The 112,603-nt window shown below is 67.8% G+C and carries 110 protein-coding genes, 3 rRNA genes, 1 pseudogene and 3 riboswitches (2 of these 117 running past the window's edge); of the genes and pseudogenes, 47 read left to right on the top strand and 67 right to left on the bottom strand.

From position 1 onward, the window contains the following. The 11 genes from IM776_RS10445 to IM776_RS10495 form a co-directional block, all read right to left on the bottom strand. Window positions 1-514, bottom strand: partial view of a CTP synthase gene (locus tag IM776_RS10445; protein WP_194422607.1) — the 5' portion only. Its footprint begins 1,184 nt before the window's first position; only the first 514 of its 1,698 coding nucleotides appear in the window; the start codon lies at window positions 512-514; its stop codon lies off the left edge, out of view. A gap of 26 nt (window positions 515-540) precedes the next feature. Then, entirely contained in the window at window positions 541-2,223 is a 1,683-nt protein-coding gene (recN, locus tag IM776_RS10450) for a DNA repair protein RecN (RefSeq protein ID WP_194419991.1), read from the bottom strand. After that, complete coding sequence (locus tag IM776_RS10455) at window positions 2,220-3,131, bottom strand: NAD kinase (protein WP_194419992.1); 912 nt, start codon at window positions 3,129-3,131, stop codon at window positions 2,220-2,222. The genes recN and IM776_RS10455 overlap by 4 nt, the downstream gene beginning before the upstream one ends. Beyond that, complete coding sequence (locus IM776_RS10460; RefSeq protein ID WP_194419993.1) at window positions 3,128-3,925, bottom strand: TlyA family RNA methyltransferase; 798 nt, start codon at window positions 3,923-3,925, stop codon at window positions 3,128-3,130. The genes IM776_RS10455 and IM776_RS10460 overlap by 4 nt, the downstream gene beginning before the upstream one ends. Further along, a complete protein-coding gene (locus tag IM776_RS10465) occupies window positions 3,922-4,095 on the bottom strand; it encodes a hypothetical protein (RefSeq protein WP_194419994.1) in 174 nt (57 codons plus the stop codon). Before IM776_RS10465 ends, IM776_RS10460 begins: the two co-directional genes overlap by 4 nt. Window positions 4,096-4,140: 45 nt before the next feature. Further along, entirely contained in the window at window positions 4,141-5,172 is a 1,032-nt protein-coding gene (locus tag IM776_RS10470; RefSeq protein ID WP_194419995.1) for an HAD-IIA family hydrolase, read from the bottom strand. Then, window positions 5,173-5,832: a hypothetical protein gene (locus IM776_RS10475; protein WP_228479716.1), complete on the bottom strand. Its 660-nt coding sequence runs from the start codon at window positions 5,830-5,832 to the stop codon at window positions 5,173-5,175. Window positions 5,833-5,879: 47 nt separating this feature from the next. Continuing rightward, window positions 5,880-6,416 (bottom strand): hypothetical protein, encoded by a 537-nt coding sequence (locus IM776_RS10480; RefSeq protein ID WP_194419996.1) that lies wholly within the window; start codon window positions 6,414-6,416, stop codon window positions 5,880-5,882. A gap of 198 nt (window positions 6,417-6,614) precedes the next feature. Beyond that, window positions 6,615-6,731, bottom strand: a 5S ribosomal RNA gene (rrf, locus tag IM776_RS10485). A 119-nt stretch (window positions 6,732-6,850) separates the two neighbouring features. Next, window positions 6,851-9,959 (bottom strand): 23S ribosomal RNA (locus IM776_RS10490). Between the two features lie 393 nt (window positions 9,960-10,352). Continuing rightward, window positions 10,353-11,877: ribosomal RNA gene (locus IM776_RS10495) — 16S ribosomal RNA — on the bottom strand. The 16S, 23S and 5S rRNA genes sit together here, the layout of an rRNA operon. A gap of 557 nt (window positions 11,878-12,434) precedes the next feature. Between IM776_RS10495 and IM776_RS10500 the strand changes: the two genes are divergently transcribed. Next, window positions 12,435-13,748: a CoA transferase gene (locus tag IM776_RS10500; RefSeq protein ID WP_228479717.1), complete on the top strand. Its 1,314-nt coding sequence runs from the start codon at window positions 12,435-12,437 to the stop codon at window positions 13,746-13,748. Here IM776_RS10500 and IM776_RS10505 read toward each other — a convergent pair. The 3 genes from IM776_RS10505 to IM776_RS10515 are packed head-to-tail and all read right to left on the bottom strand — an operon-like array spanning window position 13,699 to window position 16,790. Then, window positions 13,699-14,508, bottom strand: coding sequence for a DUF4184 family protein (locus IM776_RS10505; RefSeq protein ID WP_194419997.1), 810 nt, complete (start codon window positions 14,506-14,508; stop codon window positions 13,699-13,701). The genes IM776_RS10500 and IM776_RS10505 overlap by 50 nt on opposite strands. After that, on the bottom strand, window positions 14,508-15,809 hold the full coding sequence (gene tyrS / locus IM776_RS10510) for a tyrosine--tRNA ligase (RefSeq protein ID WP_194419998.1): 1,302 nt from the start codon (window positions 15,807-15,809) through the stop codon (window positions 14,508-14,510). The genes IM776_RS10505 and tyrS overlap by 1 nt, the downstream gene beginning before the upstream one ends. 27 nt (window positions 15,810-15,836) lie before the next feature. After that, window positions 15,837-16,790 carry an aldo/keto reductase gene (locus tag IM776_RS10515; protein WP_194419999.1) on the bottom strand — a complete coding sequence of 318 codons (954 nt, stop codon included), beginning with the start codon at window positions 16,788-16,790 and terminating at the stop codon, window positions 15,837-15,839. 54 nt (window positions 16,791-16,844) lie between these two features. Here IM776_RS10515 and IM776_RS10520 point away from each other — a divergent pair, with 54 nt between their 5' ends. Next, complete coding sequence (locus tag IM776_RS10520) at window positions 16,845-17,210, top strand: MerR family transcriptional regulator (RefSeq protein WP_194420000.1); 366 nt, start codon at window positions 16,845-16,847, stop codon at window positions 17,208-17,210. A 60-nt stretch (window positions 17,211-17,270) separates the two neighbouring features. Next, on the top strand, window positions 17,271-17,858 hold the full coding sequence (locus tag IM776_RS10525; protein WP_194420001.1) for a hypothetical protein: 588 nt from the start codon (window positions 17,271-17,273) through the stop codon (window positions 17,856-17,858). A gap of 3 nt (window positions 17,859-17,861) precedes the next feature. On the opposite strand, the gene IM776_RS10530 is transcribed toward IM776_RS10525, so the two are convergent. From IM776_RS10530 to IM776_RS10590, 13 genes are all read right to left on the bottom strand, one after another. Then, window positions 17,862-18,506: a SatD family protein gene (locus IM776_RS10530; protein ID WP_194420002.1), complete on the bottom strand. Its 645-nt coding sequence runs from the start codon at window positions 18,504-18,506 to the stop codon at window positions 17,862-17,864. A 73-nt stretch (window positions 18,507-18,579) separates the two neighbouring features. Then, window positions 18,580-20,010, bottom strand: coding sequence for an argininosuccinate lyase (gene argH / locus IM776_RS10535; RefSeq protein ID WP_194420003.1), 1,431 nt, complete (start codon window positions 20,008-20,010; stop codon window positions 18,580-18,582). A gap of 9 nt (window positions 20,011-20,019) precedes the next feature. Then, window positions 20,020-21,111, bottom strand: a complete 1,092-nt coding sequence (locus IM776_RS10540; protein WP_194420004.1) for a heparan-alpha-glucosaminide N-acetyltransferase domain-containing protein — start codon at window positions 21,109-21,111, stop codon at window positions 20,020-20,022. Window positions 21,112-21,117: 6 nt separating this feature from the next. Then, window positions 21,118-22,056 carry an ornithine carbamoyltransferase gene (argF, locus tag IM776_RS10545; RefSeq protein WP_194420005.1) on the bottom strand — a complete coding sequence of 313 codons (939 nt, stop codon included), beginning with the start codon at window positions 22,054-22,056 and terminating at the stop codon, window positions 21,118-21,120. Continuing rightward, window positions 22,053-23,285, bottom strand: coding sequence for an acetylornithine transaminase (locus IM776_RS10550; RefSeq protein ID WP_194420006.1), 1,233 nt, complete (start codon window positions 23,283-23,285; stop codon window positions 22,053-22,055). Before IM776_RS10550 ends, argF begins: the two co-directional genes overlap by 4 nt. Beyond that, window positions 23,282-24,199 carry an acetylglutamate kinase gene (argB, locus tag IM776_RS10555; RefSeq protein ID WP_194420007.1) on the bottom strand — a complete coding sequence of 306 codons (918 nt, stop codon included), beginning with the start codon at window positions 24,197-24,199 and terminating at the stop codon, window positions 23,282-23,284. The genes IM776_RS10550 and argB overlap by 4 nt, the downstream gene beginning before the upstream one ends. Further along, a complete protein-coding gene (gene argJ, locus IM776_RS10560) occupies window positions 24,196-25,353 on the bottom strand; it encodes a bifunctional glutamate N-acetyltransferase/amino-acid acetyltransferase ArgJ (protein WP_194420008.1) in 1,158 nt (385 codons plus the stop codon). Before argJ ends, argB begins: the two co-directional genes overlap by 4 nt. Next, window positions 25,350-26,393 carry an N-acetyl-gamma-glutamyl-phosphate reductase gene (gene argC / locus IM776_RS10565; RefSeq protein WP_194420009.1) on the bottom strand — a complete coding sequence of 348 codons (1,044 nt, stop codon included), beginning with the start codon at window positions 26,391-26,393 and terminating at the stop codon, window positions 25,350-25,352. The genes argJ and argC overlap by 4 nt, the downstream gene beginning before the upstream one ends. 264 nt (window positions 26,394-26,657) lie before the next feature. Further along, window positions 26,658-27,623 carry a Rossmann-fold NAD(P)-binding domain-containing protein gene (locus IM776_RS10570; protein ID WP_194420010.1) on the bottom strand — a complete coding sequence of 322 codons (966 nt, stop codon included), beginning with the start codon at window positions 27,621-27,623 and terminating at the stop codon, window positions 26,658-26,660. A 45-nt stretch (window positions 27,624-27,668) separates the two neighbouring features. Further along, entirely contained in the window at window positions 27,669-29,789 is a 2,121-nt protein-coding gene (locus tag IM776_RS10575; protein ID WP_194420011.1) for a bifunctional hydroxymethylpyrimidine kinase/phosphomethylpyrimidine kinase, read from the bottom strand. Then, complete coding sequence (gene thiM / locus IM776_RS10580; RefSeq protein ID WP_422730913.1) at window positions 29,786-30,634, bottom strand: hydroxyethylthiazole kinase; 849 nt, start codon at window positions 30,632-30,634, stop codon at window positions 29,786-29,788. Before thiM ends, IM776_RS10575 begins: the two co-directional genes overlap by 4 nt. Beyond that, window positions 30,626-30,720: riboswitch (TPP riboswitch) on the bottom strand. Its footprint overlaps the gene before it by 9 nt. 2 nt (window positions 30,721-30,722) lie before the next feature. Continuing rightward, the gene (locus tag IM776_RS10585; RefSeq protein WP_194420013.1) at window positions 30,723-32,090 is read right to left on the bottom strand and encodes an HNH endonuclease signature motif containing protein; all 1,368 of its coding nucleotides are present in this window, start codon (window positions 32,088-32,090) and stop codon (window positions 30,723-30,725) included. 61 nt (window positions 32,091-32,151) lie between these two features. Beyond that, window positions 32,152-32,517, bottom strand: coding sequence for a DUF3054 domain-containing protein (locus IM776_RS10590; protein ID WP_228479718.1), 366 nt, complete (start codon window positions 32,515-32,517; stop codon window positions 32,152-32,154). 36 nt (window positions 32,518-32,553) lie between these two features. Between IM776_RS10590 and IM776_RS10595 the strand changes: the two genes are divergently transcribed. Both IM776_RS10595 and IM776_RS10600 read left to right on the top strand, forming a co-directional pair. Beyond that, window positions 32,554-33,951 carry an aminopeptidase P family protein gene (locus IM776_RS10595; protein WP_194420014.1) on the top strand — a complete coding sequence of 466 codons (1,398 nt, stop codon included), beginning with the start codon at window positions 32,554-32,556 and terminating at the stop codon, window positions 33,949-33,951. Next, window positions 33,948-34,565, top strand: a complete 618-nt coding sequence (locus IM776_RS10600; protein ID WP_228479719.1) for a YdcF family protein — start codon at window positions 33,948-33,950, stop codon at window positions 34,563-34,565. Before IM776_RS10595 ends, IM776_RS10600 begins: the two co-directional genes overlap by 4 nt. 107 nt (window positions 34,566-34,672) lie before the next feature. On the opposite strand, the gene IM776_RS10605 is transcribed toward IM776_RS10600, so the two are convergent. Both IM776_RS10605 and IM776_RS10610 read right to left on the bottom strand, forming a co-directional pair. Continuing rightward, entirely contained in the window at window positions 34,673-35,320 is a 648-nt protein-coding gene (locus IM776_RS10605; protein WP_194420016.1) for an alpha/beta hydrolase family protein, read from the bottom strand. Between the two features lies 1 nt (window position 35,321). Beyond that, window positions 35,322-36,083, bottom strand: a complete 762-nt coding sequence (locus tag IM776_RS10610; RefSeq protein WP_228479720.1) for a YflT domain-containing protein — start codon at window positions 36,081-36,083, stop codon at window positions 35,322-35,324. A 67-nt stretch (window positions 36,084-36,150) separates the two neighbouring features. On the opposite strand from IM776_RS10610, the gene IM776_RS10615 reads away from it, so the two are divergent. The 4 genes from IM776_RS10615 to IM776_RS10630 are packed head-to-tail and all read left to right on the top strand — an operon-like array spanning window position 36,151 to window position 39,637. Then, on the top strand, window positions 36,151-37,416 hold the full coding sequence (locus IM776_RS10615) for a magnesium transporter MgtE N-terminal domain-containing protein (RefSeq protein WP_194420017.1): 1,266 nt from the start codon (window positions 36,151-36,153) through the stop codon (window positions 37,414-37,416). Further along, a complete protein-coding gene (locus IM776_RS10620) occupies window positions 37,416-37,982 on the top strand; it encodes a DUF1003 domain-containing protein (RefSeq protein WP_194422610.1) in 567 nt (188 codons plus the stop codon). Before IM776_RS10615 ends, IM776_RS10620 begins: the two co-directional genes overlap by 1 nt. Further along, entirely contained in the window at window positions 37,979-39,121 is a 1,143-nt protein-coding gene (locus tag IM776_RS10625; RefSeq protein WP_194420018.1) for an Mrp/NBP35 family ATP-binding protein, read from the top strand. The genes IM776_RS10620 and IM776_RS10625 overlap by 4 nt, the downstream gene beginning before the upstream one ends. Window positions 39,122-39,133: 12 nt before the next feature. Beyond that, complete coding sequence (locus IM776_RS10630; RefSeq protein WP_194420019.1) at window positions 39,134-39,637, top strand: hypothetical protein; 504 nt, start codon at window positions 39,134-39,136, stop codon at window positions 39,635-39,637. A 10-nt stretch (window positions 39,638-39,647) separates the two neighbouring features. Here IM776_RS10630 and IM776_RS10635 read toward each other — a convergent pair whose 3' ends face one another. Further along, window positions 39,648-40,058 (bottom strand): twin-arginine translocase TatA/TatE family subunit, encoded by a 411-nt coding sequence (locus IM776_RS10635; protein WP_228479721.1) that lies wholly within the window; start codon window positions 40,056-40,058, stop codon window positions 39,648-39,650. Window positions 40,059-40,139: 81 nt separating this feature from the next. On the opposite strand from IM776_RS10635, the gene IM776_RS10640 reads away from it, so the two are divergent. Beyond that, a complete protein-coding gene (locus IM776_RS10640) occupies window positions 40,140-40,775 on the top strand; it encodes an O-methyltransferase (protein ID WP_194420020.1) in 636 nt (211 codons plus the stop codon). A 62-nt stretch (window positions 40,776-40,837) separates the two neighbouring features. Here the strand turns inward: IM776_RS10640 and IM776_RS10645 are convergent, their stop codons facing one another. From IM776_RS10645 to dapE, 4 genes are all read right to left on the bottom strand, one after another. Then, window positions 40,838-41,392 carry a hypothetical protein gene (locus IM776_RS10645; protein ID WP_194420021.1) on the bottom strand — a complete coding sequence of 185 codons (555 nt, stop codon included), beginning with the start codon at window positions 41,390-41,392 and terminating at the stop codon, window positions 40,838-40,840. Between the two features lie 148 nt (window positions 41,393-41,540). Beyond that, complete coding sequence (locus IM776_RS10650; protein WP_147039918.1) at window positions 41,541-41,708, bottom strand: DUF3117 domain-containing protein; 168 nt, start codon at window positions 41,706-41,708, stop codon at window positions 41,541-41,543. A 104-nt stretch (window positions 41,709-41,812) separates the two neighbouring features. Beyond that, a complete protein-coding gene (locus IM776_RS10655) occupies window positions 41,813-43,042 on the bottom strand; it encodes a hypothetical protein (protein WP_228479722.1) in 1,230 nt (409 codons plus the stop codon). Then, window positions 43,024-44,097 carry a succinyl-diaminopimelate desuccinylase gene (gene dapE / locus IM776_RS10660; RefSeq protein WP_194420022.1) on the bottom strand — a complete coding sequence of 358 codons (1,074 nt, stop codon included), beginning with the start codon at window positions 44,095-44,097 and terminating at the stop codon, window positions 43,024-43,026. The genes IM776_RS10655 and dapE overlap by 19 nt, the downstream gene beginning before the upstream one ends. Window positions 44,098-44,154: 57 nt before the next feature. Here dapE and dapD point away from each other — a divergent pair, with 57 nt between their 5' ends. The 6 genes from dapD (at window position 44,155) to IM776_RS10690 (ending at window position 50,546) form a co-directional block, all read left to right on the top strand. After that, complete coding sequence (gene dapD / locus IM776_RS10665) at window positions 44,155-45,096, top strand: 2,3,4,5-tetrahydropyridine-2,6-dicarboxylate N-succinyltransferase (protein WP_194420023.1); 942 nt, start codon at window positions 44,155-44,157, stop codon at window positions 45,094-45,096. 204 nt (window positions 45,097-45,300) lie between these two features. Next, window positions 45,301-46,743, top strand: coding sequence for a DEAD/DEAH box helicase (locus IM776_RS10670; RefSeq protein ID WP_194420024.1), 1,443 nt, complete (start codon window positions 45,301-45,303; stop codon window positions 46,741-46,743). Window positions 46,744-46,863: 120 nt separating this feature from the next. Further along, on the top strand, window positions 46,864-47,772 hold the full coding sequence (locus IM776_RS10675; RefSeq protein WP_194420025.1) for an ATP-binding cassette domain-containing protein: 909 nt from the start codon (window positions 46,864-46,866) through the stop codon (window positions 47,770-47,772). Window position 47,773: 1 nt separating this feature from the next. Next, window positions 47,774-48,628: an ABC transporter permease gene (locus tag IM776_RS10680; protein ID WP_194420026.1), complete on the top strand. Its 855-nt coding sequence runs from the start codon at window positions 47,774-47,776 to the stop codon at window positions 48,626-48,628. Between the two features lie 9 nt (window positions 48,629-48,637). Then, a complete protein-coding gene (locus tag IM776_RS10685; RefSeq protein WP_194420027.1) occupies window positions 48,638-49,891 on the top strand; it encodes a sensor histidine kinase in 1,254 nt (417 codons plus the stop codon). Next, entirely contained in the window at window positions 49,884-50,546 is a 663-nt protein-coding gene (locus tag IM776_RS10690; protein WP_194420028.1) for a response regulator, read from the top strand. Before IM776_RS10685 ends, IM776_RS10690 begins: the two co-directional genes overlap by 8 nt. Before the next feature lie 18 nt (window positions 50,547-50,564). Here IM776_RS10690 and IM776_RS10695 read toward each other — a convergent pair whose 3' ends face one another. The 6 genes from IM776_RS10695 to IM776_RS10720 all read right to left on the bottom strand — a co-directional run bounded on the left by IM776_RS10695 (window position 50,565) and on the right by IM776_RS10720 (window position 55,016). Continuing rightward, window positions 50,565-51,860, bottom strand: a complete 1,296-nt coding sequence (locus tag IM776_RS10695) for a citrate synthase (protein ID WP_194420029.1) — start codon at window positions 51,858-51,860, stop codon at window positions 50,565-50,567. 167 nt (window positions 51,861-52,027) lie between these two features. After that, the gene (gene dapC, locus IM776_RS10700) at window positions 52,028-53,140 is read right to left on the bottom strand and encodes a succinyldiaminopimelate transaminase (protein ID WP_194420030.1); all 1,113 of its coding nucleotides are present in this window, start codon (window positions 53,138-53,140) and stop codon (window positions 52,028-52,030) included. A 4-nt stretch (window positions 53,141-53,144) separates the two neighbouring features. After that, a complete protein-coding gene (fdxA, locus tag IM776_RS10705) occupies window positions 53,145-53,465 on the bottom strand; it encodes a ferredoxin (protein ID WP_194420031.1) in 321 nt (106 codons plus the stop codon). Then, complete coding sequence (locus tag IM776_RS10710; protein ID WP_228479723.1) at window positions 53,462-53,914, bottom strand: histidinol dehydrogenase; 453 nt, start codon at window positions 53,912-53,914, stop codon at window positions 53,462-53,464. Before IM776_RS10710 ends, fdxA begins: the two co-directional genes overlap by 4 nt. 44 nt (window positions 53,915-53,958) lie before the next feature. Beyond that, a complete protein-coding gene (locus IM776_RS10715) occupies window positions 53,959-54,273 on the bottom strand; it encodes an AzlD domain-containing protein (protein WP_194420032.1) in 315 nt (104 codons plus the stop codon). Further along, window positions 54,270-55,016 carry an AzlC family ABC transporter permease gene (locus IM776_RS10720; protein WP_194420033.1) on the bottom strand — a complete coding sequence of 249 codons (747 nt, stop codon included), beginning with the start codon at window positions 55,014-55,016 and terminating at the stop codon, window positions 54,270-54,272. Before IM776_RS10720 ends, IM776_RS10715 begins: the two co-directional genes overlap by 4 nt. 64 nt (window positions 55,017-55,080) lie before the next feature. Here IM776_RS10720 and IM776_RS10725 point away from each other — a divergent pair, with 64 nt between their 5' ends. After that, window positions 55,081-55,629: a helix-turn-helix domain-containing protein gene (locus IM776_RS10725; protein ID WP_194420034.1), complete on the top strand. Its 549-nt coding sequence runs from the start codon at window positions 55,081-55,083 to the stop codon at window positions 55,627-55,629. Between the two features lie 4 nt (window positions 55,630-55,633). Here the strand turns inward: IM776_RS10725 and IM776_RS10730 are convergent, their stop codons facing one another. The 3 genes from IM776_RS10730 to typA form a co-directional block, all read right to left on the bottom strand. Beyond that, window positions 55,634-57,265 (bottom strand): MFS transporter, encoded by a 1,632-nt coding sequence (locus tag IM776_RS10730; RefSeq protein ID WP_194420035.1) that lies wholly within the window; start codon window positions 57,263-57,265, stop codon window positions 55,634-55,636. A 2-nt stretch (window positions 57,266-57,267) separates the two neighbouring features. Then, window positions 57,268-58,281 (bottom strand): glutaminase A, encoded by a 1,014-nt coding sequence (glsA, locus tag IM776_RS10735; protein WP_194420036.1) that lies wholly within the window; start codon window positions 58,279-58,281, stop codon window positions 57,268-57,270. Between the two features lie 148 nt (window positions 58,282-58,429). After that, entirely contained in the window at window positions 58,430-60,343 is a 1,914-nt protein-coding gene (typA, locus tag IM776_RS10740; protein WP_194420037.1) for a translational GTPase TypA, read from the bottom strand. Between the two features lie 114 nt (window positions 60,344-60,457). Here typA and IM776_RS10745 point away from each other — a divergent pair, with 114 nt between their 5' ends. After that, the gene (locus IM776_RS10745) at window positions 60,458-61,216 is read left to right on the top strand and encodes a CPBP family intramembrane glutamic endopeptidase (protein ID WP_194420038.1); all 759 of its coding nucleotides are present in this window, start codon (window positions 60,458-60,460) and stop codon (window positions 61,214-61,216) included. Window positions 61,217-61,218: 2 nt separating this feature from the next. On the opposite strand, the gene IM776_RS10750 is transcribed toward IM776_RS10745, so the two are convergent. From IM776_RS10750 to IM776_RS10790, 9 genes are all read right to left on the bottom strand, one after another. Then, window positions 61,219-61,542, bottom strand: coding sequence for a TFIIB-type zinc ribbon-containing protein (locus IM776_RS10750; RefSeq protein ID WP_194420039.1), 324 nt, complete (start codon window positions 61,540-61,542; stop codon window positions 61,219-61,221). A 52-nt stretch (window positions 61,543-61,594) separates the two neighbouring features. After that, complete coding sequence (locus tag IM776_RS10755) at window positions 61,595-62,146, bottom strand: PH domain-containing protein (protein ID WP_194420040.1); 552 nt, start codon at window positions 62,144-62,146, stop codon at window positions 61,595-61,597. Further along, entirely contained in the window at window positions 62,146-63,792 is a 1,647-nt protein-coding gene (locus tag IM776_RS10760; RefSeq protein ID WP_194420041.1) for an ABC transporter ATP-binding protein, read from the bottom strand. The genes IM776_RS10755 and IM776_RS10760 overlap by 1 nt, the downstream gene beginning before the upstream one ends. Next, entirely contained in the window at window positions 63,789-64,733 is a 945-nt protein-coding gene (locus IM776_RS10765; RefSeq protein WP_194420042.1) for an ABC transporter permease, read from the bottom strand. Before IM776_RS10765 ends, IM776_RS10760 begins: the two co-directional genes overlap by 4 nt. Continuing rightward, on the bottom strand, window positions 64,720-65,652 hold the full coding sequence (locus IM776_RS10770; protein ID WP_194420043.1) for an ABC transporter permease: 933 nt from the start codon (window positions 65,650-65,652) through the stop codon (window positions 64,720-64,722). Before IM776_RS10770 ends, IM776_RS10765 begins: the two co-directional genes overlap by 14 nt. Window positions 65,653-65,730: 78 nt before the next feature. Continuing rightward, entirely contained in the window at window positions 65,731-67,359 is a 1,629-nt protein-coding gene (locus IM776_RS10775; protein ID WP_194420044.1) for a peptide ABC transporter substrate-binding protein, read from the bottom strand. Window positions 67,360-67,567: 208 nt separating this feature from the next. Then, a complete protein-coding gene (gene gcvP, locus IM776_RS10780) occupies window positions 67,568-70,420 on the bottom strand; it encodes an aminomethyl-transferring glycine dehydrogenase (RefSeq protein WP_422730948.1) in 2,853 nt (950 codons plus the stop codon). Window positions 70,421-70,482: 62 nt separating this feature from the next. Beyond that, entirely contained in the window at window positions 70,483-70,860 is a 378-nt protein-coding gene (gene gcvH, locus IM776_RS10785; RefSeq protein ID WP_194420046.1) for a glycine cleavage system protein GcvH, read from the bottom strand. Beyond that, window positions 70,857-72,041: a glycine cleavage system aminomethyltransferase GcvT gene (locus IM776_RS10790; protein ID WP_194422612.1), complete on the bottom strand. Its 1,185-nt coding sequence runs from the start codon at window positions 72,039-72,041 to the stop codon at window positions 70,857-70,859. The genes gcvH and IM776_RS10790 overlap by 4 nt, the downstream gene beginning before the upstream one ends. 55 nt (window positions 72,042-72,096) lie before the next feature. Beyond that, window positions 72,097-72,196: riboswitch (glycine riboswitch) on the bottom strand. Between the two features lies 1 nt (window position 72,197). Further along, a riboswitch (glycine riboswitch) is annotated at window positions 72,198-72,291 on the bottom strand. A 153-nt stretch (window positions 72,292-72,444) separates the two neighbouring features. On the opposite strand from IM776_RS10790, the gene IM776_RS10795 reads away from it, so the two are divergent. The 7 genes from IM776_RS10795 to IM776_RS10825 all read left to right on the top strand — a co-directional run bounded on the left by IM776_RS10795 (window position 72,445) and on the right by IM776_RS10825 (window position 79,720). Continuing rightward, the gene (locus IM776_RS10795) at window positions 72,445-73,017 is read left to right on the top strand and encodes an NUDIX hydrolase (protein WP_194422613.1); all 573 of its coding nucleotides are present in this window, start codon (window positions 72,445-72,447) and stop codon (window positions 73,015-73,017) included. 158 nt (window positions 73,018-73,175) lie between these two features. Then, window positions 73,176-74,468, top strand: a complete 1,293-nt coding sequence (gene nadA, locus IM776_RS10800) for a quinolinate synthase NadA (protein WP_194420047.1) — start codon at window positions 73,176-73,178, stop codon at window positions 74,466-74,468. Then, complete coding sequence (gene nadB, locus IM776_RS10805; protein WP_194420048.1) at window positions 74,465-75,946, top strand: L-aspartate oxidase; 1,482 nt, start codon at window positions 74,465-74,467, stop codon at window positions 75,944-75,946. The genes nadA and nadB overlap by 4 nt, the downstream gene beginning before the upstream one ends. Continuing rightward, the gene (gene nadC / locus IM776_RS10810) at window positions 75,946-76,800 is read left to right on the top strand and encodes a carboxylating nicotinate-nucleotide diphosphorylase (RefSeq protein WP_194420049.1); all 855 of its coding nucleotides are present in this window, start codon (window positions 75,946-75,948) and stop codon (window positions 76,798-76,800) included. Before nadB ends, nadC begins: the two co-directional genes overlap by 1 nt. Further along, window positions 76,797-77,927 carry a cysteine desulfurase family protein gene (locus IM776_RS10815; RefSeq protein ID WP_194420050.1) on the top strand — a complete coding sequence of 377 codons (1,131 nt, stop codon included), beginning with the start codon at window positions 76,797-76,799 and terminating at the stop codon, window positions 77,925-77,927. Before nadC ends, IM776_RS10815 begins: the two co-directional genes overlap by 4 nt. Before the next feature lie 55 nt (window positions 77,928-77,982). Further along, the gene (locus IM776_RS10820; protein WP_194420051.1) at window positions 77,983-78,924 is read left to right on the top strand and encodes a glycosyltransferase family 2 protein; all 942 of its coding nucleotides are present in this window, start codon (window positions 77,983-77,985) and stop codon (window positions 78,922-78,924) included. 22 nt (window positions 78,925-78,946) lie between these two features. Beyond that, the gene (locus IM776_RS10825; RefSeq protein WP_194420052.1) at window positions 78,947-79,720 is read left to right on the top strand and encodes an SDR family NAD(P)-dependent oxidoreductase; all 774 of its coding nucleotides are present in this window, start codon (window positions 78,947-78,949) and stop codon (window positions 79,718-79,720) included. Window positions 79,721-79,731: 11 nt separating this feature from the next. Here the strand turns inward: IM776_RS10825 and IM776_RS10830 are convergent, their stop codons facing one another. Next, window positions 79,732-81,792: an ABC transporter ATP-binding protein gene (locus tag IM776_RS10830; protein ID WP_194422614.1), complete on the bottom strand. Its 2,061-nt coding sequence runs from the start codon at window positions 81,790-81,792 to the stop codon at window positions 79,732-79,734. Between the two features lie 222 nt (window positions 81,793-82,014). On the opposite strand from IM776_RS10830, the gene IM776_RS10835 reads away from it, so the two are divergent. Further along, on the top strand, window positions 82,015-83,424 hold the full coding sequence (locus IM776_RS10835; RefSeq protein WP_194422615.1) for an MDR family MFS transporter: 1,410 nt from the start codon (window positions 82,015-82,017) through the stop codon (window positions 83,422-83,424). A 27-nt stretch (window positions 83,425-83,451) separates the two neighbouring features. Here IM776_RS10835 and IM776_RS10840 read toward each other — a convergent pair whose 3' ends face one another. Beyond that, a complete protein-coding gene (locus tag IM776_RS10840; protein ID WP_194420053.1) occupies window positions 83,452-83,598 on the bottom strand; it encodes a hypothetical protein in 147 nt (48 codons plus the stop codon). Window positions 83,599-83,713: 115 nt separating this feature from the next. On the opposite strand from IM776_RS10840, the gene IM776_RS10845 reads away from it, so the two are divergent. From IM776_RS10845 to IM776_RS15880, 3 genes and pseudogenes are all read left to right on the top strand, one after another. Next, complete coding sequence (locus tag IM776_RS10845; RefSeq protein WP_194420054.1) at window positions 83,714-84,217, top strand: DUF6328 family protein; 504 nt, start codon at window positions 83,714-83,716, stop codon at window positions 84,215-84,217. Window positions 84,218-84,264: 47 nt separating this feature from the next. After that, window positions 84,265-84,834 (top strand): annotated as a pseudogene (locus tag IM776_RS10850) (1-acyl-sn-glycerol-3-phosphate acyltransferase); the annotation flags it as partial. 108 nt (window positions 84,835-84,942) lie between these two features. Further along, window positions 84,943-85,299 (top strand): GNAT family N-acetyltransferase, encoded by a 357-nt coding sequence (locus IM776_RS15880; RefSeq protein WP_323741062.1) that lies wholly within the window; start codon window positions 84,943-84,945, stop codon window positions 85,297-85,299. Window positions 85,300-85,365: 66 nt separating this feature from the next. Here IM776_RS15880 and IM776_RS10855 read toward each other — a convergent pair whose 3' ends face one another. Beyond that, window positions 85,366-85,821: an SRPBCC family protein gene (locus IM776_RS10855; protein ID WP_194420055.1), complete on the bottom strand. Its 456-nt coding sequence runs from the start codon at window positions 85,819-85,821 to the stop codon at window positions 85,366-85,368. 218 nt (window positions 85,822-86,039) lie between these two features. On the opposite strand from IM776_RS10855, the gene IM776_RS10860 reads away from it, so the two are divergent. From IM776_RS10860 to IM776_RS10875, 4 genes are all read left to right on the top strand, one after another. Then, window positions 86,040-86,339, top strand: coding sequence for a Fe-S cluster assembly protein HesB (locus tag IM776_RS10860; protein ID WP_194420056.1), 300 nt, complete (start codon window positions 86,040-86,042; stop codon window positions 86,337-86,339). Between the two features lie 125 nt (window positions 86,340-86,464). Then, on the top strand, window positions 86,465-86,635 hold the full coding sequence (locus tag IM776_RS10865) for a hypothetical protein (RefSeq protein ID WP_194420057.1): 171 nt from the start codon (window positions 86,465-86,467) through the stop codon (window positions 86,633-86,635). 44 nt (window positions 86,636-86,679) lie between these two features. Then, entirely contained in the window at window positions 86,680-87,228 is a 549-nt protein-coding gene (locus IM776_RS10870; protein ID WP_194420058.1) for a type 1 glutamine amidotransferase domain-containing protein, read from the top strand. Then, the gene (locus IM776_RS10875; protein ID WP_228479725.1) at window positions 87,209-87,631 is read left to right on the top strand and encodes a barstar family protein; all 423 of its coding nucleotides are present in this window, start codon (window positions 87,209-87,211) and stop codon (window positions 87,629-87,631) included. Before IM776_RS10870 ends, IM776_RS10875 begins: the two co-directional genes overlap by 20 nt. A gap of 8 nt (window positions 87,632-87,639) precedes the next feature. On the opposite strand, the gene IM776_RS10880 is transcribed toward IM776_RS10875, so the two are convergent. Together IM776_RS10880 and IM776_RS10885 are read right to left on the bottom strand one after the other, a co-directional pair. Further along, window positions 87,640-88,212, bottom strand: coding sequence for an alpha/beta fold hydrolase (locus IM776_RS10880; protein WP_228479726.1), 573 nt, complete (start codon window positions 88,210-88,212; stop codon window positions 87,640-87,642). 188 nt (window positions 88,213-88,400) lie between these two features. Further along, window positions 88,401-91,775, bottom strand: coding sequence for a carbohydrate binding domain-containing protein (locus tag IM776_RS10885; protein WP_194420059.1), 3,375 nt, complete (start codon window positions 91,773-91,775; stop codon window positions 88,401-88,403). 267 nt (window positions 91,776-92,042) lie between these two features. On the opposite strand from IM776_RS10885, the gene arfB reads away from it, so the two are divergent. Continuing rightward, complete coding sequence (arfB, locus tag IM776_RS10890; protein WP_194420060.1) at window positions 92,043-92,483, top strand: alternative ribosome rescue aminoacyl-tRNA hydrolase ArfB; 441 nt, start codon at window positions 92,043-92,045, stop codon at window positions 92,481-92,483. A gap of 26 nt (window positions 92,484-92,509) precedes the next feature. Here arfB and IM776_RS10895 read toward each other — a convergent pair whose 3' ends face one another. From IM776_RS10895 to IM776_RS10905, 3 genes are read right to left on the bottom strand one after another with little or no spacing between them, the layout of a single operon-like run. Then, window positions 92,510-93,061 (bottom strand): pyridoxine/pyridoxamine 5'-phosphate oxidase, encoded by a 552-nt coding sequence (locus tag IM776_RS10895; protein ID WP_194420061.1) that lies wholly within the window; start codon window positions 93,059-93,061, stop codon window positions 92,510-92,512. A 56-nt stretch (window positions 93,062-93,117) separates the two neighbouring features. Further along, window positions 93,118-94,191 (bottom strand): redox-regulated ATPase YchF, encoded by a 1,074-nt coding sequence (gene ychF / locus IM776_RS10900; protein ID WP_194420062.1) that lies wholly within the window; start codon window positions 94,189-94,191, stop codon window positions 93,118-93,120. Window positions 94,192-94,227: 36 nt separating this feature from the next. Then, complete coding sequence (locus IM776_RS10905) at window positions 94,228-94,968, bottom strand: class I SAM-dependent methyltransferase (protein WP_194420063.1); 741 nt, start codon at window positions 94,966-94,968, stop codon at window positions 94,228-94,230. A gap of 59 nt (window positions 94,969-95,027) precedes the next feature. Here IM776_RS10905 and IM776_RS10910 point away from each other — a divergent pair, with 59 nt between their 5' ends. The 3 genes from IM776_RS10910 to IM776_RS10920 all read left to right on the top strand — a co-directional run bounded on the left by IM776_RS10910 (window position 95,028) and on the right by IM776_RS10920 (window position 97,400). Continuing rightward, window positions 95,028-95,621 (top strand): 3'-5' exonuclease, encoded by a 594-nt coding sequence (locus IM776_RS10910; RefSeq protein WP_194420064.1) that lies wholly within the window; start codon window positions 95,028-95,030, stop codon window positions 95,619-95,621. A 35-nt stretch (window positions 95,622-95,656) separates the two neighbouring features. Beyond that, window positions 95,657-96,064 carry an ankyrin repeat domain-containing protein gene (locus IM776_RS10915; RefSeq protein ID WP_194420065.1) on the top strand — a complete coding sequence of 136 codons (408 nt, stop codon included), beginning with the start codon at window positions 95,657-95,659 and terminating at the stop codon, window positions 96,062-96,064. Window positions 96,065-96,131: 67 nt separating this feature from the next. Beyond that, a complete protein-coding gene (locus IM776_RS10920; protein WP_194420066.1) occupies window positions 96,132-97,400 on the top strand; it encodes a DNA recombination protein RmuC in 1,269 nt (422 codons plus the stop codon). Here IM776_RS10920 and IM776_RS10925 read toward each other — a convergent pair. Next, window positions 97,388-97,681, bottom strand: a complete 294-nt coding sequence (locus tag IM776_RS10925; RefSeq protein ID WP_194420067.1) for a hypothetical protein — start codon at window positions 97,679-97,681, stop codon at window positions 97,388-97,390. The two genes, IM776_RS10920 and IM776_RS10925, sit on opposite strands and share 13 nt — an antisense overlap. 122 nt (window positions 97,682-97,803) lie before the next feature. Beyond that, window positions 97,804-98,790, bottom strand: coding sequence for a class II fructose-bisphosphatase (gene glpX / locus IM776_RS10930; protein WP_194420068.1), 987 nt, complete (start codon window positions 98,788-98,790; stop codon window positions 97,804-97,806). Between the two features lie 185 nt (window positions 98,791-98,975). Here glpX and fbaA point away from each other — a divergent pair, with 185 nt between their 5' ends. After that, entirely contained in the window at window positions 98,976-100,004 is a 1,029-nt protein-coding gene (gene fbaA, locus IM776_RS10935) for a class II fructose-bisphosphate aldolase (RefSeq protein ID WP_194420069.1), read from the top strand. Window positions 100,005-100,069: 65 nt separating this feature from the next. Here the strand turns inward: fbaA and IM776_RS10940 are convergent, their stop codons facing one another. Next, window positions 100,070-100,597 (bottom strand): DUF6264 family protein, encoded by a 528-nt coding sequence (locus IM776_RS10940; protein WP_194420070.1) that lies wholly within the window; start codon window positions 100,595-100,597, stop codon window positions 100,070-100,072. Then, entirely contained in the window at window positions 100,594-101,667 is a 1,074-nt protein-coding gene (locus IM776_RS10945; protein ID WP_194420071.1) for a 4-hydroxy-3-methylbut-2-enyl diphosphate reductase, read from the bottom strand. The genes IM776_RS10940 and IM776_RS10945 overlap by 4 nt, the downstream gene beginning before the upstream one ends. Before the next feature lie 74 nt (window positions 101,668-101,741). Here IM776_RS10945 and xseA point away from each other — a divergent pair, with 74 nt between their 5' ends. The 6 genes from xseA to IM776_RS10975 all read left to right on the top strand — a co-directional run bounded on the left by xseA (window position 101,742) and on the right by IM776_RS10975 (window position 107,063). Further along, the gene (gene xseA / locus IM776_RS10950; protein ID WP_194420072.1) at window positions 101,742-103,019 is read left to right on the top strand and encodes an exodeoxyribonuclease VII large subunit; all 1,278 of its coding nucleotides are present in this window, start codon (window positions 101,742-101,744) and stop codon (window positions 103,017-103,019) included. Window positions 103,020-103,061: 42 nt separating this feature from the next. After that, entirely contained in the window at window positions 103,062-103,301 is a 240-nt protein-coding gene (locus tag IM776_RS10955) for an exodeoxyribonuclease VII small subunit (RefSeq protein WP_194420073.1), read from the top strand. Then, on the top strand, window positions 103,298-103,939 hold the full coding sequence (locus tag IM776_RS10960; protein ID WP_228479728.1) for a DUF4245 family protein: 642 nt from the start codon (window positions 103,298-103,300) through the stop codon (window positions 103,937-103,939). Before IM776_RS10955 ends, IM776_RS10960 begins: the two co-directional genes overlap by 4 nt. After that, the gene (locus IM776_RS10965; RefSeq protein ID WP_194420074.1) at window positions 103,936-104,610 is read left to right on the top strand and encodes a carbonic anhydrase; all 675 of its coding nucleotides are present in this window, start codon (window positions 103,936-103,938) and stop codon (window positions 104,608-104,610) included. Before IM776_RS10960 ends, IM776_RS10965 begins: the two co-directional genes overlap by 4 nt. Beyond that, window positions 104,607-106,001 (top strand): class II fumarate hydratase, encoded by a 1,395-nt coding sequence (locus IM776_RS10970; protein WP_194420075.1) that lies wholly within the window; start codon window positions 104,607-104,609, stop codon window positions 105,999-106,001. The genes IM776_RS10965 and IM776_RS10970 overlap by 4 nt, the downstream gene beginning before the upstream one ends. Before the next feature lie 438 nt (window positions 106,002-106,439). Then, on the top strand, window positions 106,440-107,063 hold the full coding sequence (locus IM776_RS10975) for an endonuclease domain-containing protein (RefSeq protein ID WP_228479729.1): 624 nt from the start codon (window positions 106,440-106,442) through the stop codon (window positions 107,061-107,063). A 97-nt stretch (window positions 107,064-107,160) separates the two neighbouring features. Here the strand turns inward: IM776_RS10975 and IM776_RS10980 are convergent, their stop codons facing one another. The 3 genes from IM776_RS10980 to IM776_RS10990 form a co-directional block, all read right to left on the bottom strand. Further along, window positions 107,161-108,522, bottom strand: a complete 1,362-nt coding sequence (locus IM776_RS10980) for an RNA 5'-3' helicase PhoH2 (protein ID WP_422730914.1) — start codon at window positions 108,520-108,522, stop codon at window positions 107,161-107,163. Window positions 108,523-108,713: 191 nt separating this feature from the next. Continuing rightward, window positions 108,714-109,832, bottom strand: a complete 1,119-nt coding sequence (locus IM776_RS10985; RefSeq protein WP_194420076.1) for an aminotransferase class V-fold PLP-dependent enzyme — start codon at window positions 109,830-109,832, stop codon at window positions 108,714-108,716. Window positions 109,833-109,875: 43 nt separating this feature from the next. Further along, window positions 109,876-110,658 carry an isoprenyl transferase gene (locus IM776_RS10990; RefSeq protein WP_194420077.1) on the bottom strand — a complete coding sequence of 261 codons (783 nt, stop codon included), beginning with the start codon at window positions 110,656-110,658 and terminating at the stop codon, window positions 109,876-109,878. Between the two features lie 130 nt (window positions 110,659-110,788). Between IM776_RS10990 and trhA the strand changes: the two genes are divergently transcribed. The 3 genes in view from trhA to IM776_RS11005 are tightly spaced (at most 27 nt apart) and all read left to right on the top strand, a layout consistent with a single transcriptional unit that may run on beyond the window. Beyond that, the gene (gene trhA / locus IM776_RS10995) at window positions 110,789-111,493 is read left to right on the top strand and encodes a PAQR family membrane homeostasis protein TrhA (RefSeq protein WP_194422620.1); all 705 of its coding nucleotides are present in this window, start codon (window positions 110,789-110,791) and stop codon (window positions 111,491-111,493) included. A gap of 27 nt (window positions 111,494-111,520) precedes the next feature. After that, window positions 111,521-111,994 carry an S-ribosylhomocysteine lyase gene (locus IM776_RS11000; protein WP_194420078.1) on the top strand — a complete coding sequence of 158 codons (474 nt, stop codon included), beginning with the start codon at window positions 111,521-111,523 and terminating at the stop codon, window positions 111,992-111,994. Then, a protein-coding gene (locus IM776_RS11005) for an SDR family NAD(P)-dependent oxidoreductase (RefSeq protein ID WP_194420079.1) crosses the window boundary here: on the top strand, window positions 111,994-112,603 show its 5' portion. Its footprint extends 158 nt past the window's final position; only the first 610 of its 768 coding nucleotides appear in the window; its start codon is at window positions 111,994-111,996; the stop codon falls past the right edge of the window. Before IM776_RS11000 ends, IM776_RS11005 begins: the two co-directional genes overlap by 1 nt.

The following is a 112,603-nucleotide window of genomic DNA, read 5'->3' on the forward strand; positions in this document are numbered from 1 at the left end:
GACGGGCCGACTCGAGGAACGGCTGCGACTCGATGTCACCGACCGTGCCGCCGACCTCGGTGATGATGACGTCGGGCCGCGGCTCCTCGGTGGCCTGCAGGCGCATGCGGCGCTTGATCTCGTCGGTGATGTGCGGGATGACCTGCACCGTGTCGCCGAGGTACTCGCCGCGGCGCTCCTTGGCGATCACCTGCGAGTAGATCTGCCCGGTGGTGACGTTGGCTGCCTGTGACAGGTTGATGTCGAGGAAGCGCTCGTAGTGCCCGATGTCGAGGTCGGTCTCGGCCCCGTCGTCGGTGACGAACACCTCACCGTGCTGGAACGGGTTCATCGTGCCCGGATCGACGTTCAGATACGGGTCGAGCTTCTGCATGACCACGCGGAGTCCGCGAGCGGTGAGCAGGTTGCCGAGGCTGGCCGCGGTGAGCCCCTTGCCCAATGAAGAAACGACACCACCAGTCACGAAGATGTGCTTGGTCGTGTCGTTTTTAGGCCCCGCCTCAGAAGAGTTCATCACGGGCTTCAATCCTAACAGTTGACTCAGACCGCAAGGCTGAGAAGTTCTCGGGCATGGGTGAGTGCGGCGTCCGAATCCGTGAGGCCGGACAGCAGGCGCGCCATCTCCGCCTCGCGTTCGGTCCCCTCCAGACGCCGGACGCTCGACGCGGTGACCGCGCCATCGTTGGACTTCACGACGGAAAGATGGTTGGACGCGAACGCGGCGACCTGCGCCAGATGCGTGACGGCGATGACCTGAGACGATTCTGCGAGCCGGGCGAGTCGCCGTCCGACTTCGATCGCCGCTGCGCCGCCGATGCCGGCATCCACCTCGTCGAAGACGAACGTGGGAACCGGATCGGTGCCGGCGATCACGACCTCGATCGCGAGCATGACGCGCGAGAGCTCGCCGCCCGATGCGCTCTTCGCGACTGAGCGCGGCTCAGCGCCCGGATGCGGGGCGAGGAGGATCGCGACGTCGTCTCGGCCGTGGGCGCTCCAGGCGCCCTCCTTGACCGCGACCTCCAGCCGCGCGTCGGGCATCGCGAGGGCGTGCAGCTCTTCCGTGACCTCGGTGCCCAGCCGCCCTGCGGCCTCGGTGCGCGCCGCGGTCAGCGCCGCGGCCGCCGCGTCGAGGTCGCCGCGTGCGGCGTCGCGCTCGGCCTGCAGACGCTCCAGCCGGTCGCCGTCGTCGTCGAGCTCGGCGAGACGCGCGGAACCGGTGCGCCACAGCTCCAGGGCCTCGTCCAGCGTTCCATGCGCGCGGACGAGGGTGGTCAGCGCGGCCCGGCGCTCCTCGACGGCGGCGAGCTCGTGCGGTCCGCTCTCGTCGAGATCGGCGAGGTAGGCGGACAGCTGCAGCGCCAGGTCGGCGAGCCGGTAACCGACATCGGCGATGCCGTCGGCGATCTCTCCGAGGGCGGAATCCGCCGCCTTCTCAAGGTGACGCCGGGCTTCGGCGACGAGTGCTGAGGCGTCGGTCTCGCCCTCTTCGCTCGAGATCGCGTTCCGCGCGAGGGAAGCCGCGAGCCGCAGCTCCTCGGAGTTGGCGAGCCGCTCCGCACGTTCGGCGAGGACGACGTCCTCGCCCTCCTCGGGCGCGGTGGCCTCGATCAGCGCCAGCGCTTCACGCAGCCGCCCGGCCTCGTCGGCCCGGCGGTCGCGGTTGTCGGACAGCTCGGTGATCTCGGCATCCAGCTCGCGCCAGCGCGCGTAGGCGGAGGAGTACGCGTCCGCAGCCGAGGCGACCGTGGCCCCGCCGAAGCGGTCGAGAGCGTCACGTTGCGCGACGGCCGAGCGCAGTCGCAGCTGCTCGGACTGGCCGTGCACGACGACGAGCTCATCGGCGAGGGACGAGAGGACGCCGGCCGGTGCCGCCCGTCCGCCGACGCTGGCGCGGCTGCGTCCCTCGGCGCTCAGCGTGCGCGAGACGTAGAGCTCGCCCTGCCCTGCGCCGAACGACTCCAGCTCTCCCCCGGCATCCGCGACGATGTCGGCGATCGCGCCCTCGGAAGGGACGATCCAGACGCCGGCGACGGATGCCTGGTTCGCGCCAGCCCGCACGGCGCCGGAGTCGGCGCGCTGGCCCAGCAGCAGCCCGAGTCCGGTGACGACCATGGTCTTCCCAGCGCCGGTCTCGCCCGTGATCGCGGTGAATCCGGGGCCGAGCGGGAGGACCGCGTCATCGATGACGCCGAGGCCCTGCAACCGCATCTCCTCGATCACGCGGATGCTCCTCGCCAGCCGGCGACCGGCAGCTGGAACTTGCGGACGAGCCGGTCCGTGAACTCCGTCGGGTGCAGACGGGCGAGGCGCACGGGACGCGACGATCGTCGCGCCACCACGCGTGCACCGGGCGGCAGATCATGGGAGCGCCGCCCGTCGCACCAGAGGATGCCGGTGCCGGTGGTGCGCTCGAGCATCTCGATCGCCACGGAGACGTCCGGTCCGACCACGAGGGGGCGTGCGAACAGCGCGTGCGCGGAGAGCGGGATGACGGCGATCGCCTCGACGCTCGGCCAGATCACCGGGCCTCCTGCGGAGAAGTTGTAGGCGGTGGATCCGGTCGGCGTCGAGATCACCATGCCGTCGCAGCCGTAGCTGGATAGCGGCCGGCCGTCGATCTCGACGACGACCTCGATCATGCGCTCACGGCTGGCCTTCTCGACGGTGGCCTCGTTCAGCGCCCATGTCTCGTAGACGACCTGACCGTCGGCGTCCTTGACGCGGACGGCGAGGGCGAGGCGCTCCTCGACGACGTAGTCCCGCGCGATGACGCGCTGCACGGCGTCGTCCATGGCGTCGCGCTCGATCTCGGCGAGGAAGCCGACGTGCCCCATGTTGATGCCGAGCACCGGGGCGCTGTGCGTGCCGCGGACGAGTTCGGCGGCACGCAGGATGGTGCCGTCGCCGCCGAGGACGATGGCGAGTTCCAGATCGTCGACGTCGACGTCGTCGATGAGCGTGTCGACGCCCGAGAAGTCGCCGTCGACCGCGGACAGCTCTGCCCGGTCGTCGATCGACAATACCGGGCGCGCGCCGGCGCTGCGGAGCAGTTCGATGACGCGACGGGCTGCGGCGACGGTGTCGTCCCGGCCGGCATGAGCGACGACCAGGATGTTGCGCTCGTTCATCGTCCTCCTGCCAGCTCGTCGATGCGTCCTGTCCATTCTGTCGGATTGCTTCCGCGTCCGGGTGCCATGTGGACGAGGAACTCGGCATTTCCGTGCGTACCCAGGATCGGCGATGCGATGATCCCCAGCATCCCGAGCCCGGCATCCCATCCGTGCCACACGACGCGTGCGACGGCGTCGGCCCTGGTGGCGGGGTCGGTGACGAGACCGCCGCGCACTGCGGTGCGACCGACTTCGAACTGCGGCTTGATGAGCACGACGATGTCCGATTCGGATGCCGCGACCGCCGCCGCTGCGGGAAGGATCAGTTCGAGGGAGATGAACGACAGGTCGCCGACGATGAGATCGGGCGCGGCTGGTTCGCCGGTGGCCTCGGCGAGGTTCTCGCGGGTCATGTGGCGGACGTTGTATCCCTCGACGTCGACGACGCCGGGGTCGCTGCGGACGGATGCCGCCAGTTGCCCGTGCCCGACATCGACGGCGAGCACCTTACGGGCGCCGCGCTCACGGAGCACCTGGGTGAAGCCGCCGGTGGATGCACCCAGGTCGAGCGCAAGCCGGTCTTCGACCGGCACGTCGAAGGCATGGAGCGCGGCGACGAGCTTGTGCGCGCCCCGACTGACGTAGTGGTCGGTCTCGGCGACGACGATCTCAGCGGCGTCGTCGACGGCGGTCGACGACTTGATGATCTGGCGGCCGTCGACGCTGACGAGTCCGGCTGCGATCAGTGTCGCGGCGTGCGTGCGGGAACGCGCGAGACCACGCGATGCCAGTTCAGCGTCGAGGCGCGTCACCGGTCTCCCGATTTCTCATGGGAGTCGAGCTTCGCGCCGCTCTCGAGTCGGCGGAACAGCTCATCGTGGACGACCGTGTAGGCGTCTGCTCGAGCGGCCAGCGGCTGCCCCTCGATCAGGCGCAGACGGCTCCACAGGCCATCGGTCGGCTGCGGGGTCTCGTCACTCACCCCTCCACCTTACGATGCGTCGAAGGCCGAGCCGTCGAGGCGCACTCAGGGACGGTGGAACGGGTCGTCGTAGAGCTTCTCGGGCACATTCAGCACGAAGATCGGCGTACCGGACTCCCAGATGGCGGTCGCGCCGGCGCGCACGAGGTCGATGTGCCGCTTGCCCTCTGCGAGGATCTCGACGGCTCCCCCGACGACGCGGACCGATGCGCCGTTCACGGTGACGACGCCGCCCTTGCGTTCGGTCTGCGGATAGGGCTCGTGCAGTTCGCGGAGGTCGCTGAGCACGTACGTCGGCCGTGAGCCCTCCGGCGCGGCCAGGACGTGCTTCGGCCGGTCGATACCGGTCAGGACGAGCACGGAGTCGATGCCGACGCGGGCCGCGCCCATGATGTCGGTGTCGAGCCGATCGCCGATGAAGAGCGTCTTGGTCGCCTCGAACCGGGCGATCGCCTCTTCGAAGATCGGGACCTCGGGCTTGCCCGCGACCGTCGCGAGACGGCCGACGGCGGTGTGCACGGCGGACACGAGCGTGCCGTTGCCCGGGGCGACGCCGCGCTCGCGCGGAATCGTCCAGTCGTTGTTGGTGGCGATCCAGGGGATGCCGCCCTCGTCCTCGGGGAGCTTGAGCGCGAACGCCGCTTCGGCGAGGTCTGTCCAGGCCACATCGGGCGAGAAGCCCTGCACCACGGCATCCGGAGCGTCTTCTGCGCTGCGGGTGACCCGGTAGCCGGCCTTCTCGGCCTCGACGACGAGCCCCTCTCCCCCGACGATCAGCAGAGTGGCGGGGGCAGGGACCATGGACGCGAGCAGGCGCATCGCCGCCTGGGGGCTGGTGACGACGTCGTTGGCCGCGACGGAGAGGCCGAGGTCGGTGAGGTGCTCGGCGACGGAGGCGTCGGTGCGGGAGGCGTTGTTGGTGATGTAGCCGACCCGCCTCTTCTCGGCGACGCGGTTCAGGCTCTCGACAGCGTGCGGCAACGCGCCCGCACCTGCATAGACGACGCCGTCGAGGTCAGCGAGGACGACGTCGACGCCGTCCAGTGGTGTCGGACGGGTCTTGGAGAAGAGTCCCACTCAGGAATCCTCCTTCGGCGCGTCCTCAGCGAGCCCGTCCGCGGCCGGAGCTTCTTCTGCGGGTGCGTCGGCAGCCGGCGTCTCGTCATCGAACTCGCCTTCGATGAGGCCGTCCTCGACGAAGATCTCGTCCTCGTCCTCGTCGTTCATGCCGAGGGCTTCGGCGGCGACCTCGGCGCGGGCCGCCCAGAACGCCGCCTCTTCATCGCGCCCGAGATCCTCGAGCACAGCGGCGTGGGCTCCGAACAGTGCCGGACTCCACTCGAAGGCGCGGTCGGGATCGAGCTCCGGAATCTGCAGCTCGCCGAGTGCGAGTTCGGGCTCGCCCTGGTCGAGACGGGCGCCGGACATGGCGATGGCCAACGCGACGCGCACAGGCGTCGCGAGAGTTGCGCGGTCGACGGCGCGTCCTGCCTCGAGGGCGCGGTCAGCACGCCCGACACCGCGCTCGCTATCGACCATCAGAGCGATCTGATCGTCCTTGCCGGAGATGCGACGGTAGGTGCGCAGCTCCCGCAGCGCGAGGGCGAAGTCGCCGATCGCGTAGGCAGTGATGCCGAGCGTCTCGCGCACGATCGCGATGCGACCGGCACGACGGGATGCCGCGAGAGCGTGCTTGTGCGCGAGTTCGGGGTGTTCCTCGATCAGCTGCGAAGCCATCGCGAGATGACGCGCCACTTCGTCGGCGTTCTCCTTGCTCAGCGTCTTCAACTCGTTGCGCGCCGACGCGTGCAGATCCTTCGCCGTGACCTCGTCGGGAATCTCCGGCGCGTCGTAGCGCGGACGATCGTCGGCCTGGCGGTCAGGACGTTCACGGCCGGTTCCCCCTCGCTGCGGGAAACCGCGGCCGCCCGAGTTGCGAGAATCGGACCGGCGGTCGTCGCGGCGCGGAGCACCGTCGCGACTCTGGTAGCCACCCTCGCGCTTCTGGTAACCACCCTCACGGCGGTCACCGTCACGACGAGGCGCAGCACCATCACGACGCTGGTAACCACCCTCACGACGATCACCATCACGACGAGGCGCAGCACCATCACGACGCTGGTAACCACCCTCACGACGATCACCATCACGACGAGGCGCAGCACCATCACGACGCTGGTAACCACCCTCACGACGATCACCATCACGACGAGGCGCAGCACCATCACGACGCTGGTAACCACCCTCACGACGATCACCATCACGACGAGGCGCAGCACCATCACGACGATCACCATCACGACGAGGCGCAGCACCATCACGACGCGGAGCGCCGGAACGGCCTGTAGAAGGAGAGCGATCGGTACGCGGCCGCTGCGAGCGGTCGGCGCGCCGGTTGGTGGAGTCGTCTTCGCGTCGCGGTCGACGTTCTTCCTCGTTCGGCATGTCCTGATTCTCTCAACTTCTCATACAACGCAAAATGGCCACCCTGCGTTGGGTGGCCATTTTGTTTAAAAGGAGTCCGGCGGTGTCCTACTCTCCCACAGGGTCCCCCCTGCAGTACCATCGGCGCTGTGAGGCTTAGCTTCCGGGTTCGGAATGTGACCGGGCGTTTCCCTCACGCTATGGCCGCCGAAACACTATTGATGTTTCAATCAAACCTAAGAACACGTGATGTGTTGTTAGGGTTCTCGACCGTACATCGAGAACCACTCAGTGGACGCGGAGCATCAGAAAATTCGAACTGATGTTAGGTGTTATCAAGTCATCGGCTTATTAGTACCAGTCAGCTGCACACGTTGCCGTGCTTCCACATCTGGCCTATCAACCCAGTAGTCTGGCTGGGAGCCTCTCACCCACAAGGGGCATGGAAGTCTCATCTTGAGGCCGGCTTCCCGCTTAGATGCTTTCAGCGGTTATCCATCCCGAACGTAGCTAATCAGCGGTGCTCCTGGCGGAACAACTGACACACCAGAGGTTCGTCCAACCCGGTCCTCTCGTACTAGGGTCAGATCCTCTCAAACTTCCTACGCGCGCAGCGGATAGGGACCGAACTGTCTCACGACGTTCTAAACCCAGCTCGCGTACCGCTTTAATGGGCGAACAGCCCAACCCTTGGGACCTACTCCAGCCCCAGGATGCGACGAGCCGACATCGAGGTGCCAAACCATGCCGTCGATATGGACTCTTGGGCAAGATCAGCCTGTTATCCCCGAGGTACCTTTTATCCGTTGAGCGACAGCGCTTCCACAAGCCACTGCCGGATCACTAGTCCCGACTTTCGTCCCTGCTCGACCTGTCAGTCTCACAGTCAAGCTCCCTTGTGCACTTACACTCGCCACCTGATTGCCAACCAGGTTGAGGGAACCTTTGGGCGCCTCCGTTACTTTTTGGGAGGCAACCGCCCCAGTTAAACTACCCACCAGGCACTGTCCCTGAACCGGATCACGGTTCGAAGTTAGATATCCAGAGTGACCAGAGTGGTATTTCAACAATGACTCCACCATAACTGGCGTCATGGCTTCACAGTCTCCCACCTATCCTACACAAGCCACACCGAACACCAATACCAAGCTGTAGTAAAGGTCACGGGGTCTTTCCGTCCTGCTGCGCGTAACGAGCATCTTTACTCGTAATGCAATTTCGCCGAGTTCGCGGTTGAGACAGTTGGGAAGTCGTTACGCCATTCGTGCAGGTCGGAACTTACCCGACAAGGAATTTCGCTACCTTAGGATGGTTATAGTTACCACCGCCGTTTACTGGGGCTTAAATTCTCAGCTTCGCCTTGCGGCTAACCGGTCCTCTTAACCTTCCAGCACCGGGCAGGCGTCAGTCCGTATACATCGTCTTGCGACTTGGCACGGACCTGTGTTTTTAATAAACAGTCGCTACCCACTAGTCTCTGCGGCCACCACACCCTTTCGGAGTAAATCCTAATAAGCGGGTGGCCCCCCTTCTCCCGAAGTTACGGGGGCATTTTGCCGAGTTCCTTAACCACGATTCTCTCGATCTCCTTGGTATTCTCTACCTGACCACCTGAGTCGGTTTGGGGTACGGGCGGCTAGAACCTCGCGTCGATGCTTTTCTTGGCAGCATAGGATCATCCACTTTTTATCCGCATCGTGTCTCAGCCTGTATGAGTCGCGGATTTGCCTACGACTCGGCCTACGCACTTGCACCAGGACAACCATCGCCTGGCTTGGACTACCTTCCTGCGTCACACCTGTTAATACGCTAACCGCACCAGCATGGGGTCGTACGCTAGGCCCACACGCCATCACCCGAAGGATCCGGTCACGTGGGATTCAGATACTTAGCACCACTGGATTGGTTTGGGCGGTTCTTCGCCGGTACGGGAATATCAACCCGTTGTCCATCGACTACGCCTGTCGGCCTCGCCTTAGGTCCCGACTTACCCAGGGAAGATTAGCTTGACCCTGGAACCCTTGGTCTTTCGGAGGACATGTTTCTCACACGTCTTTCGCTACTCATGCCTGCATTCTCACTCGTGTAGCCTCCACGGCTGGTTCACACCGCCGCTTCGCTGGCCACACGACGCTCTCCTACCCATCAACACGGCTGGACCACGAAGGCCTACCAATAATGTCAATGCCACAACTTCGGTGGCGTGCTTGAGCCCCGTTACATTGTCGGCGCGGAATCACTTGACCAGTGAGCTATTACGCACTCTTTCAAGGGTGGCTGCTTCTAAGCCAACCTCCTGGTTGTCACAGCAACTCCACATCCTTTTCCACTTAGCACGCGCTTAGGGACCTTAGATGGTGGTCTGGGTTGTTTCCCTCTCGACTATGAAGCTTATCCCCCACAGTCTCACTGCTGCGCTCTCACTTACCGGCATTCGGAGTTTGGCTGACGTCAGTAACCTTGTAGGGCCCATCGGCCATCCAGTAGCTCTACCTCCGGCAAGAAACACGCAACGCTGCACCTAAATGCATTTCGGAGAGAACCAGCTATCACGAAGTTTGATTGGCCTTTCACCCCTATCCACAGCTCATCCCCTCAGTTTTCAACCTAAGTGGGTTCGGTCCTCCACGCGCTCTTACACGCGCTTCAACCTGGCCATGGATAGATCACTTCGCTTCGGGTCTAGGACATGCGACTGAATCGCCCTATTCAGACTCGCTTTCGCTACGGCTACCCCACACGGGTTAACCTCGCCACATATCACTAACTCGCAGGCTCATTCTTCAAAAGGCACGCTGTCACCCCTACTAAGGAGGCTCCAACGGTTTGTAAGCAAACGGTTTCAGGTACTATTTCACTCCCCTCCCGGGGTACTTTTCACCTTTCCCTCACGGTACTTGTCCGCTATCGGTCATCTGGGAGTATTTAGGCTTATCAGGTGGTCCTGACAGATTCACACGGGATTTCTCGGGCCCCGTGCTACTTGGGATACTCTTCACGCCAGAACACGCATTTCGGCTACGGGGTTGGCACCCTCTATGACCGGCCTTTCAAGACCGTTCGCCTATACGCTTCTGTCACGTCGCCACCTCGGCAGAGATGACTGAAAAGTCCCACAACCCCGAACATGCAACTCCTGCCGGATATCACACACACTCGGTTTAGCCTGATCCGGTTTCGCTCGCCACTACTAACGGAATCGCGGTTGCTTTCTCTTCCTGTGGGTACTGAGATGTTTCACTTCCCCACGTTCCCTCTACCCGCCCTATATATTCAGGCGGGAGTCACTAGGTCGGCACGCCGCCCAGCGGGGTTTCCCCATTCGGACACCCTCGGATCAAAACTTGCTTATCAGTTCCCCGAGGCTTATCGCAGATTGCTACGTCCTTCTTCGGCTCCAGATGCCAAGGCATCCACCGTTTGCTCTTAAAGACTTGAAACAACATGAGTTCGAATCGTCAAAATTGAAATTGACTAATGATCTTTAAGATCATCAATACAACACAACCCCAAAGGGTCATGTTGAAGATGCTCGCGTCCACTGTGTAGTTCTCAAAGTACGGGCGGTACCCCCACCGATTCACAACCGTGAACCAGAAAGGGGCCCAGAGGTACAGTCCCGACCAAACGATCGGTTCCGGTCCCTCAGGACCCAACAGCGTGCATGCACCACATCCCCATGACCTCCCCGTTCCAACCGCCGAAGCAGCGTACTAACGAAAACCATGCATCCGTGATGCCTTGTCTAATGTTCCACCCATGAGCTCCCAGCGAAGAACATGTGCCTTCGAACTGGGTTCTGGACACCCCGAGGGGCGTCAGATGCTCCTTAGAAAGGAGGTGATCCAGCCGCACCTTCCGGTACGGCTACCTTGTTACGACTTAGTCCTAATTACCGATCCCACCTTCGACAGCTCCCTCCCACAAGGGGTTAGGCCACCGGCTTCAGGTGTTACCGACTTTCATGACTTGACGGGCGGTGTGTACAAGACCCGGGAACGTATTCACCGCAGCGTTGCTGATCTGCGATTACTAGCGACTCCGACTTCATGAGGTCGAGTTGCAGACCTCAATCCGAACTGGGACCGGCTTTTTGGGATTCGCTCCACCTCACGGTATCGCTGCCCATTGTACCGGCCATTGTAGCATGCGTGAAGCCCAAGACATAAGGGGCATGATGATTTGACGTCATCCCCACCTTCCTCCGAGTTGACCCCGGCAGTATCCCATGAGTTCCCACCATTACGTGCTGGCAACATAGAACGAGGGTTGCGCTCGTTGCGGGACTTAACCCAACATCTCACGACACGAGCTGACGACAACCATGCACCACCTGTTCACCAGTGTCCAAAGAGTCCCCTGTTTCCAGGGTGTTCTGGTGTATGTCAAGCCTTGGTAAGGTTCTTCGCGTTGCATCGAATTAATCCGCATGCTCCGCCGCTTGTGCGGGTCCCCGTCAATTCCTTTGAGTTTTAGCCTTGCGGCCGTACTCCCCAGGCGGGGAACTTAATGCGTTAGCTGCGTCACGGAATCCGTGGAATGGACCCCACAACTAGTTCCCAACGTTTACGGGGTGGACTACCAGGGTATCTAAGCCTGTTTGCTCCCCACCCTTTCGCTCCTCAGCGTCAGTTACGGCCCAGAGATCTGCCTTCGCCATCGGTGTTCCTCCTGATATCTGCGCATTCCACCGCTACACCAGGAATTCCAATCTCCCCTACCGCACTCTAGTCTGCCCGTACCCACTGCAGGCCCGAGGTTGAGCCTCGGGATTTCACAGCAGACGCGACAAACCGCCTACGAGCTCTTTACGCCCAATAATTCCGGATAACGCTTGCGCCCTACGTATTACCGCGGCTGCTGGCACGTAGTTAGCCGGCGCTTTTTCTGCAGGTACCGTCACTCTCGCTTCTTCCCTGCTAAAAGAGGTTTACAACCCGAAGGCCGTCATCCCTCACGCGGCGTTGCTGCATCAGGCTTCCGCCCATTGTGCAATATTCCCCACTGCTGCCTCCCGTAGGAGTCTGGGCCGTGTCTCAGTCCCAGTGTGGCCGGTCACCCTCTCAGGCCGGCTACCCGTCGACGCCTTGGTGAGCCATTACCTCACCAACAAGCTGATAGGCCGCGAGCCCATCCCCAACCAAAAAATCTTTCCAACAAGTAACCATGCGATTCTTGTTCGTATCCAGTATTAGACGCCGTTTCCAGCGCTTATCCCAGAGTCAGGGGCAGGTTGCTCACGTGTTACTCACCCGTTCGCCACTAATCCACCCAGCAAGCTGGGCATCATCGTTCGACTTGCATGTGTTAAGCACGCCGCCAGCGTTCATCCTGAGCCAGGATCAAACTCTCCGTAAAAAAAGATGCATACAACCACCGGAATAAGGTGATCACAGCGAGTTTGAAACTGACCAAAGAGATATTCATTGCTGACTATCCGTTGCCAACCCTCCGAAAAGGATTGGTCTTTGATCCAAAGGAATCTCACCCCACCGAAGTGGAGTCGAGGTTATTTGGCATTTGACAAGTGCACGCTGTTGAGTTCTCAAGGATCGGACGCTCCCCCGACCCAGTCATCACAACCAGGCCCGAAGGGCAACTTCTCAATCTTACCCCGTGGCTTCCGTTTGTCAAATCGACGATCCGAGCGAACTCGGTGCGATCTGCGGGGCCACAGAGCATCCCAGACGCAGCATCTCACCGAAGTGATCTTCTGTGTCTGGGAGGTGGTCCGCCACTTGAGGGGAGCTGGGCCTTGGCCCTTGCTCAACCCTGTGGGGCGAACAGGTAATAACTTACGCGGGATCCGCGGGAGCGGGCAAATCCGGGTCGATCCCCGGGCGTGTCGCGCGCCCGCGTCCCCAGGACCTGCCAGGTCAGGCCCGGATTCCGCATCAGCGGCGTACGATCGCGCCATGAGTCCCATGACCGCCGGACGCGCGCTGCTGACCCGGATCGCGGAGGACCTGGGCATCGAGCACGATGCGGTCGCCGACGTCGCTGAACCCGGCCACGCCGCGCCCCTCCCCTCGCGCCTCGCCACTGCGGAACTCGCGTGGGCGAGCATGGCGTCCGTCCTGCTCGCCGCCGGGGTCGACGAGGTCGCTCTCGACGCGGACCGGATCGCGCTCGCCTATCGCAGCGACCGGCTGTTGCGCATCGACGGTGAGGCGCCCGATGTCTGGTCGCCGTACTCCGGATTCTGGCCCGTCGAAGACGGGTGGATCCGTACCCACGGCAACTATCCGCACCATGCAGTAGCGCTCCTGCGTGCGCTCGATCTCCGAGAGGACGCGAGCGCTGACGAGGTGCGCGCGGTGCTCGCCACGGCATCCGCCCACGAGTCCGTGGAGCGCATCTCGGCCGCCGGGGGTCTCGCCGTCATGGTCTCGGCCGAGCGCCCCGAGCGCGATGCCGCCCTCCGTGACCGGCCGCTCGTCGATCTCCGCCGTGCCGGTGATGCGGCACCCGCGCGGTCAGGACTGACACGAGCGGATGCGCCGCTGCGCGGCGTCCGTGTTCTCGATCTCACCCGCGTGATCGCCGGCCCGGTGTGCACCCGCACTCTCGCACTACTCGGTGCTGACGTGCTGCGCATCGATCCGCCGCACCTGCCCGAGCCGCACTGGCAGCATCTCGACACCGGGCACGGCAAGCGCAGCGCGCTCCTCGATGCGCGCTCTTCCGAGATGCAAGCGCCGCTCGCGCAGACCGATGTGGTCGTGCTCGGCTATCGCCCCGCGGCCCTCGAGCGTCTCGGCCTCTCCCCCGACATCCTCGCCACGCGGCATCCCGGGATGGTCGTCGCCCAGCTGAGCGCTTGGGGTGCGGAGCATGCTGATCGGGCCGGGTTCGACAGTCTCGTGCAGGCGGAATCGGGCGTCGCATTCGTCGAATCGCCCGACGGTGCGACCCCGGGAGCGCTCCCCGCACAGGCGCTGGATCACAGCGCGGGCTACCTGCTCGCCGCCGGCGTCTGCTCTGCGATCCGCAGACGCCGCGCCGAAGGCGGCAGTTGGCGAGTGAGCGCGTCCATGCGCCGTGTCGCCGCGGAACTGCTGGGGATGCCGCGCAGCACGGCCCCGGCGTCGCCCCGCGAGATCGACGCGGCGAGTCACATCCAGGAGTTCGCGGTCGGCGGGCAGACGTTGACGACCGTGCGGTCGGCGCTGCCCGGATTCAGCTTCGCGGCGCCTCGACCTTGGGGGTCCGACGCCCCAGAATGGTGAGCACCACGCACAGCGCGAGCGTGAGCATCGCCCAGATGCCGCACGCCAGCGGCAGCACTCGATACGCCAGGTGCTGGAACGAGAAGTCTTCCGTGAACGGGCCGAGGGCCAGGTAGCCGATCACCCAGGCGGCGACGAGGATGACGGGCAGCGAGAGCCACCAGGTCACCCGCACCCATGGCCAGGTCTCGCGCGCCACGGCGGTTCGCGGCTCGGCGCGACGAAGCCGCAGCAGCGCCCAGACGCCGATGATCACGAGGCCGATGACGCTCGAGCCGTGCTGCAGCCACTTGAATCCCTCGAGCGGGCCCCACTGCTCTTCGAGCGCCGGCACGAGATCCAGCCCGAGACGTCCCTCGTGCGTGAACCCGTCCCACAGGATGTGCGACACGACGCCGATCAGCAGGGATGCCGCGAGCCAGAGCGCGCGCGTCCACCGCTGCCCGATGCCGAGGGCGTCGTTCAAGGCGTCTGCCGCCGGCATGTCCCAGTCGGCTGGCAGCCGACGTGCGAGCCACTGCGGAGAGAGCTCCGGTGCGATCGGTCGCAGCACTACGCGCCACAGCAGGAAGAGGCCGAGTGCGAGCACCATCGTCCAGACGATGTTCGCGTAGGTGTGCGTGAACGAGTAGCTCACGCCGAATCCGCGCACGAACAGTGGCAGGTCGGGGGTCATCGCACCGATCGCGATCGCCGCCGGAACCAGCGGGGTACGCAGGAACGGCAGCGCGACGATCGCGTGGCTCGGAGTGAACGGCATCAGCCGATGAACACGCCGGCGAGCGTCTTCTTGCCTCGGCGCAGCACCGACACTCCCCCCGCCAAGGTCCCCTCCACGACGGTCGCGTCGTCCTCCACGCGGATGCCGTCGAGCGCGACGCCACCCTGCGTGATGGCACGGCGCGCCTCGGAGAGGCTCGCCACGAGCCCCGTAGCGACCAGCGCGTCGACGACCGAGGTTCCGGCGGGGACGGTAGCGTTCGGCAGCTCCTCCAGCGCCGTGCGCAGCGTCGCCGCGTCGAGACCGTTCAGGTCGCCCTGGCCGAAGAGAGCCTCGGACGCCGCGATGACGGCGGCCGTGGCCTCCACGCCGTGCACCGTCGCGACCACCTCGAGGGCCAGACGCTTCTGCGCGGCGCGGCGGAACGGCTCGGCCTCTACGAGCTTCTCGTACTCCTCGATCTCGGCGCGGGTGAGGAATGTGAAGATCTTCAGGCGGGAGATCACGTCGGCGTCGGCGGTGCTCAGCCAGAACTGGTACATCCGGTACGGGCTGCACATGTCGGCATCCAGCCAGATGGCATTGCCCTCGCTCTTGCCGAACTTCGTGCCGTCGCTGTTCGTGATCAGCGGCGTGCCGATCGCGTGCGCGGACGCGCCTTCGACGCGGTGGATGAGGTCGGTGCCGCTGGTGAGGTTGCCCCACTGGTCCGATCCGCCGGTCTGCAGCACGCAGTCGTACTGGCGGTACAGCTCGAGGAAGTCCATCCCCTGCAGGATCTGGTAGCTGAACTCGGTGTAACTTATGCCGGCATCCGAGTTCAGGCGCGCGGCGACCGCATCCTTCTTCAGCATGGTGCCGACGCGGTAGTGCTTGCCGATCTCGCGCAGGAAGTCGATGGCCGACATCGGCGCAGTCCAGTCGAGGTTGTTCACCATGCGCGCGGCGTTCTCGCCCTCGAAGCTGAGGAAGCGCTCGACCTGTGCGCGCAGCCGGCCGACCCACTCCTCCACGGTCTCGCGGGCGTTCAGTGTGCGCTCGGCAGTGGGCCGCGGGTCGCCGATGAGTCCGGTCGAACCGCCGACCAGCCCGAGCGGCTTGTGACCGGCGAGCTGCAGACGGCGCAGCAGCAGAAGCTGGACGAGGTTGCCGAGGTGCAGGCTCGGAGCCGTCGGATCGAACCCGCAGTAATACGTGATCGGGTCTCCGGCGAGAAGGGCGCGCAGCGCCTCCTGGTCGGTGGACACGTGGACGAGGCCGCGCCAGACGATCTCATCCCACACGTTCTCGAACGTGGGATCGATCGCCTGCGGAGCAGTCGTCAGAGCGGGGTTGGGCACGCGGTCCAGGCTATCAGCGCGGTGCCCTCACACCGGTTCGTCCAGAGCGCGGATCTCGTCGGCGGTCAGGGTCAGCAGCGCGGCATCCATCGCGAGATCCAGCTGCGCGATGGTGCTGCCGCCGAGAATCGGACGGATGCCGTGCGCCAGCAGCCACGCGAGCACGATCTGCCCGCGCTGCAGATCGCGACCCCGCGCGACCTCGTCGAGGATCGCAAGACGCCGCTCGTTGCCTGGATGGTCGTACACCTCGGGGATCGCCTTGTCGGGGTTGTCGTAAGCGCCCGAGAGCAGCGGTGTGTACGCCCACACTTCGAGGCCGTGTTCGGCGGCGTAGTCGCGCTGTTCGTCGTCGAGTACGCCGAAGCGATGGATGACGCCCGGCAATTGCGCGCCCGGGCGCGCACGCAGGTAGGTCGTGTTGAGCTGGAGTGCATCGATGGGTATGCTGCCGCTGTTCACCGCATGTGCCCGTGAGCGCTCGATGCGCCAGGCCGGGTGGTTGGATGCGCCGACGCGTCGCACCGTGCCGGCGGCGGTCAGCTCGGCGAGAGCATCCGTCGTCTCCTCGATGGGAACCGACCTGTCCTCCTGATGCAGCCAGAGCAGATCGATCGTGTCGATGCCGAGGCGATCCAGGCTGCCGGCGACCGCTTCGCGGATCGCACGGTGCGACAGCCCGGTCCGGTATTCCGGCCAGGAACCCGGCCAGAGCGGCTCCGCACCGACCTTCGTCGAGATGCGCACGCGTTCCCGCATGTCAGGGTGGGAAGCTAGCCAGCGTCCGATCATCGTCTCCGATGCGCCGCCGTGACCGGTGGCGCTGTCCCAGAAGCTGTAGCAGTCGGCGGTGTCGATCCACAGGCCGCCGCGTTCGATGAAGCGATCGAGCACAGCGAACGATCTCTCCTCATCGAGACGGGTTCCGAACGTCATCGCGCCGAGCACGAGGGGTGAACGAGGTGTGTTCTGTTCAATCATGACGCCAGTCTCGGACCTGGAGTGCGCTCCAGGTCAAGTCCTATGCTCGATGCCATGACGACGTACACGCCTGCCGAGGCGTCCGAGCTGTCCGGCTTCAGCATCGACACGCTGCGGTATTACGAGCGGGAGGGGATCCTCGGGGAGGTGCAGCGGAGCGCCGGCGGTCACCGCATCTACACCGACGCCGAGCTCGGGCTGCTCGACTTCCTCAGATGCCTGCGCGAGACCGGCATGCCCGTGGAGCGGCTGCGCCGATACGGCGAACTCTGCCGACGGGACGACACGGTCCCCGAGCGGATCGCGCTGCTCGAGCAGCACGCCGAGCACGTCGAGCGGCAGCTGCAGGAGGTGCTGGCACAGCAGGCGCGTCTGGCGGAGAAGCTCGCCTGGTACCGCGGCGAGCAGGGCGCCGGCTGAGGTCGGGCCGACGCAGCGCGGTGCCACGACGATGTCGGATGCTCGTGCAAGGCTGTCGGCATGTCGTCGGCCGACCCGCTCCTGTCCGTGATCGTCGCCGCGGGCATCGCTGCGGTGATGTGCGCGGTGCTCGTCATCTCGCTCGTGAGCGTGCGCAAGCCGACCACGCCCCCGATGGTCGTCTGCAGCGTCCTGATCGCTGTGGCGCTGATCACCGTCGTGGTCATGCCGCCGACGGATGTGCCGATCGTCGCGGGCGTCCCCCTGACCGCGCTGGGGATCGCCGCGGCGACGATCGGCGGTAACCCGTTCACCCGCCGGGCGCTCGACATCGCCACCGGCAATCGGGTGCGTGAGACGGAGGACGGCGGCATCCTGATCATCGCGGCCCATGACGCCGATCCCGAGCACGCGCGCACGCTGATGCGCGGCGGCACCGTGATCGGCTATCTGGAGCGCGTCGCCGCGGTCGCGGCCATCGCGGTCGGGTTCCCCGAGGCGATCGCGGCCGTCATCGCCGTCAAGGGCATCGGCCGATTCCCGGAGCTCGCCGAGCCCGAGGCTCGAGAGCGCTTCATCATCGGCACCGTCGCAAGCCTGCTCTGGGCGGGGGTGATCGGCGCGATCATCCGCCTGAGCCTGGGGTGAGGCTCAGTTCAAGCCGAGCAGGCGGAAGCCCTCGACGACAGCGGCGGCGCCGGATGCCGACAGGCCCTGCGAGACCGCGGACTGCGTGATCCCCTCTGCGGCGGCGAGTTCGCGCTGCGTCAGGGAGAGGCAGCGTCCGTACGTCAGCCGGCGGACGCGTTCGGACATGGCGCCGACGATCTCGTCTCTGGTGAGCAGGTGGGCGTTCGCCCACCGCACGGCATCCGCGTACTGCTCCGCGACGCTGTCATGGGCGACGATCCAACTGCGGGCCTGCGGTGCGGCACGCCTCTGCAGCACCTCGAGGTGCTCGATGGCGCTGCGCGCCGCCCACCATCCAGGGCCGTCCGAGATGCCCTGTGCGGAGGTCGCCGAAGGCACCCTCCCGACATCCCCGATACCGACGCCGTAGCGGAACTCGACCCCGTCCGGCAGCGCGAGCCGCAGCAGCAGGATCGCGCCGAGAGCGGCCTCAAGCGTCGGATAGACCGCCTGCTGCTCGTCGCCGACCGTGGGACGCAGTCCCTGCGTCGCGACGGGAAGATCGCTCTCGACGCGGGCGATCGTCTCATCGAACGCGCGCTGCGCTTCGGCCCGATCGGCGAGCTGCCGGGAGCCGATGATGTCTGCCGTCACCGCGATCGTCATCGTATGAGCGTATCACTGATATTCGCGCAATATAAGGTTTCTGCTGATACTCGCGGAATATCAGTCCGGACGTCTACAGGCCGAGAGTGTGAGCGGCCTTCTGCGAACGTGCGATGAGTTCGACGCGCTGCTCCTCGACGCGCACCGGTGCGGTGCCGCCGGCGCCGGTGCGCGAGGCGACCGAGCCCTCGATGCTGAGCACGTCGCGGACCTCGGGCGTCAGGTGCTCCGAGACGTGTGCGAGCAGTGCGTCATCGGCATCCTCGAGTCCGATGTCCCGCTCCTCGCACGCGCGCACCAGCGCACCCGAGATCTCGTGCGCATCGCGGAACGGCACTCGGCGCTTGACGAGCCACTCGGCGACGTCGGTCGCCAGCGAGAAGCCCTGCGGTGCGAGCTCCGCCATGCGGGCGGTGTCGAAGCGCAGCGTCGCGATCATGCCGGCGAAGGCGGGCAGCACGACCTCGAGGGTGTTCACCGAGTCGAAGACCGGCTCCTTGTCCTCCTGCAGGTCACGGTTGTAGGCGAGCGGCAGGCCCTTCAGCGTCGCCATGAGCCCGGTGAGGTTGCCGATCAGGCGACCGGACTTGCCGCGAGCGAGCTCCGCGATGTCGGGGTTCTTCTTCTGCGGCATGATGCTCGACCCCGTCGAGTAGCTGTCATGCAGTGTGACGAAGCCGAACTCGCGGGTGTTCCAGAGGATGATCTCCTCGGAGATGCGGGAGAGGTCGACGCCGATCATCGCGGTGATGAACGCGAACTCCGCGACGACGTCGCGGGCAGCGGTGCCGTCTAGCGAGTTCTCGGCGGGACGATCGAGGCCCAGCTCGCGTGCGACGAGCTCGGGATCGAGTCCGAGGGTGGAACCGGCGAGCGCACCCCCGCCGTACGGCGAGACGCCCGCGCGCATCCGCCAGTCGACCAGGCGCTCGAGCTCACGCACCAGCGGCCAGGCGTGCGCCTGCAGGTGATGGGCCAGCAGCACCGGCTGCGCGTGCTGAAGGTGGGTGCGGCCGGGCAGGATGGCGCCAGGGTGCGCCTCGGCCTGGGCGACGAGCGCGTCGATGACGCGCAGGATGTCGCGTGCGATGACCTTTGCGTGATCGATGAGGTACATGCGCACCAGGGTCGCTATCTGGTCGTTGCGCGACCGGCCGGCGCGCAGGCGTCCGCCCAGCTCGGGGCCGACTTCGGCGATCAGCGCCTGCTCGAGTGCACCGTGCACGTCTTCGTCGCTCTCAGCAGGCAGGATCGTGCCGTCGGCGACCTTGCGGGCGACGGCATCCAGTCCTTCGTGCATCCGCTGCTCTTCGTCGGCCTCGAGGTAGCCGGCCGCAGCGAGCGCCTTGGCGTGCGCATGGGAACCGGCGATGTCGTAGGGTGCGAGGATCCAGTCGAAGTGGGTCGAGCGGCTGAGCTCGGCGAGCTCGGGGGACGGCCCCGATGCGAATCGTGCGCCCCAGAGCGCGCCCTCGTTCGTGCCGTCGTGCTTCGCCTCGCTCATCACTCCAGACTAGCGGCGCGGCTCCGAGCTCACGACGCGCTTGGCCGTGCGGTCCATGACCCATTCGAGCGGTCCGCGGCCGATCAGCAGGGCCCACGCGGTGCAGCCGACGAGCACGCCGATCGTGAGCGGCCAGAACGGGTCGAGGGCGCGGAAGCCGCTGAGGTCCGTCGTGTCGCCCAGCGTGACACCGGCGACGATCGCCCAGATCACGAGTTGCGCGGTGTACGCCGTGAGCGGCATCGCGCCGGTCGCCCGCAGCGGCAGCACGATCGCCTTCAGCACTCCCAGACGGCACAACAGCAGGCACGCGGCGAGCACCGCGATGACGAAACCGCCCGAGCCGATGACCTCCAGCAGTCCTGACGAGTGCGGTTCGGCCGACCAGACCGACCGCCAGTAGCCGTCGGCGGGCGCCGCGGGAAGCTCGGCGAGCCCGTATCCGATCACCGCGAGGGCGCTACCGGCTACCAGCATCCGCACCTGGACCGTCTCACGCGTGATACCCGCCCTGGCTATGCCCAGCCCGGCGAGCACGAAGGCGATCCACACGGTGAAGGGGTAGTGCCAGCCGATGAACGCGTCGATCTCGCCGCTGTACGGCGACTGCCAGACGGGCAGTGCGTTCAACAGCGGCTGCAGGAGCGGCATGATCAGTGCGAGCGCGGCCGCGGCCCACAGCACCGTACGGGCGGGCATCCCCGTGAACGGCAGCGCGAGGAGGAACAGGATCGCGTAGGCGGGCAGGATCACGTACACCGGGACGCCGGTGATGATGAGCAGGATGCCGAGCACCAGGAGCATCGCTGCGCGCAGCGCCAGCCGCCACCGCACGATCGCCATGCGCTCCCCCTGCAGCGGAGAGCGCGCGCCCGTGACGAGGCCGATCGACACACCCGCCAGCGTCGCGAACAGGATCGAAGAGCGTCCGTCCACGAGCGCGGTCCACGTCGTGGGATCATCCCAGGCGAACCGGTCCGCCGTGACCAGCAGGTGCGCCGCGAACATCCCGATGATCGCGAGGCCGCGCGCGAGGTCGACGCCTGCGATCCGGTCAGGACCGTTGAGCCGATCCCAGTTGGATCGCAGGCGCGCACGCATCGGCAGTCAGTTCTGACGCAGCAGCCAGACCAGAAGCGCCTTCTGGGCGTGGAGGCGGTTCTCCGCCTCGTCCCAGACGACGCTCTGAGGACCGTCGATCACCTCGGGGTCGACCTCGTAGCCGCGATCGGCGGGGAGGCAGTGGATGAAGATCGCGTCCGGGTCGGCGAGGCTCATGGTCTCGGTGGTGACCTTGTACCCGCCGAGGTCGCGGATGCGCGCGATCTTCTCCTCCTCCTTGCCCATCGACACCCAGGTGTCGGTCACGATGACGTCGGCGCCCGCGGCCGCCTCGACGGGGTCGGTGTAGAGGGTGATCGATCCACCGGTCTCGCCGGCGCGGCGATCGGCGGCCTCGATGACGTCGGCGCGCGGCGCGTACGACTCGGGCGATGCCATGCGCACGTGCATGCCTGCGGTGACGCCTGCGAGCGCATAGGAGTGCGCCATGTTGCTCTGCGCATCGCCGAAGAAGGCGAGGGTGAGACCCTTGAGGTCGCCCCCGTTCTTGGCGGCTTTGTGCTCGCGGATGGTGAGCAGGTCGGCGAGCAGCTGGCACGGGTGGAAATCATCGGACAGGGCGTTGACGACCGGCACCCGCGTGCCCTTGGCCATCTCCTCCAACCCGGACTGCGCGTAGGTGCGCCACACGATCGCGGCCACCTGCCGCTCGAGCACGCGCGCCGTGTCGGACGGCGTCTCCTTGCCGCCGAGCTGGCTGTTCGCGGTCGAGATGATCAGCGGCGTGCCGCCGAGGTCGGCGATGCCCACCGCGAAGGAGACCCGGGTGCGGGTCGACGACTTGTCGAAGATGACGGCGACGGTCTGCGGGCCGGCGAGCGACTTGTCGGCCCAGCGGTCCTTCTTCAGCTCGACGGCGAGATCGAGGATCTCAGCCTGCTCGGCAGGAGTGAGGTCGTCGTCGCGCAGCAGGTGGCGGGTCACAGGGATACCTTTCCGGTTTCGGATGCCGCGAGGCTCGCCTGCACGTCGGCGAGGGCTGCGGTGAACAGTGTCTGGAATTCTTCGATCTCGGCTTCGCCGATGGTCAGTGCTGGTGCGATGCGCACCGTGAACGGGTTGGCGGCGTTGACGATGAGGCCGCGCTCCTGGGCAGCTGCCACCACGTCGCCCGCCACCGGGGCGGTGAGCCCGACTCCGATGAGCAGGCCGCGCCCGCGCACCTCGTCGATCAGCGGGGAATCCATGCTCGCGATCATCTGCCGCAGCTGGGCGCCACGGGTCGCGGCGTTCTCGACGAGACCCGCATTCTCAATCTCGGTGAGCACGGCGTTCGCGACCGCCGTCGCCAGGGGGTTACCGCCGAACGTCGACCCGTGCGAGCCGGGGGTGAACAGAGAGCTCGCACCGCTGAAGGTCACGAGCGCTCCGATCGGGAAGCCGCCGCCGATGCCCTTGGCCAGGGTGATGGCATCCGGGGTGATGCCCTCGTGGTTGAAGCCGAACCACTGACCTGTGCGTCCGGCTCCGGTCTGGATCTCGTCGACGATGAGCAGCGCACCGTGCTTCAGCGTGAGCGAGCGCGCAACGGCGAGGTAGCCTTCGGGCAGTTCGACTACGCCGGCCTCGCCCTGGATGGGCTCGATGATGAGGGCGGCGACGCGGCCGTCGATCGCCGCCTCCAGTGCCTCGATCGTCGCAGGAATGTGCTCGACGCCGCCCGGCATCGGCTCGAACGGCGCACGCATCGCCTTCTTCGCGGTGAGAGCGAGCGAGCCCATGGTGCGCCCGTGGAAGCCGTTCTCGAGCGCGAGGATGCGCGGACGCTCGATGCCACCGCTCAGGCCGGCGCCGTGCAGGCGGGCGAGCTTGAACGCAGCTTCGTTCGCCTCGGCGCCGGAGTTCGAGAAGTACACCCGGCCGTCGATCCCCGCTCCGGCGAGGCGCTTCAGACGTGCGGCGAGTTCGAGCTGCGGCGGGGTGGCGAAGTAGTTCGAGACGTGCACGAGCGTCGCCGCCTGCTTCGAGACGGCGTCGATGAACGTGGGATGCGCATGCCCCAGCGAGTTCACGGCGATGCCGGCGAGGAAGTCGAGGTAGCGCTTCTCGTCGCCGTCCCACACGTGCGAGCCCTCGCCTCGGGTGAGCAGCGCGAGCCGCTCCCCCACGTTGAGCACGAGATCCCGTGCCGCGTCTTCCTTCCAGACGGTCACGCCGTCACCTCCGGCTTTCCGAGTACCACTTGGGTTCCGATTCCCTTGCTCGTGAAGAGCTCGACGAGCACTGAGTGCGGAACCCGTCCGTCGATGATTGCTGCGGCATCCACTCCGGCCTCGACGGCGTCCAGGCAGGCGCGCATCTTCGGGATCATGCCCGACTCGAGCGTCGGCAGCATGCCTGTCAGCTGCTGTGAGGTGAGATGCGAGACGAGCGAGTCGCGGTCGGGCCAGTCGGCGTAGAGGCCGGGCACGTCGGTGAGGATCACGAGCTTGCGCGCGTTCAGCGCCACGGCGAGGGCGGATGCCGCGGCATCCGCGTTCACGTTCAGCGACTGCCCCGGGTTGTCGAGGTCGGGCGCGATGCTGGAGATCACCGGGATGCGTCCTGCGGCGAGGTGGTCGAGAACGGCGGTCGGGTCGACCTGCACGACATCTCCCACGCGGCCGAGGTCGACGTGCTCTCCGTCGATGACGACGCCGCGGCGGCGGCCGCCGAACAGGCCGGCATCCTCGCCGCTCAGGCCGGTGGCGATGGGGCCGTGCGAATTGATCTTCGCGACCAGTTGCGGGTTCACCTGCCCGGTGAGCACCATGCGCACGACGCTGATCGCCTCGGTGTTGGTGACCCGGTAGCCGCCCTTGAACTCGCTGGGGATCGCGAGGCGGTCGAGCATGTTCGAGATCTGCGGACCGCCGCCGTGCACGACGACCGGCTGCACGCCGACGTAGCGGAGGTAGGCGATGTCCTGCGCGAACGCCTCCTGCAGCTCGTCGGAGACCATGGCGTTGCCGCCGTACTTGACGACGACGATCTGGTCGCGGAACTTCTTCAGCCACGGCAGCGACTCGATGAGGGTCGTGGCCTTCTCGGCTGCGACGTCAGGCGGTGTGTCCTGGATGTCTGTCATGAGGAGTACGCGCTGTTCTCGTGGACGTAGTCGTGCGTCAGGTCGTTGGTGCGGATCGTCGCCTCGGAGTCGCCCATCTGCAGGTCGATCTGCAGGTCGGTGGCTCGCGGGGTGAGATCGACGTCCTCGCGGGGGCGGTCGGGGCCGCCCTTGCTGCAGACGCGCACGCCGTTCATCCAGACGTCGACGTCGTAGGGGTCGAACTGTGCGCTGGTGGTGCCGATCGCGGCGAGCACCCGGCCCCAGTTGGGGTCGTTGCCGAAGATCGCGGCCTTGAAGAGGTTGTTGCGCGCGACCGAGCGGCCGACCTCGACCGCCTCCTGCTCTGTCACGGCGCCGGTGACACGGATCGTGATGTCGTGGCTCGCGCCCTCGGCATCGCCCTGCAGCTTCGCCGCGAGCTGATCGCTGAGCTCGGTGAGCGCGGCGGTGAAGTCGTCGAGTTCGGGGCGGATGCCGCTCGCCCCGTTGGCGAGCAGCGTCACCTGGTCGTTGGTCGACATGCAGCCGTCCGAGTCGAGGCGGTCGAAGGTCTTCGCCGTCGCGGCGCGCAGGGCCGTGTCGGCCTCGATCGCCTCGAGGTCGGCGTCGGTGGTGATGACGACGAGCATCGTAGCCAGGCCCGGTGCGAGCATCCCGGCACCCTTGGCCATGCCGCCGATCGTCCAGCCGTCGCGCGACACGACGGCGGTCTTGGCGACCGAGTCGGTGGTCATGATCGCATGCGAGGCGTCGTCTCCGCCGTCCGCGGAGAGCGCGCCGATCGCCCGCTCGGTGCCGGTGAGGACCTTGTTGCGGAACTCCTCGTCGCCGGTGCCGATGAGGCCGGTGGAGCAGACCAGGATGTCGCCGGCGCTGACGTCGAGCAGTTCGGCCGCCTTCTCGGCGGTCTGGTGCGTGGTCTGGAAGCCGAAGCTGCCGGTGAAGCAGTTGGCTCCGCCGGAGTTCAGGACGATCGCCTCGACCGTGCGGTCCGCGATCACCTGCTGCGACCAGATGATCGGGTTGGCCTTGGCGCGGTTGCTCGTGAACACCGCGGCGCCGATCTTGCGCGGTCCGCGGTTGACGACGACGGCGACATCGGGCTTGCCGGTGGACTTCAGGCCTGCGGCGACGCCGGCCGCCTCGAAGCCCTGGGGAGCTGTGACGCTCATGGTGCCACTCCGTTCACGGTGAGGGCGCGGTCCTCCGGGAGGCCCAGCGCGAGGTTCATGGATTGGATGGCAGCGCCGGCGGTGCCCTTGACGAGGTTGTCGACGGCGGTGACGACGGTTACGCGGTTCGCAGCGCGGTCGACGGCCAATCCGATCAGCGCGGTGTTGGCGCCGAGCACGTCGGCCGTGCGGGGGAAGTGCCCCTCGGGCAGCAGCTGGACGAAGGTCTCGTCGCCGTACGCGCTCTCCCACGCCTCGCGGATCTGCGCGTCGGTCGTGCCGGGCGTGATCGGCGCCGTCGAGGTGGCGAGGATGCCGCGTGCCATCGGCACGAGCACCGGGGTGAAGGAGATGCGGGGATCCGTGGCCCCGGCGCCGAGCAGCGCCTGCTGGATCTCGGGGATGTGGCGGTGGGTGCCGCCGACCGCGTAGGGGCTGGCCGTGCCGAGCAGCTCACTGCCGAGCAGGTGGGGCTTGAGGCTCTTGCCGGCGCCGGACGGGCCGACGGCGAGCACGCTCACGATGTCGGAGGGGTCGATGACGCCAGCGGCCACACCGGGAACGAGGCTGAGGCTGACGGTGGATGCGTTGCAGCCGGGGGCGGCGATGCGCTTCGCGCCTCGCAGATTCTCGCGCTGCTTGATGCCCTTCGTGATCAGCTCCGGCACGCCGTACGCCCACGGCTCGTGGAAGTGTCCGCCGTAGAAGGCGTCCCACGAGTCCTGGGAGGTGAGGCGGTGATCGGCACCGGCATCGATGACGAGCGGGACGTCGCCGAGCGCATCCGTGTACTGGCCGGACTGGCCGTGCGGGAGGGCGAGGAAGACGATGTCGTGCCCCGCGAGGATCTCGGGGGTGGTGTCCTGCAGCGTGAGATGCGCGAGTGAGCGCAGGTGCGGCTGATGCTGGATCAGCGGCTGCCCGGCGTTCGAATGCGCAGTGACGGTGCGGATCTCGATGTCAGGATGACTGGCGAGCAGGCGCAGGATCTCGCCGCCCGCATAGCCGGATGCGCCGGAGACGGCGACGGTATACGTCATGCTTCTACCTTAACGGTGTGGGACTCGCGTCCCTGAGGTGAATGGGGGGCGGGGGCGGCGACACCGACGCTCGACTGCCCGATCGGACAGGAGCGCAGAGGTCGCCTAGAGTCGGCGGCCGCCCAGACGGCTGCGGCGTCGGCGCACCACGGTGACGCTCGGACCGAGCGTCGAAGAGGCGGGTGCAGCCGAAGGCATGTCGCGACGATAGCGCTCCGGTCGCGGCATCCGCAAATCGTCGCCGGATGCCGTCACATGCCGTCGTCAGGATGCGAGCTCGGCGAGGAGTTCGCGCTCGTCGCTCCTCGTGAGGCCTGCGCGGCGCGGGCGATCGACGCCACGCGCGCGCTCATCGGCGAGCACGCGATCGATGAGGGTCTCGATGGGCGTCCGGGTGCCGCCGGCCTCACGATAGGCGGCGTTGGAGCGCGTCATGAAGCCGGACCACTCCAAGGGCAGCCAGAGCGGCAGCGAACGCTCTCCCATCCACGGCTGGACGTCATGTGCTTGGAGCCACTCGTCACCCGCGACGACGGTCTCGCCGGTGTGCGCGGCGGCTGTGCGGAACGAGGCGAGTACGTCGTCGAGCGGATACGGGTCGCCGATCGCATTGCGGATGCCCGTGAGCGCCGTGTTCGCGGCGAACGCGGCGAGATCGTCCACGTCGATGACCTGCGCGAATCGGCCCTCCCCGCTGGGCACGAGGACGGGTTCGAAGCCCGCCCGGTCGAACGCCGCGGCCCAGTAGCCGAAGCGGTCGCTCGGGTCGCCGGGGCCGACGATGAGGCCGGGCCGGACGATGTGCGCGAGATCGCCGAGTGCGTGAACGAACCCTTCGGCCGCGACTTTCTGCGCGGCGTACTCGTAGTCGTCGCCGTCCTGAGCCGGTTCTTCCAGGCGGGCGCTCTCGTCGGCGCCGTGGACATCTGCGTCGGCATAGACGGACATCGACGAGATGTACGTCCAGTGCGCGGAGCGGTCTCCGAGGGCGTCGACGGCGTCGCGCACGTGCGATGCACGGGATGAGACGTCGACCACCTCGTCCCAGTCACGGTCGAGCAGCTCGTATGCGCCCGTGTCGTCGCGGTCGCCGCGGACGAGCACTGCTCCATCGGGCGCGGGGCGCTCGCCCCTCGCGAGGCACGTCACTCGCGCGCCCTCATCCAGCCAGCGCCGTGCGATGCGGCCGGACAGCCAGCCGGTTCCTCCGAGGATCAGTACGTCGGTCATGCCTCCATGCCAGCACCTGCGTCCGGTCTGCGAAAGCGGTTCTGCTCAGAGCGGAGCGGCGAAGAAGGCCCGTTCATGACCGGCCGCGACCTCGAAAGCATGGAACATCCGCGCACGTGTCTGTTCCGTGACCGCGCACGCCCGGGCGATGACGTGACCGATCGCCTCCTCAGCGGTCTGCGCGAAGACGTCGTCGCCGTACGTCCGCAGCCAGGAGGCGTAAGGATGCTCCGGATCACGCGCATACGCGCCGAGATCGCCCCGACGCAGACGAGCACCGAGGTCGGCGTACAGCCAGTAGCAGGGCAGCACGGCGGCGATCAGCTCGTCGTAGTCGCCGCGGTACCCGGCAGCGCGCAGGTGATCGAGGTAGGCAGTCGTGACCGCGTTCGGTTCGACGTACCCGGCACCTGACCGGGTGACCAACCACGACGAGTGCAGCTCCATCTCACCGGCGATGGCGCCGTTGGCACCTCTGGCCCAGAACACCTGCTCCTCTCGCGTGGGCGCCAGCCTCGCGGCCTCCGCGAGAACTCGGGCGTACTCGCCCAGGTAAAGGGCGTCCTGCGCGAGATAGTCGAGGAACACGGTGCGTTCGAGAGTGCCGTCGGAGAGCGCTCGGATGAACGGCAGCGCGTCGATGTCCGAACGCACCTCGCCGATGCGCGTCCACCACTGGGCTCTCAGCTCCTCCGGCGTCGGGTGAGTCGTGAGGCCCCCGCGGCTCCAGAGACCCGCGAAGTGGTGCACCGGCCCGTTTCCGTGCCCGACGCCGAGGTCGTCGGCCGCGCGCAGCGATTCCCGCAGCCACGCGCGAGCGGCGCGCAGTGCGTCACGCCAGTCTTCGCCTGTCGCGCGGCGTGTCGTCAGCGCCGAGGAGAGCGAGCAGCCGGTGCCGTGCGTGGCGTCCGTGGCGATGCGCCCGCCCGTGAACTCCTCGGTGCTGTGTGCGGTGACCAGGGCGTCAGGCGATTCGGCACCACCGAGATGCCCGCCCTTGACGAGGACAGTTGCGTCGAGGCGAGTCGCGAGAGCAGCCGCGACCTCCTTCGCGTGTTCCCACTCGGTGATGGGATCTGTCCCGCCGAGCACAGCGAGCTCGGCGAGGTTGGGGGTGACGATGTCGGCGCTGTGCAGCAGCTCGAACAGCGCGCTCTCCGCCGCGGAATCAAGCAGTCGATCACCGCTCGTTGAGATCATGACCGGGTCGATCACGACGGTCTCGGGCCGCTCCCGCTCGAGCCAGTCCTTCACGGTCCTGATGACATCGGCGTTCGCGAGCATGCCGATCTTCACGGCGTCAACGGCGATGTCGTCGGAGATCGCGTCCAGCTGCTCGGCGAGGAACTGCACCGGCGGCACGTGCACGGCGCGGACGCCCCGCGTGTTCTGCGCAGTGAGGGCGGTCACGACCGCCATCCCGTAACCGCCGTTCGCAGCGATCGCCTTGAGGTCGGCCTGAATCCCGGCACCTCCGGACGGATCGCTGCCGGCGATGCTGAGCACCCGCGGCACCCCCCGGGTGCCGAACCACCGACGGCGGAGAGCACGAGCCGCCTCACGCGGGTCCTCGGCTGCGCACAGTGCGGAGACGACGGCCACGCCCGCCGCCCCGGCGTCCCGCAACGGGGCGGCATCGTCGATGCCGACCCCGCCGATGGCGACGCACGGCACGGGACTCGCTGCGGCGATGGCTCGGAACCCCTCGATGCCCAGCGCCGGCGGATGATCCGACTTTGTACTCGTCGGCCGGATGACGCCGACGCCGAGGTGATCGACCGTTCCCGGCGGCAGCGCACGCACAGCCTCGAGGTGTGCGTGCGTGTTGGCCGTGAGCCCGATCAGCGCGTCCGGTCCCAGCAGTTCTCTGGCACGAAGTACCGAAGCGTCGCCCTGTCCGAGGTGGACGCCGTCGACTCGAGCGCCGCGGCGGCGTGCCTCGATGGCGGCATCCAGACGGTCGTTGACGACCAGGGCAGCGCGACCGGCCGTGATCTCGGAGAGTTCGATGAGCTGTTCGACGATCTCGGCATCCGAGGCCGTCTTGTCTCGCAACTGGACGAAGCTCACCCCGCCGGCGACCGCTTCACGGACCACCGCGGCGACTCCGCGGTCACCGCACAGTGCGGCATCGGTGACGAGGTAGACGGACAGATCCGCGGTCATGCGAGGAGGGACTCGACGCGCGCCGATTCGGCGACGTGGTCCGCGGTCGTGCTCGAGAGCGCGTCGAGCAGCGCGACCGCGAACGATCCCGGGCCCGCGGCCTGCTGCGCCGCACGCTCGGCCGCGACAGCATAGAACAGCGACGCCGAGGCCACGGCGGTCAGAGCGGAGACGCCGGTGCCGCGCGCCGCTCCGAGGAAGGCCGCCATCACCGCGCCGAGGGCGCAGCCGCCGCCGGTGACGCGGGTGAGGAGGACGTCGCCGTTCGCGATTCGGATGACACGCTCGCCGTCGGTGAGCAGATCGACCTCACCGGAGACGGCGACGACACTGCCGAATCGGACCGCGAGGGATGCCGCCGCTTCCGCTGCGGCATCCGGGCTGTCGGTGGCATCCACTCCCCTGCCTCCGGCGCTCATCCGAGCGAGAGCGAGAATCTCCGACGCGTTGCCCCGGATAGCCGACGGCCGTTGCGCGACGAGCTCGTGGGCCAGAGCGGTCCGCACCGGGAGCGCTCCGATGGCGACCGGGTCGAGCACCCACGGTGTATCGGCGGCCACGGCGCCTGCCACCGCCTCGTGAGTTGCGGCCCGCTGCTCAGGGGCGGGCGTGCCGAGGTTCACGAGCAGACCGGAGGCCACGCGGGCGAACATGCCCGATTCATCGACGATGTCGACCATCGCGGGCGCGGCGCCGATCGCAAGCAGAACGTTCGCGGTGAAGCCGGTGACCACCGAGTTGGTGATGCAGTGGGTCAGGGGTGAGGTGGTGCGCACCCGTTCGAGGAGTGGTGCGGCCTCCTCTGCGACTGAGCAGATGGACGATGGACGCAGACGGTCGCTCAAGGCGGACATCCCTTCGCTAGTACGAGCTAGATCAGGTTCGACGGGTGTGATCTCAGCCGCGCATTGCGGCACCCCGTGTCACTGCGCATCAGTCTAGGCCCGCTCGGAAGGTGAGCTGCTCAGAACGGTGGTGCGACGAGATCGCGGACGGGCTGTGCGGGGGCGGCACGCTCGGTGGCGCGAGTCTCGGGTGGCGGGCTGCGCTGCGGTATCCGGTGGGGGTGGTGACTTCGACGGTCCCGTCGGGGCGGGATCGGTAGATGGCGCGGGTTCGATGCCTGTCGACGTGGTGTCTGGGGCAGAGGGGCCGGAGGTCTTCGAGGTTGGTTGTGCCGCCTTGTGCCCAGGGGGTGTTGTGGTCGATGTCGGCGTCGAGGGCGAGTCGGGTGCAGCCGTCTCTCGCGCAGGTGCCGTGCTGCAGGATGAGCCAGTCGCGCTGGGCTTGTGTGGCGTGGCGGCTGCGGCGGTCCATGTCGACGATCACGCTGCGGATCGGGTCGACGATCACCCGGCGGAAGACGCCGGTGTCGAGGAGCAGCTGCTTCGCGGTGAGCGGGTCGATCGGGCCGTGGCCGACGATCTCGGCGGTCTCTTCGGGCAGGTCGACAGCGTCGGCGTCGGCGTCGTCGAGGAGTTGGACGGGGATGGTGACGAAGATCTTGGTCTGCGCGGCCCGGTCGGTGCCGACCCCGCGCAGCCACTCGGAGTACAGGTCGGCGCGGATCTGCGCGATCGTGCGCGTCTCGGACGGGTCGCTCTTCTTCACCTGCTTCGCCGTCGCGGTGAGCCGCCGGTCGGCGGCGAGCGCCTCCGTGGTGGGGATGTAGGCGTTGCACCAGCTCATCCCGTCGTCCACATGCTCGACGCACACCCGCCGGTCGGCCACCGCACGGGTATGACGCACCTCCGCGGGTTCGGGGTCGAGTCGGTCGGTCAGGCGCTTGAGGCGGCGCAGGAAGTTGACCGGGGAACAGGTGAACGCCCACTCCGAGGTCGCCTCATCGATCCGTCGCGCCGCCTCGCGCTCGGCCTCCTGCTGCTCCGCCGTGGCATTCGCGGGAGCCCGCACCCTGCCCAGCGCCCCCACCGTCCGCGTCACGAGATACATCGACACGAACCCGTCCCGCGCATGCCCCCACAAGGTGGGCAGGCACCGTATCGCGGCCTGCACGACAGCGAGCTCAGCCTGCACGTCCTCCTCGGACCGCTTCAGCCGCAGGGCGATATCGGAGACCGCCGCACGCTCAGCCTGATCAGCCGCATCCTGTGCGTCCTCCAGCACGAACACCTCGGGGTTCCGGCGCGCCAGAGCGACAGCATCCGCGATCTGCGCCCCACGCCGCGCCGCATACCGATTCAGATCGATATCCGCGCACTGCAGATCATCCAGAGCAGACCCGATGACGAACGCGGCATCACGAGGCCGATCACCCACATCATCGAAGAACTGCTCCATGAAGCCATGTTAGCAGATTTGATCTATTCGCAACGAGAACCTATGGAGGTTTATCGTAGTTTTATTCGAGTCGCGCTGACGCTCGCATTCGTCGCGCGAACGCCAGCGCTGCGCGCCAGCCGAGCAGGAACAGTGCCAGCGTCAGAGTGGCCACGATGATGAACGGCAGCGCCGTCCCCTGACCGCTGACCGCGCGCAGCAGCAGGCCGAACACGACCGTGATCGCCCAGACCACCAGGCCCGGCAGCATCCGTTCGATACGCACCCGGCGAACGAGCAGCACGAGGTGAGCGATCAACAGCGCGACGACGAACGGCCAGATCGTGTTCAGCAGACCGGGCAGGTCGCCGAAGATCCCCTCGGCGTGCGAGAGCCGCCCGATCACGCAGAACACGACGACCAGCACCAGATCCAGGAGGAGCACCACATTCCCCACCCTACGCAGGAGTGAGACACTGGATGGATGAGCACCGCAGAGAACGAGACGATCGAAGAGGCCCCCGTCACGAACCGCAAGCAGCCGTTCCCCCGCGGCTTCCTCGAGACGATCTCGACCGGATGGGCCGATCGCCCGGAATCGCTGCCCGCCGCCCGCCCGCAGGCCGCGTTCGCAGCCGCCCGTCGCGCCAAGGTGTCTGCGGCGTTCCCCGGCAAGCGGCTCGTCATCGAGGCCGGGTCGCTCAAGCAGCGCAGCAACGACACCGACTATCCGTTCCGTACTCACTCCGCATTCGCTCATCTCACCGGCTGGGCGACAGACACCGAGCCGGATTCGGTGCTCGTCTTCGAGCCGACGGATGCCGGCCACGACATCACCCTGTACTTCCGCGAGCGCGCGGACCGCACCACGACCGAGTTCTACGCAGACGCCACGGTCGGCGAGTTCTGGATCGGCCCTCGCCCCTCGCTCGCGGGTGTCTCGGCCGACCTCGCGGTCGCCACTGATCACCTGGCCGCCTTCGCTGCGTCCGATGAAGACGTGACGCTGGCGGATGCCGAGCTCGAGCGGTTCGTCTCGGAGCTGCGCCTGGTGAAGGACGAGTACGAGATCGCCGAGATTCGCCGCGCCGTCGAGATCACCGCACGCGGGTTCGACGACATCATCCGCGCCCTGCCCGATGCGGCCACGCACGCCCGCGGCGAGCGCGTCGTCGAGGGCGTGTTCCACCGCCGGGCACGCGAGGACGGCAATGGCGAGGGCTACGACACGATCTCGGCATCCGGTCCGCACGCCTGCTACCTGCACTGGACGCGCAACGACGGGGCCGTGATCCCCGGAGACCTCATCCTCGTGGATGCCGGAGTCGAGGCCGACAGTCTCTACACCGCCGACATCACCCGCACGCTCCCGGTGAGCGGCACGTTCTCGGACGTGCAGCGCCGGGTGTACGAGACTGTGCTCGAGGCGGCGGATGCCGCGTTCGCGGCTGCTCGTCCCGGCGTGAAGTTCCGTGAGGTGCACGAGGCGGCCATGACCGTGATCGCGAAGCGGACGGCCGAGTGGGGCCTGCTCCCGGTGACCGCCGAAGAGGCACTCGACGCGGATGCCGGTGGCCAGCACCGTCGCTACATGGTGCACGGCACCTCGCACCACCTCGGGATCGATGTGCACGACTGCGCGCAGGCGCGACGCGAGATGTACTACGACGGCGTGCTCGAACCCGGGATGGTCTTCACGATCGAGCCGGGGCTGTACTTCCAGATCGACGACCTCACGGTGCCCGAGGAGCTGCGCGGCATCGGCGTGCGCATCGAGGACGACATCGTCATGACCGCGGACGGTCCGGTGAACCTGTCGGCCGACATCCCGCGCACGGTCTCGGACATCGAGGCATGGATCGCGAGGGGTCTGAGGGTTTGAGCCGTTCCCGCTGGAGCCTGCGCCGACTGTTCTGGGCGGGCTTCACAACCTACGCATCAGCCGCAGCGTGGGCCGAGTACGTGCACTGGCGTTCCAGCTGGCGAACGCTGGGCACGGCTGCGGGGACCGACGACGATGCGAGTGCGGAGCGCACTGAGGCCGTGGTCGTCCTGGGCTACGGCAATCACGGCGACCGTGCGAACTTCGTGAACCGCTACCGGGTGCGTGCCGGCATCCGATCGCGGGATCGCACGGCAGACAGCGCCGTCGTGATGTGCGGCGGAACTGTCGAGGGCGATACCCCTGAAGCCGTGCTCATGGAGCAGTATGCGCGCGAGGAGCTCGGCTACACCGGGCGCATCGTGCTCGAGCCGGACAGCCGCTCGACGTGGGAGAACATCGAGAACGCGATCCCCCTGATCGAACACGCCGATGTCATCAAGATCGTGTCGAACTCACCGCACGCCGAGGTCGCGCGGGAGTATCTGTGGCAGCAGCGCCCTGATCTTGCCGAGCGGCTCGTCCGCGCCGACGAGCACCGCTTCGGCGAGATCGTGCCGATGAAGATCGGCGCGGCCCTGCGGCTCGTGCTGTTCCGCTGGCAGCACCGCTGAGCGGGTCCGCGGTCCCCCGCTGAGGGCCGCACATGGCTGCCATGCATGCCAGATGACAGCCATCCGTTCCCCGTCACGAGAGTGTCGTCCGCTGCCGGACGGCGAGCTCAGCGATCGGCGAAGTCCCCGATGAGCGGCGCGAGGGATGCGCCGATCTCATCGGCAGGACGCTTGTGCCCCTTCACCTCGAAGGAGTGGCCGCCGCCCTCGATCCAGACGATGCGGGCGTCCTGGCAGGCCCCGACGACGTCCTCGAGCTGGGAGGTCGGCTGGATGAAGGGGTCGTTCGTGCCCTCGACGAACAGTTGCGGCACAGCGATCGACGGCAGATGCTCGGCGCGCAGCTTCTCGGACTCCCCCGGAGGATGCAGCGGATAGCCGAGGTAGACGAGACCGTCGACCTCGAGACCGTCGGCCACGGCCATCGACGCCATCCGCCCGCCGTACGACTTGCCGGCCGCCCACAGCGGACCATCCGGCATCCGCACGCGGGCGTGTGCGACCGCGGCGCGCCAGGTCGCGATCGCGTGGGCCGCCGGCCCCGGCATCCGCCTGCCCTGTTCGCGGTACGGGAAGTTGAATCGCAGCGTCGAGAAACCGATTGCGTTCAGGGCGTCGGTGAGTCCGACGAGGAAAGGATGCTCCATGCCCGCGCCCGCACCGTGCGCGACGAGCACGATGCCGCGGCCGGAGCCTTCGCCCCACGCCGTCGAGACCGAGACAGATCCCTTCGGGAGCTCGACGTCGAACGGCACGTCAGCTCTCGCCGTCGTCGCGTTTCTTCGGTGCTTCGTCCTCGGCCGGGATTCCGGCGTCAGCAGCAGGCGTTGCGTCGGCCGCAGGTGCTGCGGCCTCTGCGGGTGCCGAGGACTCTGTCGTGGGCTCTTCCGGCGTCACCCGCTCACCGTACTGCGGAGCGGGGTCAGCGGGACGTGGAGGGATGACGTGCCCGGCCGGCGCCTGTGCCGCGGCGGCATCCGCCCCGGGGGCGACGCGCTCGCCATAGCGCGGCGGCTCGTCGAGGTCGGCCGGCGGCCGCACCACCTGAGTGCGCGGTGACGTTCCGAGCGCCTCGCGCGCCTTCGCGAGCGACGCGGGCAGCACGGTGACCTCGTAGTGGTCGGCGGCGAGCTGCGTGACGCTGGCGAAGTCCCGGCGGCGACGGACGATCGCGTAGGTCACCAGGCTGAGGATCATGCCGAGAGCGACGCCGATGAACACGAATCCCACGAACAGTTGAATCGGGGCATCCGGGTTGCCGATCACGAGGATCGCCGAGAGCAGCAATCCGATGAGCACGCCGTTGACCGCACCGGAACGGGCGGCGGCCGCATAGCCGAGACGTCCGGTGATGCGCTCGATCGTTCGCACCCCCTGCCCCACGATCGCGATGTCGCGGGCGGGCACCTCGGCGGCGATCAGCTTCGACACCGTCTTCTGGGCGGCCTCGTATTCGCGGACCGATGCGACGGCCTCGCCGACGGCCGTGCCGTTCGCAGGACGGTTCAACATGCTCATTCCCCCATTGTTCCACGCGCACCCCCGGGCAGCCCGGGTTCCGCGGTCCGCGGACTACGCTGGACGCGTGAGCACACAACGGGTTTTCGTCGCGCGCCTGGCAGGCTGCGCCGTCTTCGACCCCGTGGGCGACCGGCTCGGCAAGGTCCGGGATGTCGTCATCGTGTACCGAAGTACCGTCTCCCCCCGCGTGATCGGCCTGGTCGTCGAGATCCCCGGCCGTCGCCACGTGTTCTTGTCCATCGGACGGGTCACCTCGATCCGCGCAGGACAGGTGCTCACGACCGGCCTCATCAATGTGCGCCGCTTCCAGCCGCGCCCCGGCGAGGTGCGCGTGCTCGCCGAGCTCCTGGGACGCCGCGTCGAGCTCGCCGACGGCAGCGGCAGCGCTGTCATCGAGGATGTCGCGATCGAGCCGAACCGTCTCGGCGAGTGGAGTGTCAGCCAGCTCTTCCTGCGCAAGCCGAAGACGAGCGCATCGCCGTTCGCGAAGGGCCCGACGACGTTCGCCGCCTGGAACGAGGTCGCGGAGAAGCGCACGCCCGGCGAATCGCAGTCCGCAGAGCAGCTGGTCGCGTCGTACTCCGAACTGCACGCCGCAGACCTCGCGACCACGCTGCTCGACCTTCCGCAGCGGCGCCTGATCGAGGTGGCCGAGGAGCTTCCGGACGACCGACTCGCCGACGCGCTCGAAGAGATGCCCGAAGAGGACCAGGTGCACATCCTCGATGGCCTCGGCGACGAGCGTGCCGCCGACATCCTCGACCACATGGAGCCCGACGACGCGGCCGACCTGCTGGCACAGCTGCCGAAGAAACGGCTCGAGCAGCTGCTCGACCTCATGGAGCCCGAAGAGGCCGAGGACGTCCGCACCCTGCTCAGCTATGGTCCGGACACGGCCGGCGGTCTGATGACCACGGAGCCGATCGTCCTGTCCGCCGACGCCACCGTAGCCGAGGCGCTCGCACTGATCCGCCGCCATGAACTGCACCCCGCGCTGGCGGCCGCCGTGTTCGTCACGCTGCCGCCGTTCGAGACCCCGACGGGGCGCCTGCTCGGCGTCGTGCATTTCCAGCGGATGCTGCGCTACCCGCCGCATGAGCGGCTCGGCGCGATCGTCGACGAGACGATGGAGCCGATCTCGGCGACGGCCTCGGCAGCCGAGACGGCCCGCCTGCTCGCGAGCTACGACCTCGTCTCATTGCCCGTCGTGGATGCCGCCGGGCGCCTCGTCGGCGTCGTCAGCATCGACGACGTGCTCGACTATCTGCTGCCGGACGACTGGCGCACGCAGGATTCCGATGACTCGATGACGAAGGGCGGTGCACGATGATGGCGAAGAGCGACCGCTCCGGCCTCGACGCCCCGCTCGGCCGCGGGGCAACACGACAGCGACCGGCGTCGCGCGACCGGTTCGGACGGTTCACCGAGTGGGTCGCGCGCGCAATGGGCACGCCGACGTTCCTGGCGATCCTGACCCTGTTCTGCGCGCTGTGGATGGTCTACACCGTCGTTGCCGAGCAGAACGGCTGGTGGCGATTCGACTCCGCCGCCCTCGGATTCACGGCGCTGACGCTCATCCTCTCGCTGCAGGCGTCGTACGCCGCCCCGCTCATCCTGCTCGCGCAGAACCGACAGGACGACCGCGACCGGGTGCAGATCGAGCAGGACCGTCAGCGCTCCGAGCGCAACCTCGCCGACACCGAGTACCTCGCCCGTGAGATCGTCGCGCTTCGCATGGCGCTCGAGGAGCGCAATTCCCAGGCCGTGACGCGCGACGTGCTTCGCCAGGAACTGCGCGCGCTGCTCGCAGACCTCGAGGACGAGCACGACGGCGACGCTCCAGCCGACACGCGCACCGGCCCCGTCTCGACCAGGCCGCGTCGCACGCGACCATGACGCTGACAGAGCGCGTCCGCGCGGCGGTCGGCGCGGTGTCCGATCCGGAGCTGCGTCGGCCGATCGCCGAGCTCGACATGCTCCGTGACATCAGCGTCGACGGCGATCGAGCGTCGGTCGGCATCGCGCTGACGATCGTCGGATGCCCCGCCGCGGATCGCATCGAATCGGACGTGCGTCATGCCGCGGCATCCGTCGACGGAATCGCGGACGTGACGGTCGACGTCGGCGTGATGACCCCCGCCGAGCGGAAGGCGCTGACCGAGAAACTCCGCGATGGGCGCCCTGCGCGTCAGATGCCGTTCGGTCCGGATTCGCTGACCCGGGTCATCCTCGTCTCCAGCGGCAAGGGCGGGGTCGGCAAATCGACGATCACCGCGAATCTCGCGGTGGCGCTGGCCGCGGAGGGCCTGGCGGTCGGACTCGTGGATGCCGACGTGCACGGCTTCTCGATCCCGGGGCTGCTCGGAATCCCGGCCGGAACTCAGCCGACGCGCATCGACGATCTCATGCTCCCTCCGGTCGCGCACGGCGTGAAGACCATCTCGATCGGCATGTTCCTGCGCGACGGCGAGGCGGTCGTCGCCTGGCGCGGTCCGATGCTGCACCGCACGGTGCAGCAGTTCCTCACCGACGTGTTCTTCGGCGACCTGGACGTGCTGCTCATCGACATGCCTCCCGGCACCGGCGACATCGCGATCTCGATCGGGCAGCTCCTGCCCCACGCCGAGGTGCTCGTCGTCACCACGCCGCAGTCCGCGGCATCCGACGTGGCGATCCGCAGCGGCCTGGTCGCCCGCCAGACCGGTCAGCACGTGATCGGCGTCGTCGAGAACATGGCCGCATTCACCCTTCCGGACGGAACCACCGTCGATCTGTTCGGATCCGGCGGCGGCGCGGAGGTGGCCGCCGCGCTGTCCGAGGGCGACGAAGAGGTTCCGCTTCTGGCCTCGGTCCCGCTGAGCCCCGCGCTGCGCGCGGGAGGGGATGCCGGCCTCCCGATCGTCCTGAGCGACCCCGACGATGCCGCGGCGCGCACCGTCCGCGCGCTCGCGGAAGGGCTGTCGCAGCGCGGCAGGAGCCTGTCCGGAAGGTCTCTGCCGATCGCTGTCACCAGGCGGTCCGCATCGGAGTCGTGACAGACTCGTGAGGTGACCACCAGCTCTTCCTCCCGCTCCCTCGTCGTCGATGCTGAGCTGCTTCGCGGTATGACGTGGGATACCGTGATCTACACGCTCACCCGTCCTCTCGCCGTCATCGCCTACACCGCGCTCGTCGCGGCCTTCATCGTGAACGCCGTCGTGCTGTCGATGATCGGCGGTGCCGATCCGGAGCAGGCGACCACCCTCACCTGGACCATGTTCGCGATCGCCGCCCTGATCGTCGCCTCGATCATCTTCACCCGGGCATCCACGCGACGCGCGCTCAGCGCCGCGATGCCCTCAGGGTCGGCGGTGCGAGTGGAGCTGGAGCCGGAGTCGATCAGGATGATCGCGAAGAACGGCGTCTCCGACGTGACCTATGCGACGTTCCGCTCCGTGCGGGTCGGCGCCCACGCCGTGGTCCTGCGCCTGCGCGGATCTTCCGTGGTCACCGTCATCCCCCGCAGCCTGCTGAGCGACGCCGACGTCGCGCTGCTCAAGTCGAAGATCTGAGCCGCGCCTGTCAGGTCGCCTCGACGTCGTACGGCGGCGGGGCGTCGCGCGTGAAGTCCGGACGCGTCCTCGGAGGCCGAGGTGTCGAGACGGCTTCTGGGGCCGCCGCCGCGGCGGCCGGGGCCGCGGTGGCCGTCGCAGTTGCGGTAGCCGTCGCCGCAGGACCGTCCTCGAGCAGGGCGTCGCGGATGATGCGGCGAGGATCGTACTGACGAGGATCGAGCTTTCGCCAGTCGACCTCGTCGATCTCGGGACCGATCTCGTCGCGCATCCGAGAACGCGTGTCGCGAAGGTACTCGCCGACCCTGCGGACGAACCTCGCGAACGTCTCGGCGGCCTTCGGCAGACGCTCCGGACCGATGATGAACGCAGCGATCACCCCGATGAGAAAGAGCTTCTCGATGGTGAGGCCGAAATCCATGTACACAGGCTACCCGCCGCGCCTCACGGCCAAGAACTCGGCATGCGAATACCCTGGAGGCTGCAGCCGGAGGAGAAGGTCATGAGCGAGAACGACGCGAACGCACGCTATATCCGCGAGGCGATCGTGGAGCCCGCGCCGATCGCGCGCGCTCGCACGCACGCGCTCGAACTGGGCGTCGCCTCCGTGAGCCCCGCCGTCGGCGCGCAGCTCGCGGTCCTCGCCGCAGCCACGAATGCCCGCTCCATCGTCGAGATCGGCACCGGCGCAGGCGTATCCGGCCTGTGGCTGCTGCGCGGAGCGCCGGGCGCCGTGCTCACCTCGATCGACAACGAGCCGGAGCACCTGGTCGCCGCACGCCGCAGCTTCGGCGAGGCGAAGATCCCCGGCACCAAGGCCCGCTTCATCACCGGCCGCGCCGCCGACGTGCTGCCGCGCATGAATGAGGCCTCCTACGACATCGTGCTCGTCGACGCCGATCCGGAGAACGTGATCGAGTACGTCGAGCACGGACTGCGCCTGGCACGCAGCGGCGGCATCGTCGCAGTGCCGCGTGTCCTCGCCGGCGGCAGGACCGCCGACCCGGTGCAGCGGGACGCCGTCACCAGCGCCTACCGTTCGCTCGTGCAGGAGACCCAGGAGTCCCCCGCTGTTCTCGCGGCGATCTCCACGGCCGGCGAGGGACTGCTGCAGCTGGTCAGCCTCAGCACAGACTGATCGCGACTCACGAGAGCGGCGCCCCGGCCTGGACCGGGACGCCGCTTTTCGTATCGAACTGGTCAGTCCAGGATGCCGCCGAGCATCGAGTCGACGTCGCCCGACACATCGCCGACGAGGTCATCGACGTCTGCGCCGATGTCACCGACCGAGACACCGGAGTCGTTGCCGGACCCGACCGCGTTGCCGGACCCGACCTCGTTGCCGGAGACGTCATTGCCCGAGCCGACCGGCGCGTCGATCGGCGCCGAGACGTCGTTGCCCGAGCCGACCGGCGCTGACACCTCGTTGCCGGAGGCCACCGGGGTGTCGTTGCCCGAGAGCACGTCGCCGTCAAGGGAGTCGCTCACCAGCGGTCCTTCGACCACCGGAGCGTTGATGAGACCGCCGTCGACGTTGCCGACTGCAGTGTCGTTTCCGCTGCCGAGGACCGTGTCGCTGACCCAGGCCTGGAGGCCTTCGATCGAGCTCATGAAGTCGGTCGAGGTGGAGGTGGATTCGTGCGTGCTGTCCGAGGTCTCCGCCGCCGTGGCCGGCAGCGCGAAACCTGCGATCGCGAGGGCGGCTGCGCCGGCACCCGCCGTGCTGATGAGTCCGAGTCGTGTCATCTTACGCATGATGTTCCTTTCCGTTCCGTGCGACATTCGCCGCACAATGAGTCGTTCGGACCCGTCGGAGAATCGGATGGGAATCTTCGAAAAGACGCTGTGACGACGAGGGGCGGTGGATCCGAAGATCCACCGCCCCTCGCATGAGAACTGAGGTTCAGCTCACGACGCCCGCAAGGACATCGTGCAGTTCCTTCGCCTCTTCATCGTTGACAGAGACGACCAGACGGCCGCCGCCCTCGAGCGGAACGCGCACGATGATGAGTCGTCCCTCTTTCACGGCCTCCATGGGTCCGTCTCCGGTCCTCGGCTTCATCGCTGCCATCGTGGCTCCTTTTCCCTCGGTGGTATGCATCGAGTTTATCGGTATGCTTCCGCCCCTGCGGTCGCTGATGGGTAATACATCGTGAACAACAGCGCCTCGAGTCGTCAGGGCACCTGCCAGAAGGTGCTTCCCTGGGCATAGACCTGGTCGATCCACACCCACTGCCCGAGCAGGCAGAGGGCGAGCACGCCGATGCGGTAGGCCCTCGACCGCGGTACGGCGAGCGCTCCGGCCAGCGGAGTCAGCGGGATCAGCAGCCGGAACGTGCTCGACTGCGGGAAGAAAACCGCGAGCAGGTACAGCAGGTAGCTCGCGCTCCACAGACGCAGATCGGCGCCGAGGCGGCGCACCTGCGGAGCGAACAGCATCCCCGCGGCGGCCAGCACGAGCACCGCAAGGGCGATCAATCCCCACCATCCCGGCATTCCCCACTGCGCGAACCAGAACTGCGCCGCCTGCACCCAGCCGTCGAACGGGATGAACGCACCCTCTCCGACACCCCAGTTCCGACGCCACGACAGCTCCGTGGCCAGGTACGCTCCAGGGTCGCCGGTGACGATCCCGGCGATGGCCTGCCAGGCGAAGCCGGTGATCGTCGCCAGCATCCCCAGCGCGACGATGTGCACGATGTCCCGCGCGGGGAGCGGGTCCCGGCGACGCCGGATCCAGCGCAGGATGCCGTGGAGCCCGAGGTACAGGGCGAACGCGAGGATGCCGGGACGCGTGAACGCCATCACCGGAATGACGAGGTACAGCCAGCCGAACCTGCGCCGCGCGACCAGATCGAGGGCGAGCAGCAGCAGGCACACGAAAAGCGACTCGGCGTAGCCGACCTGGAACAGTGCCGCGAGCGGACCCCATGCGAAGAAGGTCACCGCCCACATCGCCGCTGAGTCGCCGATGCGCCCCTTCAGCAGCCGATGCAGCAGCACGCACGCGAAGAAGCCGGCGACGAGGGAGATCAGCAGCGCCCCCGCACCCCAGGATCCGAACGGGAGGCCGACCACCTGCGCCGCGTATGCATACACGGGCATGAACGCCCACGCGTTCTCGGCGACCTGCCCGGCTTCGGTGAGCGGCAGCACCTGAGGGTAGCCCTCCCACGCCACCAGCCAGTACCACTGCGCGTCCCAGCCGAGGATGAAGCTGCCGACGGTCGCGTCCGCGCCGAAACGCGATCCCGGCCTCGACAGCTCGGCGGCGAGCACGAGGAAGCCCGTCGTGACGACACGTCCGAGCAGGTAGACGAGCGCGATCCGCGCGATCACCGGCACGCGGGCCCACGAGCGCGCGAAGCGGATCACGGCAGTGGCGGTCACTGCGCCGTGAGCCACGCCCGCAGGCCCTGCTCGACCGCCTCGATCTGCGCGAGCGGGACGCGCTCCTCGTCGTGGTGTGCCAGGTGCGGGTCGCCGGGGCCGTAGTTCACGGCGGGGATGCCGAGGGCGCTGAACCGTGCCACATCCGTCCAGCCGTACTTCGGCTTCGGCACGGCGCCGACCGCGGCGACGAACTGCTGTGCGATCGGTGCGTCGAGACCTGGCCGCGCGCCGTCCGCGGCATCCGTGATCTCCACCTCGAATCCGTCGAGGACGCCGCGCAGATGCGCCGCGGCGTCGGCTGCGGTCTTGCTCGGCGCGAAGCGGTAGTTGACCTCGACCTCGCAGAGGTCGGGGATGACGTTGCCCGCGACACCGCCGGTGATGCGCACCGCGCTCATGCTCTCGCGATAGGCGAGGCCGTCCACCTGGACTTCCTTGGCCCGGTACTCGGCCAGGCGCGCCAGGATCGGCGCCGCCCGGTGGATCGCGTTCTCGCCGATCCACGCTCTGGCGCTGTGGGCGCGCACCCCGTTGGTGCGGACGATCGCGCGCAGCGTGCCGTTGCATCCGCCTTCGACCTGTCCGCCCGACGGTTCGCCGAGGATGGCGAAGTCGGCGGCGAACAGGTCGGGACGGTCGGCGGAGAGCAGGTTCAGGCCGTTCAGCGACGCGGCGACCTCTTCGTTGTCGTACCACATCCAGGTGATGTCGACCGCGGGCGCGATGAGCTCCGCGGCGAGCTTCAACTGCACCGCCACGCCGCCCTTCATGTCGACGGTGCCGCGCCCCCAGAGGTGCGGTTCGCCGTCGAGCTCGACCATCCGCGTGGGAAGGTTCTCGTTGATCGGGACGGTGTCGATGTGCCCGGCGATCACGACACGTTGCGTGCGGCCGAGGTTCGTCCGGGCCACGACGGTGTTGCCGTGCCGGATGACCTCGAGGTGCTCCAGCGGAGCGACGGCGGCCTGGATCGCGTCGGCGAGTACGGCCTCTCCGCCTGACACGCTGGGGATGTCGCAGATCGCGCGAGTGAGATCGACGGATGACGCGGTCGGGTCGAGCAGCATGCGTCCAGCCTACGGCTCGAGTCGATCCTCGAGTACGGCGGACGGTAGCGTTGAGGCATGAGCAACGCGCGCACCGTGTGGGGAATCGGCCTGACCACGATCGCCGGCAACGGCACAGTCCTGGACGCCTGGTATCCCCATGTGGGAACCGGCTCCGTAATGGAGGCCGAGATCGGCGAGCTCGAGATGCACGCAGGACCCGACGAGCGACGGGGCGTCCGCATCGAGACCGTGCAGCTGCAGATCGACCTGGACGCCGCCCCGGCATCCACCGCAGACGCGTATCTGCGTCTGCACGCCCTGTCGCACCTGCTGGTGCGCCCCAACGAGCTGAACCTCGACGGCATCTTCGCCCATCTGCCCAACGTCGCCTGGACGAACGCCGGCCCCATGCATCCCGACGATGCCGCGCGCCTGCAGCCGCAGATGCGCCGCCACAGCATCCAGGTGCAGGGACTCGACAAGTTCCCGCGACTCACCGACTACGTCCAGCCCGCCGGCGTGCGGATCGCGGATGCCGCGCGCGTGCGCCTGGGCGCCCACCTCTCCCCCGGCACCACCGTGATGCACGAGGGCTTCGTGAACTTCAACGCAGGCACGCTCGGCGCCTCGATGGTGGAAGGTCGCATCTCCCAGGGCGTCGTCGTCGGCGAGGGCAGCGACATCGGCGGCGGGGCATCCATCATGGGCACCCTCTCCGGCGGGGGCACCGTGCGCGTCTCGATCGGCGCCCGCACGCTCCTGGGTGCGAACTCCGGTCTCGGCATCGCGCTCGGAGACGATTGCATCCTCGAAGCCGGCGTGTACGTCACGGCGGGCTCCAAGGTCGTCCTCGTCGACGGGCCGGACACCGCAGAAGGCGGCAAGCGCATCGTCAAGGCCGCAGAACTCAGCGGGCGGGACGGCCTGCGATTCTGGCGCAACTCGGTCACGGGTGCGATCGAGGCCAAGCAGCGCGACGGCGCAGGAGTGACCCTCAACGAGGCGCTGCACGCCTGAACTCAGCCGAGCTCTGCTAGTCTTGTGAGGTTGCCCGGCATCGGGTGACTGCGTCGTCGACACGGGGTCATCCCAGACCGAAGCGAGCAGAACTGCTCCTCCACCAGTTGGCGTTTCGAACGGCGAACCTCTGTGCACCTCCTGTGCACGGTCGCCCACCTCACTATCCGCGCGTGCTTCGTCACGCGCCCACGGAGTACCTCTATGCCTACCTTCCTCGAACTCGGCGTGCCCGCACGCCTCGCTGACGTCCTCGCCTCCGACGGCAAGACCGAGGCCTTCGCCATTCAGCGCGACACCCTCCCCGACTCGCTCGCGGGGCGCGACCTGCTCGGCCGCGGCCGCACCGGCAGCGGCAAGACCATCGCCTTCGCGCTGCCGCTGGTCGCGCGTCTGAGCAACGCGCAGAAGCGCACCCGCGCACAGCACCCCCGTGGTCTCGTGCTCGCGCCGACCCGTGAGCTCGCCACGCAGATCGCGGCCACCGTCGCCCCGCTCGCAGAGGCCGCGGGCCTGCGTGTCACGACCGTTTTCGGCGGTGTCAGCCAGCGCCCGCAGGAGCAGGCGCTGCGCAGCGGCGTCGACATCGTGGTGGCCTGCCCCGGCCGTCTCGAAGACCTCATGAAGCAGAAGCTCGTCTCGCTCGACTCCGTCGAGGTGGCCGTCCTCGACGAGGCCGACCACATGGCAGACCTCGGCTTCCTGCCCGGTGTCACCCGCATCCTCGCCGCGACCCCGGCCGGCGGTCAGCGCCTGCTGTTCAGCGCGACCCTCGACCGCGGCATCGACTCGCTCGCCAAGCGCTTCCTGTCGAACCCCGTCAGCCACGAGGTCGACGAAGCCAGCGTCCCGGTCGGCGAGATGACCCACCGAGTGCTCGTGACCACCGGGACCGAGCACAAGACCGGTCTGGTCCGCGACCTCGCCTCGGGCACCGGCCGCCGCATCCTGTTCACCCGCACCAAGCACCAGGCGAAGAAGCTCGCCAAGCAGCTCACCGCCTCCGGCATCCCCGCCGTCGACCTGCACGGCAACCTGTCGCAGAACGCGCGCGAGCGCAACCTCAGCGCGTTCTCGGCCGATCCCGCCGACGGCGGCGTCCGCGTGCTCGTCGCGACCGACGTCGCCGCGCGCGGCGTGCACGTCGACAACGTCGACCTCGTCGTCCACGTCGACCCGCCCATGGAGCACAAGGCCTACCTGCACCGCTCCGGCCGCACCGCGCGTGCCGGCGCTGCCGGCACCGTCGTCACGGTCGTGCTGCCCGAGCAGCGCCGCGATGTGAAGGATCTGCTCCGCAAGGCGCAGATCACCGCCGAACTCGAAGCCGTGAACGCCGGCATCGTCGACGAGCTCGTCGGCGAGCGCGCTGCGCATGTGAAGCCCGCCCCCGTGCAGCCGCAGCAGCGTCAGCAGCCGAAGAAGCCGCGTCAGCCCCAGCAGGGCGGCGCCCCGGCAGCCGGTTCGCCGGCACGTCGTCGCCGTCGCCCCCAGGGCCACGGCGGCCAGGGCCAGCCCGCCGCCCAGGGACAGCGCACCGGTGACGGTCAGCGCTCCGCCCAGCAGCGCCCCGGCCTGCAGGTCGGTCAGCGTGTGGACGCGCGGCGCTCACGCCGCGCGCAGGGCGGCGGCTCACAGGGACGCTGATCGCACGCACTGATCGCGTGCGATCGGGATGTCGTGTCGTACCCCAGTACCACCCGACATCCCGCAAGACCATCCGGAAGCCTGATGTCATGCGCGCCGGACGCCCGTAGCGTCTAGTACATGATCGTTGCAGAACAACTCACGAAGAGCTTCGGCCCCAAGCGGGCCGTCTCGGATGTCAGCTTCACCGTCAGCCCGGGTAAGGTCACCGGGTTCCTCGGGCCGAACGGCGCCGGAAAGTCCACGACGATGCGCATGATCGTCGGTCTCGATCGTCCGACAGCCGGGCGCGTCACCATCCAGGGCCGCGACTACCGCACCCTGCGCTCGCCCCTCACCGAGGTCGGCGTGCTCCTGGACGCCAAGGCCGTGCACACCGGCCGCACCGCGGTGAACCACCTGCGCGCGATGGCGGCGACCCACGGCATCCGCCGCTCCCGCGTCGATGAGGTGATCGACATCACCGGCCTCGCCAGCGTCGCGGGCAAGCGCGCGGGCGGGTTCTCGCTCGGCATGGGGCAACGCCTCGGCATCGCGGCGGCACTGCTCGGCGACCCGCACACTCTCATCCTCGACGAACCCGTCAACGGCCTCGACCCCGAGGGCGTCATGTGGGTGCGCAGGTTCGTACGGCACGCGGCGTCCGAAGGCAGGACGGTGCTGCTGTCCAGTCACCTGATGAGCGAGATGTCGCTCACCGCGGACCACCTCATCGTGCTCGGCCGCGGCAAGGTGCTCGCGGACGCTCCGCTCGCCGACATCGTGTCGCAGTGGACGAGCGCGGCCGTGAGGGTCCGCTCCCCGCACGCCAGGGAACTCGCCGATCTCGTCGCCGGTGACACGGTCTCCGTGACCCACCTCGGCGACGACCTGCTGGATGTCACCGGCGCCGACGCGGCCACGGTCGGCGAGCTCGCCGCCGCGCGTGGACTCACGCTGCACGAGCTGACACCGTCGACCGGAACCCTCGAAGACGCCTACCTCCGCCTCACGGGCGACGACGTCGAGTACAAGACCAAGGAGATCTGAGATGAGCGCTCTCACCGACGCCCCCGTCATCCCCGCGCCGAAGACGGCCGCCTCCAGCACCCACCTGAGCTTCCCGCGCCTCGTGCGCGCGGAGTGGATCAAGTTCACGACGCTGCGCTCCACGTGGTGGTCGATCGGGCTCGTCGCCGTCATCTCGGTCGGGCTCAGCCTGCTGCAGGCCACCGCGATCGGCAGTTTCTCCGAGGGCCCCGTCCCGACCACCGCGGCCGAGGTGAACAGCACCGCCGTCATGGTGATCGTCTTCGCGACCGTGCTCACCCAGCTCCTCGCCGTGATCATCGGCACGATCATGGTCACCGGCGAGTACTCGACGGGCATGATCCGCTCGACCCTTACCGCAGAGCCGCGCCGGCTCGGCTCGCTCCTCGCGAAGGGGCTGGTGGTCGGGGCGACGATGTTCGCGTTCAGCCTCATCGTCTTCGCGGTCGCAGCGCTCGTCACCGGCCCCATCCTGCCGGCCGGTGGAGTGGACCTGTCCGACCCGCAGACCTCGGTGATGCCCCTGCTGGGAGCCGCCCTCTACCTCGCGCTGATCGCCATGATGGGCGTCGGGATCGGGTTCATCGTCCGCAACGGCCCGGGAGCGCTCGCGGTCGGCATCGGCGTCGTGTTCGTCGCACCGGTACTCGTGCTGTTCTTCCCGGCGACCCCCGACTTCGAGTGGGTGCAGACGCTGGCAGCCTACCTGCCGTCGAACGCCGGGCAGTCGCTCTTCATGGGACAGCCGCTCAGCGGCACCGTGCTCGAGACGGGGCCCGCGCTGATCACCATCATCGCCTGGGCGGTCGCCGCCATCGCGATCGGCGGCGGGGTCCTCAAGGCGCGCGACGCGTAGAGTCGAGCAGTGCACACGCAGGAGCAGGTCGTCCCCTACGGGCTTCCCGTGGAGGACGATCTGCGTCTGCCGCGACCGCCCGGCGTGGTGCGGCGGTTCTGGGCCCGGCATCCGCGGCTGGGCGACGCCCTGCTCGTCGCGCTCACCCTGCTGCTGAGCATCACGTCCACCCTCGTCGGAAGCGATCTGCCGGCGGGCGTCGCACCGAGGATCGCCGGCGCCGTGGTGGTCGTGCTCACTTCGGTGAGCCTGATGTGGCGCCGCCGCCGCCCTCTCCTGGTGTTCATCGTCACGTTCTCCCCGCTCATCATCCTGAGCCCGGCGGTCTCCACGAGCATCGTCGGCATCGCACCACTCATCGCGCTGTACTCGGTGGCCGTGCACCGCAGCACCCGCGCGGCGATGTGGACGCTGGTCGCCGCGATCGCGAGCAGCACACTCGCCGCGCTCACCTGGGGCCTGTTCTCGCCCATCCCCCCGGGCGAGACGATCTCGGTCATCGTCGGCACGACCTTCCTGCTCATGCTCGGCGCGCTCATCGGCAGCAACGTCGGCGGCCGGAAGCGCTACGTCGAGGCGCTCATCGAGCGGTCCCGCCAGCTCACGATCGAGCGCGATCAGCACGCGCAGCTCGCCGCCGCCGCTGAGCGCTCGCGGATCGCCCGCGAGATGCACGACATCGTCTCGCATTCGCTCGCCGTCGTCGTCACGCTCGCCGAGGGTGCGCATGCGACAGACGATCCGGCACAGTCGAAGCAGGCCAGTCGCGCCATCGCCGACACCGCCCGCGACGCGCTCATGCAGATGCGCGCCATGCTGGGCGTGCTGCGCACCGAGCCGGATGCCGAGGCATCCGCCGTCCCGCGTGAGCCGCTGCTGACCCTGACCCCCGCGGATGTCGTCGACACCGCGCGCGCGGCGGGGCTCCCCGTCACGCTGACCGTGACGGGCACGCCTTCCGGCTCCGACCCGCAGCGTCTGGCCGTGCTGCGGATCGTGCAGGAGGGCCTGACGAACGCGCTGCGATACGCGCACGATCCGCGCGCGGTCGCCGTCGTGATCGACTACACGGGTGGGCGCGTCCGCGTGCAGATCGACAACGACGGCATCCGCGACGGCGAGCCCTCGCGCGGAGCAGGCCTGGGCCTGCGGGGCCTGCAGGAGCGCGTCGTGGCCCTCAGCGGAACCGTGCACGCCGGCCGGCGCGACGAGTCATCATGGCGGCTTATCGCGGAATTCCCCCTGGAGGTCATCGTTGAGTGATGCGATTCGCGTTCTGCTGGTCGACGATCAGCAGCTGATCCGGCTGGGCTTCCGCATGGTGCTCGACGCCGAGCCGGGCATGTCCGTGGTCGGCGAGGCCGGTGACGGCGCCGAGGCGCTGCGCATGACGGCATCCGCCGCCCCCGACGTCGTGCTCATGGACGTGCGGATGCCGCTGATGGACGGCATCGAGGCGACGACCCAGCTCGTGGCGCGGCATCCGGACGTCAAGGTCGTCGTACTCACCACCTTCGATCTCGATGAGTACGCGTTCGCCGCAGTGCGCGCGGGGGCGAGCGGATTCCTGCTGAAGGATGCGCATCCGCAGGAGCTCACGCGCGCGATTCGCGCCGCGCATGCCGGTGATGCGACGCTGTCACCGCGCGTGACGCGGCGGATGCTCGACCTGTTCGGCGGACGACTGCCCGCGGATCCTCAGCCTGCCGCGGCGCTCGAGGACCTCACCGATCGCGAACGCGAGGTGTTCCTGGCGATCGGGCGCGGGCTCACCAACGCCGAGATCGGCGCCGAGCTGTTCGTGAGCGAATCCACCGTGAAGACGCACGTCGGACGCGTCCTCGCCAAGCTCGACGCGCGCGACCGGGTGCAAGCGGTGATCCTCGCCCACCGGATGGGCCTCGTCCCCGGCGAGTGACTCCGGCTGAGCGGGTACTCAGCGGGTCGGGAACTGCCGCTCCGGCGATCCCGTGTACAGCTGCTGCGGACGACCGATCTTGGTCTGCGTGTCGAGGTTAAGCTCGCGCCACTGGGCGAGCCAGCCGGGCAGGCGGCCGATCGCGAACAGCACCGTGAACATCCGCGTCGGGAAGCCCATGGCCTTGTAGATGACGCCCGTGTAGAAGTCGACGTTCGGGTACAGCCGGCGCTCACGGAAGTAGTCGTCGGCTAGGGCGATCTCCTCGAGCTCCTTGGCGAGGTCGAGCAGCGGGTCGGTGACGCCGAGCTCACGGAGCACCTCGTCGGCGGCCTCCTTGACGAGCTTGGCGCGCGGGTCGTAGTTCTTGTAGACCCGGTGGCCGAAGCCCATGAGCTTGACGCCCTCTTCCTTGTTCTTCACGCGCTCGACGAAGCGCTGCACACCCTGACCCGAGTCGCGGATCTCGGCGAGCATGCTCAGCACGGCCTCGTTCGCGCCGCCGTGCAGCGGGCCGGAGAGCGCCTGAATGCCGGCGGAGATCGACGCGAACTGGTTCGCGCCGGTCGACCCGACCAGGCGCACGGTCGAGGTCGACGCGTTCTGCTCGTGATCCTCGTGCAGGATCAGCAGCAGCTCGAGCGCCTTCGACATGACCGGGTTGATCTCGTACGGCTCGGAGTGCACGCCGAAGTTGAGCTTGAGGAAGTTGTCGACGAAGCTGAGCGAGTTGTCCGGGTAGAGGAACGCCTGGCCGACGCTCTTCTTGTGCGCGTACGCGGCGATCACGGGGAGCTTGGCGAGCATGCGCACCATGTTCAGCTCGACGTGCTCGGGGTTGTTCGGGTCGGTCTGGCCCTCGTAGTAGGTCGAGAGGGCGGCGACGGCAGATGACAGCACCGACATGGGGTGCGCGGTGTGCGGCAGCGCCGAGAAGAAGTGCTTCAGATCCTCGTGCAGGAGCGTGTGACGTCGGATGCGATCGTCGAAGTCGGCCAGTTCCGTGGGAGTGGGCAGCTCGCCGTAGATCAGCAGCCACGCGACCTCGAGGTAGCTGCAGTTCTTGGCGACCTGCTCGATCGGGTACCCGCGGTAGCGCAGGATGCCCTGGTCGCCGTCGATGAACGTGATGTCCGACTTGGTGGATGCCGTGTTGACGAAGCCGTAGTCCAGGCCGGTGTAGCCGGTCTGCTTCGTCAGCGTCGAGAAGTCGATGCTGTCAGCGCCTGCGGTGCCGCGCAGAACGGGGAACTCCGCCGTGGTGTCACCGATCGTGAGAGTGGCCTTGTCCTGCTGGTCTCCCGCTGCACTCACGCGGACCTCCTTGTACGTTTACGCGACCTGTTTGGTCTGATTCGTCGAGGGCGATCCACGGCGCACAGCGCCTGATCGGGTTCCGATCGAATCGCCTTTACAGCCTAGTCGTCAGATCGGCCTACTGTGGCATCCGCCAAGAGCCGCGCGAGTTTCACGGTGAGAATCTACAGATCCTCACCGTGCAGGCGCCGCGCACCCTCGGCGACGCGCTCCAGCGGAGCGGTCAGAGCGAGCCGCACGTGCGTGCCGGCATCCGCCCCGTAGAACGGACCGGGGCCGGCGAGGATGCCGAGATCGGCGAGCCTGGCCATGGATTCCCAGGCGTCCCGATCCTCGGTCGCCCACAGGTACAGCCCCGCCTCCGAGCCGTCGATCCGGAAGCCGGCCGCCTCCAGCGCGGGGCGCAGCAGGTCGCGCCGTGCGCGGTACAGCTCCTTCTGCGCCGCGACATGCTCGTCGTCGCCGAGGGCGGTGACCATGGCCTGCTGCACGGGCGCGGGCATCATCAGCCCCAGGTGCTTGCGTGCTGCGAGCAGGTCGGTGATCACGCGCGAGCATCCGGCGACGAACGCCGCACGGTAACCGGCGAGGTTGGACTGCTTGCTCAGCGAATAGACGCTCAGCAGGTTGCTCCGCGAGCCGCCGGTCACGCGCGGATCGAGAACCGACGGCACCGGCTCCGTGGCCCACCGGCCATCCCAGCCGAGTTCGGCGTAGCACTCGTCGCTGGCGAGCACGGCTCCCAGCTCGCGTGCTCGCCGCACGGCCGTCGCGAGCTCGTCGACCGTCCAGGTGCGTCCGTCGGGGTTGCCCGGGCTGTTGATCCAGATGAGCTTCGCACCCTCGGGCCAGGCAGCCGGGTCGTCCTCGGCCACAGGCGTGGCGCCGGCGACCCTGGCACCGACCTCGTATGTCGGATAGGCCACCCGCGGAAAGACGACGATATCGCCCGCCCCCAGGCCCAGCAGAGTCGGCAGGAGCGCGACGAGCTCCTTGGAGCCGACCGTGGGCAGCACGTTGTCGGCCGTGAGGCCGGGCACTCCCCTGCGACGGGCGTACCATTCCACGATCGCCTCACGCAGAGCTGGCGTGCCGATGTTCTGCGGATAGGCGTGCGCGTCGGTGGCTTCGGCGAGCGCCATACGGATCACGTCGGGCGTCGGGTCGACCGGGGAGCCGATGGACAGGTCCACAAGACCCCGAGGATGCTGCGCCGCACGCTCACGGAACGGGACGACGGCATCCCACGGGTAGTCGGCGAGATCCTTGACCCCCACGCCCCTACTCTCCCTGGGGAGGAAGAGCAGCGATGATCGGGTGGTCGTACTTGATGACGCCGACCTTGGCGGCACCGCCGGGCGACCCGACCTCCTCGAAGAACTCGACGTTGGCCTTGTAGTAGTCCTGCCACTCGTCGGGCAGGTCGTCCTCGTAGTAGATCGCCTCGACGGGGCAGACGGGCTCGCAGGCGCCGCAGTCGACGCACTCGTCGGGGTGGATGTACAGCGATCGTTCGCCCTCGTAGATGCAGTCAACGGGGCACTCGTCGATGCAGGCGCGATCCTTGACATCGACGCACGGAAGGGCGATCACATACGTCACGCGTCCAGTCTACGACCCGTTTCCGTGGACGGGGTCCCGGACGCCGCGGCCGACCCCGCCGTCGGGGCGGAACCCGCGGTCGGCGTCGACGCCGAGATGCGCTTCAGGCTGGGCCAGGCGATCACCAGCAGCGCGATGCCGGAGACGAGATAGATCCAGATCTGCCCGACCGGGGTGTTCGGAACGATCACCGAGCCGCCGGGGCCAGGGCCCGAGATGATCATCAGCATCCCGATCATGCCGATCGCAGTGGCGACGGCCGCCGCGCGATCGTGCGTGAGGGCCCGCACGGCGATCAGGAGCGCGCCGCAGGCGATGCCGCCGACGATGAGTCCGACCGGGATCGGTCCCCACATGAGGCTGTGCGCGATGGTGCCGGCAGCACCGTAGACGACGCCGACGAGGGCGGCGGCGATCCAGGACAGCAGTCGAGACAACCAGTTGGGCACGCTGTGATCTTACGCGCCCTTGCCACGTGCGCCGGGCCGACTGGTCAGGCCGCCCAGCCGACCCAGCGCAGCAGCGCGGCGACGGCGGCCGCGGCGATCACGACGACGAGGAACGACTGCCGCAGGTACAGCAGGCCCGCCGCGACCAGCACGGCCGGGATCCTGGCATCGACCACCACGGCCTGCCCGGCACCGAGCGTCTGGACGGCGACGAGAGCGGCGAGCAGTGCGACGGTCAGCAGGTCGGAGATGCGCGCCGGACGCGGCGCCTCCAGCAGGTGCGACGGGATCAGGTAGCCGAACGCCTTCAGCGCCACGCAGATGCAGGCGGCGAGCAGCACCGCGCTCCACACGCTCACGTGTTCGCCTCCGGCACTGTCGCCGGTCGTTCCTCGCGCCCCAGCCAGTTGAACCAGCCGACCACGATGGCGACGAGGGCAGCGACCAGCACCGGCAGGCCCGGCATGATGACCGGTGTGAGCGCCGCGGCGATCACGGCGGCCGCGACGCCGACCGCGATCGCCTGTCGCTGCTTGAGCCGGGGCCACAGCAGCGCGAGGAAGGCCGCGGCAGCCGCGGCATCCAGACCCCAGCTCTTCGGGTCGCCCAGCACGTCCCCGAGCAGCGCGCCCAGCACCGTGGTGAGGTTCCAGCCGATGAAGACGCCGAGCCCCGTCACCCAGAATCCGAGACGCCGCAGCGGCGTCGTGCTCTGCGAGATCGCGACAGCGGTCGATTCGTCGATCGTCACGTGCGCGGCTGCAGCGCGGCGGAAGATTCCCGAGCCGATGATCGGCGACATCCGCATGCCGTACGCCATGTTGCGCACCCCGAGCAGTGCGGCGGAGGCGATGGCGGACGGCAGCGCCGCGACGCCCCCTGCACTGAGGACGCCGATGAAAGCGAACTGCGATCCGCCGGTGAACATGAGCAGGCTGAGAACGCTGGTCTGCCAGACGTCGAGGCCCGATGCCACAGCCAGCGCTCCGAACGAGACGCCGTAGGCGCTCGTGGCCACAGCCACCCCGATCCCCTCGCGCCAGACTTCGCGACGCGCGGACGCGGCGGGCACGGCATCCGTCGTTCGATTCGATGAACGCATGCCCATCAGTCTGAACATGTCACGGTGGATAGTCAAGCGAACGCACGTTTGACATGATGAACACATGGAGGATCTCGGAACACGCATCGCCCGTACGCTGAGGCGGGAGCGCGAAGCGCGCGGACTGTCCGTGTCGGAGCTCGCCCGGCAGGCCGGTGTGTCCAAGGCCACGGTCTCCCAGCTCGAGAACGGCTCCGGCAATCCCAGCGTCGAGACGCTCTGGGCTCTGGGCGTCGCTCTCGACGTCCCCTTCGCCGTGCTCGTCGATCAGCAGGCGAACGCGCCGACGCTCATCCGCGCCGACGACCTCGCCGGCGTGCCGTCAGCCGCTGCCGCGTACAGCGCCACGCTGCTGTCGGCGAGCCCTCCCGGCGCCCGCCGCGACGTTTACCTCATCCAGGCGGAGCCTGGCGAGCCTCGGCGGTCGGATCCGCATCACGCGGGCACCACCGAGCACGTCATCCTCATCTCCGGGCAGGCGCAGATCGGCCCGGCCGGAGAAGCGGTGCTGCTGAATCCCGGCGATTATCTCTCCTATGCCGGAGACACCCCGCACCTGTTCGAGGCGACCAGGCCAGGCACGAGCGCGGTGCTCATCTCCGAGCTGCGCTGACGGTCTACTCCCCTCCGGAGACCGGCGCCGGGTCCGGGATCTCATCCGGCTTGTAGCGGGGCAGACGGGATGCCGGCAGGATCGCCACGGCGCTGATGCCGGCGAGAATCAGCAGTCCGATCTTCAGCGTCCTGAGCCGGGACTCCTCGTTCACCGCGACGGCCGCGTCGACCTGCTCGGGGGTGGCGTCTGTCTCCTCGAGCACGACGCGGAGGTCGTCGTTGCTGACGAAGTTGATGTCGTCCATGTTCACCTGCGCGACGAGCGACGGCGGCAGCTCGGGATGCTCGGTCACCGCGCGTCCCACACTGATGCCGAGCAGCGACACCAGCAGCGCTCCGGCGACCGCGGTCCCGACGGCCGAAGCGAGATTCTGCGTCGTGCCCCGGAGCGACCCGACGTCGCCGGCGAGCGCGGCGGGCGCCGCGGTGACGAGGACGTTGAAGACGAGGGTCACCAGCGCACCCTGACCGACGCCGAAGACGAAGAGCCCCAGGATCGTCGGGAACGTCTCCCAATTGTTGTTCACGACGATCGACAGCCAGACGAGCGCGACGGTCGTCAGGATGAATCCGAACACGCCGATCGTCCGCGGCGGGTAGCGCTTGTAGAAGCGCACCACCAGGGTCGCGGTGATGAAGACGGTGAGGTTGAACGGCATCATCGCCAGCGAGGTGTCGAACGGTGTGCGGCCCTGCACGATCTGGATGTAGAGCGGGATGGAGAAGTTCACGCACGCCTCGAGCGCCACGACGATGAACATCGCGTACACGGCTGCGCGCTCACGCGGCGAGTCGATGATGCTGAGGTCGATCAGCGGCACATGACCGCGTGCCATCCGCCGCCGCGTCCAGAGGAAGAATCCCTGCCCCAGCACGATGCCGGCGATGATGAACAGCGGCGCCGGCGACAGCCCGAAGACGCTGATCGGCGCTCCGTCGGTCGCCGACAGCGCGCCCCAGGTGTTGAGGTTGTTGAAGCCGAGGGTGAGCAGCACGATCGCCGCGCCGATCAGGAGAGCTGCGACGAGATCGATCCGGATCGACGCGTTGCCGCGGTCGCCGCGCAGCGTGAAGCTCAGTGCGAACACGATGACGGCGATGCCGAGAACGATCATGAAGACGGGGCGCCACCCCACCAGCGTCCCGAGGGTGCCGCCGATCAGGAACGCGCTGACCCCCGAGATCGCACGTGCCGATCCGAGAGCTCCGATCGCGGTGGCCTGCTGGGATCCGCGGTAGTTCTCGGCGATCAGGGCGACCAGCGCCGGAACGATGATCGCCGCCGCCGCCCCTGCCGCTGCCTGCCCGGCGATCGCCCACGCCACCGTCGGCGCGAGGATCATCGTCACGGACGATCCGGCGAACAGCACGATCACGACTCGGAAGATCAGCACCCAGCCGACGCGCTGGCCGAGCTTCGCGCCTGTCATCACGAGCGCGGCGACCGCGAGCCCGTAGACGACGATCGTGGAGCTGGCGATCGTGGGCGGCACGCCGAAGTCCTCGACCATGCCGCCCAGCGAGATCGGGAGCGCCGCGACGTTGAACGACATCAGCACCTGGGCGAGGAACAGGCTCACCATGGGCAGCCAGGATGTCTTCTGCACGGCCTCCTTGGTCGCTGTATCGGTCATGATCATCCTTTCCGGGCGTCGGGCGTCCATGGCGCGGACGCGAACAGATTCAGTCCCAGCGATCGGGAGAGGTGCCCGATCGCCAGCTGAGCCCGCACCGAGTTGCCTGCGCTGTCGAGCCGGGGCGAGAATGCGCCGGCCGCGCCCTTGCCGGGAGCCACCGCCACGATGCCGCCGGAGACGCCCGACTTCGCGGGTATGCCGATCTCGAAGAGCCACTCTCCCGAGCGTTCGTACAGTCCGGATGCCGCGACCACCGCGAGCGTGTCACGGCAGACGTCGGCCGAGACGACGCGCTCCCCCGTGACCGGGTTGACGCCGCCGTCGGCGAGCGTCGCTCCCATCACCGCCAGATCGTGTGCTGTGACGTTCAGCGCGCACTGACGCGTGTAGACGTCGACGATCTCGTCCGAGTCCCCGCTCAGCCGCCCGTAGCTGCTGAGCAGGCGGCCGAGCGCGCGATTGCGCTCATTCGTCTGCATCTCGGAGTGATAGACCTCATCGTCGAAGGGCAGTTCCCTGCCGGCGAATGCGGAGAGCCCGTCGCGGATCTGCTCCCACTTCTCGTCGGGGCCGGCGCCGGTCATCAGCGCGGTGGTGGCGATCGCGCCGGCGTTCACCATCGGGTTCATCGGATGCCCGTCGTTGAGTTCCAGGGCCATCACCGAATTGAAGGCGAGCCCGGTGTTGTTCACGCCGACGATGTCGCGCACCCGCCCGTGGCCGTGCTCCTGGATCGCCAGGGCGTAGACGAACATTTTCGAGATCGACTGGATCGAGAACGCGTGCAGCGCATCGCCGGCATCGTGCACTCCACCGGACGCGTCGACCACGGCGAGTCCGAACAGCGACGGATCGACGGCGCCGAGCACGGGGATGTAGCCGGCCACCTCACCCGCGCTGTCCGCGGAATGACGGCGGTGGGCCTCGACGACGAGTTCTTCCACCCGGTCCCAGCCCGGCAGCGCACCGGTGGCGACCGCTTGGTCGATTCCTGCGAGGTCGGTCGGGATCACGCGAGCTCCTCACTGCTCCGGTCACACCGTAGACCCAGGGGACGACGCTGTACAGAGCGTCCGGTACGCCGCGAGGGATCGGCGCCTACGCCGAGGGCCTCACACTCCCCGGATGATCGGGTGCGTGCGAGGCACTCGTGCGGTGTGCTTACGCGTTGGCGTCCTGACGCTTCATGCGCGAGGCCTCGCGGCCGCGGACCGTCTGGTCGAGGATCACCTTGCGGATGCGGACGACTTCAGGGGTCACCTCGACGCATTCGTCGTCCCGGGCGAACTCGAGGCTCTCCTCGAGCGTGAGCTGGCGCGGCGGCGTCATCGACTCGAAGGAGTCCGAGCTCGCGGCACGCATGTTCGTGAGCTTCTTCTCCTTGGTGATGTTCACGTCCATGTCGTCGGCGCGCGAGTTCTCGCCGATGACCATGCCCTCGTAGACCTCCTGCGTCGGCTGCACGAAGAACGACATGCGCTCCTGCAGTGCGATCATCGCGAACGGGGTGACGACACCCTGGCGGTCTGCGACGATCGAGCCGTTCTGGCGGGTGGTGATGTGGCCGGCCCAGGCATCGTAGCCGTGCGAGATCGCGTTGGCGATGCCGGTGCCGCGCGTGGTGGTCATGAACTCGCTGCGGAATCCGATGAGGCCGCGCGACGGGACGATGAACTCCATGCGCACCCAGCCGGTGCCGTGGTTGATCATGTTGTCCATGCGGCCCTTGCGGTTCGCCAGGAGCTGCGTGATCGCACCGAGGTGCTCTTCCGGCGTGTCGATGGTCAGGTGCTCGAAGGGCTCGTGGACCTTGCCGTCGATCTTCTTGGTGACCACCTGCGGCTTGCCGACCGTGAGCTCGAAGCCCTCGCGGCGCATGTTCTCGACGAGGATGGCCAGCGCCAGCTCGCCACGACCCTGGACCTCCCAGGCATCCGGGCGGCCGATGTCGACGACCTTGAGCGAGACGTTTCCGATCAGCTCACGGTCGAGACGGTCCTTCACCATGCGAGCGGTGAGCTTGTGGCCCTTGACCTTGCCCATCAGCGGCGAGGTGTTGGTGCCGATCGTCATCGAGATGGCGGGGTCGTCGACGTGGATCTGCGGCAGCGGGCGCACGTCGTCGGGGTCGGCGATCGTCTCGCCGATCGTGATGTCCTCGAAGCCGGCGATCGCGACGATGTCGCCGGGTGCTGCCGACTCGGCCGGGTAGCGCTCGAGCGCACGAGTCTTCAGCAGCTCGGTGATACGAGCGTTGCTGGTGGTGCCGTCGGCGCGCACCCACGCGACGGTCTGCCCCTTCTTGAGCGTGCCGTTGAAGACGCGCAGCAGGGCGAGACGACCGAGGAACGGGCTGGAGTCGAGGTTCGTGACCCATGCCTGCAGAGGCGCCTCGTCGTCGTACGACGGGGCCGGGATGTGCTCGAGGATCGCACCGAACAGCGGTTCGAGGTCGTCGTTGTCGGGCAGACTGCCGTTGTCGGGACGATTGAGGCTGGCAGCACCGGCACGACCCGATGCATAGACGACGGGGACGTCGAGCAGCGCATCGACATCGAGGTCGGGCACGTCGTCGACGAGGTCGGATGCCAGGCCGAGGAGCAGGTCGTGCGCCTCTTCCTCGACCTCGGCGATGCGGGCGTCCGGACGGTCGGTCTTGTTGACCAGCAGAATGACCGGGAGCTTCGCCTCGAGCGCCTTGCGCAGCACGAAGCGGGTCTGCGGGAGCGGCCCCTCCGAGGAGTCGACCAGCAGCACGACGCCGTCGACCATGGACAGGCCGCGCTCGACCTCGCCGCCGAAGTCGGCGTGGCCGGGGGTGTCGATCACGTTGATCGTGATCTCCTCACCCTTGGCGTGCTCACCCTTGTAGGTGATCGCGGTGTTCTTCGCGAGGATCGTGATGCCCTTTTCGCGCTCAAGATCGTTCGAGTCCATGGCGCGTTCGTCGACGTGCGCGTGCTCGCCGAAGGACCCCGTCTGACGGAGCATGGCGTCGACGAGAGTTGTCTTGCCGTGGTCGACGTGCGCGACGATAGCGACATTGCGGAGGTCAGAGCGGAGGGCGTGCGCCATGCAGGTTTCCTAAAAGGGATGTTGGGATGCGCCGGGATGCCGACGGTACAGGATATCGCACGCACGCTGACCGGCCGCCGAGCAGGCATATGAACGCTCCCGTAACATCGGGCTGTGACCGATCCGCAGCACACCGTCTCGCGCTCTCGCACGTGGTGGGAGATCGCGATCGTCCTGGCGCTCGGGCTCGGTGAATCGGCGATCTACGCGATCGTCCAGCTCGCCTACCGGCTGACAGACAGCACGCCGCTCGCCGATCAGGTCGCCACTCTCAACCCGTCGCGCAGCGACCGCGAGGCCTTCGACCTCATCTACCAGGTTCTTGGGATCAGCTTCTCGATCGTTCCGGTGCTGCTGGTCTGCTTCCTGCTGTGGCAGAACGCGCGCCCGCACCTTGAGCGGCTCGGGCTGGACGGAACTCGTGCCGGCCGGGACGTCGGTCACGGCATCCTGCTCGTCCTCGCCATCGGCATCCCGGGCCTCGCGCTGTACGTCGGCGGCCGGATGCTGGGACTCTTCGTCGCCGTGGATCCGGGAGGACTCGACGCGCATTGGTGGACGGTGCCGATCCTGCTGCTGTCGGCCGCCCGCGCCTCGATCATGGAGGAGTTCGTGGTGCTCGGCTACCTGTTCTTCCGCCTGAGGCAGCTCGGCTGGGGAATGTGGCCGATCATCATCGCGACCTCCGTGCTGCGCGCCAGCTATCACCTGTACCAGGGGCCGGGCGCGTTCATCGGCAACCTCGCGATGGGCCTGCTGTTCGGCTGGCTGTTCGCCCGCGGCGGGCGTCTCCTGCCGTTCCTGGTCGCGCACTTCCTCATCGACGCCGCAGCCTTCGTGGGCTACCCGCTGGTCGCCCCGCTCCTGCCCTGACGTCAGTCGAAGAGGTCGCTGAGCCAGCTCTCGCGCTTGCGGCGATGACCACGGCCGTCGCGGTCGTCATAGCGGCGGTCGTCGTAGCGGCGGTCGTCGTAGCGCGGCTGCTCGTACCCAGGGGCGGCGGGAGGATGCTCCCGGTCTCCGTACTGCGGAACCGGCGGCGCATATGACTGCGGCTGCGGGGCTGTCACGGAGCGCTCGATGATCTTGTCGAGCTCACCGCGATCGAGCCACACGCCACGGCACTGCGGGCAGTAGTCGATCTCGATGCCGCTGCGGTCGGACATGACGAGCGTGGAACCATCGGTGGGGCATTGCATGCGTCGAGCCAAGCAGACCTCTCTATGAGAACGCCGGAACACCCGGCGTCGATCAGCGCGTGACGATGACGGCCACGGCCGCCCACACGGCGAGAACGAGCAATGCGGCGATCGACACCCAGTCCCAGGAGCGGGTCACGACGGCATCAGGCGCGGAGTCCGCCTCCAGGCGCAGGCGCTGCATCCTTGCAATGCCGTCCGCGGCTTCGTCGTTGCCGTCCTCGCGGGTCCGGTCAGGGCCGATCCGGCGCGGCCGGGAGCGCACCGGTCCGCCGAAACAGCGCACCACCGCGCCCTGGTCGAGTGTCAACTCGAGCTGCCACCGCAAGGCGATGCGCTTCACCCGGCTCCACGGCACCCAGGTGCGGCGGAGGAGGTTCTGCACGTCCACGCCCGTGACATCCGCGCGGATGTCGGAGGCGATGCCCACTACGTAGATGACCCAGAGCACCAGCAGCAGCCAGGGCGCGAGCAGCAGCGCCTCACCGGCACCGGATCGGACGACCGCCTCGACCAGAAGGACGACAGCGCCGACCGCGCTGATGCCGAGCAGCCAGGCCGCCCCGGTGACCCGGAAGACCCGTGGCGGCCGGGCCGCCGGCATCAGCCTGCGCCGCCCAGGGGCAGCGAGGCCCCGGGGATGGCTTCCAGCAGGCGCCGGGTGTACTCCTCCTGCGGGTTGCTGAAGATGTCGTCCACCGTGCCCTGCTCGACGATCCGGCCCTTCTCCATCACGCACACGAGATCCGCGGCGACGCGGACGACCGCGAGATCGTGCGTGATGAACAGGTACGTCAGGCCGAGGTCGCGCTGCAGATCGGAGAGCAGGTTGAGGATCTGGTCCTGAACCAGCACATCCAGGGCGGAGACCGCCTCGTCCAGCACGACGATGTCGGGCTTCAGCGCGAGAGCGCGTGCGATCGCGACGCGCTGACGTTGACCGCCGGACAGCTCGTTCGGGTATCGCCAGGCGAGCTCCTGCGGCAGCGCCACCTGCTCGAGAAGCTCGAGGGAGCGCCGATGCTGCTCATCGCGGGTGCCGATGCCGTGCACGTGCAGCGGCTCCGAGATGAGACTGCCGATGCTGCGCAGCGGGTCGAGGGAACCGTACGGGTCCTGGAACACCGGCTGCATGCGCCGGCGCAGCTTGAACACCTCCGCACGCGACATCGTGCTGGTCGGCATCCCGTCGATGAAGATCTCACCGTCGGTCGGCTTCTCCAGCTGCAGCAGCATCTTCGCGACGGTCGACTTCCCCGAGCCTGATTCGCCGACCAGTGCGAGGGTCTTACCCCGCGGGATCGAGAACGAGACCTCGTCGACCGCGCGGAAATGCTCATGGCGGAGCCCTCCGGTGCGGATCGAGAAGTCCTTCACGAGTTCGCGCACCTCGACCACGGCAGGAGCCGTCTCGGCCGGCGTCTCGACGGGACCGGCCGTGATACCGATGCGCTGGGAGGCCAGGCTCGGAGCGGCGGCGACGAGGCGCTGCGTGTACGGATGCCGGGGGTTGTTGAGGATCTCGGCGCTGGCACCCGCCTCGACGATCTCGCCCTGGTTCATCACGAGGATGCGGTCGGCACGCTCGGCAGCGAGGCCGAGGTCATGCGTGATCAGCAGCACCGAGGTACCTCGCTCGGTCGTGAGCGACGCGAGGTGATCGAGGATCACGCGCTGCACCGTGACGTCGAGCGCGCTGGTGGGCTCATCGGCGATCAGCAGCTTCGGATCGGCGGCCAGACCGATGCCGATGAGCGCGCGCTGGCGCATCCCGCCGGAGAACTGGTGCGGGAACTGGTGCATGCGCCGGGCCGCGTCGCTGAGACCGGCCTGAACGAGCACCTCGACGGCGCGGTCGTTGACCTCGCGCCGTCCCTGCGCCAGCCCGTTGGCCTGCACGGCCTCCTTGACCTGGAAGCCGATCGACCACACCGGGTTGAGGTTCGACATCGGGTCCTGCGGGACGTAGCCGATCTCGCGTCCGCGGATCCGCTCCATCTCGCGTCGGCCGGCCTTGGCGAGATCCTTGCCACCCAAGGTGATGCTTCCGCCCGTCACTGTGCCGGTGCCCGGCAGCAGGTCGATGATCGCCGCAGCGGTCGTCGACTTGCCGGAGCCGGACTCGCCGACGATGGCGAGCGTCTCTCCTTCGAGGATGTCGAAGCTCACGCCGTGCAGCACCTCGCGGGACTGCTTGCCGCTGCGGAAGGCGACCTTGAGGTCGCGGATGCTGAGAAGCGGTGCGCTCATCGCTGTGCCCTCGCCTTCGGGTCGACGGCGTCGCGCAGCAACTCGCCGAGAGTGATGAATGCCAGCACTGTGAGCGTGAGCGCCAGTGATGGCCAGAACAGCGCCATCGGCGCAGTGCGGATGCTGGTCTGCGCCTGACTGATGTCGTTGCCCCACGACATCGTGCTGCCGCCGAGGCCGACACCGAGGAACGACAGCACCGACTCGGCGACGATCGCAGCCGCGAGGCTTAGGGTCGCGACGACGATCACGGGCGCCATGGCGTTGGGCAGAACGTGTGAGATCAGCGTGCGGAAGCGTGAGAGACCGACGGCCTCGGCTCCCATCACGAAGTCCGACTGTTTGACGCGAAGCACCTCCGCGCGCATGATCCTCGCGGTCGACGCCCAGGCGAATCCGCCGATGGCGAAGGCCAGGACGATCTCGTTGCGCACCGGCATCACCGACATCACGACGATGGCGGCGATGATGTACGGGATGGTGAAGAAGATGTCACCGACGCGGGACAGCAGCGAGTCGAGCCAACCACCGTAGAAGCCCGCGAAGGCGCCCATGACCATGCCGATGATCGTGCTGATGAGCGTGGCCAGCACGCCCACGACGACCGAGGTGCGCGTGCCCCAGATGATGCGCGAATACACGTCGCAGCCCTGGCGGGTGAATCCGAGCGGGTGACCCGCTTCCGGCCCGCCGTTGCTCTTCGGCAGGACGCAGCCGTTGTTCGGCGCGACGTTCGTGAACAGCCCCGGCCACAGGGAGACGACGACCACCAGCAGCACGAACGCCGCGGATATCCAGAACAGCGGACGGCGACGCAGATCGCGCCAGGCGTCCAGCCAGAGGTTGCTGCGCTTGGCATCGATGCGGACGACGTCGACCGGCACCGAGGTGGTGTCGACGGGGGCGACGTAGTGCTCTGCGGGCGCGTCAGGACGAGACATAGCGGATCCTCGGGTCGAGCAGGCCGTAGATAAGGTCCACGACGATGTTGATGAACACGTAGACGACGACGAACACCGTGACGAACGACACGACGGTCGGGTTCTCACCCCGGATGATCGCCTGGTACAGCGTGTTGCCGACGCCCGGCACGTTGAAGATGCCCTCGGTGACGGTCGCACCGACCATCAGGATGCCGAACACGGTGCCGAGGTCGGTGATCATCGGGATCAGCGAGTTGCGCAGCACGTGCACGGGGATGACGCGCCCGCGCGGGAGGCCCTTGCTGTAGGCGGTGCGCACCCAGTCCTGCCCCAAGGTCTCGATCGTCGAGCTGCGCGTCAGGCGCATGCTCGTCGCATAGACGCTGACTCCCAGCACGATCGCGGGCAGCCAGAGATCGCCCCAGTCGTTGCGGGCGCCAACCGTGGGTCTGAACCAGCCGAGTTGCACGGCGAGGAAGTACTGCGCGAGGAACGCGAGCACGAAGATCGGCACCGCGACGAACACGAGCGCCACGACGAGCATCGAGTTGTCGAAGATCCCGCCCTTGCCGAGAGCGGAGAAGAGACCGATCACGATGGCGAGGACGAACGCGATGCCGACCGCCATCACTGCCAGACGCAGCGTGACAGGGAACGTGCGGGCCAGGATCTCGATCACGGGCTGGCCGGAGAAGCTGATGCCGAAGTCGAGCCGGAAGATGCCGGTGATGTAGTAGAAGTACTGCACGACGAACGGCTCATCGAGGTGGTACTGCTCGCGCAGTCGCTCGAGAAGAGCCGGGTTCGGCTGTCGGTCGCCGAACAGCGCGGCGATCGGGTCGCCGGGCATGGCGAAGACCATGAAATAGATCAGCAGGGTGGCGCCGAAGAACACCGGGATCGCCTGCAGGATCCGTCTGAGGATGTAAAGAGCCATCCTCGACCTCCCTTCGGGTAGGGGACGCACAGGACGACGAGGCGGTGGTGTGCACCACCGCCTCGTCGCCTGCCGGCGTCAGCCGATCTTGGTGATCTGTTCGTACAGCGGGACGGAGTTCCAGCCGAACTGCACGTTGTCGACCGTCTCGCCGTAACCGCCGACCACGTTCGAGTACCACAGCGGCGTCGCGGGGAGGTCCTGCAGCAGAATCTCCTGCGCCTGCTGGAAGAGGCCGTTCGCCGCCTCCGGGTCGGTCTCCGAGATGCCCTGCGAGAGCAGGTCGTCGAACTCGGGGTTGGAGTAGTCTCCGTCGTTCGAACCGGCGTTGGTCGCGTAGAGCGGGCCGAGGAAGTTGTACAGTCCCGGGTAGTCGGCCTGCCAGCCGGTGCGGAACGCGGTCTCGATCGTGCGATCAGTGACCAGGTCGCGCAGTTCCTGGAAGGTCGGGTAGGGAGCACCCGATGCCTCGATGCCCAGCGTGTTCTTGATCGAGTTCACAGTGGCGTCGACCCAGGCCTGGTGGCCGCCGTCGGCGTTGTAGCCGATCTGGAACTCGCCGCTCCACGGGCTGATCGCGTCAGCCTCTGCCCACAGCTCCTTGGCCTTCTCGGGGTCGTACGCCAGAACCTCGGCGCCCTCGAGCGAGTCGGACCAGCCATCGATGACCGGCGAGGTGAAGTCGCTGGCAGGGGTGCGGGTGCCCTGGAAGATCACATCGGTGATCTCCTCGCGGTTGATCGCCATTGACAGCGCCTGACGGCGAAGCACGCCCTCGTCGCCACCGAAGTGCTCGAGGCGCTCGGGGATCGTGAACGACTGGAAGATCGCCGCAGGCTGGTTCACCGCGCGGTCGCCGAGATCGGATTCATACGATTCGAATGCCGAGTCCGGAATGGCATCGAGCACGTCGAGCTCGCCCGCGAGCAGGTCGGCGTACGCGGAATCCTGTGAGGCGTAGAACTTGATGTTCAGTCCGCCGTTCACGGGGGTGCGCGGGCCGTCGTAGTCGGGGTTCGACACGAGGTTGATCCCGACGTCGTGCTGCCAGGCGCCTTCGCCCTCGAGCATGTACGGGCCGTTGCCGATCGGGCTCTCGCCGAACGCTTCGATGTCCTCGAAAGCGACGTCCGGCAGCGGGTAATAGGCCGAGTAGCCCAGGCGCTGAGCGAAGTCCGACGCCGGCTTGTTCAGCGCGATCGTGAACGTGTAGTCGTCGACCTGCTCAAGACCGGTCAGCTCGGAGTCTTCGTCGTAGCTGAAGCCCTCGATGTCCTCGAAGAAGTAGCTGGAGAGCTGCTCGTTCGAGGCGAGTGCGCCGTAGTTCCACGCCTTGATGAAGTTGTCTGCGGTGACCTCTTCACCATCGGTGAACTTCAGACCCTCGCGGATGGTGACGGTGAGGTTCTGCGGGTCCTCAACAGTGATGTCCACCGCGACATCGTTGAACACGGAGCCGTCTGCTGCGTAGCCGATGAGGCCCGCGAACATCGCGTCGAGGATCTTGCCGCCGCCGACCTCGTTGGTGTTGGTCGGGATCAGCGGGTTCTGCGGCTCGGAACCGTTCACCGAGATGATCGCCGAGGCGTCTCCCTCGGTGTCGCCTTCGCCGTTGCCGGTGTCATTGTTGCCTGCGCAGCCGACCAGCACCATCGCGCTGGCGGAGAGCAGACCGACCCCGGCCAGGGTGATCTTGTTTCGCTTCATTTTGGTGTCCTCCTGTGGACAGGTCCAGGGCGCGTCGGCTTCGGACGCACCGGATACACCAGAGGCTACGTGACGTTACAACGTCGCGACAGCTCCGTTAATGAACCGTTACTGACTCGCCACATCTCCGAAACAGCTGCGAGATGCGGCGGAAACGCCGACGCGCCCTGCTGCGCATGACAGCAGGGCGCGTCGGAGCAGGCGGTTCCTAGGCGAACGCCTCGATGGGCGGGCACGCGCAGACCAGGTTGCGGTCGCCGTAGGCCTGGTCGATCCGGCGCACCGGCGGCCAGTACTTCGCAGCGACGAGCGAGCGCACCGGGTACGCGGCCTCCTCGCGGGTGTACGCGTGATTCCATTCCGCCGAGATCAGCGACACCGCGGTGTGCGGCGCACCGACCAGAGGGTTGTCGTCGGCGGGCCAGCGACCTGCCGCGACCGCGTCCGCCTCCTGCTTGATCATGATCATCGCCTCGATGAACCTGTCGATCTCGCCGAGATCCTCCGATTCGGTCGGCTCGACCATCAGGGTCCCCGGAACGGGGAACGACATGGTCGGGGCGTGGAATCCGTAGTCGATGAGCCGCTTGGCGACGTCGTCGACCGTGATCCCGGTGGCCTCCTTGAGCGGGCGCAGGTCGAGGATGCACTCGTGCGCGACCCGGCCGTTCTCCCCCGCATACAGCACCGGGTAGTGCTCGCCGAGGCGCGCGGCGATGTAGTTCGCCGACAGGACGGCGGCTGCCGTGGCATCCCGCAGCCCTTCCGCGCCCATCATGCGGACGTACGACCACGAGATCGGCAGGATGCCGGCCGAGCCGTACGGCGCCGCCGACACGGGCCCGCCCGCGAACTCGAAGCCGCCGGCGTGCATCGCGCGCTGTGCGAGCGGGTGAGCGGGCAGGTGCTCGGCCAGGTGCGCCTTGGCCGCCACCGGTCCGACACCTGGCCCGCCGCCGCCGTGCGGGATGGCGAACGTCTTGTGCAGGTTCAGGTGCGAGACGTCGCCGCCGAGGTCGCCGAACCGGGCGAAGCCCAGCAGCGCGTTGAGGTTCGCGCCGTCGACGTACACCTGGCCGCCGGCCTCGTGCACTGCGGAGGTGATCTCGACGACGTCCTGCTCGTACACGCCGTGCGTCGACGGATAGGTGATCATGAGCGCGGCGATCTCATCGGCGTGCGCGGCGATCTTCGCGCGCAGGTCGTCGAGGTCGACGTTGCCGAGGTCGTCGCACGCGACGACGACGACCTTCATGCCGGCGAGGACGGCTGATGCCGCGTTCGTGCCGTGCGCGGACGACGGGATCAGGCACACCGTGCGGTGCTCGTCGCCATTGGCCAGGTGGTAGCCGCGGATCGCCAGGAGCCCGGCGAGCTCGCCCTGCGAGCCGGCGTTCGGCTGCAGCGAGACCGCGTCGTAGCCGGTGACCTCGGCCAGCCATCCCTCGAGCTGGTCGATCATCTCGAGATAGCCCTCGACGTCTGCGACCGGGGCGAACGGGTGGATCTGCGCGAACTCCGGCCAGGTGATCGAGGCCATCTCGGTCGCCGCATTGAGCTTCATGGTGCACGAGCCGAGCGGGATCATGCCGCGATCGAGCGCGTAGTCGCGGTCGGCGAGGCTCTTCAGGTACCGCATCATGGCGGTCTCCGAGCGATGCACGTGGAAGACCGGGTGCGTGAGGTACTCGTCCTTGCGAATGAGCTGCGCCGGCAGCGCGCCGGCTTCGACTCCCTGCGGTCGCTCAGCCCGTTTCGTCTCGCTTCGCTCGCTCAACGCTCCGAAGGCGGAACGCTTGGCGCCGAAGACCGTGGCGACGACACCGAGGTCGTCGAGGCTCGTCGTCTCGTCGACCGAGACGCCGATCGTGCGGTCGTCCACGAGGCGCAGCAGGATGCCGTGCTCATCGTGCGCGCGGGCCACGATCGCCGCGGCATCCGGGGTGCGCACCTCGACGGTGTCGAAGAACGCGTCGTGGACGACGTCGGCGCCTGCCTCGACGAGCCGGTCGCGCAACGTCGACGCGCGAAGGGCGACGTTGCGGGCGATGTTCGCCAGCCCGTCAGGGCCGTGATAGACCGCGTACATCGACGCCATCACGGCCAGCAGAACCTGCGCGGTGCAGATGTTCGAGGTCGCCTTCTCGCGACGGATGTGCTGCTCGCGCGTCTGCAGCGACAGCCGGTAGGCGGCCTTGCCATCGGCATCCACCGAGACGCCGACGAGGCGCCCGGGCAGCTGACGCTCCAGGCCCTGGCGCACGGCCATGTAGCCGGCGTGCGGGCCGCCGAACGCCATCGGAACGCCGAATCGCTGGGTCGTGCCCACTGCGACGTCTGCGCCGAGTGAGCCCGGCGAGGCGATCAGGGTGAGGGCGAGCAGGTCGGCTGCGACGACCGCCAGTCCCCCGGCGACGTGCGCCGCGTCGATCACGGCCGACGGATCCCAGACGAGACCGGATGCCGCGGGGTACTGCACGAACACGCCGAAAAGCTCGTCCGGAAGCTGTTCACCGCCGGACAGGTCCCGCTCGACGAGCTCGATGCCCAGCGCCTCCGCGCGGGTCTGCAGCAGCGCCTTGGTCTGTGGGAATGCGCCGGCGTCGACGACGAACACGTCGGACTTCGACTTCGAGGCACGGCGGGCCAGCAGCATCCCCTCGGCCACCGCGGTGGACTCGTCGAGCATCGACGCGTTCGCAGTCGTGAGGCCGGTGAGGTCGGCGACCATGGTCTGGAAGTTGATCAGTGCCTCGAGGCGTCCCTGCGAGATCTCCGGCTGGTACGGCGTGTATGCCGTGTACCAGGACGGATTCTCGAGCACGTTCCGCTGGATCACGCTCGGGGTGATCGTGCCGTAGTAGCCCAGGCCGATCATCGGCGTGTTCACCGTGTTGCGGGATGCGAAGCCGCGCAGCTCGGCGAGCGCCTGAGACTCGGTGGCGGCGTGCGGGATGCGTGTCTCCGAGGTCGGGACGGCATAGATGGAGCCCGGAACGGCCTGGCGCATCAACGTCTCAAGAGGTGCGTCAGCGTCGATGAGTCCGAGCGCATCGAGCATGGCGCGCTGGGTCTCGGCGGTGGTTCCGATGTGGCGATCGGCGAATGCGGTCACGACGGCGATCAACCCTCCGTCAGCGCGGTGTACGCGTCACGGTCCAGCAGCGCATCGGCCGCGCCGTCAGCGATCGTCACCTTGATGAGCCAGCCGCCCTCGAAGGGCTCGGCATTCACGAGCGAGGGGTCGTCCACGACAGCGTCGTTGACCTCGACGACGGTGCCGGCCAGCGGCGCGTAGAGCTCGCCGACGGACTTGGTCGACTCGATCTCGCCGACGACGGAGCCCGCAGTGATCTCGGTGCCGACGGCGGGGAGTTCGACGAAGACGACATCGCCCAGCTTGTCAGCGGCGTAGTCGGTGATGCCGACGGTCGCGGTGGCGCCGTCGATGGCGAGCCATTCGTGCTCGTCGGTGTACTTGAGGCTGCTGAGATCGGTCATTTCTTCCTCCGGTAGAAAGGCAGGGCGGTCACGGTTGCGGGAATCTTCGTCCCGCGCACATCCAGGTTGACGGTGGTTCCCGCTTCGGCGGATGCGGGGTCGATGTAGGCCATCGCGATGGGGTGGCCGAGCGTGGGGCTGAGCGCTCCGCTGGTGATCTCGCCGAGCACCGTGCCGTCGTCAGCGACGACGGCGTAGCCGGCGCGGCCCGCGCGCTTCCCCTCGGCAGCGAGACCCACGAGGACACGGGCGTCGTCGTCGGGAGCGACGGCGAGCTTGCCGACGAAGTCGTCCTTGTCGGATGCCACGACCCGACCGAGTCCGGCCTGCGCGGGCTTCGTCTCGAGCGAGAGCTCGTGGCCGTACAGCGGCATGCCCGCCTCGAGGCGAAGCGTGTCACGGGCCGCGAGACCGGCCGGGACAAGTCCGTGCGGCGCGCCCGCGGCGAGCGCGGCATCCCAGAGGGCGGCGGCATCCTCGCTGCGGACGAGCAGCTCGAAGCCGTCCTCGCCGGTGTACCCGGTGCGCGCGATGAGCAGCGGCGCACCGAGGAAGAGGGCATCGGCCCACGCGTAGTACTTCTGCTCGGACCACGGCGTGCCGACCTCGGTGATGCCGTCGATCGCGGCGACGATCGCCTCGGATGCCGGACCCTGCACAGCCAGCAGCGCGTAGGAATCTGAGACGTCCTCCACATCGACTCCTCGGTCGCCGAGGAAGCCCGCGAAACTGCGGTCTTCGCCCTCGGCGCGCGGGGGAAGTTCCCGCTCGAGCCGCGACGGGAAGGCTCGCACGCGGGAGGCGAGCGCCGAATCGACAAAGCCCCGATTACCGGCGTTCGAGATGATCAGGAAGCGGTCGTCAGCGAGGCGGTAGACGATGATGTCATCGATGATGCCGCCGTCTTCGGCGAGGACGAGGGAGTACTTCGCCTTGCCGACAGTCATCGGGGAGATGCGTCCGGCGAGCGAGTAGTCGAGGAACTCGGCGGCGAAGTCGCCCGTGACGAGGAACTCGGCCATGTGCGAGATGTCGAAGAGTCCCGCCGCCTGCCGCACCGCGTGGTGCTCGGCGAGGTCGGACGTGTAGCGCACCGGCATCTGCCAGCCGCCGAAATCCGTGAAGGACGCACCGAGCGACTCGTGTCGTTCGCGCAGCGGGGTGTAGCGGGCCTCGGCCATGAAGTTCTCCCGTCGATCGGAAGGATGCCGTACGGAATGCACGGTATCCGAGAACTCCCCCTCTGTCATGGGCCTGAGAGTTTCGCGTCCCGGGCCTGTTGAGAGGTCGGGACGCTTTCACCGTCGGCGGATCCGTGGATCGCTTTCCAGAGTGGCCGGGCGTGCACGGTATGGGTACCTGAGAGATTGGCGGGGAGGCTTGCTCCTTCGGTGCCCGATCACGTTCATCGGGCTCTCCCGCGCAGGTCATGCGGCCTGTGTTCACTTAGCGCTCCCAGCATACCGGCATGCCTGTTCTAAGCTCGACGGCGTGGACGCATCCTCCGGAAGCTCCGACGCGATCCGCGTCGCCGTCTCGACCGTCATCTTCTCGCTGCGCGCCGGCGCGGACGGCGACCGACTGATGCTTCCCCTGGTCCGGCGGACGCGCGAGCCGCACCTGGACTCCTGGGCGCTGCCCGGCGGATGGCTCGATCCCGCCGAGGATCTGGATGCTGCGGCATCCCGCACGCTCGCCGAGACGACCGCCCTGAAACCGAGCTATCTCGAGCAGCTCTACACGTTCGGCGACGTCGACCGCTCCCCCACCCGCGTCGTCTCGATCGTCTACTGGGCGCTGCTGCGCTCCGATCTCGTCGACGCACAGCGGGCCGCCGCGGACGCCCCTGAGAATGTGGAGTGGTTCGACGTCGAAGACATGCCGATCCTCGCCTTCGACCACAACCGCATCGTCGAGTACGCGCTGTGGCGGCTGCGGAACAAGGTCGGGTACAGCTCGATCGGGGCCGGCCTGCTGCCGGATGAGTTCACGCTCACCGAGCTGCGCGAGGTGTATGAGGCCGTCCTCGGGCGGCGTCTGGATCCGTCGAACTTCCGCCGTCTGCTGGAGGGATCGGACGAGCTCGTGCCGACCGAGTCATTCCGCACCGGCAAGCATCGGCCTGCGCGCCTGTTCCGGCTTGCGGCTGAGACCTGATTCGCCCCGCTGCGCTCGCTCAGCCCGTTTCGTCTCCGGCGCTCCGCGCCTGCGCTCAACGACCCGCGTTCGCGACGCCCGCACTTTGCACTTATGGTCAGCTCGACATAATCTGGAATCGCACACTAAGTGTCGAGATGACCAGAAGGCGGCGCCCGATGCCCACGTCAACCATCCGCACCACTGATCCCTCCGTCGACCACCTGATCCAGGCGGCTCCGGCTGACTCCTGCAGCACCGACCTCGCCGCGGGGCCCTGGACGTTCGACACCGTCCCGGGCTACGGCCCCGGCTCGTCGATGGGCGATGTCATCCCGACCGGCGCACCGCGCCAGGGCGAGTTCCCCGCCGCATATCGCGAGGCGAGCGAGGAGGAGCTCGACCGCCGCATCCGCGCAGCGAAGGCCATCCTCGGGGATCGCGTCGTCATTCTCGGGCACTTCTATCAGCGCGAGGAGGTCGTGCAGCACGCCGACTACGTGGGCGACTCCTTCCAGCTCGCGAACGCCGCTCTCGAGCATCCGGACGCCGAGGCGATCGTGTTCTGCGGCGTGCATTTCATGGCCGAGACCGCCGACCTGCTCTCCACGCCCGACCAGGCCGTGATCCTGCCGAACCTCGCGGCCGGCTGCTCGATGGCCGACATGGCCGACATCGACCAGGTCGAGGACTGCTGGGAGCAGCTCGAAGATGCGCTCGGGCCGCTGGATGCCGTGGACGAGACCGGTCGCGTACCCGTCATCCCCGTCACGTACATGAACTCCTCCGCCGTGATCAAGGGATTCGTGGGACGCCACGGCGGAATCGTCTGCACATCGTCGAACGCCGAGACTGTGCTGGCGTGGGCGTTCGAGCGCGGGCAGCGCGTGCTGTTCTTCCCCGATCAGCACCTCGGCCGCAACACCGCCAAGGCGATGGGCGTGCCGCTCGAGAGGATGCCGATGTGGAACCCGCGCCGGCCGCTCGGCGGGTCGTCGGCCAGCGAACTCGTCGACTCGCGCGTCATCCTCTGGCACGGGTTCTGCTCGGTGCATCGCCGCTTCACGGTCGCGCAGATCGACCAGGCACGCGCCGAGCACCCCGATGTGCGCGTCATCGTGCACCCGGAGTGCCCGATGGAGGTCGTGGATGCCGCCGATGAGGCGGGATCGACCGACTACATCCGTCGCGCGATCGCGGGTGCGGCCGAGCCCACGACGTTCGCGATCGGCACGGAGATCAATCTCGTGCGGCGCCTGGCCGCCCAGTTCCCCCAGCACGAGATCTTCTGCCTCGACCCGGTCGTCTGCCCCTGCTCGACGATGTACCGCATCCACCCCGGATACCTCGCGTGGGTGCTCGAGGAACTGGTCGCCGGGCGCGTCGTCAATCAGATCTCGGTGACCGCCGACGTCTCGGAGCCTGCACGCGTGGCGCTGGAGCGGATGCTGGCCGCGAAGCCCCGCGCATGAACATCATTGTCGTCGGCTCCGGCATCGCCGGCCTCACCGCGGCTCTGCACGCCTCCGAGACCGGTCACGCAGTGACGCTCGTGACCAAGGAGGCCCTCGGTGGCGGATGCACCGCTCTCGCGCAGGGCGGCGTCGCCGGCGTCTACGGCCCGGGCGACTCCCCCGGTTCGCACGCCGACGACACGCTGATCGCCGGCGCGGGAGTCTCGGATGCTGCAGCCGTGGACGTCCTCGTGCAGGACGGCTCAGCTCGGATCGCGGAGCTGATCGCCCGCGGCGTCGCGTTCGACCGGGATGCCGACGGCGTCCTGCTGCTCGGCCGAGAGGCGGCGCACACGCATGCGCGCGTCGTGCACGCCGGCGGCGACGCCACGGGAGCGGCGATCTCGCACGCGCTGGTGCAGCACGCGCGATCCGCCGAGATCGAGATCATCGAGAGCGCTCTGCTGGTCGACCTCCTCACGGACGACGGCGCCGTGCACGGCGTCCGGATGCTGCGCGACGATGCGCTCGTCGACATCCACACGGACGCCGTGATCCTCGCCACCGGCGGGGCGGGGCGGCTGTACGCGCACACGACGAACCCCGCCGAGGCGACCGGCGACGGGATCGCTGCCGCGATCCGGGCGGGGGCTGCGGTCGCGGACCTCGAGTTCGTGCAGTTCCACCCGACGGTTCTCGGCGCCGGGACCCCCTTTCTCATCTCGGAAGCGGTGCGCGGCGAGGGGGCCGCGCTCGTCGACGACGAAGGGCGCCGGTTCGTGTTCGACGTCCATCCGGACGGTGAGCTCGCCCCTCGTGATGTCGTCGCTCGTGCCGTCGCGCGACAGGCCGCGTTGCAGGGGTCGGCGGTGCGGCTGGATGCCACGATGATCGGCGCTGCGCGCCTGGCCGAGCGATTCCCCACCATCGATCGTGTCACGCGTGAGCGCGGCTTCGACTGGGCGCGGGAGCCTGTCCCGGTGACGCCCGCTGCGCACTATCTGATGGGCGGTGTCGTGACGGACCTCGACGGTCGCACGTCCGTCCCCGGGCTCTTCGCCGCCGGAGAGGTCGCCCGGACGGGAGTGCACGGCGCGAACCGGTTGGCGTCGAACTCGCTGCTCGAGGCCGCGGTGTTCGGGGCGCGGGCTGCTGCTGCGGTGACGAGCAGCGGGCTCAGGTCGCGAATTCTGCCGGTATCCGCGGTTCTGAGCGGCGGAATTCGCGACCTGAACGTCGTTGGTTTCTCACGAAGCCACCTCCAGCACCTGATGTGGGACGAGGTCGGACTCCTCCGGACGCGAGACGGCTTGACCGAGGCCCTCGATACGATCCGCTCCTGGCGCGCAGCCGCCCCGCACCCGACCACCAGCGCCGAGTACGAAGACGCCAATCTCCTGCTGGTCGCAGAGGCGACGGCATCCGCTGCCCTCGCCCGCCCGGAATCGATCGGCGCGCACCATCTCGACCACGAACCCGCCCTGATCGGAGCCTGATGCTGACCGCCGCCACCCTCACCCGCATCGTCGGCGCAGCCCTCGAAGAGGATGCCCCGTGGGGCGACCTCACCAGCACGACGCTGCTGCCCGCCGACGCCACGGCTACCGCCGACCTGGTTGCCCGCGAGTCCGGCGTGCTCAGCGGCGGCGACGTGTTCGTCGCGGCGTTCACCCTCACCGACCCGACGATCACCGTAGATGTGCACGTCGCCGAGGGCGACGAGTTCGCGGCCGGCGATGTGCTGGCCTCCGTGTCGGGATCGGCGCGCAGCATCCTGACCGCCGAGCGCGTGGCGCTGAACTTCACCCAGCGCATGAGCGGCATCGCGACGCTGACCGCACAGTACGTGCGTGCCGTCGACGGCACCGGCGCGCGGATCGCCGACACCCGCAAGACGACTCCGGGGCTGCGCGCGTTCGAGCGCCACGCGGTCGTGTCCGGCGGCGGCAGCAATCACCGTTTCTCGCTGTCGGATGCCGTGATGGCCAAGGACAACCACCTCGCCGTCCTCCAGCGCACGGGCGACGACCTCGCATCGGCACTGCGCGATGCGCTCCAGGCACTGCCGCACACCACGCACGTCGTGATCGAGGTCGATCGGCTCGACCAGATCGAGGCGGTGCTCGCCGGCGGCGCACACACGGTGCTGCTGGACAACTTCTCCCTCGAGGATCTTCGCGCCGGTGTCGCGCTGATCGGCGACCGGGCCACGGTCGAGGCATCCGGCGGCGTGAATCTCGACACTGTCGGCGCTATCGCCGCCACCGGGGTCGACGTCGTCTCGGTCGGCGCTCTCACTCACTCCGCGCGCGCCCTCGATCTCGGGTTGGACCTGCGGATCGACGGATGATCTACCTCGACCACGCGGCGACGTCTCCGGTGCGACCGGAGGCGCTCGAGGCGATGCGCCCGTATCTCACAGGGGTGTTCGGCAATCCGTCCAGCCGTCACACCGCGGGTGAAGCTGCGGCGAGCGCGCTGGAGGACGCACGAGCACGGGTCGCACGGGTACTGGGAATGCGCCCGGGGGATGTCATCTTCACGGCCGGCGGTACCGAGGCGAACAACCTCGCGGTGAAGGGGATCGTGCTCGGCGTGCTCGACACCGACCGGCGGCATCTGATCACGTCGCCGATCGAGCACGAGTCGATCCTGGAGTCCGCGGCCTACTTGGAGCGATTCCACGGCGTGGAGGTGACGCGGGTCGCGGTCGATGAGAACGGCCGGGTCGCGCCGGATGCCGTGGCTCACGCGCTGCGCGACGACACGGCGCTGGTATCGCTAGGGCACGCGAACAACGAGATCGGCACGGTGCAGGATGCCGCGGCCATCGCCGCGGCCGTCGGGAGGGTGCCGCTGCATCTCGACGCCGTGCAATCGGCCGGGTGGCTGCCGCTGGCAGGTCTCGGCGCCGACGCGATCTCGGTCGCCGGGCACAAGCTCGGCGCTCCGAAGGGCACAGGGGCTCTTGCGGTGCGCGGGCGGGTTCCTCTGGAGCCTCTGCTGCACGGCGGAGGCCAGGAGCGCGGTCGCCGGTCCGGGACGGAGAACGTCGCGGGCGCGATGGCGCTGGCCACGGCGCTCGAACTGGCCGAGGCGGAGCGGGAGGTCATCGCCGCGCAGGTCGGGGCGCTGACCGGGCGGTTCATCACGGGCGTGCTCGAGGCCGTCCCCCAGGCGGTGGCGACCGGCGACCCGGTGCACCGCCTGCCAGGGACCGCGAGCTTCACATTCGCGGGGACGAGCGGGGAGGCTGTGCTGCTGGAGCTGGAGCGGCGGGGGGTGATCTCATCGAGCGGCTCGGCGTGCGCGGCGGGCAGCGACGAGCCGTCGCACGTGCTGCTGGCCTGCGGCATCGCGCCCGAGGTGTCGCAGACCTCGGTGCGCTTCACTTTCGGCCGTGAGCCTCTGCCGGAAGATGCACCGGAGCGGCTAGCCGCGCTGGTCGCGGATGCCGTCGGAGCTGTGTCGGGGTGAGCCGCCGGGGTCGTTGAGCGAGCCGAAGCTTCAGCGGCCCCCATAGACTCAGACCGTGCCAGACCCGATCGTCACGCTCATCGTTCCCGGTCGCGACATCGAGTCGTTCGCTCCGGCGGCGATCGCATCGCTGCAGGCGCAGACGGAACCGCGCTGGCGGGCGATCCTCATCGACGACGGGTCGGTGGACGCCACCGGTGACGTGTTCGGGGAGGCCGCGGCCTCCGACCCGCGATTCGAGGTCGTCCGTCACGAAGCATCCCGAGGTCTCGGCGCCGCGCGCAACATCGGCATCGACCGTGTCGACACGCAGTTCCTCGGCTTCCTCGACGGCGACGATGAGCTCACCCCGACCGCCCTCGAGCGCCTCACCGCGACTCTGGCGGAGACGGGCAGCGACTTCATCGCCGGAGCCTACGTCCGCACCCGCCCCCACGGTGAGGGCTACGTGCCCGGTCGCGTGCAACCCTGGACGGCCGCTGCGACCGACCCCGGGCGCCGCCGCACGAACATCTTCGATCACCCCGCGGCATCCGCCAACATCGTCGCTTGGTCGAAGGTCAGTCGCTCCGACTTCTGGAACGACCTGCGATTCCCCGAGGGCGTCGCCTACGAGGACCAGATCGTCGCCCAGCAGATGTACGCGCGCGCCCTCTCATTCGACGTGATCCCCGACGTCGTCGTGCACTGGCGCGTGCGTGCGGACGGCACCTCGATCACCCAGAGCAAGGATCAGCTGCCCGTGCTGCGCGACTATCTCGTAGCGCTCCGCGGCGGCATCCGCGTACTGCAGGATGCCGGAGCGCATTCCGCGGTGACCGCGCGGCTGGATCTCATCCTCGCCATGGACATGGCGCCGCTCCAGGAGATCGCCGCCTCGCACCCCGATCCCGCGTACGCCGCGGCGGTCACGGCGTTCCGCGACGAGCTGCGCGCCCTCCCCGAGTTCGCCGCCGTCCATCCCGACCCCGACTTGGCCACAGCGCTGTCGTGGTGACACACGGCCTACCGGAGCAATGATGAACGCCTACCTGGATTCCCTTTTCTCACTCGACGGCCGCACCGCGGTCGTCACCGGCGGCAGTTCGGGCATCGGCCGCGGCATCGCGACCGCCCTCTCTCGCGCCGGCGCATCCGTCGTCATCGTCGCTCGCGGCCGGGAGCGCATCGACGAGACCGTCGCGACGCTGACAGGCGAGGGATGCCGCATCGCCGGCATCTCGGGCGATCTGAGCACTCGCACCGGCATCCGCGAGGCCGCGGAAGCCGCGACCTCGCCGTTCGGCGAACCCGACATCCTGGTGAACTCCGCCGGCATCAACATCCGCCCGCCCTACGCCGAGATCACCGAGGACGACTGGGATGCCACGATGACCGTGAACGCCCTCGCGCCATTCCTGCTCGGGCAGCGGTACGGCGTCGGCATGGCCGAGCGCGGCTACGGCCGCCTCATCCACATCAGCTCGCAGCAGGCGCACCGCGCGTTCGTCGGCAGCGGCATCTACGGTGCGTCGAAGGGCGCTGTCGAATCGCTCATGCGGTCAGAGGCCGAGGCGTGGGGTCACCACGGCGTCACCAGCAATACGCTCGTCCCCGGTTTCGTGCTCACTCCCCTGAACGCCCGGTTGCAGGATGATCCGGTCAAGGTGGCGGAGCTCGCCGAGCGCACCATGATCGGCCGGAACGGACTGCCGAGCGACTTCGCCGCGGCAGCCGTCTTCCTCGCCGGCGCAGGCTCGGCCTACATCACCGGCCACTCGCTGTTCGTGGACGGCGGCATGTCCGCGCACTGACGCGGTCCGGATCATCCGTCGGCCGGATACACCCGCTGGTCGGCCGGCGGTCCGTCGAGCAGCGGAACCGACGCGGTGAGCGTGTCCACGGCATCCTCCGCGACTGAACCCTCCGGGGCACGATCGGCCCGCCGATCCGTGAACGCGGGCACCAGTGCGCCGCCGGTCGTCTGCTCGATCTTCGTCTCGGTGTCGAGGATCTGCGACGCCGCCACCTGCTGCGCGGCGAGCTCGGCGTAGAGCCCGCCCTGCGCCAGCAGTTCGCTGTGCGTCCCCGATTCGACGATGCGTCCGGCCTCGAGCACGTGGATCACGTCGGCGCCCATCACGGTCGACAGTCGATGCGCAATCGACAGCACGGTGCGCCCCTTGGCGGCTTCGTCGAGGGCCTCCTGCACGACGCGCTCCGACACGGTGTCGAGGGCGCTGGTCGCCTCGTCGAGCAGGAGCACCGGCGGGTCCTTCAGCAGCACGCGCGCGATCGCGATGCGCTGCTTCTCTCCGCCGGACAGGCGGTAGCCCCGCTCTCCGACGACGGTGTCGTAGCCGCGCTCGAAACCGGCGATGATGTGGTGGATGTTCGCCGCCCGGCATGCCGCGATCAGCTCGTCCTCCGACGCTCCGGGCTTGGCGTAGAGCAGGTTCTCGCGGATCGTCGCGTGGAACAGATACGTCTCCTGCGAGACGATCCCGACGTCGTCGATGATCGACTCTTGCGTGAGCGTGCGGACGTCCGCCCCGGCGAACAGCACGCTCCCGGCGTGCGCCTCGTACAGTCGCGGCGCCAGGTACAGCACGGTGGTCTTGCCGGCACCGGACGGGCCGACGAACGCGACGTGCTGGCCGGGGTCGGCCGTGAACGAGACCCCCTGCAGTGTCGGGCGGGTGTCGGGCGCGGCATCCGGGTATCGGAAGACGACGTCCTGGAACTCGACGCGCCCGCGCGGGCCGGGCGCCTGCGACACCGGGATGGCGTCGGGTGCGTCCTCGATCTCCGGCACCAGATCGAGGTACTCGAAGATGCGCGCGAACAGCGCGGACGACGTCTGCAGATCGAGCGAGACGCGCATCAGCCCCATCAGCGGCTGCAGCAGGCGCGCCTGCACGGTGGTGAACGCGACGACGGTTCCGGCCGTGATCGCGCCCTCGCCGCCCGCGATGAGATACCCGGCGACGAGGTAGATCACCGCGGGGACGGATGCCATCAGCACCTGCACGACGGCGAAGAACCCCTGACCGCTCATGGCCCGGCGCACCTGCAGCGTGACCTGGTTGCGGTTCTCTGCCTGGTAGCGCTCGGACTCGGTGCGCTGGCGGTTGAACGCCTTCGACAGCAGCATGCCCGACACGCTCAGCGTCTCCTGCGTGATGGCGGTCAGCTCCGACAGCGACTCCTGTGTCTCCCCCGCGATCCGTGCGCGCACCTGGCCGACCTTGCGCTGCACGATGATGAGGAACGGCATCAGCACGACGGCGATGAGCGTGAGCCGCCAGTCGATGAGGATCATCGCGACGAGCGAGGCGATCACCGTGACGACATTGCCGAGGATGCTGGTGACCGTGTTCGTGAGCACGCCGGACACCCCGCCGACGTCGTTCTGCAGGCGGGATTGGATGACGCCGGTCTTGGTTCGCGTGAAGAAGCCGAGCTCCATGGCCTGCAGATGCTCGAACAGGCGCACGCGCAGGTCGCCGGTGACGCTGTTGCCGACCGTGGAGGTCAGCCAGGTCTGCGCGACGCCGAGCACCGCGGAGAGCAGGAAGAGCCCGATCATGGCGAGCACCAGGCGAATGAGAAGCCCGATCTCCGGGCCGCCGCCGTCGACGGGGAACAGCGCGTCGTCGAAGATGCGCTGCACGATCAACGGCGGGATGACGGCGATCGCAGCGCCGACGATGACGAGGACGCCGGTGACGATGATGCGGCCGAGGTAGGGGCGGAACAGCGCCACGACGCGCCTTCCGAGTCCTTCGATCCTTGGCGCCTGGGCGTTCAGCTTCTTCTGCGCCGCCTCGTCGACGCCGCGGAATCCGCCGCCGCCTCCGCCGCGTCCGCCGCCCATTCCGCCCATGCTCATGCGCTCAGCCTAATCCGCGAGAAAATCTCATCCCGGCGGGAATGCGCCGCGTTCGGACGGGGTTATCCTGGAACGTCGCGCACGAGCGGATGCCGGGTCTGTCGGTTCCGTCTCAGGCCTTCCGCCACACCCACGCACTGAGGAGACGCTTTGGCCACCACATCAACCGGGTCGGTTCCCGCCGTCAAGCCCGCACCGCTCATCGCGCCCTCGGACATGCGCGTGATCTGGCTGCTGCTGGTGGCCGCCTTCGTCGCGATCCTGAACGAGACCACGATGGGCATCGCGATCCCGCACCTGAACACCGACCTCGGCATCCCGCCCGAGCTCGGGCAGTGGCTCACGAGCGCGTTCATGCTGACGATGGCGATCGTCATCCCGACGACCGGCTTCCTGCTGCAGCGCTTCACCACGCGTCAGATCTTCATCGCCGCGATGAGCGCGTTCACGCTCGGCACCCTGGTGTGCCTGCTCGCGCCGGGGTTCGCCGTGCTTCTGGTGGGTCGCGTGATCCAGGCCGGCGGCACCGGCATCATGATGCCGCTGCTGATGACGACGATGATGAACGTCGTGCCCCCGCAGTCGCGCGGACGCATGATGGGCCGCGTCGGGCTCGTCATCTCGCTCGCCCCCGCCATCGGTCCGACCCTCGCGGGCGCCGTGCTGAACGTGGCGAGCTGGCGTCTGCTGTTCGCCATCGTCCTCCCGATCGCGATCATCGCCCTCGCGATGGGCGCCAAGTGGATGACGAACCTCGGCGAGACGACCGACGCTCCGATCGACGTGCTCTCAGTCGTGCTCTCCGCATTCGGCTTCGGCGGCGTCGTCTACGGCCTCAGTCAGTTCGGCGGCGAAGGCGAATCTGGCGGAGCGACGATCGGCGTCGTGTCGCTCGTGATCGGGGGCATCGCTCTCGCTCTGTTCGTCTGGCGCCAGCTCGTGCTGCAGCGCGTGGACGACGCGCTGCTCGACCTGCGCGTGTTCCGCACCCGCAACTACACGATCGCCGTGATCGTGATGGCGATCCTCGCGCTCTCGATGTTCGGAACGCTCGTCCTGCTGCCGCAGTACCTGCAGAACGTCGCGGGTCTCGACGCCCTCCAGTCAGGACTCGTCCTGCTGCCCGGTTCCGTGCTCATGGGACTGCTGGGCCCCGTGATGGGCCGCATCTACGACGCTCGCGGTACGCGCACGCTGCTCATCCCCGGCACGATCATGGTCTCGGCCGCGCTGTTCTTCTACTCGACGGTCGGCGAGCACACCGTGTGGTGGCTGCTGGTGATCGCGCAGGCGATCATGTCGGTGGGGCTGGCGATGTCGTTCACACCGCTGTTCTCGGCGTCGCTCGGATCGCTGCGTCGTCACCTGTACTCGCACGGTTCCGCCGCGCTGAACACGATCCAGCAGGTGGGCGGCGCCGCCGGTGTCGCTCTGCTGACTGTGGTGTACTCGTCGATCCTGCACGCCGGCGAGCACGAAGGGCTCGACACCGCTGCGGCCGGCGCACCGGGTGCGCGGATGGCGTTCCTGATCGCCGCGATCATCTCGCTGGGCGCGGTGGCGCTGAGCGCCTTCGTGCGCAAGCCGGCGGATGACGTCGACGCGGAGTTCGTCGCAGGGCACTGACCTGGCAGGCGTGGTGCCCGGTGCGGTTTACGCGCCGGGCATCGCGCAGGAGCCGCCACCGCAGCAGCCTCCCGCGTTCTCCTCGCCCAGCAGGTTGAGGCCCGCGGGTGCCATCAGCGGCGCGCCCTGCGTGGCATCGGCCTGCACCGCGTCCTGAGTCTGCGAAGAAGTCATGGCACCCATGCTACGCCGACTATCGGACTTCGGCTCGGCCGCGGGATCCGCGCCGTCGATGCCCGCATCGTCAAGGGACTGGACAGAACCGGCGGCATCGCAGAAGACTCGACCCATGCACCGAGATGACCCCTCAGACGATGTCCTCCGCGAGGACGGCCGTGATGAGACGCCGAACGAGCGCGCCGACCGCAACTGGGAGGAGCTCATGCAGGAGTTGCGGGTCATGCAGACCGGCACACAGGTGCTCTCAGGATTCCTGCTCGCAGTCGCCTTCCAGCCGCGTTTCACCGAGCTCGACCCGCTGCAGGTCGGGCTGTACCTCATCCTCGTCGGCCTCGCCGCGTTGGCGACGATCCTCGCCCTCGCTCCTGTCGGCATGCATCGTTCGCTGTTCGGACAGCGCCGCAAGCCCGAACTCGTGCGGATGGGCTCGATGATGGTCAAGGCCGACCTGGTGGTCGTCGGCGTGCTCAGCGTCGGCGTCACCACTCTGATCGTCGACTTCACCCTGGATCGCACCATCGCGATCGTCGTCCTCGCCGTCGGGGCGCTCGTCGTCGTCGGTCTGTGGCTCGTGCTGCCGCTGATGGCACGCTCGACGCTGCGTTCGCGATGAACGCGCCCATGCCGGATCGCGCATGCCGCCTCGCCTACGGTTGAGACATGCTGCGACGACTCATCGCCCGCGCCTTCTGGGCCCTCAGCCGTTGGAAGCTGGTCGGCGAACCCGCACCTTCCCGTCCGACCGTCCTGGTCGGCGCGCCGCACACCTCGAACTGGGACTTCGCGCTCATGCTCGCGATCGCCTGGAGGCTGGGCGTGGAGATCCGGTGGCTCGGCAAGAAGAGCCTCTTCGCGGGCTGGCGCGGCCCCGTCATGCGCCGACTCGGCGGCATCCCCGTCGATCGCGCCGATCCGAGCCGCGTCGTCTCCGACGTGGTCGCCCGCATCCGCGCGGGCGAGGTGTTCGGCCTCGTGGTCACGCCCGACGGCACTCGCGGCAGCAATGAGTACTGGAAGTCGGGTTTCTACCGCATCGCGCAGGATGCCGGGATGCCGGTCACACTCTGCTTCGTCGATCGCACCACCATGACGACGGGGATCGGCCCCACGTTCGACGTCACCGGAGACATCACCGCGGACATGGACCGGATCCGGACGTTCTACTCCGACAAGTCCGGGTTCCGACCCGAGCTGCGCAGCGAGCCGCGCCTGCGCGAGGAAGGTCCGGCGCCAGTCTCGTTCACGATCAGCCGCGTGGCCCCGGAGGATGCGGGTGAGATCCTGACCGTGCAGCGCGCGGCATTCGTGTCGGAGGCACTCATCTACGGCGGCGTCGACATGCCCCCGCTGACGCAGACTCTCGAGCAGCTGAAGTCGGAGATCTCCGAGAACGACGGATGGGTGGCTCGAACCGACGGGCGGCTCGTCGGGGCCGTCCGCGCGGTCCAGGACGGCGATCTCCTCCTGATCGGGCGTATCGCGATCGCACCCGATATGCAGGGCGAGGGGATCGGGCGGGCGCTGCTCCAAGCTGCCGAGGACGGCAGCACCGCCCGTGAGGCCGAGCTGTTCACCGGGAGCCTCAGCGAGGCCAACATCCGCCTCTACGAGTCGCGCGGCTACGTGCAGACTCAGCGCGTTCCGCAGGATGACGGCACCGAGCAGGTCTTCCTGCGCAAACAGCTGCGCGCCTGACAGGCAGCTCGGCGTGCCGGAGCGGCCCGGTGCTGGGGATGGGGTCACCGGACCGCTCGGGCAGTCTCAGGCTTCGACGTCTCCCCGCCAAGCACCGGTTTCGGCGCCGCGACTCTCGATGAACTCCTTGAAGTTCTGAAGATCCTTCTTGACGGCATGCGAGCCCGCTCCGACCACCGCACCGGCCTTCTCGACGAACCCCTCCGGTTCCCAGTCGATCTGAGCGGTGACGCGCGTGGACGCATCCGTGAGCTTGTGGAAGGTGACGGCGCCGGCGTGTTTCGTCTCGCCGCCGGTGCTCGTCCAGGCGACGCGCTCGTCCGGATGCTGCTCCGCGATGACGGCGTCGAACTCTCGGTCCGCTCCGGCGACGTTGACCTTCCAGCGAGTCGTGGTGTCGTCGATCTGCGTCACGGACACGACCTCGTCGAGGAACTCGGGGAAGCTCTCGAACTGGGTCCACTGGTTGTAGGCCACCCGGACGGGAACCTCGACGTCGATGGTCTCGATGATCTGGGCCATGGTGTCTCCTCACTGTCGTCGGCTTGCCCGTCCATTCATCAGCACCCGGCGCGGTGCGCCCAGGGGGTTGACACGGGCCGCCGGGCGGATGTTCCGGTGCCCGGACTTGAGAGCTTCCTCACAATCCCGGGGCTCAGGTTGAAGACAGCGCCCGAGTGCGGAATCGTGGCCCGGACATGTTCTGTCCGGAGCATGTCCGCAAACGGAAGGAGAGCGCTGTGCTCACCCTGACCGAGAATGCAGATGCCGTCGTCACCACGATCGTCGGCCGAGAGGATGCCAGCGCAGACGCGGGGCTTCGCATCCAGACAGCGGAGGGACAGGGACCGAACGGCGAGGCTCGTTTCGCCGTTCACGTCGTGCCCTCCCCCGAACCCGCTGATGTCGTCGTCGAAGGTCCGGGCAGCCGGGTCTTCCTCGAGGACACCGCCGCCGAGGCTCTCTCCGACAAGGTGCTCGACGCCGGAGTGGACGATCAGGGGGCCGTGAGTTTCACGATCCTGCCACAGCCGGCCTGATCGAGTAAGACGTGCGAGTGGGTGGGATGCTTCGGCATTCCACCCACTTCGCTGTCATCCGTCAACCCCCTGTGGCGCTTGAGAGCGATCGCTGATGATGAGTGGACGATTCGAAGGAGGACGACATGTCTGACCCGAAGGACCCCCAGAACGACCAGGCCAGCGAGGTCCCAGTCGAGGAGACCCGCGACGACGACGAGAGCTTCGAGCCAATCACGCCCGAGGGTGTGCGGACCGGAACTCCGGCCGTTCCCGATCCCAAGGATTCACAGAACCCGCCGCCTCGTCGTCAGTGACCGACCCCGATCACCCGAGACGCAGCCCCGAAAGGAGACACATCATGGCAGAGCTCGATGGCAAGAAGGTGGCGTTCCTGCTCACCGACGGATTCGAGGACAGCGAACTGACCAGCCCCTGGGGTGCGGTGACGGATGCCGGCGCGCAAGCGCAGCTCGTCTCGCCCGCCGACGGGAAGGTGACCGGCAAGAAGGGACACGTCCAGGATGTCGACCAGCCGGTCGCCGGCGCCGATGCATCCGCTTTCGATGCGCTCGTGTTGCCCGGCGGCGTCGTGAACGCGGATCATCTGCGGATGGATCAGGATGCCGTCGCCTTCGCGAAGGCGTTCTTCGAGGCCCACAAGCCTGTGGCGGTGATCTGCCACGGCGCATGGATCCTGGTCGAGGCGGATGTGGTGCGCGGGCGGAAGCTCACGAGCTACCCGAGCCTTCGCACCGATCTGCGCAACGCCGGGGCGACGTGGGTCGACGAGGAGGTCGTGGTCGACGACGGTCTCGTGTCGAGCCGGACGCCGGACGACCTGCCGGCGTTCAACGCCAAGACGGTCGAGGAGATCGGCGAAGGCCCGCATGCGGGTCAGCACGCCTGATGGCCGAGTCCTGATGGCCGCGTACCGCATTGATGGCGAAGAGGTCGGCGGTATCGCCGACCTCTTCGAGCAGTTCAACCGAGAGTTCATGAGGGACGAGGACTGGCGGATGGGCACCAGTCTGGATGCCCTGAACGACGTCCTCCACCGCCTCGATGCAGAGTCACGCGACGGCGATCCGGCCGTCGTCGTCTGGCACGATCATGCCCGCAGCCGCGAGGTGCTCGGGTTCGAGACCACGCAGCGCTGGCTGCTGGACAAGCTGGCCCAGCCTCATGCGTTCGACGAGGCCCGCATCATGTCCGACCTCGACGCGCTGCGTGCCGGAACCGGAAAGACGTACTTCGACCTCGTGCTCGAGGTGTTCGCGGGTCACCCGCACATCGAACTTCAGTTGCGCTGAAGACCGCGTCAATCCCAGTCGAGGTATTCCTCGATGATGACGGCGGTCTCGATGGGGTGGGTGACCGGGAAGAAATGATCGGCGCCCTCGAGTGTCTTGACGCTCGCACGCTCGGGCGCGGTGGCTTGCAGACGCTCGCCGTTGGCGGGTGGCGTGACGGTGTCATCGGTGCCCTGGACGATCAGCACGGGGATCGCGGGTGCGAGCGGGGTGTCATCGTCCTCGGCGCCGAGCAGCAGCAGACCGTTGACACGGTCGGTGTGCGCAGCCGCGAAGGCCCGGGCGACGGTCCCGCCGTACCCGTGGCCGCCGATCCAGGTGTCTTCGAGGCCGAGGTGATCTATCAGCGCGAGGACGTCCGTCGCCTGCGAGCGGGCGGCGTCAGCATCCGCTCCATCGGCCTGCAGACCGATGCGCACGACATGGAAGCCTGCCTCCTCGGCGAGGTAGTGCGCCACTACTCCGAGACCGTCGCTGTCGAGGTCGCGCACAGTCACGAGCACCAGGGAGACGGGGCCCTCTCCCTCGACGAGGTACGGCACGGCGCGGCCTTCGGGCTCGAAGATGCTCTTCTTCGTCACTGGTATCTGTCTCCTGGTGCCTTCGCATGTGAGTCGCGCGGCGTCGAGCGGGCCCTGCTACTTTACTTCATCGGTCACCGATGCCCGCCGACCCATCCCGTCGAGGAATGCGCGCCACTCCCCCGACGAGCGCGGAAACGGGCCCGACGCGTCTTCTGCACGTCGGGCCCGCGGTCAGAGCGATTGTTCTATTTGCCCAGTCGCGCGAATTGCGCGGTGAACCCGTCCCAGTCCTCTTTCTCTGCGGACGTCGATTCATCGGCGGTGTACGGATCCGTCGCGGCATCGAGCGTTGCAGGGTCATTTGGCAAGGAACCGATTGCGGACTGCCCGAAGGTCGAGATCAGCATCACGCCGATCCCGTTCTCCTCCACAGCCGCGCGCGTCGTTCCGAGAACCGAGAACGGGATCTTCATCTCGTAGACGGTGTCCTGTTCCGTGCTATGCGCGCCGAGGAGATCGCTGAAGGCGCTTTCGTCGGCGAGATCGGCTGGTGCGTATCCCTCATACCCATTGGCTGCGATGCCCATCAGCGAAGCTCCGTGGAATCCATCGCCGAACGCGTAGGCAACACCGCCGTCTGCGAAGCTGGTGACATTCTCAGCCTCATAGTCGAAGGCGTCTGAGTCGTTCAGCGAGAACACCGCCGGCTTGCCCACACCGGGCTTGCTCGAGAACATCGCGACGTGATCGGCCTCTTCGTTCTCGAAGGTGTAGCGCATCCCCCAGATGCCCTGCTCGGTGCCATCGATCAGGCCGTCGCCGCCCCGATCCGTGACGTCGAACGCGATCCCTTGAGGAATATCACCGTTGTACGGCTTGCCGTTGTCGCTGATCGGGTATCCCTGCCCGGGGTCGACCACGTCGGTGACGTTGGTGAACTGCCACATCAGGTAGACGTTCTCGTCGTCCCACGACCCGTACAGCGCGTACGGGTCGTACACCGGCCCTTCATGGCTTCCGCGGAAAATGCGCGGATCGTCGTTGGCGACGCCCTGAGCGATGATCATGTCCTCGGTCCATTCAGATGCGTCACCGTCCACGGTGACCGACGCGGTCTTCCCCACCTGGCCGTTCGGGTTCTGCTGGTAGTAGCCGGCCGAGTAATCGGTGCCGACCGGCGTTCCTGGATTGCCCGGATCCCCCGGGACTTCCGGGTCTTCCGGGACTTCCGGGTCTTCCGGGTCTTCCACCGCGCACGGGCTCACCGCCGTCACGGAACCACCGGCAATGGCGACGGTCGTCCCGCTGACGACGTAGTCCTTGGAACCGTTGTTGTCCCACGCGCCCCTCCCGTTGTTGAACGCGAACGTCGAACCAGACGCACCGGAAGGCACCGTCGTCGACACCCACCCTTCACACGCATCCGACATCCTCGTCCCCGGCGCGCTCGTCCACGCACCAGTGCCGACACGGAAATGCGCGTAATACGCGTCCCAGCTCTTATCCGTCTTGTAGAACACAGTGAGATCCTCACCAGTCGGCTCGGCGCACGGGCTCACCGCCGTCACGGAACCACCGGCAATGGCGACGGTCGTCCCGCTGACGACGTAGTCCTTGGAACCGTTGTTGTCCCACGCACCCCTCCCGTTGTTGAACGCGAACGTCGAACCAGACGCACCGGAAGGCACCGTCGTCGACACCCACCCTTCACACGCATCCGACATCCTCGTCCCCGGCGCGCTCGTCCACGCACCAGTGCCGACACGGAAATGCGCGTAATACGCGTCCCAGCTCTTATCCGTCTTGTAGAACACAGTCAGATCCTCACCAGTCGGCGTCGCGTCCGTGGTCGCAGCAGCCAGCGCGCTCTCGTCCGACTGGTTCGCGCCATCGCTCGCAGCGACGGTGTACCGGTATTCGGTCTCCGGCGCGAGCCCACGGTCCGTGTACGAGGTGGACGTGCCTGCAGCCTGGAAGGTCTTCGTACCGTCCGCCCCACCCGTACGCGTGATCTCGTACCCCATGACAGCGCAATCGTCAGTTGACGCCGACCAGGTCAATGAGATTTCCGTACCCGAGGCGGCCGCCTTGACGTTCTTCGGAGTGGTGGGCGGTTGCTCGTCAACACACGTGCCGGTGCCGACCTTCGCGTCTGCATGAATCGCGACGGCATCGTTTCCTGACACAGTGGCGGAGAACTGCCCGCCCGAGACTGTCACGGTGTCGCCTGACCAGTTGCCGCGATCGTTCTTGGCCGAGATGACGTTGTAGTACTCACCGTCCGGAAGCCCGGTCTTGAACGTCTGAGTGAATTGACCGCCGCGGTTGATGACGACGGTGCCCTTGTCGCCCCGGCTGAAGGCAACGGCGCTGCTGCCATTGGTCCATTTGTCGGTCACGGACGTCCCGTAGGTGGCGACGCGGAAACCGACCATGTTCTTGATGTCGTTCTGAGCGTGCTTGCAGGTCCATGCGGAGCCACTTCCACACACCTGATCGATCACTTCACCCGACGCAACCTGCGGGGGTCCTGCATCGAAGTTGCTGAACGTGTAGCCGGAGTGGATCGACGGCGAGCCATAGTTCCACGCGAGCGTGAAGACCTGCGCGAGATCGTAGACGTCGCCGTTCTTGTAGCTCAGCGTCTCGCCGTTACGCTCCGTGTCGTGGTTGTCGACGAACACACCGGCGTCGTCATGATCGAGGAAGCCGTCCCACGACTCACCGATTCCGGAGCCGCTGATCAGCCAGTTGAGGGTGCCACCGCCGAAGGCTTCCTTGAGCTTGCGTGCGTAGGCGAACTCGTGGATATCACCCATCCCCAGATATTCCTCTGGCTGAATCGGCTCATTCGCGCGGATGACTTCCTGGACGATATACAGCTCGTCACGCTTCTTCACCTTCGACATGATGCCCTCCATGTCGGCGGCCGAGATGTGCTTGACGGCGTCGATTCGGAATCCTGACGCCCCGAGATCGACCAGCCGATTCAGGTAATCAGCGATCTTCTGCTGCACCGATTGCGACCCGGTATCCAGATCCGACAGATTCACCAGGTTGCAGTTCTGCACGTCCCATCGGTCCTGGTAATTCGAGATGTCTCTGCGGCAGGAGTGGAAATCGCCGTCGTTGTACAGTCCCGGGTAGTTGTAGTGACCGAATTGCGTTCCTGCCCAACCTGTTCCGCCGGCGGATTGGCCACTCATGTGGTTGATGACCGCATCGACGATAACTCCGACGCCCGCGTCCTCACAGGTGTCGATCATCTTCTTGAACTCGGCCTCGGTGCCTAGTCGAGATTCGAGTCGATAGCTGACCGGCTGGTAATACGTCCACCATTGGTTTCCGCGAACGTGTTCCTGAGGCGGCGATGTCTGTACATACCCATATCCCGCCGGGCCCAGGGTATTTTTGCATTCGTCGGCGATCGCATTCCAGGTCCACGAGAACATCACAGCGATAGTGTCCTTCGGGCCGGGGGCCGCTGCCTCCGCTTTGTTCGGCGGCGAGAGCGCGACGAACAGCGAAGCGAGCATCAGCCCGATAGCGAAGATCGCCCACGAAGTCTGACTTCGTTTCGATCGTTCCGGGAGCCGATCAAGAGTGCGTGCGGGGGTCACGGTGTGCTCCTTTGCCTACGTGAATGTGTCCGTCGGCGCGTCGGAGGATCGGGGAAGACGCGCTGACTTCCGTCACGATAGGTGCGTCCGTCGAGGGATTGCAAGCGCTTACACAAATGTGATGCGAATTACATGCGGGCGGTCCACAGACAGGCACGGCTTCCACATTTATTCAGCGAGAGCGAGACATCCGACCAGCGACCCTGGCGCCTGGAGTCGGCCGCCGCTCAACTCGATCCACGGTTCCGGTTGCGGGACACTGGTCAGGTGGACTACGTGTTTGTACCGCCGGGACCCGGCGCTCGGCTCGGCCTGCGCGTGCCGGCCGGAGAACTCATCGAGCAGTTCAGCCATGCCTCGGGTCCCGGTGGACAGGGGGTCAACACCTCGGATTCCCGGGTGCAGCTGAGCCTCGACCTCGCGACGACCACGGCTCTGGACGAAGTCCAGCGCGAACGCGTCCTTGGCCGGCTCGCGACGAGGCTCTCAGGAACGGTGATCACCATCAGCGCCGAGGAACATCGTTCTCAATTGCGCAACCGCGCCGCTGCTCGGGAACGACTCGCCGAGACCCTCCGCGATGCTGTGATGCCCGACACCGTTCGGCGCCCGACCCGTCCCACGCGTGGATCGCAGCGCCGTCGCCTCGAGGGCAAGCGCCGGCTCTCCGAGACCAAGCGCAATCGTCGACGTCCGACGGGCGAGTGACTTCAGGACCACCCTCCGGCGAGCGATCAGGTCTCGTACCGCCACCCATCACCGTCGCGCACGAAGGCGATGCGCACATGACGGCGATCTGGCGACCCCTGCCAGAACTCCACGCGATTCGGCACGACTCGCCAAAGAGTCCAGTCGTCCGGATCGACTGCCTGTTGCGCCGCCACGCTCCGGGCTTGCAGATCGGCAAGGCTCTCGTCTCGCGATGCCTCGATCACGGGTCCACGGACCCTGACGGAGCGTACGAGCGGCTGCCACCAGAAGGTGAGCGCCGCATTTGGGCAGACTTCGAGCTGGCCACCCTTGACGCTCGTCCGAGTACTGGCGAAGGCCCAGCCACGTTGATCCACGTCCTTCAGCACCACGACGCGAGCATCCGGCATCCCGCTCGCGTCGACTGTGGACAAGGTCATCGCGTGCGGCTCCGCCACCTCATGGTGCTGGGCGACGGCCAGCCAATCGAGGAAGAGCGTCACCGGGCCCTCCGGCAGATCCCCGAGGTCCAGTGGTGGGGCGGTCCCGGCCAACGACGGCAACGCCCGCAGCATCGACTTCGTCGAATCCGTCATCGTCCGAACCTCCCTCTCCTCCGGCTCAGCTCGAGCTTTCGCCGCGTCACCAACGGCTAGACGTTGAAGCGGAACTCCACCACGTCGCCGTCCTGCATGACGTAGTCCTTGCCCTCCAGACGCGCCTTCCCCTTGGCGCGCGCCTCGACGACCGAGCCGGTCGCGACCAGATCATCGAACGAGATGACCTCGGCCTTGATGAAGCCCTTCTCGAAGTCGGTGTGGATGACACCTGCGGCCTGCGGCGCCTTGGCACCGCGCGGGATCGTCCACGCACGCGACTCCTTCGGCCCCGCGGTCAGGTAAGTCTGAAGACCCAGGGTCTCGAAGCCGACGCGCGCGAGCTGGTCGAGGCCCGACTCCTCCTGACCTGTGGATTCCAGCAGCTCGGCGGCATCCTCCGGGTCGAGGTCGATGAGTTCGGACTCGATCTTGGCGTCGAGGAAGATCGCCTTCGCCGGCGCGACCAGAGCCTCGAGCTCGGCCTTGCGCGCAGCATCCGTCAGCACGGCCTCGTCGACGTTGAACACGAAGATGACCGGCTTCGACGTGAGCAGGCCGAGCTCCTTGATCGGCGCGAGATCGATGCCGCTCACCGAGAGCAGCGTGCCGCGCTCGAGCGCGTCCTTCGCGGCGTTCGCGGCCTCGAGCACCGAAGGGTCGAGCTTCTTGCCGCGAACCTCCTTCTCGAACCGAGGGATCGCCTTCTCGACGGTCTGCAGGTCGGCGAGCATGAGCTCGGCGTTGATCGTCTCGAGGTCACCCTGTGGGTTGATCGCGCCCTCGACGTGCACGACGTCGTCGTCGTCGAAGCCGCGCACCACCTGGGCGATGGCATCCGCCTCACGGATGTTCGCGAGGAACTGGTTGCCGAGCCCCTCTCCCTCTGACGCGCCGCGGACGATGCCCGCGATATCGACGAACGACACGGTCGCCGGAAGGATCCGCTCGCTGCCGAAGATCCCGGCGAGCACGTCGAGCCGGGAGTCCGGGAGGTTCACCACACCGACGTTCGGCTCGATCGTCGCGAACGGATAGTTCGCCGCGAGCACGTCGTTCTTGGTCAGTGCGTTGAAGAGGGTGGACTTGCCGACGTTGGGCAGGCCTACGATTCCGATAGTGAGAGCCACGGGGTAAGAGTCTACCGGCGCGCGCTCACGCGGCCTTCACTCCCGCAGCGCGCGGAATGCCCGGGTCACGTACGGCAACTCGATTGTCGTCTCGTCATGCAGGCCGACCTCGTCGAACAGCGCGTCCATCGCTACGTGGATGGCGCGTCGATCCGAGTCGGATGCTGTGATGAGGTGACTGCGAGAATCGGCCATCCTGTGCAGCTGTGCGCGCGTGATCGGTCGCGCCCAGTGCCACTCCTGGGACTCCAGCCCGGCGAACGGGGCGGCAACGGTCGGACCGTACTCGTCGAGCATCACCTCGGCAGCGCTGGAGTGCATGATCGCCGTGAGTCGACGCACCCACTCGGTCCGGTTGTCGCGGGTGTTCCAGATGAGCCCGAGCGTGCCGCCGGAGCGCACGGCCCGGCCGATCTCCGCAGAGCCCTCAACGGGATCCACCCAGTGCCAAGCCTGTCCCAGCACCACGGCGTCGAGGCTGGCATCGGGGACGGGCAACTGCTCAGCGGTGCCGAGGAACGTCGGCACCCCCGGAACCGCACGGCGGAGCACAGCGAGCATCGCCGGGTCGGGGTCGATCGCGATCACCTCGGCGTCGGGCGCATCCGCGAGCACCCGGGTCAGTTTGCCGGTTCCTGCTCCCACGTCCGCGACACGACGTGATCCGTGCGGCAGCGTTTCAAGCATCCAGGCGACCGCATCGAACGGATAGTCGGGTCTCGCGGCCTCATAATGATCAGCCGCCGCGCCGAAGGAAGTCGCCCGCTCATCGCCCATGTCGCCAGCCTACGGCGAGTCTGCGGCGTCTGATCCGTCACCGGGGAGAGGGTGAAGAGGTGCCCCTGGATTTCACCGCCATCGACTTCGAGACCGCGAACTCCAGCCCGGCATCCGCCTGTTCCGTCGGGCTGGTGCGTGTCCGCGGCGGCCAGGTAGTCGCCACGGCCGGCTGGCTGATCCGTCCTCCGGCAGGACACGACGAGTTCCAGGAGTGGAACATCAAGATCCACGGCATCCGCCCTCAGGATGTCGCGAACGCCGCCACCTGGCCCGAGCAGTTCGACCGCCTGTGCGGCTTCGCCGGCGCCGATGTGCTCGTGGCGCACAACGCCGGATTCGACCTGAAGGTGCTGCGCACCGCATCCGAGGTCACCGCGCTCGAGTGCCCACCGTATCGTTCGCTGTGCAGCCTGCAGGTCGCCCGCAAGGTGTACGACCTCGACTCGTACCGGCTTCCGAAGGCCGCGGCCGCCGCCGGGTTCGCTGAGTTCTCGCATCACGACGCACTGGCAGATGCTCGCGCCTGCGCCCAGATCGTCATCGACGCCGCGCGCCGCACAGCGAGCGCCGACGTCGACGCCCTCGCGAGCGGCCTCAGCCTGCGCGTGACAGAGCCGCTCGTCGCCGTCGTCCACGAGCAGGCCGCCTGAGTGCATTCCCGCGCCCGACGCGAGAGAATGACGGCATGACGAATCCATCCGGTGACTCCCCGGTCAGCCTCGAGGTCATCGAGGGAACCTTCGATCTCGCACGGCAGGGACGCACGGGACCGCTCGGCGAGATGATCGACGCCGGCGTGCCGGTCGACCTGCGCAATCCGCGCGGCGACACCATGCTGATCGTTGCGACCTACGCCGAGGAGGCCCACACGGTCGCGGATCTGATCCGACGCGGCGCCGAGCTGGATGCCGTCAACAACAACGGGCAGACCGCGATCTCGTGCGCTGTGTTCCGCAAGAACGAGACGCTCCTGCGGATGCTGCTGGATGCCGGTGCCGATCAGGACGCCGGCGGACTGTCCGCCACGGCGATCGCCGACCAGTTCGGTCTGACCGACATGCGCGCGATCCTCGACGAGTACGCCGCACGCTGAACCTCGCTCCGGCGCCGCTGCGGGGCGGCGCGACGCCGATGTCGGATGCCCTCGGCATCATGGCGGTATGGATGCTCCGCTGATCGTTCTCCTCATCGTCGCCGCCCTCGCAGCCGGTGCCGCCGTGGGCTGGCTGGCGCATGCCGCGCGCGTCTCGGGCGCGCAGGCGCAGGACGCGACCGAACTCGCGCGCGCGCAGGCTGAGCTGGCCGCTGCCCGCGAAGACCGCGACCGGCAGTACGACCTATACCGGGATGCCGTGGAGCACGCCCGCACCGAGCAGCGCGCCGAAGCCGATCGGGTGCAGCAGCAGAACGCCGTGCTGACGGCGCTCGCTCCCGTGCGCGAGTCGCTGCAGCAGATGCAGAGCAAGGTCGCCTCCCTCGAGCAGGAGCGGCATGCGCAGTTCGGGTCGCTCGCCGAGCAGCTCAGACGTGCGCAGGAATCGGACGAGGCGCTGCGCGCCACGACGGAGTCGCTGGCGGGAGCCCTGCGCTCGACATCCACCCGCGGAGTCTGGGGCGAGACCCAGCTTCGGCGCGTCGTCGAAGCCGCCGGACTCACGCGGCACGTCGACTTCGATCTGCAATCGACCATCTCCTCCGATCGCGGTCAGGGGCGCCCCGACATGGTCGTCCGCCTGCCCGGCGGCACCTCCATCGCCGTGGATGCCAAGGTGCCCCTCGACGCGTATCTCGAGGCCAGCGCCCTGGTCGGCGATGCCAACGAAGCGCAGCGCCGACAGCACATGCAGAAGCACGTCAAGGCGGTGCGCGCGCACATCGACGCCCTCGCGAAGAAGGCGTACTGGACCGGACTGGATGCGAGTCCCGAGTTCGTGATCTGCTTCCTGCCGAGCGAGTCGCTGCTGGCCGCGGCGATCGATGAGGACCCGTCACTGCTCGATTACGCCTTCGGCAAGCGCGTGGCACTGGCGTCGCCCGTGAACTTGTGGGCGGTACTCAAGACGGTCGCGTACACCTGGACTCAGCAGGAGGTCTCGACGGAGGCCCGCACGCTGCTCGCTCTCGGCACGCAGCTGTTCGATCGCCTCGGCACTCTCGCCGGTCACGCCGACGACCTCCGCCGTGCGCTCGAGCGCACGGTCGACAGCTACAACCGCTTCGCCGGATCGCTGGAGAGCCGCGTGCTCGTCACTGCCCGGCAGTTCCCCGGCATCGACGCATCAACTCTGGACGGACCGCCCGTGATCACGAGCCCGGCGCGCAAGTTCACTGCGCCGGAGCTGACCGGCGGCGAATCCGTCTCCGAGATCGAGGCAGACCTCGGCGCTGTGCGGCACCGGCTGAGCGACGAGGAGCGTCAGGCGCTGTAGGGAACCCAGCTGAGCAGGGCGATCACCAGCCCGGACGTCACGACGAAAGCGCCGATCATCCACCACGGGCTGAGTTCGTGTCCTTCAGCGCGACGCACGCGGAAGAGAACATCGGTGCGCCGGGCAGGGTCAACGTTTGCGGGCGCAGGGGTGGCTGCGGCGGCTGCAGCCGCGCGGGCTGCTTCGTCTTCGGGGGTGACCCGGAGGATACGCCCCGTATTGGTGGTGACCATCTTCACCGGAGCGGACTTGTCGCCGCTTCCCGCCTGTCCCGTGGACATGTCTCACCCTCCTGGAGGCCGCCGCGAATGGGCTCTCGGTGGCGTCTTCCATTCTGCCAGCAAAGGCTGGCAGCGTCAGGAGAGCCACCCTCAGCGGGAGCACCGGGTGTGTAACGATCTCGTCAGAGCCACTTCGAGACGAGGTGCTCCGAGGAGATGCGCCGCAGCGTGCCGGATGCGCCGCGCAGGACGACGGATTCGGTGTACACGTAGTTGCCTTCGCGCCGGACTCCCGCCACGAGCTGTCCGTCCGTGACGCCGGTCGCGACGAACAGCGTGTTGTCGCCCTTGACGAGCTCCTCGGCCTCGTACACGTAGTCCATCTTGAGGCCGGCGTCGATGCCGCGCTGGCGCTCTTCGTCGTCGCGGGGCCACAGGCGGCCCTGGATGTGCCCGCCGAGCGCCTTGATCGCACACGCTGTCACGATGCCCTCCGGGCTGCCGCCCACGCCGACGCACATGTCGGTGCGGGCGCCGTGCCGTGCGGCGTTGATGCCGCCAGCGACGTCGCCGTCGCTCATCAGGCGCGTGCCGGCTCCTGCTTCGCGGATCTCCTCGATGAGCTTCTCGTGGCGCGGGCGGTTCAGCACGGACACGACGATCTCGTCGATGGGCTTGTCCAGCGCCTTCGACAGCAGACGGATGTTCTCGCCGATGGGCAGGCGGATGTCGACGACGCCGACGCCTGCGGGGCCCGTAACGAGCTTGTCCATGTAGAAGACGCTCGAGGCGTCGAGCATTGTGCCGCGGTCGGACACCGCGATCACCGAGAGAGCGTTCTGGCGGCCGGCGGCGGTGAGCGAGGTGCCGTCGATCGGGTCCACGGCGATGTCGCACTCGGGCCCGCGGCCTGAGCCGACGACCTCGCCGTTGAACAGCATCGGGGCGTTGTCCTTCTCCCCCTCGCCGATGACGACCCTGCCCTGGAAGTTCACGGTGCCGAGGAAGGCGCGCATGGCGTCGACGGCGGCGCCGTCGGCGGCCTCCTTGTCGCCGCGGCCGATGAACGGCACCGCCCTGATCGACGCCGCCTCGGTGGCGCGCACCAGTTCCAGCGCGAGGTTTCGATCGGGACGCAGCGGGCTCATATCGGCCGTCAGACTCACCATGGGGCCAGCCTAACCAGCGAGATGGCGAGACAACCCGCACTTTCGCCTCTCCCAGCGTGAAGAATTGGCGTTTCTTAACGAGAGCGAAGGCCGCCTCCTCGTGGCGAAGTCGGAGGCCCCGGCATCCGCTCATCGCCAGCGATAGAGTGAGCACTGTCCCGGCTTCATCTATCGCAGGAGATTTCATGCCCGTCGCCACTCCGGAACAGTACGCAGAGATGCTCGACCGCGCGAAGGCCGGTGGCTTCGCGTACCCCGCATTCAACGTCTCCAGCTCTCAGACCATCAACGCCGTGCTCCAGGGCCTCACCGAGGCGGGCTCCGACGGCATCATCCAGGTGACCACCGGCGGTGCCGACTACTTCGCCGGCCACACCATCAAGGGCCGCGCCACCGGCGCACTCGCGTTCGCCCGCTACGCCACCGAGGTCGCCAAGAACTACCCGGTCACCGTGGCGCTGCACACCGACCACTGCCCGAAGGACGCCCTCGCCGGCTTCGTCGAACCGCTCATCGCGGCATCCGAGGAAGAGGTGAAGGCCGGCCGCAACCCGATCTTCCAGTCGCACATGTGGGACGGCTCGGCTGTTCCCCTCGCGGAGAACATCGAGATCGCGAAGGACCTGCTCCCCCGCATCAAGGCGATAGGCGCCATTCTCGAGGTCGAGATCGGCGTCGTCGGCGGCGAAGAGGACGGCGTGCAGCACGAGGGCTCGAACGAGGCGCTCTACACGACCTTCGCCGACGTCGACCAGGCCGTTCAGGCACTGGGCCTCGGCGAGCAGGGGCGCTACATCGCCGCCCTCACCTTCGGCAACGTGCACGGCGTGTACAAGCCGGGCGGCGTGAAGCTGCGTCCGGAGCTCCTCGGCGAAATCCAGGAGCAGGTCGCCGCGAAGTACGGCACCGGCCCGAACCCGCTCGACCTCGTGTTCCACGGCGGCTCCGGCTCGACCGACGAGGAGATCGCCACCGCGGTCGCCAACGGCGTTATCAAGATGAACATCGACACCGACACGCAGTACGCCTACACGCGTGCGATCGCCGACTACATGTTCAAGAACTACGACGGCGTCCTGAAGGTCGACGACGAGGTCGGCAACAAGAAGCTGTACGACCCGCGCGCGTGGGGCAAGGTCGCAGAATCCGCGATGGCCGCGCGCGTCGTCGCGGCGACCCGCCAGCTCGGCTCATACGGCCAGTCCAAGAGCTGAATCCGCCGGTTTCACGGAAGATGCCTCGGCCGCCACGGCCGGGGCATCTTCGTGTCTGCGGAGCGCTAACGCCCGGATGCACCGTCCAGATAGGCGATGAAGGCCGGATCGTTCATCATCGGGATGGTGATGCAGACCGACGCCACGAGCATGGTCGCCGCGGCTCCGGCCAGCGGCAGCCACCAGGTGAGCTTCCCCGAGCGCAGACGCCGCATCGACAGCCAGGCGGTCAGCACCCAGCCGACGACGAGCACGATCGCGGCGACCGTGCCCCACACCTTGCCCTGGGCGAAGTTCGTGAACTCTCCCTCGATGCCGAGGATCTTCATGCTCTCGTTCATCATGGTCGGCAGGTCGAGGTACGACATCCCCGTCATGAACACGTTGACGACGCCGTACGTGAGAAGCGCGATCGTGATGATCCGGTCCCACGGGCGTGCGGCCGGCTGCGCGGGAGCAGCCTCGGCTGCTGACGCGGCGGGCGCCGCAGTGGCGATCGGGGCCTCGGTCACGGCATCCACCGGCGGCAACCCCGCGAGCCGACGTTGCTCCTCGGGAGTCGCATACTCGCCGTACTGGGGGCGATCGGTCATGACGATGCGGGCCCCCTGCGTCCGCCGAGGGCGCGAGCGTCTCGCTGGCCCGAACTGTCCTGACGCAGTTCCTTGGGGAGTGAGAACATCAGGTCCTCTTCGGCGGTCTTGACCTCTTCGACATCCTGATAACCGGCGCTGCTGAGTGCCTCGAGAACCTCGCGGACGAGCACCTCCGGCACCGATGCGCCGCTGGTCACGCCGACCGTCTCGACGCCGTCGAGCCACTCCTGCTTGACCTCTTCGGCGTAGTCGACCCGGTAGGCGGCCTTCGCTCCGTACTCGAGGGCAACCTCGACCAGGCGCACGGAGTTCGACGAGTTGGATGAGCCGACGACGATCACGAGATCGGCATCCTTCGCGACCTTCTTGATCGCGACCTGACGGTTCTGCGTGGCGTAGCAGATGTCGTCGGACGGCGGGTTGTGCAGTTCGGGGAAGCGCGTGCGCAGCCGGTTCACGGTCTCCATGGTCTCGTCGACCGACAGCGTGGTCTGCGAGAGCCAGACGACCTTCGACGGATCCTTGACCTGGACGGTGTCGGCCTCGTCCGGCGAGTTCACGATGGTGACCCGCTCGGGCGCGTGACCGGCGGTGCCCTCGACCTCTTCGTGCCCCTCGTGGCCGATGAGCAGGATCTCGAAGTCGTCGCGGGCGAAGCGCACCGCCTCGCGGTGCACCTTCGTCACGAGCGGGCAGGTGGCGTCGATGGCGTGCAGTCCGCGATCGGATGCCGCGTTCACCACGGCCGGCGAGACACCGTGCGCGCTGAACACGACGTTGGCGCCCTCGGGCACCTCATCGACCTCTTCGACGAAGATCGCGCCCTTCTCCTCGAGTTCTGTGACGACGTGGATGTTGTGCACGATCTGCTTGCGCACGTAGACCGGGGCCCCGTAGCGCTCGAGGGCCTTCTCGACGGCGACGACCGCGCGGTCCACACCGGCGCAGTACCCGCGGGGGGCGGCGAGCAGAACGCGCTTGTGTCCGTCGACCGGGATATCCTGAAGCCGCGTCGCCCGCGATCGTGGGATGCGGGGAACGGGAAGATGTACGGTGGCCTGGCTCACCCTTCGATCCTACCTTCGGGCGCCGATGAGGGGCCTGGACGCCTGCTCAGGCAGAACACGGATGAAAGGACCCGATGACGGTCTTCGAGGCATCGCTCGCAGACGGCGCGACCCCGCCGGCGGATGCCGTCGCTCCCCGCGATTCGACAGCGGAAGCTCCGACCTCCGTCGCGCGCCTCAACGGCACGATCCGCGACTTCGTCGCCCGCTGGAACACGGTCTGGGTCGAGGGCGAGATCACGTCGTGGAATGTCCGCGGCGGCAATGTGTTCGCTCGCCTCAAGGACACCCAGTCCGACGCGCAGATCTCGATCCGCGTCTGGTCGAGCGTGCGAGGACGCATCCCCGCCGACCTGAGCGTCGGAGACCACGTCGTCGCCGCCGTCAAGGCCGACTACTTCGTCAAAGCGGGCGACTTCAGCTTCACGGTGTCGAGCATGAAGCACGTCGGGCTCGGCGATCAGCTCGAGCGGCTGGAGAAGCTGCGAGCGCAGCTGCGCCAGGAGGGGCTGTTCGACACCGTCCGCAAGAAGCAGCTGCCGTTCCTGCCGCACGTGATCGGGCTCATCACCGGCGAACGCTCGGATGCCGAGAAGGACGTCCACCGCAACGCCGAGCTGCGGTGGCCGCAGGTGCGCTTCCGCACGCAGTACGCCGCTGTGCAGGGCGACCGCTGCGTACCGGAGACCCTTGCCGCGCTCGCGGCGCTGGATGCCGACCCGGACGTCGACGTGATCATCATCGCCCGCGGAGGCGGTGACCCGCAGACCCTGCTGGGGTTCAGCGACGAGCGTCTCGTGCGCGCCGTGGCTGCGGCATCCACCCCGATCGTCTCCGCGATCGGACACGAGAACGACCACCCTCTGCTCGATGACGTCGCCGACCTCCGCGCGTCCACGCCCACGGATGCCGCCAAGCGCGTCGTCCCCGACGTCGGAGAGCAGCGCGCCCTGATCGGGCAGTTGCGCGCCCGCGCCACCTCGCGCCTGACACAGCGCATCACTCACGACATCGCGCAGCTCGAGCAGTTGCGGTCCCGGCCCGTGCTGCGCTCCCCCGACCCGATCATCGCCGAACGCGCGCAGGAGCTTTGGCTGCTGCAGTCCCGCGGACGCGACACGCTCGCCCGGCAGCTCGACGCCGCGAGTCGACAGACCTCTGAGCTGCGCGCATCCTTGCGAGCGCTCTCGCCCGCGGCGACCCTCGCCCGCGGCTACGCCATCGCGCACCTAGACGGGGGCGTGATCCTCCGGGATGCCGCAGATGCCCCGGCCGGCAGCGCGCTGACCATCACCGTCGACCGCGGCTCGCTGGCCGCGCGCTCCGAAGGCGAGATCGCAGAGGCCGGCTGAGCGCGGTCACGCGGCCGGGCGACGTCCGCGCGGCGTCGTAGGATGGAGGGCGTGACTGCGCCGAACGACACCCCTGTGGAGACTCTGTCGTTCGAGGCCGCGCGCGACGAGCTCGTCCGCGTGGTCGCCGAACTCGAACAGGGCGCACCGACCCTCGAGCACTCGCTCGCCCTCTGGGAGCGCGGCGAGGCTCTCGCCGTCCGTTGCGAGGAGTGGCTGCTGGGAGCGAAGCGGCGCCTCGAGGCCACTCGTGCCGCGGCATCCGACGAGGAAGAGTCGTGAGCAAGCAGCCCCCCATCGTCGCCGAACTCGGCCGCCCGGAGACTCCCGAGGAGACCGCGGCACGCAAAGCCGAGTTCAGCAGGAACTACCGGGCAGGCCAGTCGTTCCGCAATCTCATCGCCGCGCTCATCATCACCCTCGCAGTGGTCGCAGTGGTCGTCTTCGGGGTGCCGCGGGGCGAACCGGCATCCGAGCGCGAAGTCGACGTGGCCGGCATCGCCGCCGATGTCGAATCGACCATGGACAGTCCGGTCGTCATTCCCGACCTCGGCGACTTCTGGCGAGTGAACGCGGCCGAACTGCAGGGCGGCGCGACCACGGTCTGGGACATCACCCTCGCCCCGGCGGATGAGGACGAGCGCGGGTTCATCCGCATCGCCCAGGCGTTCGACGCCGACGCCTCCTGGGCACCGCAGCTGCTGAACGGCACCGCCGCGACCGACACGACCCGCATCGGCGGACTCGATTGGGACGTCTACGAGCTGAACGGCAGGACCGAGAACAACGTCAGCCACGCGATCGGCACCCAGGCCGGCGACGATTACGTGCTGCTCTACGGCTCACGCTCCGCGGACTCCACGGCGAAGCTCGCCGAATCCCTCATCCCACAGATCCGCACCATCTCGGAGGCAGAATGACAGCGCTCACTCCCACCGCCGCGTGGCAGGCGATGCTGGACGGCAACCGCCGCTTCGTCGCGGGTGAGCCGCGGCATCCCAACCAGGATGTCGAGCGCCGCCATGATCTCGCCGACCATCAGAACCCGGTCGCGACGCTCTTCGGATGCTCCGACTCGCGTCTCGCGGCCGAGATCATCTTCGACCTCGGCCTCGGCGACCTCTTCGTGGTGCGCAACGCCGGACAGGTCATCGGCGAGTCGATCGTGGGCAGCCTGGAGTATGCGGTCGAGATCCTCAACGTCCCGCTCATCGTGGTGCTCGCACACGACGAATGCGGTGCCGTGCGCGCCGCGATCGACGGCACGGCGATCGACGCAGCCCCGCTGCCGCCGCACATCTGGAAGCTGATCGCCCCGATCATCCCGGCCGCCCGCAAGGTCCTCGCGGCGAACGGCGGATCATCGCCCGCAGACATCGATTCCGAGCAGGTCGGCCGCGAGCACCTGCGCAACACCGTCGCGAACCTGCTGCAGTCGTCCGAGCTGATCAGCGACGCCGTCGCCCAGGGCCGGCTCGGGATCGTCGGTGCCAACTACCGTCTTGCCGAGGGCACGGCCGTGCCCGTCATCGCCGTAGGAATCGACACGGGGATCGAAGACGTCCCCGCAACCCAGGAGGGATCGAAGTGACCGACACCGACTACCGCATCGAGCACGACACCATGGGCGAGGTCCGGGTGCCCGTGAACGCTCTGTACGGCGCGCAGACGCAGCGTGCCGTCGAGAACTTCCCGATCTCGGGCAAGGGCCTGGAGTCGGCCCAGATCGCCGCGCTCGCGCGCATCAAGAAGGCCGCAGCCCTGGCGAACAAGGAACTCGGCACGCTCGACGCCGCGATCGCGGATGCCATCGCGGCCGCGGCCGATCAGGTCGCGTCGGGCGCTCACGACGGCGAGTTCCCGGTGGACACGTATCAGACCGGCTCGGGCACCTCGTCGAACATGAACATGAACGAGGTGCTGGCCGCGCTGGCGACCGGCATCCTCGGCTCGGCCGTGCACCCGAACGACCACGTCAATGCCTCGCAGTCCTCGAACGACGTGTTCCCGACCTCCGTGCACATCGCTGTCACCCAGGCGCTGATCGACACGCTCATCCCGTCGCTCGACCACCTCGCCGTCGCTCTCGAGGCGAAGGCGGAGCTGTGGAAGGACGCCGTCAAGTCCGGCCGCACGCACCTCATGGATGCCACGCCCGTCACCCTCGGCCAGGAGTTCGGCGGCTACGCCCGCCAGGTGCGCCTGGGCATCGAGCGCGTGCAGTCCGCACTCCCCCGCGTGGCGGAGGTTCCGCTCGGCGGCACCGCCGTCGGCACCGGCATCAACACGCCGCTCGGGTTCCCGCAGAAGGTCATCGCGCTGCTCGCGGCCGAGACCGAGCTGCCGATCACCGAGGCCAAGGACCACTTCGAGGCACAGGCCAACCGCGACGGGCTCGTCGAGACGTCCGGAGCGCTGCGCACGATCGCCGTCTCGCTGACCAAGATCAACAACGACCTGCGCTGGATGGGCTCCGGCCCCAACACAGGCCTCGGCGAGCTGCACATCCCCGACCTGCAGCCCGGTTCGTCGATCATGCCGGGCAAGGTCAACCCGGTCGTCCCGGAGGCCGTGCTCATGGTCTGCGCACGGGTCATCGGCAACGACGCGACCGTGGCATGGGCCGGAGCATCCGGTTCGTTCGAGCTCAACGTCGCGATCCCGGTCATGGGCACGGCGCTGCTGGAGTCGATCCGTCTGCTGGGCAACGCCTCGCGCGTACTCGCCGACAAGACCGTCGACGGCCTCGTGGCGAACACCGAGCGCGCCGCCGCGTTCGCCGGCATGAGTCCCTCGATCGTCACGCCGCTGAACAAGGTCATCGGCTACGAGGCCGCCGCGAAGATCGCCAAGCATTCGGTCGCCAAGGGCATCACCGTCCGCGACGCCGTGATCGACCTCGGCTACGTCGAGCGCGGTGAGATCACGCTTGAGCTGCTGGACGAGAAGCTCGACCTGCTCTCCATGACGCACCCGGGCTGACCGGGCCGCGGCGCTGCCGCTGTTGTCGCATTTGGCGGACCTTGTTGCGCCTGTCGGAGGATTCATACGAATCGCTCCGGCAGGCGCAACAGGTTCCGACGTTCGTAGCGCTCGCGGTCTCGCCATCCGCGCGACACGTGGCAGCGCGACTCGTTCTGCACGGTGCCGAGTTCCGGGCAAGGCCTGTGGAGACCGTCGGCTGCGCCCGGACGGTGCTTCAAAGTGTGTGGATGCTCAGCCTCGCTCAGACCATCCATCGCCTCGGCGGTATCGCACGCGGGTCCCACTTGCAGACGCTCGGCTTCACCCGCACACAGCTCTCCCGGCAGTCGCGCGCCGGCGCGCCAGTGCATCCGCGCGGGCGTTTTCGCGACCACCGATCTCGATCACCGCATTCGGACTGCTGCCGGGCATGGTGGAGCCCTGGCGTGCGCGTCCGTGCTGCGGATCCATGGGATCTGGCTGCTCGAAGACGACGGGAGAACCCACGTCTGGCTCGGAGCCCGTGGCCGCGTCCACGCGCACCAGGACTGCACGTGCGTCTCGCACTTCTACGTCGGCACGCCGCCTCTCGGACGAGCGCACCTCGAGACCGCATTGGTGCACTACCGGCGGTGCGCGGGCGACGAGGCGTTCTTCGCGGCCTTCGAGTCGGCGTGGCGGAAGCGACTGCTGTCGAAGGGTGCCCGCCTCCGCATCCGGGCGGCGCTGCCGGCATCCGCCCGCTGGCTGGTCGATCTCGCGCGATCGGATGCCGACAGCGGCCTGGAATCGCTTCTGCGCCTCCGTCTGCACATCCTCGGCATCCGCCTCGATTGTCAGGTCGTGATCGACGGCGTCGGGAAGGTCGACTTCGTCATCGGCGGCCGACTGATCCTCGAGGCGGACGGCAAGGAGAACCACGACGGTGAGATCAAGAGGCACAAGGATCTGGTCAGGGATGCCGCGGCATCCCGACTCGGATACGAGACGCTTCGCTTCGACTACGCACAGATCGTCCACGGATGGCCGACCGTCCAGGCGGCCATCCGTGGCGCACTCAGCCGGCTCGTCACCCGCTGACACGCCTGTCGGAGGGTGTCACATCCGTCGGCGGAAATCCCCCTCAACCTCCGACAGATGCAACACCCTCCGACAGGTGCAACCCGGCGTGCAAGCCTCAGCTGAGCTCGCCGCCCTCCAGCAGATCGGTGACGAGGGCTGCGATCGCCGAGCGCTCCGAGCGAGTCAGGGTGACGTGCCCGAACAGGTCATGTCCCTTCAGCGTCTCGATCACGCTGGCGATGCCGTCGTGGCGGCCGACCCGAAGGTTGTCGCGCTGCCCCACGTCGTGGGTGAGCACGACTCGGGAGTTCTGGCCCATGCGGCTCAGCACCGTCAGCAGGACGTTGCGCTCGAGCGACTGCGCCTCATCGACGATCACGAACGCGTCGTGCAGCGAGCGTCCGCGGATGTGCGTCAGAGGAAGAACCTCGAGCAAGCCCCGCTCGACGACCTCTTCCATGACGTTGCCCGAGACCACCGAGCCAAGCGTGTCGAAGACGGCTTGGCCCCACGGGCCCATCTTCTCGTTCTGGTCGCCGGGGAGGTAGCCGAGTTCCTGGCCGCCGACGGCGAAGAGCGGGCGGAAGACGATGATCTTCTTCTGCTGCTGCCGCTCCAGCACCGCTTCGAGCCCGGCGCACAGCGCGAGCGCCGACTTACCGGTGCCGGCGCGACCGCCGAGCGAGACGATCCCCACCTCAGGGTCCAGCAGCAGGTCGATCGCGATGCGCTGCTCCGCCGACCGCCCGTGCATCCCGAAGAGTTCGCGGTCTCCGCGCACCAGCCGGTACTCGCCGTCGCCCGTCACACGGCCGAGCGCCGATCCGCGCTCGGAGTGGATGATGAGTCCGGTGTTCACCGGCAGCCCGCGCGCATCCTCGCTGATGCCGACCTCGCTCTCATACAGGTCGCTGATGTCGTCGCCGGACAGGTCGAGGGTGGTGATCCCGGTCCAGCCGGAGTCCACCGCCTGCTCCGCGAGGTACTCCTCGGCCGAAAGCCCGAGCGAGGCGGCCTTGACGCGCATCGGGAGGTCCTTGGAGACGATCGTGACGTCCTGCCCGTCCTGTGCGAGGTGCATGGCCACCGCGAGGATGCGGCTGTCGTTGTCGCCGAGGCGGATGCCGCTGGGCAGCACCTGACCGTCGGTGTTGTTCAGTTCGACCCGCAGCGTCCCGCCCTCGCCGATCGGAACGGGGAAGTCCAGCCGGCCGTGCTCGATGCGCAGCTCGTCGAGGTGACGCAGCGCCTGCCTGGCGAAATAGCCGATCTCCGGATCGTGACGCTTGCCCTCGAGCTCCGTGATCACCACGACCGGAAGGACGATCGAGTGCTCGGCGAAGCGGAACAGCGCCTGCGGATCCGACAGCAGCACCGACGTGTCGAGCACATACGTGCGAAGGTCCTGTGCAGGTTCCCCCGAGGAGGACCGGCGCGAGGCCTGACGGGTGGACTGCTGTGCTGTACGTGTGGTCACGACCCACTCCCGACCCGGGATGATTCCCGGCTATGCCACGAGTCGACCAGGGGTCACGAGCCGCGTACCTGAGGGCCGACTCGACCGGACACCGTGTCCGATGCCTTGAACGTACGACCCGGCCGCCTGATCGTTGCGGCCGACACGCCCGGAGCTCACGTTAAGCCGAGATTAACTCTGACTGAAGGCGCTCAGGCTCCCGGAGTGATGACCGTGCCGAGCGCCTCGTCGAGCATGCGCAGCGTCTCGTCACTGGTTCCGGCGTGCGCCGCCAGCCGGACGGTCGCACCCCGAGTGGTCGCGACGACGCCGGCGTTGGTCAGCGCGGCCGAGACCGCGGCAGGCGCCTCGGGGGCGAGCGCCACGATCCCCGCGCGGTGCGCGCGTTCGCGCGGCGTCAGCACGGGGATGCCGTGACGATCCGCGATGTCGAGGATCGTGTCGACGTGCCCGCTGATGGTCTCCTCGATCTCTGCCACGCCGGCATCGCGCACGTCGCGCAGGCCGACGGCGAGCCGGGCGACGGCGAGCTGATCGGGGCTGCTCACGCCGAAGGCACGGGCGGATGCCGCGGGCGCGGGCCGCTCGTCGATGGGAAGCCCGCCTTCCACGCCGGCGAGCCCGGACAGGACGGGGGTGATGCGCTCGCGCGCGTTCGCGGAGAACGATGCGAAGCCCGTGCCCCTGGCCGCACGCAGCCATTTGTAGCCGTGACCGGCCACGACGTCGGCTGCCGCGTAGTCGTCGGCCACGACGCCGAACGACTGCACGGCGTCGACGATCAGCAGCCGGTCGGGCCCGAGCAGCTCGCGTAGGCCGGCGAGATCGGCGCGGTAGCCGGTGCGGAAGTCGACGTGGCTCACGACGAGCGCTGAGACGTCGTCGTCCAGCGCCTCGGCGACGGCATCCACCGACACGAATCGGTCCTCGGGCGTGATCCAGCGCGGCACGAGCGCTCCGCCGGAGGCCTGCGCCGCACGCTCGAGCGTCATGCTCACGCTCGGGAACTCCGCCGTCGACGCGATCACCGTGCCGGTGAGCCCGAACAACGCGTGCATGAGGCCGTGCGACGACGAGGGCTGCATCGTCACGGTGTCTGTCTCGACGTCGAGAAGCTCGGCGGCGAGCGCCCGCGCCTCGTCGAGCCGCTCGGCGATCAGCGCGCGAGACGACGGCCGGGCACTGCCGAGCAGGTCGGCGTCGGCGAAGACCTCCGCCCGCACGGTCGGAGAGATCGGCCCGAAGGCGGCCCAGTCGAGGTAACCGGGGTCGCCGTCAAAGGTGGCGAGATAGTCGTCGAATGCGCTCACTCGTTGAGTCTCCCACGAGACCGCGCCGGGCGGGATGTGGTATTCAGCGGCCGAAGCGGCGGTCTCTGTCGACGTAGTCACGGATCGCGCGCAGGAAGTCGACCTCGCGGAGATCGGGGCCCAGGGCCTCGACGAAATAGAACTCGCTGTGCGCGCTCTGCCACAGCAGGAAGTCGCTGAGCCGCTGTTCGCCGCTGGTGCGGATGACGAGATCGGGGTCGGGCTGCCCGCCCGTGTATAGGTGCTCGCCGATCATCTCCGGAGTCAGGTGCGCCGCGAGGTCCTCCAGCGTGCCGCCAGAGGCGTCGTGCTCCGCGATGATGGAGCGCACGGCATCCACGATCTCGTTGCGACCGCCGTATCCGACAGCGAGATTGACGTGCAGGCCTGCGTTGTCCTTCGTGCGAACCTCGGCGTCATGCAGGACGCGTGCGAGCTCGGCCGGAAGGATGTCGGAGCGTCCGACGTGCTTCACCCGCCACCCCGCCTGCTGCGACAGTGACTCCGCGAGCTCCGCGATGATCTCGATGAGATCCTCGATCTCCTTGGAGTCGCGCTTGCGCAGATTGTCGCTGGAGAGGAGGTACAGCGAGACGACCCGCACGCCTATCTCATCGCACCACCCCAGGAACTCGCGCATCTTCGCGGCCCCCGCGCGGTGTCCGTCGGCCGCCGAATCGAAGCCGAGCTGCCGGGCCCAGCGCCGGTTTCCGTCGATCATCATCGCGACGTGATGAGGGACGGATGCCGTATCGAGCTGTCGCCTGAGGCGCTTGCTGTAGAGCCGATACAGCGGCCCGCGGCCTTCGCTCGTGCGTGCATTCACGTGCCTACGCTACCGCGCAGCCGGTCCGTGCCCGTGTGATGGCGCTGTGTATTGCGGATATGTGCGGACGGCGGCATGCCGGGCGACTTAGAGTGAGCACGTGAGCAATCCCGACAGCGATGCGGTCCCGATCCCCGAACTTCCGCTTCTGAAGGCCGCGAAAGACGGTTCCGCGGACGAGGTCAAGCCGAGCTGGCGCGGCTGGCTCCACGCCGGCACGTTCCCGATCGCAATCGTGGCGGGAATCGTGCTCATCGTGCTCGCCGAGGGCGCTCCCGCGAAGTGGGCCGCTGCGGTCTTCATGGCCAGTTCGCTGCTGCTGTTCGGCAATTCGGCGCTGTACCACCGCATCGACTGGCAGCCCAAGACGAAGCTGATCCTCAAGCGCATCGATCACGCGAACATCCTGCTGCTGATCGCGGGCACCTACACCCCCCTCGCCGTCAACGCGCTGGCACCAGCCCAGGGCACTCTTCTGCTCGTACTCGTCTGGAGCGGTGCGCTGCTCGGCATCCTGTTCCGTGTGTTCTGGATCGGTGCGCCGCGCTGGCTCTACGTCGCGTTGTACCTCGTGCTCGGGTGGGCGGCGATCATGTACATGGTCGATCTGGCACAGGCGAATCTCGCCATGATGGTGCTGGTGTGCGTCGGCGGAGTGCTGTACACGCTCGGCGCCGTGGCGTACGCCCTGAAGAAGCCCAACCCGTGGCCGGGGCATTTCGGCTTCCACGAGATCTTCCACCTGTGCACGGTCCTCGCATTCCTGTGCCACTGGACAGCGTGTCTGCTGATCTCAATCGCCCCCTACTCCCCCTCACTCGGCCTCCCCGGCTGACCGCCTACCCGACTCTGGAGAAGAAACATGGCTGACGTCGAGAGCTTCACGCTCGACCACACCGCTGTCCACGCCCCCTACGTCCGATTGATCGGCGTCGAGCACGGCCCCAAGGGCGATGCTATCTCGAACTTCGATGTGCGCTTCGTGCAGCCCAATGAGGGCGAGATCCCCACCGCCGGCCTGCACACCATCGAGCACTTGCTGGCGAGCCTCATGCGCGATCACGTCGACGGCATCATCGACATCTCCCCGTTCGGATGCCGCACCGGCTTCCACCTCATCATGTGGGGCGAACCGGCCGTCGCCGACGTCGTCGCCGCCGTGCGCGCGAGCCTCGCCGCCATCGCCGAGGACATCACCTGGGACGACGTTCCCGCGGTCGACGCGATCAGCTGCGGCAACTACCGCGATCACAGCCTGCACAGCGCCAGGGAGTGGTCCAAGCGCATCCTCGAGCAGGGCATCAGCCTCGACCCGTTCGAGCGCGTCGGCGTGTGATGTTCTCCGAGCTCCGTGATCGTGTCGTGCTCGTCACCGGCGGGGCCAGCGGAATCGGCGCCGGTATCGTGGATGCCTTCCTCGCCGAGGGCGCCACGGTCATAAGCGCCGACCTGAGTCTTCCGGAAGGACTGTCCCCCGGGCGGGACGACGAATGGACCGTGCGCCTCGACGTCGGCGACGAGCGCGCCGTCGAGCAGGTCCTGGATGCCGTCACCGCCGCCGTCGGCCTCATCGACGTCGTGGTCACCGCGGCGGGCACCTCGACGATGGGCTTCGCGACCGAGACGACCGGAGCGGACTGGGACCGCAACCTCGACGTCAATGCCAAGGGGTCCTTCCTCGTCGCGCGCGGCGTCGCGCGGCGGCTCCTGGATGCCGGTCGCACCGGCCGCATCGTCTTCATCTCCTCGCAGGCGGGCAAGAACGGCTACCGCGGGATGACCGCGTACGTGGCGTCCAAGCATGCCGTGCTCGGGGTGGCGAAGACCATGGCGGTCGAACTCGCACCGCACGGCATCACCGTCAACGCCATCTGCCCCGGGATCATCGAGACACCAATGAAGCACCGCGAACGCCTCGAGGGCGGTGCGATCCGTGGCATGACCG

The organism is Microbacterium abyssi (assembly GCF_015277895.1).
GTDB classification, from domain to species: Bacteria; Actinomycetota; Actinomycetes; order Actinomycetales; family Microbacteriaceae; genus Microbacterium; species Microbacterium abyssi.

Bases quoted from the DNA above. Each gene is read 5' to 3' on its own strand.
- IM776_RS10455 (WP_194419992.1), bottom strand. From the start codon at position 3,131: ATGAACGAGCGCAACATCCTGGTCGTCGCTCATGCCGGCCGGGACGAC.
- IM776_RS10475 (WP_228479716.1), bottom strand. From the start codon at position 5,832: ATGGCTTCGCAGCTGATCGAGGAACACCCCGAACTCGCGCACAAGCAC.
- IM776_RS10500 (WP_228479717.1), top strand. From the start codon at position 12,435: ATGAGTCCCATGACCGCCGGACGCGCGCTGCTGACCCGGATCGCGGAG.
- IM776_RS10505 (WP_194419997.1), bottom strand. From the start codon at position 14,508: ATGCCGTTCACTCCGAGCCACGCGATCGTCGCGCTGCCGTTCCTGCGT.
- IM776_RS10515 (WP_194419999.1), bottom strand. From the start codon at position 16,790: ATGATTGAACAGAACACACCTCGTTCACCCCTCGTGCTCGGCGCGATG.
- IM776_RS10520 (WP_194420000.1), top strand. From the start codon at position 16,845: ATGACGACGTACACGCCTGCCGAGGCGTCCGAGCTGTCCGGCTTCAGC.
- IM776_RS10525 (WP_194420001.1), top strand. From the start codon at position 17,271: ATGTCGTCGGCCGACCCGCTCCTGTCCGTGATCGTCGCCGCGGGCATC.
- IM776_RS10530 (WP_194420002.1), bottom strand. From the start codon at position 18,506: ATGACGATCGCGGTGACGGCAGACATCATCGGCTCCCGGCAGCTCGCC.
- argH (WP_194420003.1), bottom strand. From the start codon at position 20,010: ATGAGCGAGGCGAAGCACGACGGCACGAACGAGGGCGCGCTCTGGGGC.
- IM776_RS10540 (WP_194420004.1), bottom strand. From the start codon at position 21,111: ATGCGTGCGCGCCTGCGATCCAACTGGGATCGGCTCAACGGTCCTGAC.
- argB (WP_194420007.1), bottom strand. From the start codon at position 24,199: ATGACAGACATCCAGGACACACCGCCTGACGTCGCAGCCGAGAAGGCC.
- argJ (WP_194420008.1), bottom strand. From the start codon at position 25,353: ATGAGCGTCACAGCTCCCCAGGGCTTCGAGGCGGCCGGCGTCGCCGCA.
- argC (WP_194420009.1), bottom strand. From the start codon at position 26,393: ATGACGTATACCGTCGCCGTCTCCGGCGCATCCGGCTATGCGGGCGGC.
- IM776_RS10570 (WP_194420010.1), bottom strand. From the start codon at position 27,623: ATGACCGACGTACTGATCCTCGGAGGAACCGGCTGGCTGTCCGGCCGC.
- IM776_RS10575 (WP_194420011.1), bottom strand. From the start codon at position 29,789: ATGACCGCGGATCTGTCCGTCTACCTCGTCACCGATGCCGCACTGTGC.
- IM776_RS10585 (WP_194420013.1), bottom strand. From the start codon at position 32,090: ATGGAGCAGTTCTTCGATGATGTGGGTGATCGGCCTCGTGATGCCGCG.
- IM776_RS10595 (WP_194420014.1), top strand. From the start codon at position 32,554: ATGAGCACCGCAGAGAACGAGACGATCGAAGAGGCCCCCGTCACGAAC.
- IM776_RS10610 (WP_228479720.1), bottom strand. From the start codon at position 36,083: ATGAGCATGTTGAACCGTCCTGCGAACGGCACGGCCGTCGGCGAGGCC.
- IM776_RS10620 (WP_194422610.1), top strand. From the start codon at position 37,416: ATGGCGAAGAGCGACCGCTCCGGCCTCGACGCCCCGCTCGGCCGCGGG.
- IM776_RS10625 (WP_194420018.1), top strand. From the start codon at position 37,979: ATGACGCTGACAGAGCGCGTCCGCGCGGCGGTCGGCGCGGTGTCCGAT.
- IM776_RS10635 (WP_228479721.1), bottom strand. From the start codon at position 40,058: ATGGATTTCGGCCTCACCATCGAGAAGCTCTTTCTCATCGGGGTGATC.
- IM776_RS10640 (WP_194420020.1), top strand. From the start codon at position 40,140: ATGAGCGAGAACGACGCGAACGCACGCTATATCCGCGAGGCGATCGTG.
- IM776_RS10645 (WP_194420021.1), bottom strand. From the start codon at position 41,392: ATGCGTAAGATGACACGACTCGGACTCATCAGCACGGCGGGTGCCGGC.
- IM776_RS10650 (WP_147039918.1), bottom strand. From the start codon at position 41,708: ATGGCAGCGATGAAGCCGAGGACCGGAGACGGACCCATGGAGGCCGTG.
- dapE (WP_194420022.1), bottom strand. From the start codon at position 44,097: ATGCTGCTCGACCCGACCGCGTCATCCGTCGATCTCACTCGCGCGATC.
- dapD (WP_194420023.1), top strand. From the start codon at position 44,155: ATGAGCAACGCGCGCACCGTGTGGGGAATCGGCCTGACCACGATCGCC.
- IM776_RS10670 (WP_194420024.1), top strand. From the start codon at position 45,301: ATGCCTACCTTCCTCGAACTCGGCGTGCCCGCACGCCTCGCTGACGTC.
- IM776_RS10675 (WP_194420025.1), top strand. From the start codon at position 46,864: ATGATCGTTGCAGAACAACTCACGAAGAGCTTCGGCCCCAAGCGGGCC.
- IM776_RS10680 (WP_194420026.1), top strand. From the start codon at position 47,774: ATGAGCGCTCTCACCGACGCCCCCGTCATCCCCGCGCCGAAGACGGCC.
- IM776_RS10720 (WP_194420033.1), bottom strand. From the start codon at position 55,016: ATGCGTTCATCGAATCGAACGACGGATGCCGTGCCCGCCGCGTCCGCG.
- IM776_RS10725 (WP_194420034.1), top strand. From the start codon at position 55,081: ATGGAGGATCTCGGAACACGCATCGCCCGTACGCTGAGGCGGGAGCGC.
- IM776_RS10730 (WP_194420035.1), bottom strand. From the start codon at position 57,265: ATGACCGATACAGCGACCAAGGAGGCCGTGCAGAAGACATCCTGGCTG.
- typA (WP_194420037.1), bottom strand. From the start codon at position 60,343: ATGGCGCACGCCCTCCGCTCTGACCTCCGCAATGTCGCTATCGTCGCG.
- IM776_RS10750 (WP_194420039.1), bottom strand. From the start codon at position 61,542: ATGCAATGCCCCACCGATGGTTCCACGCTCGTCATGTCCGACCGCAGC.
- IM776_RS10755 (WP_194420040.1), bottom strand. From the start codon at position 62,146: ATGCCGGCGGCCCGGCCGCCACGGGTCTTCCGGGTCACCGGGGCGGCC.
- IM776_RS10760 (WP_194420041.1), bottom strand. From the start codon at position 63,792: ATGAGCGCACCGCTTCTCAGCATCCGCGACCTCAAGGTCGCCTTCCGC.
- IM776_RS10765 (WP_194420042.1), bottom strand. From the start codon at position 64,733: ATGTCTCGTCCTGACGCGCCCGCAGAGCACTACGTCGCCCCCGTCGAC.
- IM776_RS10770 (WP_194420043.1), bottom strand. From the start codon at position 65,652: ATGGCTCTTTACATCCTCAGACGGATCCTGCAGGCGATCCCGGTGTTC.
- IM776_RS10775 (WP_194420044.1), bottom strand. From the start codon at position 67,359: ATGAAGCGAAACAAGATCACCCTGGCCGGGGTCGGTCTGCTCTCCGCC.
- gcvP (WP_422730948.1), bottom strand. From the start codon at position 70,420: ATGCTCGATGCGCTCGGACTCATCGACGCTGACGCACCTCTTGAGACG.
- gcvH (WP_194420046.1), bottom strand. From the start codon at position 70,860: ATGACCGATCTCAGCAGCCTCAAGTACACCGACGAGCACGAATGGCTC.
- IM776_RS10790 (WP_194422612.1), bottom strand. From the start codon at position 72,041: ATGGCCGAGGCCCGCTACACCCCGCTGCGCGAACGACACGAGTCGCTC.
- IM776_RS10795 (WP_194422613.1), top strand. From the start codon at position 72,445: ATGCTTCCCCTGGTCCGGCGGACGCGCGAGCCGCACCTGGACTCCTGG.
- nadA (WP_194420047.1), top strand. From the start codon at position 73,176: ATGCCCACGTCAACCATCCGCACCACTGATCCCTCCGTCGACCACCTG.
- nadB (WP_194420048.1), top strand. From the start codon at position 74,465: ATGAACATCATTGTCGTCGGCTCCGGCATCGCCGGCCTCACCGCGGCT.
- nadC (WP_194420049.1), top strand. From the start codon at position 75,946: ATGCTGACCGCCGCCACCCTCACCCGCATCGTCGGCGCAGCCCTCGAA.
- IM776_RS10815 (WP_194420050.1), top strand. From the start codon at position 76,797: ATGATCTACCTCGACCACGCGGCGACGTCTCCGGTGCGACCGGAGGCG.
- IM776_RS10825 (WP_194420052.1), top strand. From the start codon at position 78,947: ATGAACGCCTACCTGGATTCCCTTTTCTCACTCGACGGCCGCACCGCG.
- IM776_RS10830 (WP_194422614.1), bottom strand. From the start codon at position 81,792: ATGGGCGGAATGGGCGGCGGACGCGGCGGAGGCGGCGGCGGATTCCGC.
- IM776_RS10835 (WP_194422615.1), top strand. From the start codon at position 82,015: ATGCGCGTGATCTGGCTGCTGCTGGTGGCCGCCTTCGTCGCGATCCTG.
- IM776_RS10840 (WP_194420053.1), bottom strand. From the start codon at position 83,598: ATGACTTCTTCGCAGACTCAGGACGCGGTGCAGGCCGATGCCACGCAG.
- IM776_RS10845 (WP_194420054.1), top strand. From the start codon at position 83,714: ATGCACCGAGATGACCCCTCAGACGATGTCCTCCGCGAGGACGGCCGT.
- IM776_RS15880 (WP_323741062.1), top strand. From the start codon at position 84,943: ATGCCCCCGCTGACGCAGACTCTCGAGCAGCTGAAGTCGGAGATCTCC.
- IM776_RS10855 (WP_194420055.1), bottom strand. From the start codon at position 85,821: ATGGCCCAGATCATCGAGACCATCGACGTCGAGGTTCCCGTCCGGGTG.
- IM776_RS10865 (WP_194420057.1), top strand. From the start codon at position 86,465: ATGTCTGACCCGAAGGACCCCCAGAACGACCAGGCCAGCGAGGTCCCA.
- IM776_RS10870 (WP_194420058.1), top strand. From the start codon at position 86,680: ATGGCAGAGCTCGATGGCAAGAAGGTGGCGTTCCTGCTCACCGACGGA.
- IM776_RS10875 (WP_228479725.1), top strand. From the start codon at position 87,209: ATGCGGGTCAGCACGCCTGATGGCCGAGTCCTGATGGCCGCGTACCGC.
- IM776_RS10895 (WP_194420061.1), bottom strand. From the start codon at position 93,061: ATGACGGATTCGACGAAGTCGATGCTGCGGGCGTTGCCGTCGTTGGCC.
- IM776_RS10905 (WP_194420063.1), bottom strand. From the start codon at position 94,968: ATGGGCGATGAGCGGGCGACTTCCTTCGGCGCGGCGGCTGATCATTAT.
- IM776_RS10915 (WP_194420065.1), top strand. From the start codon at position 95,657: ATGACGAATCCATCCGGTGACTCCCCGGTCAGCCTCGAGGTCATCGAG.
- IM776_RS10920 (WP_194420066.1), top strand. From the start codon at position 96,132: ATGGATGCTCCGCTGATCGTTCTCCTCATCGTCGCCGCCCTCGCAGCC.
- IM776_RS10925 (WP_194420067.1), bottom strand. From the start codon at position 97,681: ATGTCCACGGGACAGGCGGGAAGCGGCGACAAGTCCGCTCCGGTGAAG.
- glpX (WP_194420068.1), bottom strand. From the start codon at position 98,790: ATGGTGAGTCTGACGGCCGATATGAGCCCGCTGCGTCCCGATCGAAAC.
- fbaA (WP_194420069.1), top strand. From the start codon at position 98,976: ATGCCCGTCGCCACTCCGGAACAGTACGCAGAGATGCTCGACCGCGCG.
- IM776_RS10940 (WP_194420070.1), bottom strand. From the start codon at position 100,597: ATGACCGATCGCCCCCAGTACGGCGAGTATGCGACTCCCGAGGAGCAA.
- xseA (WP_194420072.1), top strand. From the start codon at position 101,742: ATGACGGTCTTCGAGGCATCGCTCGCAGACGGCGCGACCCCGCCGGCG.
- IM776_RS10955 (WP_194420073.1), top strand. From the start codon at position 103,062: ATGGAGGGCGTGACTGCGCCGAACGACACCCCTGTGGAGACTCTGTCG.
- IM776_RS10965 (WP_194420074.1), top strand. From the start codon at position 103,936: ATGACAGCGCTCACTCCCACCGCCGCGTGGCAGGCGATGCTGGACGGC.
- IM776_RS11000 (WP_194420078.1), top strand. From the start codon at position 111,521: ATGGCTGACGTCGAGAGCTTCACGCTCGACCACACCGCTGTCCACGCC.